At 60.6% G+C, this 115,343-nt stretch carries 96 protein-coding genes and 5 pseudogenes; 60 read left to right on the forward strand and 41 right to left on the reverse strand.

Translation table 11 applies throughout. The annotated features are described in order from the left end of the window. Positions 1-73: 73 nt before the first annotated feature. Together GN234_RS30225 and GN234_RS00010 are read left to right on the forward strand one after the other, a co-directional pair. Positions 74-271 (forward strand): annotated as a pseudogene (locus GN234_RS30225) (ATP-binding protein); the annotation flags it as partial. Positions 272-495: 224 nt separating this feature from the next. Further along, positions 496-1,491: a lipase family protein gene (locus GN234_RS00010; RefSeq protein ID WP_176687561.1), complete on the forward strand. Its 996-nt coding sequence runs from the start codon at positions 496-498 to the stop codon at positions 1,489-1,491. Between the two features lie 187 nt (positions 1,492-1,678). Here the strand turns inward: GN234_RS00010 and GN234_RS00015 are convergent, their stop codons facing one another. From GN234_RS00015 to urtA, 13 genes are all read right to left on the reverse strand, one after another. After that, the gene (locus GN234_RS00015) at positions 1,679-3,499 is read right to left on the reverse strand and encodes a thiamine pyrophosphate-binding protein (RefSeq protein WP_233459501.1); all 1,821 of its coding nucleotides are present in this window, start codon (positions 3,497-3,499) and stop codon (positions 1,679-1,681) included. Between the two features lie 80 nt (positions 3,500-3,579). After that, a complete protein-coding gene (locus GN234_RS00020) occupies positions 3,580-4,326 on the reverse strand; it encodes a hypothetical protein (RefSeq protein WP_176687562.1) in 747 nt (248 codons plus the stop codon). Positions 4,327-4,641: 315 nt separating this feature from the next. Further along, a complete protein-coding gene (locus GN234_RS00025) occupies positions 4,642-5,508 on the reverse strand; it encodes an urease accessory protein UreD (RefSeq protein ID WP_176687563.1) in 867 nt (288 codons plus the stop codon). Beyond that, positions 5,505-6,164, reverse strand: coding sequence for an urease accessory protein UreG (ureG, locus tag GN234_RS00030; RefSeq protein WP_163858076.1), 660 nt, complete (start codon positions 6,162-6,164; stop codon positions 5,505-5,507). The genes GN234_RS00025 and ureG overlap by 4 nt, the downstream gene beginning before the upstream one ends. A gap of 25 nt (positions 6,165-6,189) precedes the next feature. Beyond that, positions 6,190-7,902: an urease subunit alpha gene (gene ureC / locus GN234_RS00035; RefSeq protein ID WP_134924789.1), complete on the reverse strand. Its 1,713-nt coding sequence runs from the start codon at positions 7,900-7,902 to the stop codon at positions 6,190-6,192. Between the two features lie 3 nt (positions 7,903-7,905). Further along, complete coding sequence (locus tag GN234_RS00040) at positions 7,906-8,601, reverse strand: urease subunit beta (RefSeq protein ID WP_116832764.1); 696 nt, start codon at positions 8,599-8,601, stop codon at positions 7,906-7,908. 42 nt (positions 8,602-8,643) lie between these two features. Then, a complete protein-coding gene (locus GN234_RS00045; RefSeq protein ID WP_176687564.1) occupies positions 8,644-9,369 on the reverse strand; it encodes an urease accessory protein UreF in 726 nt (241 codons plus the stop codon). Continuing rightward, positions 9,366-9,806 (reverse strand): urease accessory protein UreE, encoded by a 441-nt coding sequence (gene ureE, locus GN234_RS00050; protein ID WP_176687565.1) that lies wholly within the window; start codon positions 9,804-9,806, stop codon positions 9,366-9,368. Before ureE ends, GN234_RS00045 begins: the two co-directional genes overlap by 4 nt. 21 nt (positions 9,807-9,827) lie before the next feature. Further along, entirely contained in the window at positions 9,828-10,517 is a 690-nt protein-coding gene (gene urtE / locus GN234_RS00055; RefSeq protein ID WP_116832761.1) for an urea ABC transporter ATP-binding subunit UrtE, read from the reverse strand. A 2-nt stretch (positions 10,518-10,519) separates the two neighbouring features. Beyond that, the gene (gene urtD, locus GN234_RS00060; RefSeq protein WP_116832760.1) at positions 10,520-11,257 is read right to left on the reverse strand and encodes an urea ABC transporter ATP-binding protein UrtD; all 738 of its coding nucleotides are present in this window, start codon (positions 11,255-11,257) and stop codon (positions 10,520-10,522) included. Next, positions 11,254-12,396 (reverse strand): urea ABC transporter permease subunit UrtC, encoded by a 1,143-nt coding sequence (gene urtC, locus GN234_RS00065; protein WP_163858088.1) that lies wholly within the window; start codon positions 12,394-12,396, stop codon positions 11,254-11,256. Before urtC ends, urtD begins: the two co-directional genes overlap by 4 nt. 1 nt (position 12,397) lies before the next feature. Then, the gene (urtB, locus tag GN234_RS00070; protein WP_116832758.1) at positions 12,398-13,300 is read right to left on the reverse strand and encodes an urea ABC transporter permease subunit UrtB; all 903 of its coding nucleotides are present in this window, start codon (positions 13,298-13,300) and stop codon (positions 12,398-12,400) included. Between the two features lie 90 nt (positions 13,301-13,390). Next, positions 13,391-14,572, reverse strand: coding sequence for an urea ABC transporter substrate-binding protein (urtA, locus tag GN234_RS00075; protein WP_116832757.1), 1,182 nt, complete (start codon positions 14,570-14,572; stop codon positions 13,391-13,393). A 677-nt stretch (positions 14,573-15,249) separates the two neighbouring features. Between urtA and GN234_RS00080 the strand changes: the two genes are divergently transcribed. The 4 genes from GN234_RS00080 to GN234_RS00095 all read left to right on the forward strand — a co-directional run bounded on the left by GN234_RS00080 (position 15,250) and on the right by GN234_RS00095 (position 19,420). Beyond that, positions 15,250-16,398: a transporter substrate-binding domain-containing protein gene (locus GN234_RS00080; RefSeq protein ID WP_116832756.1), complete on the forward strand. Its 1,149-nt coding sequence runs from the start codon at positions 15,250-15,252 to the stop codon at positions 16,396-16,398. Beyond that, positions 16,395-17,027: an ANTAR domain-containing response regulator gene (locus GN234_RS00085; RefSeq protein ID WP_116832755.1), complete on the forward strand. Its 633-nt coding sequence runs from the start codon at positions 16,395-16,397 to the stop codon at positions 17,025-17,027. The genes GN234_RS00080 and GN234_RS00085 overlap by 4 nt, the downstream gene beginning before the upstream one ends. Before the next feature lie 204 nt (positions 17,028-17,231). Continuing rightward, the gene (locus GN234_RS00090; RefSeq protein ID WP_176687566.1) at positions 17,232-18,767 is read left to right on the forward strand and encodes an amidase; all 1,536 of its coding nucleotides are present in this window, start codon (positions 17,232-17,234) and stop codon (positions 18,765-18,767) included. A 71-nt stretch (positions 18,768-18,838) separates the two neighbouring features. Beyond that, positions 18,839-19,420 (forward strand): HupE/UreJ family protein, encoded by a 582-nt coding sequence (locus GN234_RS00095; RefSeq protein WP_176687567.1) that lies wholly within the window; start codon positions 18,839-18,841, stop codon positions 19,418-19,420. Positions 19,421-19,510: 90 nt separating this feature from the next. Here the strand turns inward: GN234_RS00095 and GN234_RS00100 are convergent, their stop codons facing one another. Then, on the reverse strand, positions 19,511-20,950 hold the full coding sequence (locus GN234_RS00100) for an amidase (protein WP_176687568.1): 1,440 nt from the start codon (positions 20,948-20,950) through the stop codon (positions 19,511-19,513). Positions 20,951-21,059: 109 nt separating this feature from the next. Here GN234_RS00100 and GN234_RS00105 point away from each other — a divergent pair, with 109 nt between their 5' ends. After that, positions 21,060-21,659: a TetR/AcrR family transcriptional regulator gene (locus tag GN234_RS00105; RefSeq protein WP_411828780.1), complete on the forward strand. Its 600-nt coding sequence runs from the start codon at positions 21,060-21,062 to the stop codon at positions 21,657-21,659. A gap of 141 nt (positions 21,660-21,800) precedes the next feature. Here the strand turns inward: GN234_RS00105 and GN234_RS00110 are convergent, their stop codons facing one another. The 3 genes and pseudogenes from GN234_RS00110 to GN234_RS00120 all read right to left on the reverse strand — a co-directional run. Beyond that, positions 21,801-24,680: a DUF4132 domain-containing protein gene (locus GN234_RS00110; RefSeq protein ID WP_233459503.1), complete on the reverse strand. Its 2,880-nt coding sequence runs from the start codon at positions 24,678-24,680 to the stop codon at positions 21,801-21,803. A 106-nt stretch (positions 24,681-24,786) separates the two neighbouring features. Beyond that, a complete protein-coding gene (locus GN234_RS00115; protein ID WP_176687570.1) occupies positions 24,787-25,227 on the reverse strand; it encodes a hypothetical protein in 441 nt (146 codons plus the stop codon). Positions 25,228-25,329: 102 nt separating this feature from the next. Next, positions 25,330-26,184, reverse strand: a pseudogene (locus GN234_RS00120) (MFS transporter); the annotation flags it as partial. Between GN234_RS00120 and GN234_RS00125 the strand changes: the two are divergent. Beyond that, positions 26,183-26,446 (forward strand): annotated as a pseudogene (locus GN234_RS00125) (LysR substrate-binding domain-containing protein); the annotation flags it as partial. The pseudogenes GN234_RS00120 and GN234_RS00125 sit on opposite strands and share 2 nt — an antisense overlap. A gap of 340 nt (positions 26,447-26,786) precedes the next feature. Here GN234_RS00125 and GN234_RS00130 read toward each other — a convergent pair. Then, the gene (locus GN234_RS00130) at positions 26,787-28,037 is read right to left on the reverse strand and encodes an MFS transporter (RefSeq protein WP_176687571.1); all 1,251 of its coding nucleotides are present in this window, start codon (positions 28,035-28,037) and stop codon (positions 26,787-26,789) included. 227 nt (positions 28,038-28,264) lie between these two features. Between GN234_RS00130 and GN234_RS00135 the strand changes: the two genes are divergently transcribed. From GN234_RS00135 to GN234_RS00145, 3 genes are all read left to right on the forward strand, one after another. Next, complete coding sequence (locus GN234_RS00135) at positions 28,265-28,690, forward strand: YciI family protein (protein WP_176687572.1); 426 nt, start codon at positions 28,265-28,267, stop codon at positions 28,688-28,690. Positions 28,691-28,713: 23 nt separating this feature from the next. Beyond that, positions 28,714-29,121 carry a VOC family protein gene (locus tag GN234_RS00140; protein WP_109753283.1) on the forward strand — a complete coding sequence of 136 codons (408 nt, stop codon included), beginning with the start codon at positions 28,714-28,716 and terminating at the stop codon, positions 29,119-29,121. 221 nt (positions 29,122-29,342) lie between these two features. Beyond that, entirely contained in the window at positions 29,343-31,085 is a 1,743-nt protein-coding gene (locus GN234_RS00145) for an OPT family oligopeptide transporter (protein WP_176687573.1), read from the forward strand. 129 nt (positions 31,086-31,214) lie between these two features. Here the strand turns inward: GN234_RS00145 and GN234_RS00150 are convergent, their stop codons facing one another. Beyond that, on the reverse strand, positions 31,215-32,372 hold the full coding sequence (locus GN234_RS00150) for an alpha/beta hydrolase family protein (protein ID WP_176687574.1): 1,158 nt from the start codon (positions 32,370-32,372) through the stop codon (positions 31,215-31,217). A 1,210-nt stretch (positions 32,373-33,582) separates the two neighbouring features. Between GN234_RS00150 and GN234_RS30230 the strand changes: the two are divergent. Together GN234_RS30230 and GN234_RS30235 are read left to right on the forward strand one after the other, a co-directional pair. Then, positions 33,583-33,831, forward strand: a pseudogene (locus GN234_RS30230) (methyl-accepting chemotaxis protein); the annotation flags it as partial. 201 nt (positions 33,832-34,032) lie between these two features. After that, entirely contained in the window at positions 34,033-34,737 is a 705-nt protein-coding gene (locus GN234_RS30235) for a methyl-accepting chemotaxis protein (RefSeq protein WP_411828797.1), read from the forward strand. A gap of 24 nt (positions 34,738-34,761) precedes the next feature. Here the strand turns inward: GN234_RS30235 and GN234_RS00160 are convergent, their stop codons facing one another. Continuing rightward, entirely contained in the window at positions 34,762-35,673 is a 912-nt protein-coding gene (locus GN234_RS00160; RefSeq protein WP_176687576.1) for a LysR family transcriptional regulator, read from the reverse strand. A gap of 330 nt (positions 35,674-36,003) precedes the next feature. Between GN234_RS00160 and GN234_RS00165 the strand changes: the two genes are divergently transcribed. The 20 genes from GN234_RS00165 to GN234_RS00260 all read left to right on the forward strand — a co-directional run bounded on the left by GN234_RS00165 (position 36,004) and on the right by GN234_RS00260 (position 59,227). Continuing rightward, on the forward strand, positions 36,004-36,942 hold the full coding sequence (locus GN234_RS00165) for a VOC family protein (RefSeq protein ID WP_176687577.1): 939 nt from the start codon (positions 36,004-36,006) through the stop codon (positions 36,940-36,942). 15 nt (positions 36,943-36,957) lie between these two features. Next, on the forward strand, positions 36,958-37,320 hold the full coding sequence (locus tag GN234_RS00170) for a Rieske (2Fe-2S) protein (protein WP_176687578.1): 363 nt from the start codon (positions 36,958-36,960) through the stop codon (positions 37,318-37,320). A 178-nt stretch (positions 37,321-37,498) separates the two neighbouring features. Beyond that, positions 37,499-38,623, forward strand: a complete 1,125-nt coding sequence (locus GN234_RS00175) for an FAD-dependent oxidoreductase (protein ID WP_176687579.1) — start codon at positions 37,499-37,501, stop codon at positions 38,621-38,623. 128 nt (positions 38,624-38,751) lie between these two features. Continuing rightward, positions 38,752-40,431 carry a DUF1302 domain-containing protein gene (locus tag GN234_RS00180; protein ID WP_176687580.1) on the forward strand — a complete coding sequence of 560 codons (1,680 nt, stop codon included), beginning with the start codon at positions 38,752-38,754 and terminating at the stop codon, positions 40,429-40,431. A gap of 12 nt (positions 40,432-40,443) precedes the next feature. Then, entirely contained in the window at positions 40,444-41,808 is a 1,365-nt protein-coding gene (locus tag GN234_RS00185) for a DUF1329 domain-containing protein (protein ID WP_176687581.1), read from the forward strand. A 71-nt stretch (positions 41,809-41,879) separates the two neighbouring features. Further along, complete coding sequence (locus tag GN234_RS00190) at positions 41,880-42,983, forward strand: WD40/YVTN/BNR-like repeat-containing protein (RefSeq protein WP_176687582.1); 1,104 nt, start codon at positions 41,880-41,882, stop codon at positions 42,981-42,983. A 4-nt stretch (positions 42,984-42,987) separates the two neighbouring features. After that, positions 42,988-45,522, forward strand: coding sequence for an efflux RND transporter permease subunit (locus GN234_RS00195; protein WP_176687583.1), 2,535 nt, complete (start codon positions 42,988-42,990; stop codon positions 45,520-45,522). A gap of 126 nt (positions 45,523-45,648) precedes the next feature. Further along, positions 45,649-46,851 carry an MFS transporter gene (locus tag GN234_RS00200; RefSeq protein WP_176687584.1) on the forward strand — a complete coding sequence of 401 codons (1,203 nt, stop codon included), beginning with the start codon at positions 45,649-45,651 and terminating at the stop codon, positions 46,849-46,851. Positions 46,852-46,897: 46 nt separating this feature from the next. Continuing rightward, on the forward strand, positions 46,898-47,950 hold the full coding sequence (locus GN234_RS00205) for an aromatic ring-hydroxylating dioxygenase subunit alpha (RefSeq protein WP_176687585.1): 1,053 nt from the start codon (positions 46,898-46,900) through the stop codon (positions 47,948-47,950). Beyond that, complete coding sequence (locus tag GN234_RS00210) at positions 47,950-48,903, forward strand: PDR/VanB family oxidoreductase (protein WP_176687586.1); 954 nt, start codon at positions 47,950-47,952, stop codon at positions 48,901-48,903. Before GN234_RS00205 ends, GN234_RS00210 begins: the two co-directional genes overlap by 1 nt. A gap of 62 nt (positions 48,904-48,965) precedes the next feature. Continuing rightward, positions 48,966-49,538: a cupin domain-containing protein gene (locus GN234_RS00215; protein ID WP_176687587.1), complete on the forward strand. Its 573-nt coding sequence runs from the start codon at positions 48,966-48,968 to the stop codon at positions 49,536-49,538. Next, the gene (locus GN234_RS00220) at positions 49,535-50,527 is read left to right on the forward strand and encodes a fumarylacetoacetate hydrolase family protein (RefSeq protein WP_176687588.1); all 993 of its coding nucleotides are present in this window, start codon (positions 49,535-49,537) and stop codon (positions 50,525-50,527) included. The genes GN234_RS00215 and GN234_RS00220 overlap by 4 nt, the downstream gene beginning before the upstream one ends. Then, positions 50,518-51,525, forward strand: coding sequence for an NAD-dependent epimerase/dehydratase family protein (locus GN234_RS00225; RefSeq protein WP_176687589.1), 1,008 nt, complete (start codon positions 50,518-50,520; stop codon positions 51,523-51,525). The genes GN234_RS00220 and GN234_RS00225 overlap by 10 nt, the downstream gene beginning before the upstream one ends. Further along, complete coding sequence (locus tag GN234_RS00230) at positions 51,512-52,297, forward strand: cyclase family protein (RefSeq protein ID WP_176687590.1); 786 nt, start codon at positions 51,512-51,514, stop codon at positions 52,295-52,297. Before GN234_RS00225 ends, GN234_RS00230 begins: the two co-directional genes overlap by 14 nt. Next, the gene (locus tag GN234_RS00235) at positions 52,294-53,025 is read left to right on the forward strand and encodes a FadR/GntR family transcriptional regulator (protein ID WP_176687591.1); all 732 of its coding nucleotides are present in this window, start codon (positions 52,294-52,296) and stop codon (positions 53,023-53,025) included. The genes GN234_RS00230 and GN234_RS00235 overlap by 4 nt, the downstream gene beginning before the upstream one ends. Then, positions 53,022-53,981, forward strand: a complete 960-nt coding sequence (locus tag GN234_RS00240) for a LysR family transcriptional regulator (RefSeq protein WP_232201514.1) — start codon at positions 53,022-53,024, stop codon at positions 53,979-53,981. Before GN234_RS00235 ends, GN234_RS00240 begins: the two co-directional genes overlap by 4 nt. 68 nt (positions 53,982-54,049) lie before the next feature. Next, a complete protein-coding gene (locus GN234_RS00245; RefSeq protein ID WP_233459504.1) occupies positions 54,050-55,090 on the forward strand; it encodes an ornithine cyclodeaminase family protein in 1,041 nt (346 codons plus the stop codon). A gap of 28 nt (positions 55,091-55,118) precedes the next feature. Beyond that, positions 55,119-56,135, forward strand: a complete 1,017-nt coding sequence (locus GN234_RS00250; RefSeq protein WP_176687592.1) for a dihydrodipicolinate synthase family protein — start codon at positions 55,119-55,121, stop codon at positions 56,133-56,135. Positions 56,136-56,151: 16 nt separating this feature from the next. Further along, positions 56,152-57,621 carry an NAD-dependent succinate-semialdehyde dehydrogenase gene (locus GN234_RS00255; protein WP_176687593.1) on the forward strand — a complete coding sequence of 490 codons (1,470 nt, stop codon included), beginning with the start codon at positions 56,152-56,154 and terminating at the stop codon, positions 57,619-57,621. Positions 57,622-58,093: 472 nt separating this feature from the next. Then, a complete protein-coding gene (locus tag GN234_RS00260; protein ID WP_176687594.1) occupies positions 58,094-59,227 on the forward strand; it encodes an FAD-dependent oxidoreductase in 1,134 nt (377 codons plus the stop codon). Positions 59,228-59,370: 143 nt separating this feature from the next. Here the strand turns inward: GN234_RS00260 and GN234_RS00265 are convergent, their stop codons facing one another. The 4 genes from GN234_RS00265 to GN234_RS00280 all read right to left on the reverse strand — a co-directional run bounded on the left by GN234_RS00265 (position 59,371) and on the right by GN234_RS00280 (position 62,827). Next, the gene (locus GN234_RS00265; protein WP_176687595.1) at positions 59,371-60,105 is read right to left on the reverse strand and encodes an EthD domain-containing protein; all 735 of its coding nucleotides are present in this window, start codon (positions 60,103-60,105) and stop codon (positions 59,371-59,373) included. Between the two features lie 255 nt (positions 60,106-60,360). Further along, complete coding sequence (locus GN234_RS00270) at positions 60,361-60,603, reverse strand: hypothetical protein (protein ID WP_176687596.1); 243 nt, start codon at positions 60,601-60,603, stop codon at positions 60,361-60,363. 290 nt (positions 60,604-60,893) lie between these two features. Next, the gene (locus GN234_RS00275) at positions 60,894-61,817 is read right to left on the reverse strand and encodes a LysR family transcriptional regulator (protein WP_163858105.1); all 924 of its coding nucleotides are present in this window, start codon (positions 61,815-61,817) and stop codon (positions 60,894-60,896) included. 35 nt (positions 61,818-61,852) lie between these two features. Next, positions 61,853-62,827, reverse strand: a complete 975-nt coding sequence (locus GN234_RS00280) for a quinone oxidoreductase family protein (RefSeq protein WP_176687597.1) — start codon at positions 62,825-62,827, stop codon at positions 61,853-61,855. Positions 62,828-63,294: 467 nt separating this feature from the next. Here GN234_RS00280 and GN234_RS00285 point away from each other — a divergent pair, with 467 nt between their 5' ends. Both GN234_RS00285 and GN234_RS00290 read left to right on the forward strand, forming a co-directional pair. Continuing rightward, positions 63,295-64,314, forward strand: a complete 1,020-nt coding sequence (locus GN234_RS00285; RefSeq protein WP_163859017.1) for a substrate-binding domain-containing protein — start codon at positions 63,295-63,297, stop codon at positions 64,312-64,314. Beyond that, positions 64,302-67,322 (forward strand): EAL domain-containing protein, encoded by a 3,021-nt coding sequence (locus tag GN234_RS00290; RefSeq protein ID WP_109753277.1) that lies wholly within the window; start codon positions 64,302-64,304, stop codon positions 67,320-67,322. The genes GN234_RS00285 and GN234_RS00290 overlap by 13 nt, the downstream gene beginning before the upstream one ends. 44 nt (positions 67,323-67,366) lie before the next feature. On the opposite strand, the gene GN234_RS00295 is transcribed toward GN234_RS00290, so the two are convergent. The 3 genes from GN234_RS00295 to GN234_RS00305 form a co-directional block, all read right to left on the reverse strand. Next, entirely contained in the window at positions 67,367-67,855 is a 489-nt protein-coding gene (locus GN234_RS00295; protein WP_109753276.1) for a hypothetical protein, read from the reverse strand. A gap of 256 nt (positions 67,856-68,111) precedes the next feature. Beyond that, positions 68,112-68,696 carry an anthranilate synthase component II gene (locus GN234_RS00300; protein ID WP_109753275.1) on the reverse strand — a complete coding sequence of 195 codons (585 nt, stop codon included), beginning with the start codon at positions 68,694-68,696 and terminating at the stop codon, positions 68,112-68,114. Next, the gene (locus tag GN234_RS00305; RefSeq protein WP_233459505.1) at positions 68,693-70,162 is read right to left on the reverse strand and encodes an anthranilate synthase component I family protein; all 1,470 of its coding nucleotides are present in this window, start codon (positions 70,160-70,162) and stop codon (positions 68,693-68,695) included. The genes GN234_RS00300 and GN234_RS00305 overlap by 4 nt, the downstream gene beginning before the upstream one ends. A gap of 798 nt (positions 70,163-70,960) precedes the next feature. On the opposite strand from GN234_RS00305, the gene GN234_RS00310 reads away from it, so the two are divergent. Beyond that, positions 70,961-72,166, forward strand: coding sequence for a DSD1 family PLP-dependent enzyme (locus tag GN234_RS00310; protein WP_163859019.1), 1,206 nt, complete (start codon positions 70,961-70,963; stop codon positions 72,164-72,166). Positions 72,167-72,202: 36 nt separating this feature from the next. Here GN234_RS00310 and GN234_RS00315 read toward each other — a convergent pair whose 3' ends face one another. Next, positions 72,203-73,423 (reverse strand): multidrug effflux MFS transporter, encoded by a 1,221-nt coding sequence (locus GN234_RS00315; protein WP_109753272.1) that lies wholly within the window; start codon positions 73,421-73,423, stop codon positions 72,203-72,205. A gap of 388 nt (positions 73,424-73,811) precedes the next feature. On the opposite strand from GN234_RS00315, the gene GN234_RS00320 reads away from it, so the two are divergent. The 10 genes from GN234_RS00320 to GN234_RS00365 all read left to right on the forward strand — a co-directional run bounded on the left by GN234_RS00320 (position 73,812) and on the right by GN234_RS00365 (position 84,387). Further along, positions 73,812-75,230 carry an LLM class flavin-dependent oxidoreductase gene (locus GN234_RS00320; protein ID WP_176687598.1) on the forward strand — a complete coding sequence of 473 codons (1,419 nt, stop codon included), beginning with the start codon at positions 73,812-73,814 and terminating at the stop codon, positions 75,228-75,230. Positions 75,231-75,234: 4 nt separating this feature from the next. After that, positions 75,235-76,206 (forward strand): AMP-binding protein, encoded by a 972-nt coding sequence (locus tag GN234_RS00325; RefSeq protein ID WP_116832734.1) that lies wholly within the window; start codon positions 75,235-75,237, stop codon positions 76,204-76,206. After that, positions 76,203-76,973 (forward strand): ABC transporter ATP-binding protein, encoded by a 771-nt coding sequence (locus tag GN234_RS00330; RefSeq protein WP_109753269.1) that lies wholly within the window; start codon positions 76,203-76,205, stop codon positions 76,971-76,973. The genes GN234_RS00325 and GN234_RS00330 overlap by 4 nt, the downstream gene beginning before the upstream one ends. Further along, positions 76,970-77,851, forward strand: coding sequence for a branched-chain amino acid ABC transporter permease (locus tag GN234_RS00335; RefSeq protein ID WP_109753268.1), 882 nt, complete (start codon positions 76,970-76,972; stop codon positions 77,849-77,851). Before GN234_RS00330 ends, GN234_RS00335 begins: the two co-directional genes overlap by 4 nt. 4 nt (positions 77,852-77,855) lie before the next feature. Further along, the gene (locus GN234_RS00340; RefSeq protein WP_109753267.1) at positions 77,856-78,920 is read left to right on the forward strand and encodes a branched-chain amino acid ABC transporter permease; all 1,065 of its coding nucleotides are present in this window, start codon (positions 77,856-77,858) and stop codon (positions 78,918-78,920) included. Between the two features lie 78 nt (positions 78,921-78,998). Continuing rightward, positions 78,999-80,336: an ABC transporter substrate-binding protein gene (locus GN234_RS00345; protein ID WP_163858115.1), complete on the forward strand. Its 1,338-nt coding sequence runs from the start codon at positions 78,999-79,001 to the stop codon at positions 80,334-80,336. A 69-nt stretch (positions 80,337-80,405) separates the two neighbouring features. Next, on the forward strand, positions 80,406-81,740 hold the full coding sequence (locus tag GN234_RS00350) for an ABC transporter substrate-binding protein (RefSeq protein WP_109753265.1): 1,335 nt from the start codon (positions 80,406-80,408) through the stop codon (positions 81,738-81,740). A 65-nt stretch (positions 81,741-81,805) separates the two neighbouring features. Continuing rightward, a complete protein-coding gene (locus GN234_RS00355; RefSeq protein WP_109753264.1) occupies positions 81,806-82,582 on the forward strand; it encodes an ABC transporter ATP-binding protein in 777 nt (258 codons plus the stop codon). Between the two features lie 169 nt (positions 82,583-82,751). Continuing rightward, positions 82,752-83,984: an SfnB family sulfur acquisition oxidoreductase gene (locus GN234_RS00360; RefSeq protein WP_176687599.1), complete on the forward strand. Its 1,233-nt coding sequence runs from the start codon at positions 82,752-82,754 to the stop codon at positions 83,982-83,984. Positions 83,985-83,994: 10 nt separating this feature from the next. Continuing rightward, positions 83,995-84,387, forward strand: coding sequence for a hypothetical protein (locus tag GN234_RS00365; protein WP_176687600.1), 393 nt, complete (start codon positions 83,995-83,997; stop codon positions 84,385-84,387). 94 nt (positions 84,388-84,481) lie between these two features. Here the strand turns inward: GN234_RS00365 and GN234_RS00370 are convergent, their stop codons facing one another. The 5 genes from GN234_RS00370 to msuE all read right to left on the reverse strand — a co-directional run bounded on the left by GN234_RS00370 (position 84,482) and on the right by msuE (position 89,498). Beyond that, positions 84,482-85,330, reverse strand: coding sequence for an amidohydrolase family protein (locus GN234_RS00370; RefSeq protein WP_163858123.1), 849 nt, complete (start codon positions 85,328-85,330; stop codon positions 84,482-84,484). Further along, a complete protein-coding gene (ssuD, locus tag GN234_RS00375) occupies positions 85,327-86,457 on the reverse strand; it encodes an FMNH2-dependent alkanesulfonate monooxygenase (protein ID WP_109753260.1) in 1,131 nt (376 codons plus the stop codon). Before ssuD ends, GN234_RS00370 begins: the two co-directional genes overlap by 4 nt. A gap of 118 nt (positions 86,458-86,575) precedes the next feature. After that, complete coding sequence (locus GN234_RS00380; protein ID WP_163858125.1) at positions 86,576-87,679, reverse strand: sigma-54 interaction domain-containing protein; 1,104 nt, start codon at positions 87,677-87,679, stop codon at positions 86,576-86,578. A gap of 8 nt (positions 87,680-87,687) precedes the next feature. Beyond that, entirely contained in the window at positions 87,688-88,875 is a 1,188-nt protein-coding gene (locus GN234_RS00385) for an acyl-CoA dehydrogenase family protein (protein WP_109753258.1), read from the reverse strand. 59 nt (positions 88,876-88,934) lie between these two features. Further along, on the reverse strand, positions 88,935-89,498 hold the full coding sequence (gene msuE, locus GN234_RS00390; protein ID WP_176687601.1) for an FMN reductase: 564 nt from the start codon (positions 89,496-89,498) through the stop codon (positions 88,935-88,937). Between the two features lie 329 nt (positions 89,499-89,827). On the opposite strand from msuE, the gene GN234_RS00395 reads away from it, so the two are divergent. Next, a complete protein-coding gene (locus GN234_RS00395) occupies positions 89,828-90,097 on the forward strand; it encodes a YceK/YidQ family lipoprotein (protein WP_109753256.1) in 270 nt (89 codons plus the stop codon). Between the two features lie 61 nt (positions 90,098-90,158). Here the strand turns inward: GN234_RS00395 and GN234_RS00400 are convergent, their stop codons facing one another. Beyond that, positions 90,159-91,028, reverse strand: coding sequence for an NmrA/HSCARG family protein (locus GN234_RS00400; RefSeq protein ID WP_109753255.1), 870 nt, complete (start codon positions 91,026-91,028; stop codon positions 90,159-90,161). Between the two features lie 142 nt (positions 91,029-91,170). Here GN234_RS00400 and GN234_RS00405 point away from each other — a divergent pair, with 142 nt between their 5' ends. Then, positions 91,171-92,046, forward strand: a complete 876-nt coding sequence (locus GN234_RS00405) for a LysR family transcriptional regulator (RefSeq protein ID WP_109753254.1) — start codon at positions 91,171-91,173, stop codon at positions 92,044-92,046. A 6-nt stretch (positions 92,047-92,052) separates the two neighbouring features. Here GN234_RS00405 and GN234_RS00410 read toward each other — a convergent pair whose 3' ends face one another. Beyond that, complete coding sequence (locus GN234_RS00410) at positions 92,053-92,511, reverse strand: winged helix-turn-helix transcriptional regulator (RefSeq protein ID WP_109753253.1); 459 nt, start codon at positions 92,509-92,511, stop codon at positions 92,053-92,055. Positions 92,512-92,782: 271 nt separating this feature from the next. On the opposite strand from GN234_RS00410, the gene GN234_RS00415 reads away from it, so the two are divergent. Beyond that, positions 92,783-93,985 (forward strand): MFS transporter, encoded by a 1,203-nt coding sequence (locus GN234_RS00415; protein WP_233459506.1) that lies wholly within the window; start codon positions 92,783-92,785, stop codon positions 93,983-93,985. After that, the gene (locus GN234_RS00420; RefSeq protein ID WP_176687602.1) at positions 93,982-94,884 is read left to right on the forward strand and encodes an EamA family transporter; all 903 of its coding nucleotides are present in this window, start codon (positions 93,982-93,984) and stop codon (positions 94,882-94,884) included. Before GN234_RS00415 ends, GN234_RS00420 begins: the two co-directional genes overlap by 4 nt. Before the next feature lie 26 nt (positions 94,885-94,910). Here GN234_RS00420 and GN234_RS00425 read toward each other — a convergent pair whose 3' ends face one another. After that, complete coding sequence (locus tag GN234_RS00425; RefSeq protein WP_176687603.1) at positions 94,911-95,801, reverse strand: LysR family transcriptional regulator; 891 nt, start codon at positions 95,799-95,801, stop codon at positions 94,911-94,913. A 169-nt stretch (positions 95,802-95,970) separates the two neighbouring features. On the opposite strand from GN234_RS00425, the gene GN234_RS00430 reads away from it, so the two are divergent. From GN234_RS00430 to GN234_RS00450, 5 genes are all read left to right on the forward strand, one after another. Beyond that, a complete protein-coding gene (locus GN234_RS00430) occupies positions 95,971-97,053 on the forward strand; it encodes a 4-oxalomesaconate tautomerase (RefSeq protein ID WP_116832724.1) in 1,083 nt (360 codons plus the stop codon). Positions 97,054-97,095: 42 nt separating this feature from the next. Continuing rightward, positions 97,096-98,421, forward strand: coding sequence for a C4-dicarboxylate transporter DctA (dctA, locus tag GN234_RS00435; RefSeq protein ID WP_109753248.1), 1,326 nt, complete (start codon positions 97,096-97,098; stop codon positions 98,419-98,421). 140 nt (positions 98,422-98,561) lie between these two features. Continuing rightward, the gene (locus GN234_RS00440) at positions 98,562-99,866 is read left to right on the forward strand and encodes a CitMHS family transporter (protein WP_116832722.1); all 1,305 of its coding nucleotides are present in this window, start codon (positions 98,562-98,564) and stop codon (positions 99,864-99,866) included. Positions 99,867-99,958: 92 nt separating this feature from the next. Then, positions 99,959-101,212: an OprD family porin gene (locus GN234_RS00445; RefSeq protein ID WP_176687604.1), complete on the forward strand. Its 1,254-nt coding sequence runs from the start codon at positions 99,959-99,961 to the stop codon at positions 101,210-101,212. Between the two features lie 261 nt (positions 101,213-101,473). After that, positions 101,474-102,730 carry an MFS transporter gene (locus tag GN234_RS00450; RefSeq protein ID WP_176687605.1) on the forward strand — a complete coding sequence of 419 codons (1,257 nt, stop codon included), beginning with the start codon at positions 101,474-101,476 and terminating at the stop codon, positions 102,728-102,730. A gap of 203 nt (positions 102,731-102,933) precedes the next feature. Here the strand turns inward: GN234_RS00450 and GN234_RS00455 are convergent, their stop codons facing one another. Together GN234_RS00455 and GN234_RS00460 are read right to left on the reverse strand one after the other, a co-directional pair. Then, entirely contained in the window at positions 102,934-103,821 is an 888-nt protein-coding gene (locus GN234_RS00455; protein WP_176687606.1) for a GntR family transcriptional regulator, read from the reverse strand. 117 nt (positions 103,822-103,938) lie between these two features. Next, complete coding sequence (locus tag GN234_RS00460; protein ID WP_176687607.1) at positions 103,939-105,255, reverse strand: CitMHS family transporter; 1,317 nt, start codon at positions 105,253-105,255, stop codon at positions 103,939-103,941. A gap of 349 nt (positions 105,256-105,604) precedes the next feature. On the opposite strand from GN234_RS00460, the gene GN234_RS00465 reads away from it, so the two are divergent. The 5 genes and pseudogenes from GN234_RS00465 to GN234_RS00485 all read left to right on the forward strand — a co-directional run. Continuing rightward, positions 105,605-108,211 carry an aconitate hydratase gene (locus tag GN234_RS00465; RefSeq protein ID WP_176687608.1) on the forward strand — a complete coding sequence of 869 codons (2,607 nt, stop codon included), beginning with the start codon at positions 105,605-105,607 and terminating at the stop codon, positions 108,209-108,211. Positions 108,212-108,242: 31 nt separating this feature from the next. Beyond that, a complete protein-coding gene (gene prpF, locus GN234_RS00470) occupies positions 108,243-109,391 on the forward strand; it encodes a 2-methylaconitate cis-trans isomerase PrpF (RefSeq protein ID WP_176687609.1) in 1,149 nt (382 codons plus the stop codon). Positions 109,392-109,468: 77 nt separating this feature from the next. Next, the gene (locus GN234_RS00475) at positions 109,469-110,695 is read left to right on the forward strand and encodes a lactonase family protein (RefSeq protein WP_233459507.1); all 1,227 of its coding nucleotides are present in this window, start codon (positions 109,469-109,471) and stop codon (positions 110,693-110,695) included. Positions 110,696-110,722: 27 nt separating this feature from the next. Then, the gene (locus GN234_RS00480) at positions 110,723-111,475 is read left to right on the forward strand and encodes a transporter substrate-binding domain-containing protein (protein WP_176687610.1); all 753 of its coding nucleotides are present in this window, start codon (positions 110,723-110,725) and stop codon (positions 111,473-111,475) included. Positions 111,476-111,565: 90 nt separating this feature from the next. Continuing rightward, a pseudogene (locus GN234_RS00485) lies at positions 111,566-111,802 on the forward strand (chemotaxis protein); the annotation flags it as partial. A 139-nt stretch (positions 111,803-111,941) separates the two neighbouring features. On the opposite strand, the gene GN234_RS00490 reads toward GN234_RS00485, so the two are convergent. From GN234_RS00490 to GN234_RS00500, 3 genes are all read right to left on the reverse strand, one after another. Next, positions 111,942-112,850: a fumarylacetoacetate hydrolase gene (locus tag GN234_RS00490; protein ID WP_233459508.1), complete on the reverse strand. Its 909-nt coding sequence runs from the start codon at positions 112,848-112,850 to the stop codon at positions 111,942-111,944. Between the two features lie 14 nt (positions 112,851-112,864). Continuing rightward, positions 112,865-114,130, reverse strand: a complete 1,266-nt coding sequence (locus tag GN234_RS00495) for an MFS transporter (RefSeq protein WP_176689535.1) — start codon at positions 114,128-114,130, stop codon at positions 112,865-112,867. A 130-nt stretch (positions 114,131-114,260) separates the two neighbouring features. Next, positions 114,261-115,310, reverse strand: coding sequence for a type III polyketide synthase (locus GN234_RS00500; RefSeq protein WP_109753238.1), 1,050 nt, complete (start codon positions 115,308-115,310; stop codon positions 114,261-114,263). Positions 115,311-115,343 lie beyond the last annotated feature (33 nt).

Raw genomic sequence — 115,343 nt, forward strand, 5'->3', positions numbered from 1 at the left:
ATGCATCACGTTCAGCGTCTCCCTCGCTGACGGGCCAGTATTGCGTATCACAGTGGCCGACAACGGCAATGGGATTACGCCTGAGCACATGGCGCGTATCTTTTCCCATGGCTTCACGACGCGCAAAGACGGCCACGGTTTCGGCCTGCACAGCTGCGCGCTGGCCGCGCAGGAAATGGGTGGCAGCTTGACCGTGCGTAGCGACGGGGCCGGGCAGGGCGCGACGTTCGTTCTCGATATTCCCATTGATGTCGCGCAGAGCCAGATGTGAGTCTCGTTTCCCGCTCCAAGTATTTAAAAATGGATCTCCGAAAAGAGGTCCATTTTTTTGGCGGAATCACGGACTGTTCTAATTGCTGCGCAGGCGACCGCGCACCAAGTTGTCGCTTCCAAAACTGCGGCTACACTCGATCTTGCTGGCCAAGACGGATCGACGGCAGCAGTGAGTTTTCGTTGGTCCCGTTGAATTATCTATCTTCGAGACAAGGAGCAGTCATGACTTCGCTAGACTCACTTCAGCAAAGACAAATCAATCTTACCCACGCGTACGTGGTGAACAATGCGGCGCTGTCTTCGCCGGATTGGAAGAACATGAAGAACCCTTCGCCGAACCAGGTCAAAGACAACATTCTTACGCGCCTTAATGGCTCCAAGGTAGGCGGCGGCTATGGCGTAGCCTGGGGGCCCGCCCTGGTCCCGGATGGCGAGCATGTGGCTCACATCACGGTGGTGCTGGTCGGCGGGCAAAACGAAAACGACATCGTCGTGGTGACGAGTGGGACCCTTGCTGATTCCCTCAAGGATCAAATAGATGACCTCGATATTTCTCCAATGGTGCCGTTGCAGAACCTCATCAAGAACTGCCCAGTGCCGGCACACTTGGCGCAGGGGACTGCGGACGGTGTAAAGGCGATACTGGATCAGGTATCGACAATCGGTTTCCAGGGCACACTTTGCGATTTTCTGGCAAAACAGCGCAGTGGTGCGACGATCCGGTTGGTCGGGCATAGCCTCGGCGGTGCCTTGATGTCGGTTCTAGCGCTTTACTTGAAAGATAAATTCTCGAACTTCAATTTCCATTGCGAAACGATTGCTGCGCCAACGGCCGGCGATGGTATTTTTGCGAGCTATTTCAATCAGCAGATGGCCGGCAATGCGCTACGTATCTACAACACGCTGGATGTCGTTCCGATGGCATGGTGCGCAACCTCTCTCGATTTCTCCTTGACGCTCTATGAGCCTACCAACGTCATCGATGAAAAAATGAAGGAAATGGTTTGCTCCAAAATCGATACCGTTACCCGTAATAACTTGAACTACACGCAATGGGGCATGGGCGGTGCAAACATGGAGCTGCGGCTCTGTGGGAAACCTCAATCTCCGTGCCCAAGCTATGAAGCGCAATCCGGCTATCAGCACATCTACGAATACATTACGCTGCTGGGGTTGCAACTTGGTGATATCCCGATGCCGCCGCCGTCTGGCAGCTAGCGCACAGTCTCATCGATCAGGTGTTCGAGTTGCAGTTACCGGCATTCGTTCGGGAAATCACACAGCTGCAACTCGCTTATTCGCAGCGCTAATTTCATCCGGGTCGTTCATGACGCGCGCCTCATCATTATTTTCCACATTCGCAATTCTGGACTTGTTTTTGAAGGGTACTGTGGCTACTGGCTCCTCAGGGCATGATGGGTAGCTCAATGAGATTCGGGCAGCCTGAGCGAATACCTTCTTCGACAGCTCCCGCAATATCGCCAGCGCGCTCGATCCTGCGGGAAGGGATCCCCAGGGAAGAGGCGAGGGCCAGGAAATCGATCGCCGGGTCGCAGAGGTCCATGCCGATGAACTGGTGAGTGCTTGCACTTAGATAGTGCGCCTGGCTACGAGCGTAGTTCTTCAAAATGTTGTACTCGCCATTGTTCATGACAACGAACGTGACCGGCAGCCGCTCATGCGCCGCCGTCCAGAGTGCTTGCGGTGAGTACATTGCCGAGCCATCACCGACCAGACAGACTACCGGGCTGCGGTCCAGGCCAAGTGACGTACCGACAGCCGCCGGCATGCCCCAGCCCAGGATGGCGCTGCGGGTAAAAAGATACTGGCGGGCCGAATGGGAATCCAGGCAGGCACGGACATGAGGAATCGTGGCGGGTGCTTCGTCGACGATCCAGACGTCCGGCCCGATAGCCCGGATAACCTCGTGGGCAGCCACGAAAGGCGTTGTCACCGGAGTGTTGAATTCGCGGCTGAGGCGAGCGACGACATCGGCACGACGTGTATCGCGTTCCTGGCCCGCGACGTTTCGCAGCGTCGCGATTGCCTCGCTGTGTGGGGCCAATTTCTTGTCCAGTATCGGCAACAGCGCTTGCAAGGAAAGTCTTAAATCCCCGATCAGCCCTAGCGCTGTCTCATGGACCCTACCTAGTTGGTGCCCATCGCCGGTCAATTGGATAAGGCGACAGTGAGATGGAATAGCGGGGCCCTGGGAATATTGATAGCTGATCAACGAATGGCCGCCGAGCAGGAAGACCGCGTCGAAGTCAGCGAACGTCTCCCTGATATCGGAAGCCTTCGCAGGCAGCGTTCCCCGCCACTGCGGATGCGCCGTCGGGAACGGAATATGCCCGGGCCAGGATGGCCCGTAGACCGGCGCGCCGAGTGCTTCGGCGAGCATCACGGCTTCAACTTCCGCGCTCGACTGGATCACTTCTTCTCCAACGATAATCGCCAGATAGCCGGGGGTAATTGTCGCTAAGGCAGTGGCCAATTCCTCAATCATCCCGGTCACGGCACCGCGCTCGATTCGCGATGGCGGGCCGGCCGTTACATCCGTGTGTTGCTCCATCACGTTAATCGGCAGGGAAAGGAAAACCGGGCCCGCCGGCCCCGTGCGACAGTCCTGAAACGCACGACGCAGCAACATCGGGATGTGTTCGGGATGATGAATTTCCTCCGCCCATTTGACGCTCGGTCTGGCGAGAGCGACGAGGTCTCCGTGGAGCAGCGGGTCGGTCACGCCATGTCGGGTGTCTTGTTGGCCCGCCGTGACGACAAGCGGCGTATTCGCCATCTTCGCGTTGAGAATTGCGCCCATTGCATTGCCGAGTCCACCGGCCGTATGGAGGTTGACGAAGCCGGGGCGACCGGATGCCTGCGCATAACCGTCGGCCATCGCTACGACTGAGGCCTCTTGGAGGCCGAGGATGTATTGGATGTCTGGGGCGCCGGAGAGGGCGTCGAGCAAAGCCAGTTCGGTTGTTCCCGGATTGCCGAAGACGTGGCGTACACCTTCGCTGCGAAGCACTTCTACGAACAGGTCCGCGCCGCGTTGCCCGCGGCTGTTGGAAAAAACATTGGAACCTAAAGGCATGGCGCAGAACCTCATCTGGTCTGGAAGCTTTAATTTAGCCGGCTTGCTGTGGTGACTGTCGTGCGGCAACCGGATTGCCCGAGCCATGGTGATATCTAACGAAGACAGCTTGGTTGCCTGATTGTGCAAAGTATCAACCGTTGGTCGGTTCTGTCTCTTGGCGCCTGTCTCTCCATTAGGCCGACCTCGTTGTATATCCAAGAGCTTATTTAATTTGCGCCCGATCTTTCCAGTAACTGGCTCCGGACCGAACCGTTACCCGTGGCCTTCAAAATCGCATTGCACAAGGCCCGGGCGACAGGTGCGTAACTGGTCTGGCTGGGCTGTGCGGTTTCGGGAGCTGCGGTGGGATTGATCAGGTGCACCGCGATCTGTCCTGGCAGCCATGAGACGAGTGGCCAACGGGTGCGATAGGCAGGTTTAGGCCGGGTATCTCCGGTGTTCGGAGCAAAATCGCAGGATGTCACAAACGCTATCCCTATCAGGCAAGCGCCTATGAGCTGCGAGCGCACGCGACCAGGATTTTTCAAGAAACCCATGTCCGCGACAACGACCGCGTCATGAATGATCAAGCGGCCTTCGTCGCTCACCTCGATATCGAGAACGACCGCCATGCAGGTCTGCGCGTCATAGTGGGCAGCGATGCCTTGCGCCCGACCATGTCTTGGGGGCTTGCCCCAATGAGCTTTCTCTGCCGCTTCGGTGATGACGCTCCGCATTCGATGGCCATCGACGCTTGATAAGTGCCGAGTGCCGTCGTTCACCGTCGATGCCGGATCAATCAGCGAAAGCAGGTAGTCCCGGTGATCCAGCTTGCAGGCTCGCACCTGCGCGGCCATGAATCGCTGTTCGGCGAACAGGCGCAGCAACAGGCCTTTTCTGTCCAGGTTGCTGTCGAGCGTCGATTGCCAAGTGAATGGATCAAGAGTACTGACGTGCGCATCAGGATGGCTCATTGCGTTTCTCCTTCCGGCTGATGGCAAGAGGTCCAGCTAAAGTGATGTGTCCTTGGTGCCCGTAACGCTGGCACCGTAAGTGCAGTCATTGGGGGATACTTTAGTGAGAAGGATCTGACGTCAGAGTGACCGGAGGCTGACAGGAACATGTCAGGTTTTCATGGTGTCACTCCGTCACCAGTAATGGGTCGGCTCGCAGGCCTGAAGGTCAACCGCTGGCCCGCGTGACTGCGAATCATGCTGCCTCGGGTTTCTCTCCAGGCACATCTGTCGGGTCTGGAATCCCTCGGCACCCAACGAGGGGCTTCGATGCGATCATTTGCGTCGCGGCCTTGGTGCAGCGCCGAACAGTTGTTCACGGACGCAGGACCAGGCGCAGTGCAGCCCTGTGCGCAATGCCACTGCATCGAGGGTCATGAGGCGCAAGCTGACCCCGCAATCGTTGGGCAGCGCGCTGACGCCCACGTAGCTGTCGGGCAGGCTGCTCAGGGCATCGCGCAGGCGTTGCTTGAGGGCGTCGACCGGTAGGTCATGCCCCACCAGCATGAAGGTCGCCAGCGCCTGCATGCCTTCGCTGACCCCTGGTAATCGACGGCGCATGTCCTCTCCGGTCAGCGCCAGGTGATCACCTGCCAACAGCCGGCCGTTGTGGCTGCGCACTTGCAGGTCGGCGCGATAGGCGTCGAATACCCCTGTGTTGCCTTCAGGCGCATGCAGGCAGAACGCATCGCAAAGCATCACCCTGGCCGCGGGGTGCAGGATCACCTCGACCCGGCTGTGCAGCCTGGCGTGGGGAAACAGGATCGTCGCCATTGGCAGGTATTCGAGCAAGGCGCCGCTCTTGGCTTCCAGGCTGACCACCTGCTGCGCTGGCTGTTCGAGCATGCTGTGTGCGACGGTGGCCGCACCGGTGCTGACGTGTGCCTGGCTACCGGGTTCAGCCCGCACCTGCACGTGCAGGTGTTCCCCCGCGAAGATGCCCCCCGAACAGGACTGCAGGTACACCGCTGCCATGCCTGGCGGGTCGTCGGGCAGTTTGAGCGTGCGTCCCAGATGAAACGGGTAGCCCACCTGCTGCGCAGAAATGTAGCTGTCGCCATTCGGGGTTTGGCTGAAGGTAATTCGCGCCTGTGGCTCGACGGATTCGGTCAAGGGACGAAACAGCGTCTGAGGCGCGTTCATGGGCAATCGAACAGCACGGCGCGGCTGATGGCGTCGACCACCGCATCGACGCCTGCGCCCGTGGCGCAGTTGGTGAACAGCACCGGCTTTGCGCCGCGGGCCTCGGCGGATTCACGACGCATGCGTGCCAGATCGACCCCGACGTAGGGCGCCAGATCGTACTTGTTGACGACGAGCAGGTCGCAACTCAGAACTCCCGGCCCTCGTTTTCGCGGAATGTCGTCGCCCCCTGCAACGTCGATGACGAAGATCCAGTAATCCACCAGGTCCAGGGAAAAGGTCGACGCCAGGTTGTCGCCGCCGGATTCGATCAGGATCAGGTCCAGGCGCTGGAAACGCGCTTCGAGCTCGTCCGCCATCTGCAGGTTCAGCGTCGGGTCTTCGCGGATCGCCGTGTGCGGGCATGCGCCGGTTTCCACCGCGCGTACTCGCTCCGGGTCGATCAGGCCGCTGCGTCTGACTCGCTCGGCATCCTCGCGGGTCGCCAGGTCGTTGGTGATCACCGCAAGCTCCGTGCCTCGGGCAATAAAACGCGGGATCAGCTGTTCCAGCAGGCGGGTCTTGCCCGAACCGACCGGCCCCCCGATACCCACCCGTGCAGCACCGGGATGGGGGACGGGCTCGGCGAGCGGTTGTGCATTGAGTCGGGTATTCATCATCGGGCTCCTTGTACCTTAGGGTTCAGCGCAGCATGTAGCGCTGGGCCAGCGGGACTTCGCTGACCGGCTCACAGGTCAGGCGTTCGCCATCGGCGTATACGTCGAATGTCTGCGGATCGACACGGATGTCGGGGCAGGCGTCGTTATGCAACATGTCGGATTTGCGCAAGGTGCGGGTGCCGATGGCAGGCAGCAGGGCTTTTTTGAGGCCCAGTTTCGCTGCCGTGTCGGACTCCACGGCCAGACGATTGACGAAATTCACCGACAGAGCCTGCTTGGCCTCACCGAACGCACCCCATTGAGGGCGCATCACCAATGGCTCGCAGGTATAGAGCGATGCGGCCGAATCCCCCATCACGCCATGCACGATGAAACCACCCTTGACCACCAGTTCCGGCTTGATCCCGAAGAACGCCGGGCGCCATAGCACCAGATCGGCGATCTTGCCCGGCTCCAGCGAGCCAATGTAGCGGTCAATGCCGAACACCCGTGCCGCGTTGATGGTGTACTTGGCGATGTAGCGTTTGATCCGTTCGTTGTCGCCCAGCGCGGTGCTTTCTTCAGGCAGGCGGCCGCGCTGGTCCTTCATCTTCGAGGCCAGTTGCCAGGTGCGGCAGATGACTTCATTGATCCGGCCCATGCCCTGGCTGTCCGAGCCGAGGATCGAGATCGCCCCGGTGTCATGCAGGATGTCCTCGGCGGCGATGGTTTGCGGGCGCACCCGCGATTCGGCGAAGGCGACGTCTTCCGGCACATCGGGATTGAGGTGATGACAAACCATGATCATGTCCAGGTGCTCGTCGAACGTGTTCACGGTGTAGGGGTTGGTCGGGTTGGTGGAGGAGGGGATGCAGTTGGCCTTGCCGGCCACGCTGATGATATCTGGCGCATGCCCACCCCCCGCACCCTCGGTGTGATACATGTGAATGGTGCGATCGCCGATGGCCGCCAGGGTGTCTTCCAGAAACCCTGATTCATTGAGGGTGTCGGTGTGCAGCTGCACCTGGAAATCGTATTCGTCGGCGACCTTCAGGCAGGTGTCGATCACTGCCGGCATCGCGCCCCAGTCTTCGTGGATCTTCAATCCCAGGCAGCCACCGCGCAGTTGCCCGAGCAACGATTCGGGTTTGCTGGAATTGCCGCGTCCCAGAAAACCGAAGTTGATCGGCCACGCTTCGCAGGCTTGCAGCATCTTGCCCACGTTCCATTCGCCGCCGCAGTCGATGCCCACCGTGATCGGGCCCAGCGAGCCGCCGATCAGGGTAGTCAGCCCTGCCGCCAGGGCGTGTTCGCACAGTTGCGCCGAGTCGAAATGCACATGCACATCGATGCCACCGGGGGTGACGATCAGACCTTCGGCGTCGCGCACGGTGGTCGCCACGCCGCAGATCAGTTGCGGGTGCACGCCGTCCATGACCTGCGGATTGCCGGCCTTGCCGATGGCGACGATCTTGCCGTCCTTGATGCCGATGTCGCCTTTGACGATGCCGATCACCGGATCGATGATCAGCGCATTGCAGATCAGCATGTCCAGTGCCCCGTCGTCGCTGTCGTGACCCGGCATCAGGCCCATGCCATCGCGCAGGGTCTTGCCGCCGCCGTGCAGGCATTCGTCGCCCGGCACCGAGTGATCGAACTCGACCTCGGCCAGCAGCGAGGTGTCGCCCAGACGCACGGCATCGCCAACGGTGGGGCCGTACATCGCGGCGTATTCCTTGCGGGTCATCGTTGCCATGGTTCAGGCCCCCTTGAAGTGTTGAGCACGCGCGCGGTCCAGCGCTGCGGCCTTGCAGGCCGGATCGTGCAGGTTGCCATTGGTCAGGCCGCTGAAGCCGTGGATGTCGCCGCTGCCGCCAAACTGCACCAGTTGCACCTCGCGCAACTCGCCGGGCTCGAAACGCACGGCAGTCCCGGCCGGGATATCCAGATGCATGCCGAAGGCGATTTCCCTGGGGAAATCCAGCGCTTTGTTGACCTCGAAAAAGTGATAGTGGCTGCCAATCTGCACCGGGCGGTCGCCGGTGTTGATTGCGCGCAGGGTGGCTGTGGGCCGGCCGCTGCTCAGCTGAATGTCGCCCTCTGGCGAGATGATCTCCCCCGGGGTTGGCATGATCGCCAGCGCCAGTCGGCCGGGACGGATCGGCTGGTGCACGGTGACCAGCTTGGTGCCGTCGGGAAACGTACCTTCCACTTGCAGCACCGGCAGCAGGTCGGCGACACCGGGCATCACGTCGTCGGTGGTAAGGAGGGTCGAGCCGAAGCCGATCAGCTCGGCGACGCTACGACCTTCACGCGCGCCTTCGAGAATCTCGTCGGCGATCAGGGCGCTGGCTTCCGGAAAGTTCAGGCGCAGGCCCTTGGCGCGGCGTTTGCGCGATAGCTCGGCGGCGGTGTACAGCGTCAGCCGTTCGAGTTCTGTCGGGGTCAGCAGCATGTTCAAGCTCCTGTGTTGACGGCAGGCACAGAGCCCATCACCTCAATTGGCAAAAAGTCGGAGTTCCTGGGTTTCGTGACGCATCACGGCGATCTCTGCCATGGGGGTAAAACCGCAGGCGTCTTCAAGCTCGGGCACGGGCCAGGTGAGGATGTCCAGCAGCAGAGGCTGGATAGTGGTCAGCACCCTTTGCGCATCCAGATGGCCCATGACGCCCAGGCGTACGGCGGCACTGACCAGCCCCGTGCACAGCCCGTGAGCGGCGGCGAGTTGGCAGTGGTCGTGGTCCATGCCCAGGCGTTGCCAGAGCAACCCTTGCACCACGGCCAGATGCCCCGGTGCGTCGCCCGCCAGTACACACTGCTGGTAGGCCTCGGCGCCTGGTGTACCCATGGCCACATGCACACCCAGCAGTGACTGACCCACACGGCGCGAGCCCAGGCGCAGTTCCTCGGCCAGGGTCAAGGCTTCGACCTGTGCATCCAGCGCACATAACCCCTGAGTGTCGGTGGCCGCGTACCAGGCTGCGGACAGGAACGCCCGGTCGAAACCGGCCCATCGGTGACGCAGCTGTCCCTCGACGAATCCGCTGACCTGAGCACTGCGATCCCGATACACGCCCCGTTGGCGACGAGGGGCCGAGATCTCTGCACCCAGACGACCATCGGCCACCAGCGTCTCCAGTCCCCATGACCAGGCCACCGCGCCCCCTGGGAAAAAGCTGTCGGCCTGTTGCAGCGCCAACAGGCTGCTGTGTAGCGGACTCATGAACGCGACACCCGGCCGTCGGCCAACATCGGTGCCAGGCGCTCCAGGTAGTCCGCTTGCGGGCCATGTAGCGGGATCTGTAGCTGATCACCGGCGAAACGCACTTTCCAGTGCATGTTCCCTGCGAAATACCCCAGTTCCAGCGCTGCGCCAGCATCGCGAGGGCGCAGCGTCAGGTACTGCTGGTCCAGCATCTGCACGACGATGGCGCGCTCACCGTCGAGCATCAGCACCGAGCCGTTGCGCAACTGTTGATGGCGCTCAAGACGAATGGCGCAGTCAGTGCCACGGTCACTGGCCAGGCGCAGGCGATGACGCTGGATGTCGCTGGCCGAAAGGCTCAGGGTTTCGACCTGGCCGTTGTGGTCCAGGTCGTGCAGCCGCTCGGCGAGAGCAGGGTCGCTGGCCTGGCCGACGATGCGATCGAGTATCAACATGGCGTGGTCTCCAGTGCCGAATCAGATGGTCAGGTAGCGCAGGATGCGCTCGCGGTCCATGGTTTCACGGACCTCGCTGTGAACGAACTCGCCTTTCTCGATGATCAGGTAACGGTCGGCCACCGCCATGGCGAACGACAGCACCTGCTCGGAGACGATCAAGGAAAACCCTCGCTCTTTTTTCAGCAGGTTCAGGGCCCGGGCGATGTCCTTGATGATCGACGGCTGGATGCCCTCGGTGGGCTCGTCGAGGATCAGCACCTTGGGGTTGGAAACCAGCGCGCGGGCGATGGCGAGCTGTTGCTGCTGGCCACCGGACAGGTTGCCGCCCTTGCGTCGGCGCATCTCGAACAAGACCGGGAAATACTCGTAGATGTAGTCGGGGATCGGCGCGGCCGGTGCGCTCTGCATGCCGGTCAGAATGTTCTCTTCGACGCTTAGGTAAGGAAAAATCATCCGGCCCTGAGGCACAAAGCCGACGCCTGCCGCGACCCGGTCGTAACTCTTGCGCCCGGTCAGTTCTTCGCCCGCCAGTTTGATGCTGCCACTGCGCGCGGGGAGCATGCCCACCAGGCTCTTGAGCAGGGTGGTCTTGCCCATGCCATTGCGTCCCATGATCGCCAGGGATTCGGCGGGCGCCAGATTCAGGTCCAGATTGCGCAGCACGTGGCTGTCGCCGTAATACACGTTGAGGTTATTGACGGTCAGCATGCTCAGTGCCCCAGGTAGACGTCGATGACGCGAGGATCGTTTTGCACCTGATCCATCGAGCCGTAGGCCAGGGTCTTGCCCTGATGCAGAACGGTGACTTTGTCGGCCACCGATTTCACGAATTCCATGTCGTGCTCGATGATGACCATGGCGCGGCCCTTGGCGATCTGTTTGAGCAAGCCTGCGGTTTTTTCCCGTTCGCCCGCGCTCATGCCCGCCACCGGCTCATCGAGCAACAGCAGCTCGGGGCGTTGCATCAGCAGCATGCCGATTTCCAGCCATTGCTTCTGGCCGTGGGACAGCAGCCCGGCCTTGCGGCCCAGTTGGTCGTGCAGAAAGATCATCTCGGCGATGTGTTCGATTTCAGCCTGCAAAGCCTTGTCCTTGCGGGCGAACAGGCAGTTGAAGATGCCGCGCTTGTCCGGTGAGGAGATGTCCAGGTTCTCGCGCACGGTCAGGTCTTCGTACACCGAGGGGTTCTGGAATTTGCGACCGACCCCGGCGCGAGTGATCTGGTACTCGATCATGTTGGCCAGTTGCAGATCCTTGAACCGGATGCTCCCGGCACTGGGGCGGGTCTTGCCGCAGATCATGTCCAGCAGCGTGGTCTTGCCGGCGCCGTTGGGCCCGATAACCACATGCACCTGATTTTCCTCGACGTAGAAGTTGAGGCTGTCCACGGCTTTGAAGCCATCGAATGACACGGTCAGGTCTTCGACACTCAGTATCATCGCGCTCACGACTGCACCTCCTTGTTGCTTAGGCGTTGCAGCAGCCCGGCCAGCCCCGACGGCAGGAACAGCACCACGCCCATGAACAGAAAGCCGATGAAGTACTGCCAGAAGTTGACGAAGTTTTCCGACAGGTAGGTCTTCGCCACGCCGATCAGCAACGTGCCGTAAACCGCGCCCACCAGCGACAGACGCCCGCCCAAGGCTGCGTAGATGACGATTTCGGTGGACGGGATAATGCCCACCAGAGAAGGGGAGGCGAGGCCGACCTGGAGTGTGAACATCACCCCGCCCAGGGCCGAAATCAGTGCCGCGACGGCGAAGATGAACGCCTTGAACAGAGCCGTGTTGTAGCCGGAAAAGCGCACCCGGTCTTCCCGGTCGCGAATGGCGACCACCACTTTGCCCAGCCGGCTGCGCAGAATGAACCCGCACAGCGCCACGCAGCCAAGCAACAGCAGGGTGGTGATGAGGTACAGGATCCAGGGCGTTTGCGGGGCTTGCAGGCTCAGGCCGAAGGCGGTCTTGAAGTCGGTCAGGCCGTTGACGCCGCCGGTGTAGCCTTGCTGGCCGATGATCATGATCGACATGATCGCCGCCAGGGACAGGGTGATGATCGAGAAGTACACGCCGCCCACACGCTTTTTGAAGTACGCGTAGCTGAACGCAAACGCCAGCAGGGGCGGGATGATCAGGATCGCGGCGATGGTGAAGGTCGCCGATTCGAACGGTTTCCACCACCAGGGCAAGGCATCGACGCTGTTCCAGATCATGAAGTCGGGCAGGGCCGAGCCATAGAAAGCAGCCAAGGCGCTGGCCGCTTCATCAGTGGCGGTCGCTTCCAGCTTCAGGTACATGGCCATCATGTAACTGCCCAGGCCGAAGAAGATGCCCTGGCCCAGGCTGAGAATCCCGCCGTAGCCCCAGATCAGCACCATGCCCAATGCACAGAACGCCAGGCTCAGGTATTTGCCCGCCAGCCCCAGGCGAAAATCCCCCAGGCTCAAAGGCAAAATGACCAGTAACAGGATCGACAGCCAGACCAGGCCATGTCGTTCGATCAGGGGCAACCAGCCCGCGCTGAGCATGCGCGATCCACGGGAGGGCGCCTGTGGCCGGATAAGCGGCTTTTCAGTCATGTCATTCATCTCAGCGTCTCACTTTCGCGGCAAACAGGCCGTTGGGGCGGAAGAACAGCAACACAATCACCACCATCAGGGTGATCGCCTTGGCCATGGAACCAGTGGTCAGGTACTCCAGCGAGATCTGCGTCTGGCCGATGGCAAAGGCGGAAAGAAAAGTCCCTAGCAGGCTTTCGACGCCGCCGAACACCACCACGATGAACGTGTCCACCAGGTACTGCTGGCCGCTTACGGGGCCTGTTGAGGCGAGCATGGTGAACGAGCTGCCGGCAATCCCCGCGAGGCCGCAACTCAGAGCGAATGTGACGGCGTCAACGCGGGCGGTGTTGATCCCGGCGGCACCGGCCATGGCGCGGTTCTGGGTGACGGCACGGATGCGCAGCCCCCAACGGCTGCGATACAGGAACAGAAACACGGCACCGGCAATGACCAACGTCAGGCCTATGATGAAAATCCGGTTGAGGGGCAACTCCAGTCCCTCACTGATCTTCCAGGCGCCTTGCAGCCACTCCACGGTCGGCACGCTGACTTCCTTGGGGCCGAATACCTGACGAAACACTTGCTGCAGCACCAGCGACAGGCCCCAGGTGGCGAGCAAGGTATCCAGCGGGCGGTTGTACATGAAGCGGATGAAGCAACGTTCAAGCAGGAAACCGAAGGCAAAGGTCACCACGAAGGCGACACCAATGCCGATGATGAAGTACCAGCCCATGAACTCGGGGAAATAGCGCTGGAACACCAGCGATGTGACGTAGGTCATGTATGACCCCATCGCCATCAGCTCGCCGTGGGCCATGTTGATCACGCCCATCAGGCCGAAGGCGATGGTCAGTCCCAGCGCCATCAGCACCAGCACCGAGAACAGCGAGAATCCGCTGAACACCTGCATTATCAAAATATCGAGAGTCATTGCGTCGCTACCTGTCGCTGCTCATGGGCGGACCGATTTCAGGAACCCTGGGTGGCCGCTGGCGCGAGGTGATTCGCGCCGGGCCTCGCTTCACAGTTTCGGGAATGGGTTGGGCTCGATCGGCGCGGACTCGTAGATCACATCGACCTGGCCCTGGGCGTTGATGGTGCCGATGCGCGCACGCTTCCACAGGTGGTGGTTGTCCTTGTGCACCTTGATCTCGCCTTCAGGCGCATCGAGGGTCAGTTCCGAAGAGGCAGCGATGACGGCCGGGACGTCGAAGCTGTTGGCTTTCTCCACGGCTTTCTTCCACAGGTACACCGCGGTGTAGGCCGCCGCCATCGGATCGCCCACCACGCGTTTTTCGCCATACCGGGCCTTGAATGCCGCGACGAATTTTTCGTTGACCGGATTTTTCAGGCTCTGGAAGTAGCTCATGCAGGTCAGAAAGCCGGTGAGGTTTTCGGCGCCGATGCCGGTGACTTCTTCCTCGGTGACAGCCAGGGCCATCAGCGTCTGGTTACTGCTGTCGATGCCCGCGGCCTTGAGCTGTTTGTAGAACGCCACGTTGGAGCCGCCGACGATGGTCGACAGGACGATATCGGGCTTGGCGGCCTTGATTTTGTTGATCACCGAGGAGAACTCGATGTTGCCCAGGGGCAGGTAGTCCTCACCGACGATCGAGCCGCCCTGCTTGTTCACCGACGCGCGGGCGAGCTTGTTGGTGGTGCGCGGCCAGATGTAGTCGGAGCCCACCAGATAGACGCTCTTGCCCTTGTTGGCCATCAACCAGCTGACAGCGGCCAGCGTCTGCTGCGAGGCTTCGGCGCCGGTGTAGATGATGGCCGGGGATTTCTCCAGACCCTCGTAGAACGTCGGGTAGTACAGCAGGCCCTTGTTACGCTCGAACACCGGCAGCACGGCTTTGCGCGAGGCCGAGGTGAAGGCGCCAAACGTGACCACCACGTGATCGTTTTCCAGGAGCTTGCGCGCTTTTTCGGCGAAGGTCGGCCAATCGCTGGCGCCATCTTCGACGATCGGTTCAATGGTCTTGCCCAGTACACCGCCGCTGGCGTTGATTTCGTCGATGGCGAGTTTTTCCGCATCCACCACCGAGGCCTCACTCATGGCCATGGTGCCGGTGAGCGAATGGATGATCCCCACTTTGACGGTCTCTGCCGCCTGGACCTGGCTGGCCAGGGAAAACGGCAACAGGCTGAAGGCCCCCAGTAATAGGGCATGCTTGATCAAACGGCGTTTGTCGTTGTGCATTTCATTTCTCCCCAGGAATAAAAAAAGCCCGACGTCCCGGTTAAACGAATAATCGGGAGGTCAGGCTTCTTGTGCCGAATCTGGCGGGACAACTGTGTCCGATCCAGTCGTACGCCAAGTGTCTCCCTACTTGCCAAGTGGGCGTAGGGCAGACAGCCGGCGCGATGTCTCGGGAGAGTATTTGCAAGGTCGGTGCCAATTGCCGATGAGGGCACAATCAGGGGCCATCGGGCACAACGGTCGGTATTCACTGCATCTATTGCAAGCTTGACGGGCCTTGCGCCGGTTTGGCGCAAGGGGCCTGGTTGCGCACCAAAAGCGTGAAGGTTTCATCGGTGCTGTGCGAGCAGCATTGCCCTACCGACGGTCAGCGCACCCTATGCGTGGCTCAGCGATCAGGCCGCTGGAAGGGGAGTGGCCCGCAATCTGCATGAGGACACGGCACTACCCTCGCAGGGTCCCTTGTCACACGCCCGTTCCCGGCAGGTGTGGAAGGTCCCTCGCATGGCCGGCCCCGACAGCGCAGTCGCACCGGTTTCAGGCACAAGCCGCCTGAGAGCAGCCGTTGAATCCACGGCCACCGCTCACCGATTCTTTGCACAATGACTCTTTGCAGATGGCCCGCCTCCCTGACGGACGCCAGGCGTCTGATATCACGTTGAACAAGGTTGATAGGCATGGTTGACCAGGCGATCCGCATAGGCGGTCTGTTTTCCGACACTGGCGTCACGGCAGCCGCCGAGCGCTCGACAATGCGCGGTGCGCAATTCGCGATCGAGCAGATCAACGCGGCCGGTGGCGTAGGGGGGCGGCCTCTGGAGCTGGTCACCCGCAACCCCGATTCGACCCCCGCGTTGTATGCCATGCATGTCGAGTCGTTGATCCGTGAGGAAAACCTGCGGTTCTTCTTCGGCTGCTATACCTCTGCTGCGCGTAAGGCTGCGTTGCCGATCGTGGAGCGCTACGACGCGTTGTTGATGTACCCGGTGTACTACGAAGGTTTCGAGTACTCGCGCAACATCATCTACACCGGCGCGACACCCAATCACAACGCGGTGCCACTGGGCAATTACATGCTCGACAACTTCGGCAACCGTGTGTTGATGATTGGCTCCGAGTACGTCTATCCCTACGAAACCAATCGGCTGATGAGCGACCTTCTGTATGAGCGCGGTGGCACCAAGCTGGGTGAATATTACCTGCCGCTCAAGAATGCCCGGCCCGAGGATTTCGCCAAGCTGATGGTCAAGGCCAGGGAGCTCAAGCCGTCGTTCATTTTCTCCACGGTTGTGGGCGAGACCATGGCGCACTTGTATCAGGCCTATGCCGATGCCGGTTTCGATCCGGCCGTGATGCCCATCGCCAGCCTGACCACCAGCGAGACCGACATCAAGCAGATGGGGGTTCACCTGGGGGCAGGGCACATTTCGGCAGCGACCTATTTTCAGTCGGTGGACACTGCGATCAACCGCCAGTGCATCGCGCAATACCGTGCGCTGTTCGGTCAGGAGCAGGTCACCGACCGATGCTGGGAGGCTGCTTATTTTCAGGTGCACCTGCTGGCCAAGGCGATTCTCAGTGCGGGCAGTACCAACGTCGATGACGTGCTGCAAGCCATGCGCGGTCTCGAATTCGAGGCGCCTCAAGGGCGCGTCAGGGTCGATGCGCACAACCATCACACCTACCTTTTTTCGCGCATCGGGCGGGCCAATGCCCAGGGTCAGTTCGACATTCTTTATGAAAGCCAGAACGCCCTCAAACCCGATCCATACGCCATCGCGCCGCGCCTGAACGACTGGTCGAGCGGCACCGGGAGGCCGCTATGACCTTGCGCGCGGCAAAGAAACGGCAACGCAGTGACAGCAGCGCGGGGATCAAGGACCTGCGCGACATCAGTGTGCTGGTGGTGCACCCGGATGATGACGATGGCCGCAATCTGATCGCGCAACTGCAGCGCATCGGCTGTCAGGTGCGTGTGCAGTGGCCGATTCCCGAGCGGCTCAACACCGAGGTGGACGTGATCGTGCTTGCCGTTTCCCCCGAAAGTCTTTCGACCAACACACCCTGGCTGCTGCACGCCAGCACAGCGCCGATCATTCCGGTGATCGCCTACGAAAACCCGATCATTGTCGAGGCGTTGGTGCAGCTCAACGCCTGCTCGGTGATCCCGTCGCCAGTTCGCTCGTTCGGACTGCTCACGGCGTTGGCGCTGACCTTGAGTCAATCGCGCAAGGCCCGTGAGCGCGAAAAACACGTCAAGCGACTGGAAGGGCGGATGGCCGTGATGCGCACGGTGCAGCAGGCCAAGATCATCCTGATCGAAACCAAGGGTATGTCGGAAATCGACGCTTACAACGCCCTGCGCGATCAGGCGATGGCCAAACGCGAACCGGTGGAGAAGATCGCCGAAGCATTGGTGAAAGCCCACGAGCTGTTTCAACAAGCCTGTTCCTGAGCGTCCGGCCCCACGGGCCTGACCCTCTTCTGCACGGAGGATTGCCATACGCCCTTGATCGGCAGGTATGGATCACCGTGTGGCGACCGGCCTGGACAACGGAGTCCTCCGGAGCGAACCGCAACCTGCGTATCCGCGCAGTGGGTTCGAGTCAATGGCTGCCTGATTGCGGGCAGCCCTTAACCGATATCTGGAGAACACCCCATGTCCGTAAAACGCCCAAGCAAAGCCGACTTTCTAATCGCCGCCGAAGACCACAGCTATCACCTGAGCGACAGTCAGATGGAATGCTTCCTCAATTTGGCTGACGAGACCCTCGGTTCCTACGACGCCATCGACAAACTGTATGCGCAAACCATCGCGCAGCAACCCCCCGAGCGTGAATTCAGCAAGGCGCCGGACGCTGACAATCTGCACGGCGCCTGGTACGTGAAAACCCATATTACAGGCGCCGCCCAAGGCCCGCTGGCCGGCAAGACGGTGGTCATCAAGGACAACGTTTCCGTGGCCGGCGTGCCGATGGCCAACGGCTCGCTGAGCCTGGACGGTTATGTCCCCTCGGAGGATGCAACCGTGGTCAAACGCCTGCTCGCTGCGGGTGCGACAGTGGTGGGCAAGTCGGTCTGCGAGGACCTGTGCTTCTCCGGCGCCAGCTTCACCGCCGCCAGTGGGCCTGTGAAAAACCCATGGGACCTGAGCCGCAACGCGGGCGGTTCCTCCAGTGGCAGCGCCGTGTTGGTTGCCTTGGAGGAGGTCGACATGGCGATCGGCGGGGACCAGGGAGGATCGATCCGCATGCCCTCGGCCTGGAGCGGCATCGTCGGCCACAAGCCGACCTACGGCCTGGTGCCTTACACCGGGGCTTTCCCGATCGAAAGGACCATCGATCACGTCGGCCCGATGGCCAACAGCGTGCGTGACGTGGCCGTGATGCTTGATGTCATCGCCGGGGCCGACGGCCTTGACTCCCGTCAGAAGAACCCGCCAGCCGTTGCCTGTGTCGCCACGCTTGATCAGGGCGTCGCGGGCCTCAGAATTGGCGTGCTGCGTGAAGGCTTCGCGATTCCCAGCGTGTCCGAGGATCAGGTGGATGCTCAGGTCAAGGCGGCGGTCGCGCAACTGCAAAGCCTTGGCGCGACGGTCGGCGAAGCCAGCGCGCCCTGGCATTCTGGGGTGGCGCTGGACATGTGGAATGTCATTGCCACCGATGGCGCGGCGTATCAGATGCTGCAGGGCAACGGCTATGGCATGAACGTGGATGGCTATTACGACCCGGACATCATGAGCTACTTCGGTGCCAAGCGTCGCGAGCACGCCGATGCGTTGTCCAGCAGTGTCCGCGCCGTGGCGTTGACCGGCCACTACAGCTTGAAAAATCTGCACGGCGCCTATTACGCCAAGGCGCGCATGCTGGTGCCGGAACTCACTCGTCAATACGACGAAGCGTTCAAGGATTTCGATGTACTGGTGATGCCAACCATGCCCTTCGTGGCGACGCCGCTGACCGCTGCCGATGCGCCGATCGAGGAGTACGTGCACAGTGCGCTGAACATGCTGACCAACACCGCGCCGTTCGACCTCACGGGCCACCCGGCGACTTCGATTCCTACAGGTCTGGCTGATGGCTTGCCGGTGGCGATGATGATCGTCGCCCCACGGTTCCAGGACGCCCTGGCCTTGCGCGTGGCTCAGGCCTACGAGCAAGCCCGTGGCCCATTCCCTAAACCGCCGCGTCGTTAAGCCGGTCTTGGCCGGGTGCTGGCGGCGTAAGTGCCAGCACCTTGCCCTTTTCAGGATTCAGGAGTGTTTTCATGGGATTGACTCAATCGATACGGCTTTCTCTGGGCGCCGCCTTATGCCTGCTGCCGGTGTTCGCATTTGCCCATCCAGGGCATGACGAATCAGGCTTGATGGCGGGCGTGGCGCACCCCTTGAGCGGGATGGATCACCTGTTGGCGATGTTCGCGGTCGGTCTCTGGGCCGCGCAGCAGGCCGGCAAGGCGCGCTTGATGTTGCCACTGACCTTTGTCGCCGGCATGTTGCTCGGCGGCTTGTTGGGGTTCGAAGGGTTCGCCATTGCACATCTGGAAACCGGCATCGCTGCATCGGTGCTCGCCTTTGGCTTGCTGGTCGCGGTGGCGGCGCGTCCACCTGTGGCGCTTGCCCTCGCCATCACCGGCCTTTTCGGACTGGCCCACGGCATCGCCCACGGCATGGAATTTCCGCAGATGAGTAGCCCTGCGGCTTATGCGGTCGGTTTTCTGATCGCGACATCGGCACTGCATGCAGCTGGCTTTGCACTGGCGCGGGGGTTGCCGATGCGCGCCGCTGCACTGGTTCGTGCGCTCGGCCTGGTGTCGGCGGGGGCAGGAATCACGTTGTTGGCAGGTTGATGGCGGGGTGTTACCCAAAGCGGACGCGAGCAGTGAGGTTGGTGCATGCAGCCTCACTACTCGGCTCATTTCGATTCAACGCCGATTGAGCTACTCGTGGTTGCCCGCCCAGATGGGCGGGCGTCGGTCAGTCCAGGGCATCGCCCGTTCAAGCTGCGCCGCCAACTGCAGGAGTAAATCCTCACGCCCATAAGCTGCGCCGAACTGCATGCCGATAGGTAAACCGGATGCCAGGTCCTGCGTCAGTGGCATCGACATGGCAGGGCAGCCGCTGACATTGAAAACGGCAGTGAAAGGGGAGTGGTCGAAGACATGGGCTATCCACCCTCGGCCATCGAGCGTTTCCTGATTCGCATTGTATTGGCCCACGAGGGGCTGGGGGGCAGGCAAGGTCGGCGTCAGAAGCACATCGTAATTGCAGAAAAAATCTCCAACTTTTCGGGTCACAACATTGCGCTGGTACATCGCTTCCAGCAATTGGGTTGCGCTCAGCTCACAGCCGAGCCGGTAAAGGGCGAGCGTGGCAGGCTCCAGAGTCGATTCATCGATGGGCCGATCCGTCGCAGTCGCGATGGCGTCGATCCAGGCGGCTGTGTTGCTGGACCAGAATCGCGCATTCAGTTCTACGAAGGCTTCCCAGCTCAGGCCTATGTCCGCGACGGCAGGAGTGACGTGGTGGCCCAGTCCCTCCAGCGTTTGACAGACTAGGTTCAAACCGGCGCTTACGGCAGGTGCTGTCGGCTGACCATTGAGGGCATGGCCTTGTACGGCGATGCGCAAAGGCCCGGGCTCGCGACTCAGCAGCGACCGGTAGGATTGTGTCGGCGGTGCAATGTGAAAAGGATCGCCTGATGCGGGGCCGTGCACGGCGTCGAGCACACTGGCGGTATCCCGGACGGTACGGCTGAGCACCCCGTGTACGGCCAGCCCTGCCCAAACCTCGTCGACATCCGGTCCCATGGGTAAACGTCCCCGGCTTGGCTTCAGGCCAAACAAACCACAGGACGCGGCTGGTACGCGGATTGAGCCGCCGCCATCGGTCGCATGGGCTATCGGGACCATGCCAGCGGCGACAGCGGCCGCCGAGCCACCACTGGACCCGCCGACGCTGCGGGTCAGGTCCCAAGGATTGCGAGTGGGGCCGTCTACACGGTTTTCTGTGGTGGTGCTTGCCGCCAGTTCGGGGGTGGTCGTGCGGCCTAGGGCGAGTAGGCCGCTGCGGCGAAACCGCGCCATCAGCTCAGAGTCGGCTCCGGCAACGCAACCCTGCGCCAGTCGGCTGCCCAGTTCATTGCGACGATTGCGCGCGGTCAGGCCCAGATCTTTCACCAGCATTGGCACGCCGTGCAAAGGCCCGGATTGTGCCTGCGGCTCGTCAGCCCATGTATCGACGACGGCATTGATGTGCGGATTAAGTGCCTGTATGGCCTGCAGGGCAGCGGCGCGTACTTCAGACTCGCTGATCTGACGGTCGGCAATCATGCCTGCCAGACCAACGGCGTCATGTTCGGCGTAATCGGAAAGATTCATTGAAATCTCCAGAAATGAGAGGTTGATACTTCTTAGTATCGCGCGATACTTGTTGGTATCATGTGATACTGTGTAGTATCGTTGTCAAGCAGAATTTCATCACCAGAGAATGTCCGTCGTGCCAAGACCTATTCGCCCAGAACGCATCGCCCAGCTGCCACCCCGCGAGCGCATTATCGATGCCGCCCAGGCGCTGTTTTTTGAGCAGGGCATTTCCCGAGTCACTGTGGACGCTATTGCCGCCTTGGCGGGGTCGACAAAAATGACGTTGTATCGGCATTTCGAAACAAAGGATGTGCTGGTGCAGGAATGGCTGAGACTGCTCACTGAGCAATACAGTGCAGTGCTTGACGAGTTGTCGAGCCAGTGGCCCGGTCAACCGGTGAGGCAGTTACTGGGGTTCGCTGAATTTATCGCCGCAGATCTGGCCAGCTCCGGCTACCGAGGATGCCCTTTCACAAATAGCCTGGCCGAGCTCCCCGACCCACTGCACCCGGCGAGGCGTTTGATCGAGTCGCACAAGCAGCGCCAGTTTCAGCGACTCGCCACGTTGTGCAAGGAGGCGGATTTGCCTTGTCCAATGGACGTGGCGCAGGAACTGACACTGCTGATGGAGGGGGCGCAGGTGGTGGCTCAGAATAAAGGAATGGACGAGGTCGGTGTCCGTCTGATGCGGATAGTGAGCAAACGTTTAGGCGTTACCGTGTAGGGTAATCGGCATCAGGGAAACACCCTGACTCCGGTTCAAGGTCAGCATGCAAGCTCATCAATAAGGGAGCTAAGAAAGAAAGCGTCAGCTTCAGCTCCTTCGCATGCAAGACGCAGCGATGCGCGGGAGGGCTGAGGTAGTTCAGGCGTCGATGACGTGCCCGGCTCCCGGTATATCCGCGCGCTGTATCTGCTCCAGTATCAGGCTGTCGGTGATGTTCAGGTCGTCCACCAGCAGAAACATCTTGCTCAGCACTTCGGCCATTTTCTTGTCGGTGTCGGCGAACGGCAGGTAGAACTCCGTAGAGCTGCTGCCGACGGGCACGATACACAGGTAGTTGCCGGGTTCGATATGGATGGCTGCGCTGCCCAGATGAATGCGGTAGTTCGCGCGCTGGCCGGTAATGTGCAGAAAATGCCCTTCGCATCTGACGTTTCGTAACCCCAGACCCTGAATCAACTCGCCGACCAGTTCGGCGCGTCGTTGCAGGGTTTCGTGGCTGGTGCTGTAGCCGTCTGCGGCGTGGGCCACGGAGACCAGCAGGTCGGCGTCACGCATGATTTCCGAGAACAGCAGCGGCGGTACTTGCTCAAGGGGGATGGCCTTCTGGTCGCGGTAGAACGCAATCGTGTCGAAGGTAAAGTGTTCTGTTTCCGAGAGGTAATGGCCGGTATCCAGAAAGTTGAACACGGCATGGATGCCGTGCTCTTTGCTCTCGTAATAGATGTCCTCGACGCTTGAGGTCGACCAGTTGCGGACCTGCAGCAACCGGGCAGCTACCTTGCCTTTCAGGCGGTGGCCGGCGAATCGGTTGGACCACAAGCCAGTGTCTCGCTCGGCAGGTGTCAGCAGGTACAACTCGCGAAAGGCCTGTTTGAACGGCTGCACGCGGCGATGGGTCACCACTTCTTTCTGCCAGGCCGACAGTTGTCCAGCCATGAACAGATGAAAAGGGTGAGCAATACGCAGGCGCTTTTCAGCGATGTGTTGGCGGCCTTCAAGGTCAGTCACCGTCAGCGTCGCGCTATCGAGCCAGCCCAGCGCAGCGTCGTCGGCCTGCATGATCAGCTGTTCGAGCAGCAGGCGAACCGCAGGCATTTTCAACAGCGGCTTCAGCTCGTCCAGAGCCAGGCTTTCGCCGCTGCTCATCATTGCTTCCAGGGTGCGGCAGAAGCGGGCGATCTGTTCCTTGAGCTGGGTTTGCTGCGCTTTGAGCGCGATGAAGTCTGCGTTTTTGCGAATCGCGGGCGGTGCGGTCTTGAGCGCCTTTGCGCCTTTGCAGATGTGCAACGTAGGCGACAAGCCGTCGATTTCCAGCGTGACGTCATAGCCATCAATGGTGGTGGCTGTCACGGTGGATTCGGCGATTTCCGATTCCATGGCCCATTCCAGGCGAATCACCGAAGGATAGCCGGCGACACGCGCCAGGTTTTCCAGACCTGCCTGCACCGCTGCGTGGGAGTTGGCCTGTCGCTGAGCTCCGTATTTACGCACCTCTTTGTGCAGTTTCTTGAGCGTCAGGTAGCGCTGGCGTACGTCGTCCGGCCCTGTGACGGGCAGCAAGCCATAGATGCGCATGGCCGGCTGTGCGTGGCGGGTCAATTTCTTTTCCAGCGCCGCTCGACCGATGCCCTGGTAGGCGTCGAGCAGTACACGGGTCTCGGGAAACGCCCAGTGCGAGGGTTCGAGTGCCGCGAGGTACTCGCGCAGGTGGTCTGGGTCGGCTTCGGCCAGGGCCTTGTCCAGCAGGTAGCGGTCCACCACGCCCACGGTTTCATCCAGCGTATTGGGCAGGTCGCTGCCCCAGCCGGACCGAGGGGCCAGGGCAATGTTCAGGTATTCACGCTGGAAGGCTTGCAGATCACTCCAACCGAGCGCGTCGAGCACCACTCGGCTGGCTTGGCCGGCGTAGGGCAGGGCGGTGAGCAGGGTATTTCTTGAAAAGCCGGACAACGCCGCGAGTAGCTCTGGGGATTGGTTTTTGGGCAAATCCTGAAGCAGCAGGAAGTATTGGAGCACCGCAGCCGTGTAGCCGAAGCTGTCGAAGTCATTCGGCGTTATGCCCAGTCGTTCGATGACCGCCAGAGCCTGCAACAACCAACGGGTCTGATACACCTCGACCGAGCGGAAGGTGTCAGCCAGCCTTTCGGCGTTATGGGGCAATCCAGCCAGGGCGTCCTCGACATAACGAACGGTGAAGTTCGCCAGTTCAGGGGGCGCGACGGCAGGTTCTTGCGTGGGGATTTCATCAATCTGAGACGACTCATCATCGATGTCTTCCGGGTCCTCGTCGTTTGCATCGTCCTCGTCGAAATCTTCATCGGCGTACCGAGTCAAGTCCACATCATCGCTGTCCAGCCCGGCGTCGTCCGAGTAGAACATCATGGCGCGGCCCCAGGTATTGGCGGCCCGGACGAAGCGCGGGTAATCGAGGCGGCCCGCTTCCAGCAGGCTCAGGGCGATGCGCTGGATTTCCTTGTGCCCGTAGATATACGCGTCGGCGATCTTCCTTTGTTCGCCACCGGGCGCTGAAGGGGGCTGCTCGCGGTTCCAGCTGCCGTCCAGCAACCATTCGGCGAAGGTCTGCCAGGCGGGGGTGGATGGGTAATTGCTCAGGCGATTGATGCAGGCGTGAACGTCGGGGAAGGCCCAGGCCTGGTCCGGGCTTCTTCGGTAATAGGCCGGGTCATCTTCGTCAGTGGGCAAGGGATAGTCACTGTCCTCGAAGGCATATTGCAGCATGTGCTGCAGTCGCGCACCGATCTGCTCCAGTGCATAGGCATCCGGGCGAGTCGTGATCCACGCGTCGCAGAGTCGATATTGCAGGCCATAGCGCTGTTGATCGCGGCGGTCCTCCAGATCGTCCCAAACGGTCGGGAACACAAAACCATCCGCCAGTGCCTTGGGCCCATCCTTGGGATGCTGCCTGACCCAGTCATCGGCGATGCGCAGCAAGTCGATGCCTTCCCAGAAATCGGGCTCGAATTCGTCGTAGTGGCTGAACTCGGGATAGTCATCCAACGCTCTATCACAGAATGTTCGCAGCGCAGCGAGGCGTGTGGTTTGTTCGGGCGCAGGACGGCGTGATTGCATGAGGGTATCCGAGCAAAAAAGTGAGCGACGAGGATCAACCGCCAATCAGCGGCACCAGGCGGATAAACGCGAGCGTGGAAGGGGGGCTCAATTCAATGGATTCATCGAGTCTTTGCAGCATGACGCCGTTGTGCAGAACGCGGAACGCACGGGTTTCAAAACCCTTCAAGGCGCGTTCGACCTCAACGCTGACATCCAGGTCCAGAGGTGCGCTGGCCTGAGGCATGACAACCGCACCTTCACTGGCTTGCCGAAGAACGTCCCGCTCGCTCAGGTATTGGCGGTCGAGCACCTCGCGCACCGACACTTGTGCCAGCCAGTGCTGGACCGACAGCGCGGCGATCTGTTCGGCGACGGTCAGGCGAATGAGCTCGGCGACCGTCAAGGTCAGCGAGGTCGGTGTCAGGGTGACAGGCGGCAGCAAAGGCTCCTGGCGTGCGCCTTTCAGGCAATAACTATGAACCACGAACTCCATGACGCATTCCTTGCAAGCCAGGCCAGCCGGGGCGGGTGGCGCCTTAGCATAGCCCGGTCTGCAACAAACTTCATCGTGCTGCGCGCTCGTGCAGTGCCTGGCTCAGATTACTTTAGCCATCCGACGACCACTCATGAAACACAAGAGGCCCCCCATCGCGGTCAGTGCGCTCAACGCATAGAACATCGTGGGGGCCGGGGTGTGCATCAGCAGGTATCCGCAGATCACCGGGCTCAGGGCGCCACCCAGCGCCGCCAGGTTTTGCGCGCCGTAGTAGCTGCCGCGCAGTTCTTCCGGGGCCAGGGTGTCGACGAAAAGGAATTCGGCCGGGTAAATGATCATTTCACCGAGGGTGAAAATGAACATCGCCACGCACCAGCTCACCATGCTGTCGGCCAGGCTGAAGCCGATCAGGCCAAGAATGAACAGGCTGGTGCCCGCGGCAATCCAGTAGCGCAGCTTCTCGCGATCGAGGAACCGACCGATTTGATATTGCAGCAAAATCACACTGATGGCGTTGCAGGCGAGCAGGGCGGCCATGATGTCCAGCGCGCGTTTGGAATCGTGGGTCACCAGCAGGTATTGCGACAAGTAGAGGGTGAAGCGTCCGTGCACCACCGTGCTGAGCAGGCAGCCGCAGGTGAACATGATCAGGGTACGGTCGTTTTTCAGGGTCTTGAGCGTCTTGAGAAAACTTGGCGGCTGACCAATGACCGGCGTTGGCGCGGCATCCCTGGGGATGCCGGTCATCAGGAAAATGCTGGAAAACGCGATGCCAGCGGCGATCAGGAATGGCCCGATCGGATAGACACCGGCAATCACCACGCCGAGCATGGGACCGGTGGCATAGCCGATGTTGGTCAGGGTGTAGCGCAGGGAAAACGCCTTGGCGCGCTGGCCCACGGGCAGGTTTTCACTGAGGATCGCCTTTGAACCGATAAGGAACAACGCTGACGCTGCCCACTACGACAGCTTTTCCGCCTCGGCAACCCAGGTGGAGGCCGTTGCACTGCTGATCAAGACGGGGCGTTTTCTGGGGTTCCTGCCCCAGCACTATGCCGCGCCGATGGTAGCGCGGGGAGAGTTTCGCGCGGTGCGCCCAGACCTGTTCTACATCGTCACGCCGTTCAGTTTGATACTGCGCCATAACATTGTACGCAGCCCCTTGGTCAAGGCATTTGCCCAGGCATTGGGCGTGGACTTGAAAGCCTCGGTTTGATTGTTTGCGGCGATAAGCACTAATGGTCCCCTGGCGGCGAATGAGGACAATTTGACCATGCTTAAAGCCTGGCATTTACAACAATGCGCACGCCTTACTAGTCGGCCTGTTTGTTGCGTCGATTGATTGAGTTCACAGCCGGATGCTGCCAGTCAAAGCGTGGTGAAGCCGGTTGCATCGGATTGATGAACCGGGTCATGGATGGTCTATGTGCGGGCAGCCACGGAAGCCTGAAAAAGAAATCTTCGAGCACTTAAATTAAGTGGTCGGCGAACAGCCTCATCTTGCGAAACCAGGTCGGGTAGTGATCGGGTTGGGCACCGCCCGGCCAGGGAAGAGGTCAGTAAGCGGTTTTCTTGAAGGGACGCGCGGATACACCTCGATAAAACGACAGAATGGCCAGCACCTGTACCACGACCGCGCCTGTCACGACGGCGCCGATGGCGTGATTCTGATCGGTGAAGGCGGAGCGCAGCAGGCCGAAAAAGGCCGGGGCGAAGGCGTAGGTGGCCTGGCTGATCGCGACCATCAGGGCGATCACCCTGGCGGTTTGTTCACGGCTGAACTCGGCCTGGGCAATCAGTGGCGGCAACGATGTGGCATTGCCGATGCCCGAACCGATCAGCGCCACGGCTATCCAGGCCACAGTCGGGTGAAGGTCCAGGCCGAGAAGCATCAGCGTGCCCAGCACCTGGATGGCATAACCGAGGCAGGCCAGTTGTCGGCGGTTCATGCCTTGGATCATCAGGCGTGCGGCGACGTATCGCCCGCCCATCGCACTGGCAGTGGCCAGGCCCATGGCGAATGAGGCGTCATGTGCCCCCATGCGTCCGACCAGGATCGAGTACAGGTGCGCGATCAAGCCGATCTGGGCGAACAGCCCCAGGGACATGCCGGCTGCCAGGCTGCGGAAACGTGCCGACCTGAGCGTCTGCATGGTGCTCCACGGCGTGGCGCTGGCGCTGATCGGCAGGGGTTCGGGCTGGTCTGCATTGTCGGGATGTTGTCCCAGGCTTTGTGGGCTTTTGCTGAAGACCAGGAAGGCGAGGGCGCCTATCAGCAGCACGGCGATGACGCTGATCACCAACGCCGCCATGGCGAAGCCGAAACGCTCGATCAGCAACACCCACAGCGGCGAAAAGATCACGCCACCCAGGCTGGCGCCGTTGTAGGCCTTGCCCAGGGCCTTGGGTCTGTCCTTGACGTACCACGGAGCGATCAGGGTGTTAACGGCGGCGGCACCCAATGTCACCCAGCCGATACCCGAACAGACGGCGCCGGCATACAGCACCCATAGCTGGTCGGCTTGAGCCCAGATGTTCACGCCGATGCCCAGGACGATGCTGCCCAGCAGGGTAATGGCGGGTATTCCGAAGCGTGCGTAAAGTCGTGGCAGGTTGGCGATGACGATCGTGCCGCTGAGAAAGTGCAAGGTAACGGCAGTCGAAACCTGGGCGATCGGCCAACCCGTGCGCTCCATGACCGCTTGCATATAGATCGGCGGCCCATAGAAGCCGACCCCCCAACCGATAATCGCCAGGATGAACGTGCAGGTCAGTACGGTTTTTCCAAAAAAGCGGGTGTGTGTCATCGCCATCTCCTCCAAGTTGGCTCATAGCCTATGGGCTCGACGGGTTCCTCACTTCGAGGTGCGTCGAACAATGGATGTCGAGTGGGTGATCGTCAGTCCAGCAATCTGGCTCGGAGTCTGTAAAAAAATATTCGCATCGGATTGTCGATTTCGGCCAACGCCATTCGATTAGCCCATAGAGCCGCCACACGGACGGCTTGATCCATCCACTCTCAGGAGATCAGAGCATGCGATTTATGGTGATCGTCAAAGCCAGTCCGGAATCGGAAGCCGGACAGATGCCCAGCGAAGAACTGTTGGCCGCCATGGGCGCCTACAACGAAGAATTGGTCAAGGCCGGGGTGATGCTCGCCGGTGAAGGCCTGCATCCCAGTGCCGAGGGCGTGCGTGTGCAGTTTTCCGGCAAGGACCGGACGGTGGTCGATGGGCCCTTCGCTCAAACCAAGGAGCTGATCGCCGGCTTCTGGATCTTCAAGGTCCAGTCATTGCAGGAGGCCATCGATTGGGTCAAGCGCTGCCCGAACCCGATGGTCAGCGACAGTGAAATCGAGATCCGCCAGATCTTCGAGCTCGAGGAGTTCGGCGAGTCCTTTACGCCGGAATTGCGCGAGCAGGAAGAACGCTTGTGGGCGCAGATGTCCGGTCAATCGTGAAGCCGACTACAGGAGAACCCACCATGAGAATCATTCCCTACCTGACCTTCGACGGTCGTTGCAAAGAGGCCTTTGCGTTGTACCAGAAGGTGCTGGGCGGCGAGCTGTTTTCCATGTCCTTTGCCCAGGCGCCTGAGGAAACCGGCATGCCCAAGGATCCCGACCTGATCCTGCACACCTGCCTGACCGTCGATGCTTTCAGCCTGATGGCCTCTGACTGCCCGCCAGGCCAGCCGTACAGCAAACCGCAAGGCGTGTCGGTTTCCCTCAACGTCGACAGCGTGGAGGAGGCCGAGCGGCTGTTTAAGGGCTTGAGTGTCGGTGGCAGCGTGCACATGCCCTTGGCGAGGACCTTCTGGGCGGAACGCTTTGCCATGTTCGAAGACCGTTTCGGGATCGCCTGGATGGTCAATTACGAGGGAGGGCAATAAGTCGAGCGCTGCCTGGGTCGCGATGCGTCGCGGCGCTCGCAACATTCCTCACCTCATGCCCATCAATTGAGGATCCTGGCGAGCACGTTCGCCAGGGTTTCCCTTCGCCATGTGAACCTTGCGCGAATACTGCGTTCACTTATTAAGTTGCCGCTTTATGTGACCCACAGGGGACCTGTCTGGCTCTGGCGGCTGCTTCCTAGTGCCGATAAGGACTTCGCATGCACCCAACCTCGTCCACATTGCCCTTGAACGCCCCTGTCGAACGCGAACTCAGCTTGCGCGCGGTCAGTACGGGCATTGTCCTGGGTATCCTGCTGACGCCGTCCAATGTCTATGCCGGATTGAAGATTGGTTGGTCGTTCAATATGTCGATCATTGCCTTGCTGGTCGGTTATGGCATCTGGCAAGGCTTGGCGAGTCGATCGGTGGGGCGGCTGCCTTGGACGCTGCACGAAAGCAACATCAACCAGACCGTGGCCTCCGCCGCTGCGTCGATCATTTCCGGTGGGCTGGTCGCGCCAATCCCGGCCTATACCTTGCTGACCGGCCAGCAGCTGGACGCCATTCCCATGGTGGCCTGGGTCTTTTCGGTGAGTTTCCTGGGGATCTGGATTGCCTGGTATCTGCGACCGTCCCTGCTCAATGACAAGGCGCTGAAATTTCCCGAGGGTATGGCGACCCTGGAAACGTTGCTGCACATTTACAACCACGGCCACGAAGCGGCGACGCGTTTGAAGGTGTTGCTCAGCGCCGCTCTACTGTCCGGGGTGGCCAAGGGGGTCGACACCTTCATGTGGGCCATCCCGCGCTGGTCTCCAACTGCCCAACTGGAGCGCCTGACCTTTACCGCTGACCCTTCGCTGCTATTGGTCGGTTTCGGCGCGATCATCGGTATTCGCGTGGGTCTGACCCTGCTGCTCGGCGCGCTGCTGGCGTGGGGCGGGTTGGCCCCATGGTTGTTGGCCCAAGGCCTGGTGCGGTTGCCGCCCGGCAGCAGCGGCCCGCAGTTCGCTGCGCTGGTGGAGTGGTTGCTCTGGCCGGGGGTGAGCCTGATGGTGTGTTCGACCCTGGCCTCATTGGCAATTCGCCTGTGGGCATTGCACCGCTCCACCAAGGCTGGCGGCGGGGCGATCTGGACGACACCCAAGGCCGGGCCTGCCACAGGTTCCTTGCTGGCGATCGTCCTGGTGGTGAGCCTGCAAGTGCTGTTGTTCGGCATCAACCCGTGGATGGCGCTGTTGACCATTCCCTTGGCGATCTGCCTGGCGGCGGTAGCCGCCCGGGTGGTCGGCGCCACGGGCATTCCACCGATCGGTGCCATCGGGCAATTGTCCCAGTTGAGCTTCGGCATCGTCGCGCCGGGGCAGGTGCCGATCAACTTGATGAGCGCCAACACCGCCGGCGGTTCGGCCGGGCAATGCACCGACTTGATGAACGATTTCAAGGTAGGCCGGGCGATTGGCGCTACGCCGCGCAAGCAACTGATCGCCCAGACCTTGGGGATTTTTGTCGGTAGCATCGTCGGCGTGTTGGCTTACCTGGCCCTGATCCCGGACCCGCAAGCCATGCTGCTCTCCGAAGAGTGGCCGGCTCCGGCGGTCGCCACTTGGAAGGCCGTGGCGCAAACCCTGACCCTGGGCCTGGATTCATTGTCCGCGAGCATTCGCTGGGCGATTTTCATCGGCGGCCTGGTCGGCTTGTTGTTGGGCGTGCTCGACAGCGTGCTGCCGGCGCATCGGGCCCGGTACCTGCCGAGCACGGCGGCCCTGGGCCTGGCCTTCGTGTTGCCGGCCTCGGTGTCCCTGATGATGGCCCTTGGTGCGGTGCTGACCTGGCTGGTGAGCTGTCGCTGGCCGACCCTCACAGAACGCTTCGCCATCACCGCGGCGGCGGGGTTGATTGCCGGGGAGAGCATTACCGGGGTCGGGGCGTCGTTGTGGCAGATGCTTGGGAATGGGTGAGGGGAGCGATATCGAAGAACGGGTGGGGTTCGTCTGGGTGATGGGCGCATTGGCGCCCATCACCCGATCGCCCTGTCACGCTGAAGCGTTCAAATCCTCGTGGCGTGCTGGAGCACGAATTTCACACCCTTATGCCGTACGGCCGCCGAGCACTTCAGCGACCCAGTCGGCGATGTAGTGACCCGCATTGATACTGTTATCGAAGCTCGAATGCTGCACGCCACCCTCGCGTTCGGTGAAAATTTTCAGCTCGCGTTTTGGGCTGTTTACCAACTGTTCGTAGGTACGGTGCGCCCATTTCAGAGGAATCTGTGAATCCTTTTCACCGTGGGTGACGAGGAAGGGCACCTTGATGCGATCCAGTATGCCGTCCAGATGGACATTCTCGGCGATGCTCATGAACTCATCGGCGTCCTTGGCACCCCATACCCAAGACACATGCGACCAGTAATGCGGAACCGGGAAGCTGCCTTCCTTTTCCATGCGACGCTTCTGCACATCACGCCAGTCATGATTGGCACCCCACACGACACCGCAAGCGAAGCGCGGCTCGAAGGCTACCGCGCGCGGGCAGTAGTAGCCGCCGAGCGACACACCTTCCAGGCCAATGCGTTTGGCGTCGACATCGTCGCGGGTTTCTAGCCAATCCACCACGCGGCTGGCCCAATGCTCGCTGTCGAAACGCGCGGTCAGGTTATGCAGGCGCAATGCTTCGCCCGTGCCGGGTTGGTCGATGATCAAAGAAGAAACGCCACGTTTCGCCAGCCAGGCGGGCAGGCCGACGCGGTATTTCATTTCTTTGGTGGAGTCCAGTCCATTGACCTGCACCAGAATCGGCGATGGGCCGCTGACGCCTTCGGCATGGACCAGCAGACCGGAAATGTGTTTGCCTTCGTAGGGGATTTCAACGCGTTCGCAGTTCTCCCGTGCCAGTTCGATACCACGTTGAAAGGTGTGTAAAAAGCGCTGGTACAGCTCCGTGCGACCAGGGGCTCCATGGGCCTGCAAGCGTTCGCAGCTCAAGTAATAGGTCGCGGCGCGGTTGTATTTTTCACCGGCAGACAACATTCGTCCCTTGCTTTCGTCTTCTTCGGCCAGGCCGCAAAGCTTGTCGGCCATGTTCGCCCAGGTCTCACGGAAGGCCTTGCTGCCGGCGGCATCCGGCTGCTTGGCGGCCTCCTGCAGCGGCGCGCACATTTCTTCGATTTCGCCGATGCGGGCGCCCATTTCGATGGCCAGGTCGACGGAAAGATTCCACACGTAGTTGGTCGGGAAGTAACGGAACATGATTGTTATTGTCCTTGTTGCAAGCAAAGGCAGGCAGCCAGCTCCGGCAAGGATGGTGGCCAGAGCTGGCGGTTCGAAGCAGGCTAAGGGGGAGGGCAATTGTTTGGCCAATCGCGAGTCGGGATGGGAGGTATTGCGAACGGCGATACAGCGTATATGCGCCAACGACCCAAGGGTTTTCTACTCACAGTTCAAGCAGTCAATCCAGATACCTATCATCGTACTTTGCGATTGCTCATAACGCTGGATGCGATTGGTGTCGTTGAGGTACGACTCACTAGAGTTGACGCTACACCGCGCCATTGGCTGAAGTCCCAGGCGCACACAACAACAAGAACAAGGTATCGGCAAATGAGTGAGTCCAATTCCGTCACAGCGATCAGCCTGGGCGCCACGGGCAGGATGTTTTTCCACTACTGTGGGAGGATTTGACATGCCTGTACTGAGTCGCGTGCTTGGCAATCTGTCGGTGGGCGCCAAGCTGTCGCTGGGTTTTGGCCTGGTGCTGCTGGTCACCCTGGGGGTGGCGGCGACCGCTTTTCGTTCCATGGGGCTGTTGCAACAACGCGGTGAGCAATCGCGCCAGGAATCATCGATTCAGGCATTGATGTTACGTGCCCGTATCGACGAGAAGGCGTTCGCCCTGGACCTTGCTCCGCAGCGCCAGGAGCAGGTCCGCGAGACGATCGGGAAGCTGAACCGGCAACTCGATGAGAGACCGGCCAATGGTGCCTCTCACGCCACCGTGCGCATGGCTGCCAGCGCATATCTGGAACAGTTTCTCGGCTATGCCGATTCGTTGCGCCGGGCTCGCGAAGCACGCCTGCGCATGCAGACGCTGGCGCAGACGGCAGGTGACAGTTTTACCCTGCTGTTTCTCGATCAACTGGACGGGCTCAACAGCCGGTTGGGGCAGGGGACGGCGCCGAGCAGCGACCAGATGGTGCGGCTCGAGCAGACCGCCGCATTGCGGGACAAGCTCGCCAAGCTGCGCGACAGTGAGCTGTATTACTCGCTCGATGGTGAGGAGCGTTATCGCAGCGACTGGGAAATGAGCATGAGTGACTTGCTGGCCGCCATGCAGGCGCTCGATCTTGGCGAACAGCAGGGCGAGTCGCTGCAGGACGCGAGCACGGCCTTGGGCGACTACCGCAAGGCCTTCGTCGAGTTTGTCGACAGCCGTCGGCAAAGCGCGCAAAGCAGTGCGGCGATGAATGCGCAAACCGAGCAGGTGAGCAAGCTGCTGGCCGAGGCTGATGAACAGCAAAGACAGGCGGTGCTGGAGGATAATCGCAATGCTGATCGCCAGTTGGGGTTGATCACTTGTCTGGCCCTCGCCTTGGGCATTGGCGCCAGCCTGCTGATCCGCCACTTGATTGTGCAGCCGCTGCGCCAGGCTGTGCAGTGGGTCCAGCGCGTGGCGGCAGGGGACTTGAGTCATCTGCCGTCAGACAGTGGTCGTCGTGACGAATTGGGCCAGTTGTTGGGCTCCGTGGGCAGTATGCTAGGCAGCCTGCGCGGCTTGGTCGGGCGCATCGACCGGGGTGTTGGCTCGCTCAACGGCATGGCCGGCAGCCTGGCCGAAGTGACCCAGAGCAACAGCCGTGGTGTCGAGCACCAACGCCAGGAAACCGAACTGGCCGCCACCGCCATGCAACAGATGGCCGCCACGACGCAGGAGGTCGCCCGCAACGCGGGCGAGGCCAGTGCGGCGGTAGCGCATGCCGACCAACAGGCGCGCGAGGGCGATGAGTTGGTGCGCCAGGCAGGTGGCAAGATCGACCATCTGGCTGCGGAGATGAGTGGTTGTGCTGAAGCTATGCGCTCCCTGCTGGTGGAAAGTGCGGCAATTGGTGGCGTGCTCGATGTCATCAAGGCTGTGGCCGAACAGACCAATTTGCTGGCGCTCAATGCGGCCATTGAGGCCGCGCGTGCTGGCGAGCATGGTCGTGGATTCGCCGTGGTCGCCGATGAGGTGCGCGGCCTGGCGCGGCGCACACAGCGTTCGACCATGGAAATCGAAGGGCTGATCGTGCGGCTGAGCAATGTCGCTCAACAGGCCGCCGAGCGCTTGCAGGGCAGTCATGTGCTGAGCGACGAAACGGTTGTGCTTGCCGCGCAAGCCTCCCAGGCGTTGGCGCGGATCACCCGAGCTGTGTCCATCATCGAGCAGATGAACCAGCAGATTGCCGCGGCTGCCGAACAGCAGAGTGTGATGGCCGAGCAAGTTAGCCAGGGTATGACGCGGGTTCGCGAAGTGGCCAAGGGCAGTGCAAAGGAAAGCCTGCAGCTGCAAGCCGCAACGGCCGACTTGCAGCAGGTTGGCGGTGAGCTCAAGGCGGCCGTCGGGCACTTTCGTACCTGACCCGCTGTCGAGCCGCAGCGGCAACTACTGCTCCAGTTCGTTGATGATTTGACTGATCTTCGCCCGCAGCCAACGGTGCATCGGATCCCCCTCCATGGTCCGGTGCCAAAGCATGAACTCGCGCATCACTGGGATCTTCACCGGTGGTTGCACGATGCGCAACGGCAAGTAGTTGGCGTAGAGCCTGGCCATGCGCTGGAGCATTGTGGCGACGCGTTGGGTGCCGACGATAAGCTGCGGCAAGGTGTTGAAGTCGTGGGTCACCACTTCCATGCGCCGTGTGAAACCGTACTGGCTCATCAGCCATTCTTCGACGCTCAACTGGCGGTTGCGGCCAAAAATCACCGAGACATGGCCCATCTCGATGTACTGATCGAGGGTGATGCTGTCGCCCACTTGGGTGTTGCCGTCCCACACAACGCAAACATGCTCTTCTTCGAACAGTAATTGGGATGGATGACCTTCGATGAGATAGCGCTCAGGCACGATCATCATGTCGGCCTCGCCGCGCATCAGCATCTCTGTGGACGTGTCGCCAGGGCCCAGCAGTTCGAAAGTGATGTGCGGGGCTTCCAGGGAGATCTTCTGGATCACCCGGGCAAACAGAACGCTGATCAGATAGTCCGAAGTGATCAGGCGAAAATGGCGCTTGCTGGTGGCGGGGTCAAACACCGGTTTGGCGGTAATAGAGGACTGGATAGTCAGCAGCACCTGGCGTACGGGCGCCGCCAGTTCGCGGGCGTAGGGCGTGGGCTGCATCTTGCGCCCGACCTGCGCCAGCAGTTCATCTTCGAAGTAGAGGCGCAGCCTGCCCAGCACGCCGCTGGTGGCGGATTGGGTCATGTGCAGGCGTTCGGCGGCGCGTGTGATGTTCTGCTCTTCCAGTAACACATCCAGCGCCACCAGGAGGTTGAGATCCAGGTGGTTAAAACGCATGGCGGTCTCGATTCTTGTATTTATTTTGTAAATACCTTCCGACCTTCCTATCGCGCCGTCAAGCCCCCTGACGAGATGCGTCGACCGACGTCTTTGCGTTTTTTCACGGCGTTTGGCGCTGCGCAGCCAGGTATCGCATTTGCCGATAGGTCGCATCCTGACAAGCGATTAGTCAGTACGTTTTCGCCACTTCAGTATCGGCCCACAGTCGGTTGGCCGTGATGCTTTATCGACTCCACAACCAGCATCAGCAGCGCACTGCCTGGCACCGCACCCCTTAAGTGGAGTGTCCGGCCCTTGTGCTGAATAATTTTAAATGGAGTGGTAACAATGAACATCATTGGCCTTGATGCCTTGATTTTTGGCGTCGATGACATTCAAGCCTGTACTCATTGCCTGCGTGACTACGGCCTGCAACCTGTCGATGTCGACAGCGAGGGCGGTCGTTTTGAAGCCCTCGACGGCACTGCCGTGATTATCCGTCGTGCTGACGATGCCCGCCTGCCGGCGGCTATCGGGCCAGCTCCCTCGATTCGTGAAACCATTTATGGCGTGGCCAGCGTGGCTGATCTCGAGGCCATCGCCGACGAGTTGGGGCGCGATCGCCTGGTGACCCGTGGCGCCGATGGTTCGGTGCACAGTGTGGACGATATGGGGTTTGCCATTGGTTTCCAGGTCAGTATACGGCGCCCTTACAGCGCGCCGGCTGACCTGACCAATGCACCGGGTCATGCCCCCCAGCGTCCGGTCAACCAACCGGGCATCAACCCCGATATGCAGGCCCTGCCACGCACTCTTTCCCACGTGGTGTATTTCGTGCCGGATGCGGCCAAGGCCGAGGCCTTTTACAAGCGCCTGGGCTTCATGACCACCGACACCTTCGTTGGCGCCGGCCCGTTCATGCGTCCAGCCGGTTCCGATGACCACCATTGCCTGTTCATGATCCAGACGCCACCGCACATGAAGGGTTGCGAGCATTTCACCTTTCACATGGGCAGCGGCACGGAAGTGCTGCTGGCCGGGCGCCGTTTCGAACAGCAGGGCTGGACCAGTTTCTGGGGCCCGGGCCGTCACCTCTTCGGCTCCAACTGGTTCTGGTACTTCAACAGCCCGTTGGGCTGCCACATCGAATACGACGCCGACATGGACAAGCACGATGATGCCTGGCAAGCGCGCCAGGCGCCGTTGTCGGCGGACAACTCGCAATTGTTCCTGTTCACGTCCCGGGAAAAATGGTTCCCCAGCGGCCCGCCGCCCAAGCAGGCCTGAGTGCGGATTTCGTCCATGAGTCACGACGCCATTGCGCTATGTCGCCTGGATGAACTGGTCGAAGGGCAGGCCCGCGGGTTCGATCCCCTGGGTTCGGGGAAGGACAGTGTGTTTGCCCTGCGCCATGGTGGCGAGGTGCGGGTCTATCGCAACAGTTGCCCACACCTGGAGGTGCGCCTGGAGTACCGCAAGGACCGTTTTCTCAGTGTCGATGGCAGCCAGATCGTCTGTTACGCCCACGGCGCCCGGTTCCTTCCGGACAGTGGCCTGTGCGTCTACGGGCCGTGTCTGGGCGAGCGCCTGACGGCTTTGAAATGGCAGGCGCAGGCCGATTGGCTGGTGCTGGAAGCGGATCAGTTGGAGGCGTGTGGACCTTAGTCAACGTATCGCGGTTGCTGATACATCGTATCCCTACATGCGATTAGTCAAACGCCTGCTTTGCCGAGAAAGTGGACACAACGCGCTAGCGAATGCGTGCAGAAACAGCCGGTAGTGAAGTCTCGGACCGCTCCGGCAGAACGCTTGCGTGAATAACAAGAATAAGAGTGAGACAAGCATGAAAGCAGTGAAAAAAGTGCTTATCGTCGGTGGTGGTATCGGTGGACTGTGCGCTGCAATCGCTTTGCGTCGCCAGGATATCGACGTCGATCTGGTCGAGCTCAAGACGCAGTGGACAGTCTACGGCGTCGGCATCATCCAGCAGAGCAATGTTGTGCGTGAGATGGCCAAGTTGGGTGTGTTGGACGGCTACCTGGATGCGGCCTACGCGTTCGAGGATGTGACCATCAATACCATGGCCGGTGAGCAACTGGCGCGAATTCCCGGTCAGCGCCTGGCTGGCCCCGAGTATCCGGCCAACGTCGGCATCTCGCGCCTGGCCCTGCATCAAGTCCTCAGCGAAACCACCATTGCCCTGGGTGCCTCTATTCGCCTGGGCCTGAGCGTGCAAACCCTGGAGCAGGTGGGCGAGGGCGTTGATGTGCTGTTTACCGATGGCAGTCGCGGTTGTTACGACCTGGTCGTGGGCGCCGATGGCCTGTACTCGCAAATACGCGGTTTGCTGTTCCGCGAGCAGTACCGACCGCGTTTCACCGGCCAGTCGGTGTGGCGCTACAACTTTCCACGCGCCGCTGGAATCGATCACCTGGCTACCTTCCAAGGCCCCGCCGGCAATGCCGGGCTGGTGCCACTGGGGCGCGATCAGATGTACATGTTCGTCACCTCCCATGAGCCTGCCAACCCGAGGATGGATGCCGCCACGCTGGCGACTCAGATGCGCCAGCGCCTGAGCGGTTTTACCGGGCTGATCGGTGAATTGCGCGAGCAGATTCGCGACAGCGACCGGGTGGTCTACAAGCCGCTGGAGGTGGTGTTCGTCCGCGAGCCCTGGTACCGCGGCCGTGTCGTGCTGATTGGCGACGCGGTGCACGCCACGACGCCGCACCTGGGCCAGGGCGCCGGCATGGCCATTGAAGATGCCGTCGTGCTCGGCGAAGAGCTGGTCGCCGGCGGCAGCGTCGAACAGCAGCTCGAACGCTTCATGGCGCGCCGTTATGAACGCTGCAAATTCATCAGCGAAAGCTCGGTGCTGGCCGGTGACAAGGAAATGGCCCACGACAGCCGCTTTGACCGGATCGGCCTGGTCAGGCGAATGCTCGAGGTCACCGCAGAGCCCATCTGAGGCGCCGGCAAGACTGAATTCGCTCTCCCATGGATGTTTCATGCCTGTGCAGGCTTGGCCCGGTTGGACTGCGGGCGCCGTTTCACCAGAAGAGCTGACATACAACAACAATAAAGAGGGTTACTTCGATGGCTACTCGCAAGATCGCTGCGTCGCGGCGCGTCCCCTTCACCCTGACCCTCGCGGCCAGCCTGGGGCTCGGCGCTTCGGCTGCCCAGGCCTTTCAGATCGATACCGGCAATCCTGATCTCAGCTTGCGCTGGGACAACACGCTCAAGTACAGCGCGGCCTGGCGCCTTAAGGACTCCAGCAGCAAACTCAGCGAGGGCCAGACGGCGCTGAACCAGAATGACGGCGATCACAACTTTGGGAAGGGGCTGATCTCCAATCGCCTGGATATTCTTTCGGAACTGGATATCGGCTATCACGACTTCGGCGCGCGCGTGAGCGGTGCCGCCTGGTACGACACCGTTTACCAGGACCGCAACGACAACAACGACGCAGCCAGTGCCAATCAGCGTTCGGTGGGCTTCGACGAGTTCACCAGTGACACGCGTCATCTGCATGGTGGCGATGGCGAACTGCTGGATGCCTTTGTCTACTGGAACGGCTCCCTGGCCGACCGTGCCTTATCGGTTCGCGCGGGGCGCCACGGCCTTATCTGGGGCGAGAGCCTGTTCTTCGGTGGCAACGGCATCGCCGGTGCGATGGCGCCGGTGGACGTGGTCAAGGCGCAATCGGTGCCCAACACTCAGTTCAAGGAAATCACCCGGCCGGTCAACCAGCTCTCGACCGCCTACCAACTGACCGACAGTGTGTCATTGGGCGCCTTCTACCAACTGGAGTGGGAGGCCACCCGCTTGCCGGGCGCCGGCAGCTATTTCTCCACCAGCGATACCATCGGCGAGGGCAATGAAAGGTTGATCACGGGCGGGCCGTTCCCGGATTTCCTGGGTGGTAATGCCAACAGCCCGGCTGCGTTTTTCCATGGCAAGGACAAGAAAGCCAGGAGTTCCGGCCAGGGGGGCCTGCAGCTCAAGTACAACACCGGGACGACGGATTACGGCCTGTACGCGCTGCAGTATCACGAGAAAACGCCCACGTTGTATTTGAAACCGAATGCCACCGGGCCGAACTTCAGTACCGGACAAGTCGGCGAATATTCCTGGGTCTACCCGGAAGACATCCGTGTCCTGGGCGTCAGTTTCGCGACCTCCGTGGACGAGTACAGCTTTGCCGGCGAGGCATCGATGCGTTGGAACATGCCACTGGTGTCCAACGCTCAGACCGTCCTGCCGGGCGTCGATGCGGACAACAACGACGATGCCCTATACGCCGTTGGCCGTACGGCCCATGTGAACCTTAACGTCCTGGCATCGCTGGGCCCTTCCTTTGTTTCCAATGAAGCCAGCCTGACAGGGGAAGTGGCCTGGAACCGCCTGCTGGCCGTGACCAAAAACCGCGCAGCCCTGGACCCCAACGCCACCGATGACGCCCTGGGCCTGAAACTGGTTTACACGCCCACCTATCGCCAGTTCTTCCCTGGCATCGATATCAGCGTGCCGCTGGGCATCAGCTATTTCCCCATGGGCAAGTCGGCTGTGATCAGTGGGTTTGGCCCGGATAGAGGAGGGGACATGAACATCGGTGTCTCCGCCACCTACCTGGATCAAGTGACCGTGGGGCTGACCTACACCCACTTCTACGGGCCCGAGGACACCAGCCTCAACGCCGCCAACCAGTTCAATTACAAGCAGTCGCTGAAGGACCGGGACTACCTGGCCTTCTCGGTCAAGACCACGTTCTAAGAGGATTCGCGCATGACCATTCAGTTCACTCTAAAGGCCTTGTGCTTGACCCTGCTGGTCGCCGCCGCGCCGATGGCCTTGGCCGCCAGCGCCGAACAAGCGGCCGCGCTGGGCAAGACCCTGACACCCTTCGGTGCCGAGAAAGCCGGTAATGCCGATGGCAGCATCCCGGCCTGGGACGGTGGCTACACCAAGGTCGACCCGAGCTACGTACCGGGCGGCAAGCGTGGCGATCCATTTGCCGCGGACAAACCCTTGTTCAGTATCACTGCGCAAAACGTGGCGAAGTACGCCGACAAGCTCAGCGACGGCACCAAGGAACTGTTCAAGCGCTTCCCGGACACCTATCGCATCGATGTCTATCCGACTCGGCGTACGGCGGCTGCGCCGCAGTGGGTCTATGACAACACGCTCAAGAATGCGACCCGCGCCAAACTGGTCGACAGCAGCGCCGGCCTGATCCCCGACGGTGCCTTTGGCGGGATCCCGTTTCCGATTCCACAGAACGGTACCGAAGCCATCTGGAACCACCTGCTGAACTGGCGCGGCACCTCGGTGGCGGGGCATTTTCGCCACTATCTGATGACGGCCGACGGTAACCAGGTGATGACCAGCGACGGCCTGTTGACCCAGGAAATGCCTTACTACTTCGAGGAGGGCGGCCCTGAAAACTACTCGGGTGACTACTGGCAGGTGCGCTTTGTCAATTCCGGCCCGGCGATTCGTGCCGGCGAACAGATCCTGGGGCGTGAGAACATCAACGGCGACAAATCCCAGGCTCATGTCTATCTGGCCGGTCAGCGTCGGGTGCGTACGCTGCCCAACGCCTGCTGCGATACCCCTACGCCGTCCACCGCCGGGGTCATGTCCTTCGACGAGCTGTTCGTGTGGCAGGGACGTACCGACCGGTTCGACTGGAAACTGGTGGGCAAGCAGGAAATGTATGTTCCCTACAACACCAACAAGGTGCAGGCCGCCGCCCAGCCGCAAGACCTGTTCGCCAAGCACCATCTCAATCCTGACTACGTGCGTTGGGAGTTGCACCGCGTCTGGGTAGTGGAGTCGACGTTGGCCGCGGGCAAGCGTCACCAGTTGCCCAAAGGCCGCTACTACCTCGACGAAGACACCTGGCAAGCCCTGCTCGGCGACCGTTGGGATGCCAGCGGTCAATTGGCCAAGACCCTATGGTCCCTGCCTTCCGTACTGCCCGACTTGCCAGCCGTGGTGCAACTGTCTGCCGGTTTTTATGACCTGACTTCGGGTGCGTGGTTTATCCAGAACGTCTACGCCGGATTGACGGATCAGTATCGTGCGGTGGATCGGTACAAGGCCTCGGAGTTCTCGCCCGCGGCGATGGCCGGACGCGGCGTGCGTTAAACCTGAGCTGAGCGTGAAGGGCAGGCCTGTCGGTCTGCCCTCGGAATGCGAGTGTTTTTCCGAGGTAGGTTATGAACAGAATCAGTCAGGCGGGCGCGTTGTTCCTGGCCCTGTGTTTGCCCTTTGCCGCCAGCGAGTGCCTGGCAGGTACGACGGCCGTGGGCGCGCCGTTGAGCACCCCGGCCATGGCGGTACCGGCGGCGCAGAAGAGCGTATTGATCGATCTGGCGCGGGCCGGGACACGCCTGGTGGCCGTGGGTGAGCGCGGCCTGGTGCTGCTCTCTGACGACAATGGGCAAAGCTGGCGTCAGGCTTCGGTGCCGGTTTCGGTCAGTCTGACGGCCGTGCAGTTCGTCGATGCGCAAAAGGGTTGGGCGGTCGGTCACGCTGGCGTGGTATTGGCCACCCGTGATGGCGGCGAGCACTGGACAGTGCAACTCGACGGCTTGCGTGCGGCACAGCTCGAACTGGCCGCCGCCACGGTCGACCAGGCCAACGCTGTCTATCCGGATGAGGCTTTGGCACGCGTACAAAATGCCGAGCGTCTTGTCGCCGATGGTGCGGACAAGCCCTTCCTGGCGCTCGAATTCATCGATGCTCAACGCGGACTGATCGTCGGCGCCTACGGCCTGGCGCTGTGGACTGCCGATGGCGGTGCTACGTGGCAGTCGCTGATGGGGCACATCGCCAACCCGAACGGAATGCATTTGTACGCCATCAGTCACCAGGGAACGCGCTGGTTCCTGGCTGGCGAGCAGGGTTACCTGGCGCGCTCGGATGACGACGCCGCTTCGTTCAAGCAGTTGGAGAGTCCCTATGAAGGCAGTTTTTTCACCTTGCAGAGCCGCGCCGATGGCGCCCTGTTGGTCGGCGGTCTGAGGGGTAATGCCTTTGTATCCAACGATGGCGGTGAGAGCTTCCAGCGCCTGCCTGTGCCCATGCCGATTTCTTTCAATGACGCCACCCGCCTGGCCGGCGGCCAAGTGCTGCTGGTCAACCAGGGCGGCGGTTTGTTTCTCAACGGTGAGCAGGCCGGAACGGCGCTGCTGCCACTGGGCAAGCCCTTGGGTAAGCCTGTTTCAAGTGTGATCGAGGCCGCCGATGGCAGCCTGATCGTTGCCGGTTTCACCGGGCTGCAGCGTCTTGCGCAGCCATCCACTGCCGCTTCGGAGTGAGGTTATGACGTCCCCTGGTAGTTTCCCCCAGTCCCCCGTGAATGCGTTCGATGACTTTGATCCGCGTTCCGGCTCGGTGCTCGAACGGGCATTGTTCAACCATCGCCTGTGGGTGTTGCTGCTGTGCCTGGCGACCACGCTGGTGCTGGGTTGGCAGTCCAGTCGTGTCGAGCTCAATGCCAGTTTCGAAAAAATGATCCCCACCCACCATCCCTATATTGCCAACTACCTTGAGCACCAGAAGGAACTGAGCGGGCTGGGTAACGCGGTGCGTATCGCGGTGGTCAACAAACGGGGCGATATCTACGACGTCGCCTACCTCAAGACCCTGCAAGCGTTGAGCGACAAGATCTATCTGCTGCCCGGCGTCGACCGTGCATACATGAAGTCGCTATGGACGCCGGCCACGCGCTGGGTGGCGGTGACCGAAGCGGGCCTGGACGGTGGGCCGGTCATTCCGGATAACTACGATGGCGGCGCCGCTAGCCTCACGGCACTGCGACGCAACGTGCAACTGTCCAACGAAATCGGCCAGTTGGTGGCATTCGACCAGGCATCGAGCATCATCCATGTGCCCCTGTTGCAGCGCACGCCCGACGGTCAGCCGTTGGATTACACCAAGCTGTCGCAACAACTGGAGTCGTTACGCAGTCAGTACCAGAGCGACAGTATCGACATTCGTATCACCGGTTTCGCCAAGAAAGTCGGTGACCTGATCGCAGGCCTGCGGCAGATCCTGATGTTCTTTGCCGTGGCGATTCTGATCACTGCCGTGGTGCTCTACTGGTATACCCGCTGCATCCGCAGCACCTTGCTGGTGGTGTTCTGTTCGCTGGTGGCGGTGGTCTGGCAGCTCGGCCTGCTACCGCTACTGGGTTATCAACTGGATCCCTATTCGGTGTTGGTGCCGTTCCTGGTATTTGCCATTGGCATGAGCCATGGCGCACAGAAAATGAACGGCATCATGCAGGACATCGGCCGCGGCATGCACTGCGTGGTCGCCGCACGCTTCACCTTCCGCCGGCTGTTTCTCGCCGGTCTCACCGCGCTGCTCTGCGACGCGGTCGGCTTTGCGGTGCTGATGATCATCAAGATCCAGGTGATCCAGGACCTGGCGATGATCGCCAGTATCGGCGTGGCCGTGCTGATCTTCACCAACTTGATCCTGCTGCCGGTATTGCTCTCCTATGTGGGCGTCAGCCGCCGCGCCGCTCGGCTGAGCCTGAAAAGCGAGCTCGCTGAACAAGCTGGCCAGCATCGCCATGGGTTCTGGCGCTTTCTTGACCTGTTCACCCAGCGGCGCTGGGCGGCGTTGTGCATCGCCCTGAGCCTGGCAGTGGCTACGATCGGCTTCGTGGTCAGCCTGCAACTGAAAATCGGTGATCTCGATGCCGGCGCCCCCGAGCTGCGGGCCGACTCGCGCTACAACCAGGACGATGCGTTCCTGACCCGTCATTACGGTGCCAGCAGCGATCTGTTCGCGGTCATGATCAAGACGCCGGCCAGCGCCTGTTCGCGTTATGACATTCTGCGCAAGGTCGACGCGCTCGACTGGCAACTGCGCACCTTGCCAGGCGTCGATTCGACCAATTCCCTGGCGCTGCTCAACCGCCGGATGCTGGTCGGCCTCAGCGAAGGCAGCCCGAAGTGGTACGAGCTGCAGAACAACCAGGCGATGCTCAACATGGTCACCGCCGGGGCGCCGCGCGGGCTGTACAACGAAGACTGCAGCCTGCTGACGCTGTACGTCTACCTCTCTGACCACAAGGCGCAAACCCTGAGTCGCCTGGTGGATCACGTCGAGCAATTCGCCGCGGCGAACAATACCGACGAAGTCCAGTTCCTTCTGGCCGCTGGCAATGCCGGGATCGAGGCGGCGACCAACATCGTCGTCAAGCAGGCCAACCGAGAAATGCTGTTCTGGGTCTACGGCGCGGTGATCCTGCTGTGCCTGATTACCTTCCGTTCCTGGCGCGCCACGATTTGCGCGGTGATTCCGCTGATGCTCACGTCGATCCTCTGTGAGGCGCTGATGGTCTGGCTGAACATCGGCGTCAAGGTCGCGACCCTGCCGGTGATCGCCCTCGGCGTGGGCATCGGCGTCGACTATGCCCTGTATGTGATGAGCATCCTGCTCGGCCATATGCGCCAGGGCATGAGTCTGTCGCAGGCGTATTACCGAGCACTGCTGTCCACCGGCAAGGTAGTGATGCTGACCGGGGTGACCCTGGCGATCGGCGTGGCCACGTGGATGTTTTCGCCGATCAAGTTCCAGGCGGACATGGGCGTGCTGCTGGCCTTCATGTTCGTCTGGAACATGGTCGGCGCGCTGGTGCTGTTGCCAGCCCTGGCGCACTTCCTGTTGCCGAGCAAGCGTGTGAGCACGGGGCCGGCCGAGGTTGAGCCCAGCCATTCGACGAGCTTGCCGCTGATGCCTGCCGTAGCCGAGGAGGGGGCCTGCGTGCAGCGCTCACTCCGCCAGGAGACGTCGGGGCACGATCAACCGACCACAGCGTCCGCTCACCCCGTCGCGTCATGACAACAAGAAAGGACTTTCCCATGCCTCGTATGTATCCGTTCCAGCAGTCTCTATGGCTTGACCTACTCGCCGGCCTGAGTGCCTTTGGCATGGCGATTTGTGCGACCCAGCCAGCGGAGGTGCGCGATGAACGTTGAACGCCAGGCGCGGCTGCCGCAGTCCTTGTTGCTGTTGCTCGGCAGTTGCTTGCCGGTACTTGGCGCGGTGCTGCTGGCCCCCATCCTGCCGCGTATGCAGGAGCACTTCGCCGACACACCGGGCGTGGCCGTTCTGGTGCCCATCGCCCTGACGCTACCGGCGTTGATGATTGCGCTGTTGGCACCCGTGGCCGGGATCATCGCCGACCGACTGGGGCGCAAGCTGTTGTTGATCGGTGCGATGTTGTTCTACACCGTCTGTGGGGTACTGCCGCTGTGGCTGGAGTCGCTACAGCTCATCGTGATAAGCCGCGCCGGCATCGGTGTGGCCGAGGCATCGATCATGACCTGCTGCACCACGATGATGGGCGACTACTACAGCGGCGCGCGACGTGAACGCATGTTCGCCCTGCAAATGGTTGCGACCTCATTGTCGGCGGCGATTTTCATTGCCGTCGGTGGCGTGCTCGGCGAGCACGGTTGGCGCACGCCGTTTGCCCTGTATGGGCTGGGGCTGGTGTTCCTGCCGCTGATGGCCTGGTTGCTGTGGGAACCGCGCGCTCATGTGGCCGCAGCGCCAGCGACGGCGCGCCAGGCCTTCCCCTGGCGTCCCTTGGCGCCGCTGTATGCCCTGGCGTTCCTGGCGGGCTTGAGCCTGTTCATCGTGCCGGTACAAGTCGGTTACCTGCTCAACCTGCTGCATGTCCAAGGGTCGCAGCAGATCGGCATGACCATGGGCGCCAGTCAGTTCGGCGTACTGGTCGGCGCCCTGAGTTTCCGTTTGTTCAGTGGTGTACCAGCGTACCGGCAGGTGCTCCTCGCCTTTGTCGCTGCCGGTATCGGTGGTGGGCTGCTGGCGGTGGCCGACAGTCATGGGCTGGTGGTGATCGCCGTACTGATCAACGGCTTGGGCATCGGCCTGATGATGCCGACCTTGCTCACCTGGATCATGGCCCAGATCGACTTCCGGCAGCGCGGCCGCGCGGCCGGCGGCTTCACGGCGATGTTCTTTGCCGGTGAGTTCGCCAGCCCGCTGGTGGTGCTGGCCATCACCGGTGGGGTGAGCAGCGCTTTGCCTGCCGCGCTGGGGATCGTCGCCGGCCTTCAACTATTGGTAGCCCTGGCCTGCATTCGGTTGCGTGGTCGCGCGGCAGCTTTTCCCTCCGCTGTTGTCGCAGACCCTGATAGCTGACCTGCCCATTCGACGTTATCAAAATAAGAAAAACGAGGAGAACAGCATGAGTTACTTACTCAACACCTGGTACATCGCTGGATGGGCAGACGAGTTGACGCAAGGCGGGATGCTTGGCAGAACCATCGTCGAGCAACCCATCGTGTTCTTTCGCGATAGTCAGGGTGTGATTCGGGCGCTCGCCGATCGCTGCCCGCACCGTTTTGCCCCTCTGCACATGGGCAAGATTGTCGGCGATAGCGTTCAGTGTCCGTACCACGGCTTGCGTTTCGATGGCAGTGGTCAATGTACGCACAATCCCCATGGCGACGGGACGATTCCCAAGGCCGCCTGTGTTCGCGCGTTCGCGGTCGTCGAGCGGCATGGGGCGATCTGGGTCTGGCCCGGCGATTCGAGCATGGCCAACGATGCGCTGATCCCTGATTTTTCCTTCCTCGAACGGGCCCCAACCCATGCCAAGGGACATGGGTATCTGCCCACCCGCGCGCACTACGAGCTGTTGGCCGACAACATCATGGACTTGAGCCACGTCGATTTCCTGCACCCCGATACGCTCGGTGGTGGAGCGTTGTCGCGCACGCGCGCCACCATCGAGGAGTTGCCCAATGATCGCGTGCGCATCAGTTGGTGGGCGCCTGATGATGTGCCGCCACCGGCTTTCGGCACTCATCTTGAAGACCCGACCCGGGCAGACGTCTGGGCCGAGGTTATCTGGCACGCACCTGGCCTGATGCTGCTGGGCAGTGGCGCCACGCCTCCCGGGCGCCCCAGGGAGGAGGGACCTGTGACATGGAACCTGCACCTGATGACACCGCAGGACGCGACGAATACCCATTACTTCTTTGCCAACACGCGTAGCTTCGAGCAGGACAATGCGCAATTGAATGCCTTCGTCCAGGACATGTTGATCGGTATTTTCGCCGGAGAAGACAAGCCCATGGTCGAGGCTCAACAGCGTCAGATTGGCGAAGTCGAACTGCTTGGTCTCAACCCTGTATTGCTGCCAGTCGATGCCGGGGCCGTGCGTTGCCGGCGCGTCCTGCGTCGGTTGATCGAGTCGGAGCGGGTGGCCGCAGAACAGTCAGTGGGTACCCGGTGATGATCGATGTCGTTGTGACCCGCAAGCGTCGCGAAGCCGAAGGCATCTACAGCTTCGAACTGGCCCCGGTCGAGGGTTCCATGCTGCCTGCGTTCAGTGCCGGCGCGCATATCGACGTGCACCTGCCCAATGGCCTGGTGCGCCAGTATTCGCTGTGCAATCACCCGGAAGAACGCCACCGTTACCTGCTGGGCGTGTTGCTCGACCCGGCGTCTCGCGGCGGTTCGCTGGCCATGCACGAGCACGTGCACGAAGGCAGCCGGCTGCGGATCAGCGCGCCACGCAACCTGTTCCCGTTGGAGCATGGGGCGGCCTACAGCGTGCTGTTCGCTGGCGGTATCGGTATTACGCCGATCCTCTGCATGGCCGAGCGCCTGGCGCGGATCGGCGTGCCTTTCGAGCTGCACTATTGTGGTCGTTCGGCCGGGCGAATGGCTTTTATCGAGTACATCCGCCAATCGCCGTTCGCCGATCGCGTCCACGTTCATGTGGACGATGGCGAGCAATCCCAACGCCTCGACAGCGCTCGGATCTTGTCCGCGCCGGCCAGTGACCGTCACCTGTATGTCTGTGGCCCCAGTGGCTTCATGGAGCACGTGCTCGGCACCGCGCGTGAGCGGGGTTGGGCCGAGGCGCAACTGCACCGTGAGTACTTTACCGCCGCCGCTGTCCCGGCGGGTGAGGCGGGCGGGTTCGAGGTGCAGCTGGCCAGCACCGGCCAGTGTTTCCAGGTGCCCGCCGCGCTCAGCGTTGCCCAGGTGCTGCTGGAGGCGGGGATCGACATTCCCTTGTCCTGCGAGCAGGGCATCTGTGGCACCTGCATCACGCGCGTGCTGGAGGGCGAACCGGAGCATCGCGACATGTTCTTGACCGATGCCGAGCGAGCCCGCAACGACCAGTTCACGCCTTGCTGCTCGCGTGCCCGGAGTGCCCGACTGGTGCTCGATCTTTAAGATCTTTTCATGAATCCACCTTACCCGCTGCCGCGTTTCGCCAACTGATTGAGGAGTCGAACATGCAACAACTTCCGGGTTTCAAACGTGTGGTCACCGGGCACGATGCCCAGGGCCGGGCGGTGGTCGCGCTCAGCGGACCGACGCCGAACAGCTTCCCGCTCAAGGCCGTACCTGGCACGGTCTTCCATGAGATCTGGAACAGTGGCGCCAGCCCGGCCTTACTGGACAACGGCGATGACCCCACCAGCAAACCGCTTCAATTGAGCCCGGCCCCACTGGGCAGTGTCATTCGCGTGGTGGATATACCGCCTGACAGCATGCAGAACCAGGTCAGTGCCGAGGATGCGGCGGCGGCCTTCGCCGAAATTGGCCAGGCCCATGCCGGCACCGGACAGGCTGACTCCAAGCACAAGTTGATGCACCGCACTGAAACGCTCGATTACGGCGTGGTCACGGAGGGCGAAGTCTGGCTGGTGCTCGATGGCGAGGAAGTGCATCTCAAGCGCGGTGACATCGTTGTGCAGCGCGGTACCAACCACGCCTGGAGCAATCGCACCGAACAGATGGCACGCATGCTCTTCGTCCTGCTCGATGGCCGCTTCGCGCCTGAGCTGCAAGGAGAACAGGCATGAAGCTCAGTACCCTCAAGAATCACAGTCGCGACGGTCGCTTGTTGGTCGTGTCACGCGATCTGGCCTGGGCGGTGGATGCCAGCGATATTGCTCAGACGCTGCAGGATGCCATCGAGCGTTGGTCGAGCGTCGAGACCGCTTTGCGCTCGCGCTATGACGCCTTGAATGAAGGCTCGTTGGCAGGTGCCTTCGTCTTTGACTCGCAGAAGGCCGCCGCACCGTTGCCACGCGCCTGGCAGTGGCTGGACGCCTCGTCCTTTCTCAGTCATGGCGAGCGGATGCAGAAGGCTTTTGCGCTGGATCCGATCGAAGGTGTTGAACACACGCCGCTGATGTATCAGGGCTGTGGCGATGACTTCCTGGGCGCCCACGACGACATCGTGCTGCCCAGTGAAACCCATGGTATCGATTTTGAAGGTGAATTCGCGGTGTTGGTCGATGAAGTCCCCATGGGCTGCTCGGCGCAAGACGCTGTCGACCATATTCGGCTCATCGTGCAAGTCAACGATGTCAGCTTGCGTGCGCTTGCCCCCCGTGAAATGAAGACCGGCTTCGGTTTCATCCAGGCCAAATCCTCATCGAGTTTCGCCCCGGTGGCGATCACCCCCGACGAGTTGGGCGAGGCCTGGCGCGACGCACGTGTGCACTTGCCGCTGAAGGTTGAATGGAATGGCAAGTGGTTCGGTCATGCCCATGGTGGTGCCATGCATTTCGGCTTTCATCAATTGATCGCCCATGCGGCCTTGACCCGCCGCCTCAGGGCAGGCTGCGTGATCGGTTCGGGCACGGTTTCCAATGCCGACCCCAGCGTTGGTGCCGCTTGTATCGCTGAACGCCGTGCCGTCGAGATGATCGAGCAAGGTGCGCCACAGACCCCCTTCATGCGTTTTGGCGACCGCGTGCGCATGGAAGTATTCGACTTGCAAGGGCAGTCGGTCTTTGGCGCGATTGACCAGCGTGTCGTGAGTGGAGACCGCTCATGCGCGTGATGATTACCGGCGCCAATGGTTTTGTCGGACGGGCACTGGCGCAACGCTTGCTCGACACGAATCGATTGCGCGGCCAGCCGATCAGTGCATTGATCCTGCTGGATAAAGAGCTGACGGGCTTTGCCGACGATAAGCGTCTGCGTCGCCATTGCGGTAGCGTCACCGATGCCGCGTTGCTGCGGCGCGCCCTGGCCGACGGCATTGACGTGGTGTTCCATTTGGTGAGCATCCCCGGTGGCGCGGCCGAAGAGCAGTACTCGCTGGGTTATCAGGTCAACCTGCTGGCAAGCCTGGAGTTGCTTGACCAGTTGCGCGAACAGCCTGGCCGGCCGGTGCTGGTGTATGCCAGCAGCGTGGCGGTGTACGGCGGCGACCTGCCGACGCGTATGGATGAGCGTGCCGTGCCGAACCCGCAGTTGAGCTACGGTACGCACAAGGTGATGGTGGAAATGGCGCTCAAGGACCTGGCCCGCCGAGGCGAGGTCGACGGCCGTGCCGTGCGCCTGCCCGGCATTGTCGCCCGTCCACGTGAACCCAATGGCCTGCGTTCGGCGTTCATGAGTGAGCTGCTGCATGCCTTTGCCCTGGGCGAGCCGTATTGCTGTCCGGTATCGCCCCAGGCACAGGCATGGTGGATGTCGGTCCGTTGTTGCGTGGATAACCTGCTGCGGGCCGCCGAGTTGCAGGCCGGCGAGCTTGGCGCGTCACGGGTCTGGCAACTGCCGCTGTTGCACCTGTCCATTGCCCAGGTCATCGATGCCCTGGCCATTGCCTACGGCCAGGAACGTCGCGCGCTGATCAGCTTTGCACCAGATGCCCACCTGCAAGCGCTGTTCGGCAGTTTCCCAGCGATGAAAACCCCGCAGGCCCGCGCCCTTGGCTTTCGCCATGACGGCTCGGCAGCGGCCCTGATACGCCATAGTTTGAAACCTGCTGCCCCGCCGCGCCGTAAGCGTGGACGGGTGGCGCTTGGAGTGACTGAACATGCGATCGACTAAACGCCGTCTGGTGGACCTGTCCGTGACCCTGGACAACAACCCCTACACCGATCCACCACCGTTGCTGCCGAAAATCGACTACATGGACCATCAGCAAGGCTGGCCGGAGATGGCCGCGATGTTTCCCGGCCTGTCCAAGGCGCAACTGCCCGGCGACGAATCCTGGGCGGCCGAGCGCTTGCAGATCACGACGCACAGCGGTACGCACATGGACGCCCCCTGGCACTACGCCTCGACCACAGACGGCGGAAAGCCGGCGTTTGGCATCGACGAGTTGCCGCTGGACTGGTGCCTGCAACCGGGCGTGAAGCTGGATTTTCGTTATCTACCGGATGGCCATGTGGTCAGCGCCGCCGAAGTGCAAGCTGAGCTGGAACGCATCGGCCACGTGCTCCAGCCATTGGACATTGTCCTGGTCAACACCCGTGCCGGTGTGCTGTTCGGTCAGCCGGGCTATCTGGATGCCGGGGTCGGCATCGGCCGCGAGGCCACGTTGTATTTGCTCGAACGCGGTGTGCGCGTGGTCGGTACCGATGCCTGGAGCTGGGATGCACCGTTCAAGTACACGCGCGAACGCTTCGCCGCCACGGGTGACGCCTCGATCATCTGGGAAGGGCACAAGGCCGGACGTGACATCGGCTACGGCCAGATGGAGAAACTGTCCAACCTGGAATGCCTGCCGGCCCATGGTTTCCAGGTGTCCTGTTTCCCCTACAAGATCAGGCATGCCTCGGCTGGTTTCGTCCGTGCCGTAGCGATTTTCGAGGAATGAGCGCGCCCGCGGTCGGTGGGAAAAAACGCGGGAGCCTTTCTCATGGCCTCGAGACGCTGTTGTCCGGGCACATTCTTGAGGGACGACTGCGTGGCGGTGACAGGCTGCCCACCGAGTCGGCCCTCATGCGCGAGCATGGGGTCAGCAGAACCGTGGTGCGCGAGGCCATGTCGCGTCTACAGGCGGCTGGAATGGTTGAGACACGCCACGGTATCGGGACATTTGTACGGGGTAGCGCCCTGTCGCTGGGGGCGTTCATCGACCCTGCGACCATCGGCATCATCACCGATTCGCTGGCGATCATGGAGTTTCGGATCGGTCTTGAGGTAGAGGCCGCCGGGCTCGCCGCCCAACGACGTACCCTGGATCAGTTAGGTGAGTTGCGGGCGCTTCTCGATCAGCTCGGGCAGCCGGCAATCAGCGTCAATGATCGAGCCGCGCTGGATTTTCAGTTTCATTTGAGCATTGCCCAGGCGACAGGTAATCACTATATCGCCAACACACTGCTCAACCTGGGCGTGGTCATTATCCCGCGCAGCCGACTGGATTCTGCGCAACTGTTTCACGCTGAGCCTTTGCATTACGAGCAGCGCATGCAAAGCGAGCACGAACAGATTTATCAGGCGATCTTCAATCAGGACGCTGAATGCGCGCGTGCTGCCATGCGCCTGCATCTTCAGGACAGCCGTGAATACCTGCATCAGGCCCGTCAGGAGTTGATGACATGACGAATGACCAAGGTATCCAGAGCGTCTCTGTGCCTGGCACGGCTTCGCCGTATCCTGCCACTGCCCTGACGATCATCGATCCCCGATGGACCTTGTTCGTACGCGTCGTGGCGGCTGGAAGTCTCAGTAAAGCGGCAGTACTGCTGGATATGCCGCAGTCGATGGTGAGTCGAAACATCGCCCTGCTCGAGTCGCAATGTGGCGAGCGCCTGTTTCATCGAACCGGGCGTGGGGTGGTCTTGACCGAGTTTGGAGAGCAGTTGTTGCCATGTATATCGGATCTGCTCGCGAACGCTGAAGGCCTTGCCGATGACATTCGCAACCTGCGTGGAAAGCCGGTGGGGGAGGTGGTTGTAGGCATGCTGCCCTCCGCGGTGCGTCGGTTTGCGGGAACGCTTTTTTCCGCGGTGCGCGCCCAGATGCCAGGCGTGAGATTGCATCTGATCGAGGGCGCGAGCGCTCAACTCGAAGAGCAGTTGCACGACGGTCGTCTGGATATGGCGTTGGTGCTGCGCGAGAGTGAGGCCAGTATCGCAGACGCCCATCTATTGGCCAGGCTGCCCCTGCATCTGGTGGGGCCCGCCGTCGATCCGCGTCTTGCCAATCGAGATATCGCGTTAAAGCAATTATCGGGGTTGCCCTTGGTCGTGCCTGGGCGTCCCCATTTGTTGAGAGCCAGGCTCGATCATCTGGCGGCCGAACATCGCGTGGAGTTGTGCGTTGCCGCGGAGGCCGACTCCGTCCAGCTCCAGTACGAAGTCGTGGCGGCGGGTGGCGGCTATGCCATTGCCTCTGTGCTACCGGGTTCACTGGATCAGCGGCTGACATCATCACGCATCGTCGACCCGCTCCTCGAGCGCTTCGTCGTGCTGGTCGAGTCGCCCCGTCGCCCCTTGACCCGTGCCTCCCGTGAAGTGCGACGGTTGATCTGCAGCCTGGCCATGCCATCGATTTGAGCGATAGCTGCTTTCCACTCCAAGCAGTATTCGGCGTGGTGGGTGCCTCGTAGGGTGTCAGTCAATCAATGATTGATACCCGTTGCGAGGTCAGCGATATGCATCACGCCCAAGAGCCCCAAACAATAGCCCCGACGCTTTTTCTCAGCGATACCGATGTCGCCGCGCTCGCCGACTGGAGCACCGCCGTCGCCGCGCTCGCCAAGGCATATGCCTGCCCCACATCGGATGCCATGGTGCCGCCTCGTTCCATGGCCCGCGGCGATGGTATCTGGTTGCGCAGTTTGACTGCGGTGCCCCCCGCTGGCGGCCATATGGGCTGCAAGTTGATCGCGGCCTCGATGCGGGCGCGATGCGCCAGTTATCTGATCGCATTGTTCAACCAGCAAACCATGGCCCTCAGCGCGCTGATCGACGGCAATCGGGTGACGGGTTTGCGCACCGCTGCAACCGCTGCGCTGGCGGTCGATCTGCTGGCACCCCAACGCCCGCTGCGGGTGGGCGTGATTGGTGCCGGGTTTGAAGCGCGTGGTGCGCTTGACTGCCTCAAGTCTGTACGAGATGTCGCCCGTGTCAGGGTGTTCAGCCCAACGCCGGCGAGCCGTGAGCGGTTTGCCGAAAGCTTCAGGCCGGGGCTGGATATCCAGGCGGTGGGCACTGCGCAAGAAGCCGTACAGGACTGCGATGTGCTGATTTGTGCTGCTCGCAGTCGTGACGAGTCTCCCGTACTGCAAGGGGCATGGCTTTCTGCGGGTACTACGGTCGTGTCATTGGGCTCCACCCTGCCTGAACAAAGGGAGGTTGACCCGGCCACGATGGATCGAGCCGTCTGCATCGTCGCTGATATGCCGCAGGAGGTGCTCCACGACACTGGCGATGCCATTGCTGCGATCAGTGCCGGCGTTTATGTCGCCGACAAATTGGTCGCGCTGTCGGATCTGGTAGCGGGTCGTGTCAGCCCCCGCCAAAACGAAAGCGACATCGTTCTCTACAAGTCAGTTGGCTCGGCACTGCAGGATGTCGTCATCGCACAAGCGCTGTACGAGCGCGCCAGGCAACAAGGGCTTGGCATCGAGCTGCCCGCCAGCATCGTCCCTGTCTCGAAATAACCCCTCCACTGTTCGAAGGAAAATCATCATGGCCACTTACAAGAAAGCTGATGCCCGTGCCTGGGCCCGTGAAAACCTGGTGGGCTGTTCAGCTGTCACCATCCCCAGCTTCAGCGCTGACCTGAAGCGCCTCAATGAGCGTGGCATCCGCCACGACATCGAACATGCGGTCGGGCTGGGCTACAGCAGCACGTTGCTGTGCAGCGAACTGGCGATTTCGGTCCAGGAGAACGCCCAGTTCACCGCCTGGGCCCGTGAGTCGGGGAAAGACTTGATCCTGTTCTTCCACGCGGCCTTTGGCACCCTGGCTGAGAACATCGAGGCGGTGAAGCTCGCCGAGAATGCCGGTGCCGACATCGTCCTGCTCTCCTATCCACCGCAATTCTGGCCGACCAGCGAGCAGGAAATCTACGACTACACCAAGTCGTTCTGCGATGCGACGGACCTTGCCGTCATGCTCTTCCCGATTCCGCTCTGGGGTTTTGAGCGTGTGCATCCGGCGGGTATGTCATTGGAGTTGGTCCGTCGCCTGTTGGCCGATTGCCCGAATATCGCGGCCATCAAGTCGGAGCAAGGGTTTCCGCTGCCGGCAGGCATCTGCGAGATGTACTACCACTTCCGCGATCAGGTGGTGATCAGTTGCCCGATCGAAGCTGACGCAATCCCGTTGATGAGCCTGATGAAGCTGCAGTTTTCCGGCACCAGCAACACCGCCTGGATGAGCGACTACTACCCGAAAGCGTTCGAACTGGCCCGCACAGGCCGTTTCGAAGAGGCAATGGAACTGTATTGGAAGGTCAATCCGGCTCGCAGTGCCAACGGTGCCGCCGCGCAAACCTATGCCGGCGGCACTGGGGTGCTCAATCGCACGATGTGGAAATACCAGGACTGGCTCGCCGGCTTCAACGGCGGCCCACTGCGTGCCCCGGCGATGCGCGTGCCGGATCGCCTCATGAAGTCTTTGCGTCAAGGGTTGGTCGCGGCGGGCCTGCCAGTGACTTCGGACCCGGATAGCGCCTTCATGATCGGGCGTCACCCTTGCTGATTACGAGGATTGCAACGTGAAGCATTTACTTAAAGATCCCACGCTGTGGCGCACCGGTGCCTACATCGCCGGCGAGTGGCTGAACGAGACGCCTCACGGGCGGTACACGCTGCGCAATCCGGTGGATCAAGCGCTGCTCACCGAGCTGCCGCGCTGCCGCGGGCCCGAAGTCCAGCGGGCAATCGATGCGGCACAGCAGGCCTTTGGTCCATGGCGACGCTTGACGGCTAAACGCCGTGGCGAAGTGTTGCGCCGTTGGTATGAGTTGATGGTCGAGCATCGTGAGGATATTGCCACGCTGATTACCTTGGAGGAGGGCAAGCCCCTGGAAGAGGCGCGGGGTGAGGTCGATTACGCTGCGTCTTTTGTACGATGGTTTTCCGAAGAAGCCACACGGGTGCGTGGTGACCTGATTCCGGGCGTAAAGGACACTCAGCGCATTGTGGTACTGCGCGAGCCTATCGGCGTCTGTGCCGCGATAACACCCTGGAACTTCCCGGCGGCCATGATCACGCGCAAGGCCGCTCCGGCGCTCGCGGCGGGTTGCACAATGGTCGTGAAACCGGCAAGCCAGACGCCCATGACCGCCCTGGCACTCGCCGAACTCGCGCAGCGCGCGGGGGTGCCGGCCGGTGTTTTCAGTGTGATCACCGGTAATGACACCCGAGACATCGCCGGTGAACTCACGGCCAACCCGTTGGTACGCAAGCTTACCTTTACCGGGTCCACCGAAGTGGGGCGGTTGCTGTTGGCGCAAGCGGCGCAGACGGTCAAGAAATGCTCCATGGAGCTGGGCGGTAACGCTCCGTTCATTGTCTTCGATGATGCTGATCTTGATGCGGCGGCTGACGGGGTGATGTTGGCCAAGTTTCGCAATGGTGGGCAGTCCTGTATCGGTGCGAACCGGGTGCTGGTGCAGTCAGGGATCTATGACGCCCTGGCCGAGCGCATTGTCGAGCGCATGGCACGCCTGAAGGTAGGCAATGGCCTGGAGCCGGGCGTCCAGGTCGGACCGTTGATCGATGAGGCGGCGGTACGCAAATCCCAGGCCCTTGTCGATGATGCGCTGGCGCAAGGTGCTCGGCTGTTGTCCGGCGGCAAACCCCATGCCCTTGGTGGGTGTTTCTTCCAGCCCACCTTGTTGGCTGATGTGACTCATGGGATGCAGGTCGCTCGCCAAGAGATCTTCGGCCCGGTCATGCCACTGGTGCGTTTCGAAACCGACGACGAAGCCATTGCGATGGCCAATGACAGCGAGTTTGGCTTGGCGGCGTATCTGTTCAGCCGTGACGCGGCCCGTATCTGGCGCAACGCCGCTCGCATCGAATCGGGCATGGTGGGCATCAACTGTGGCTTGATTTCAAATGAGGTCGCTCCCTTCGGTGGGGTGAAGCAGAGCGGACTTGGGCGAGAGGGATCTCACCTTGGGATCGACGAATTCCTTGAGGTGAAATACCTCTGTTGGGATGGCTTGGACAGCGTGTGAACCAACGTCGTTAAAGGCCGGTGGATTGTCGGCCAGATGCGCGAGGCGAGCGTCCTCGCGCAGGCTCGACATCATCGTAGACTGAGCACCGCCATCGCGAGCAGGCTCGCTCCCACAGGAGTATGGCGGTGTACCTGGATCTCCCGTCCAACCCAAAACCCATGTGGGAGCGAGCTTGCTCGCGATGACGTCGGCACATCCAACATCACCACAGACGGGTTCTCCGCCATCGCGAGCAGGCTCGTTCCCCCATTGGGTTTTCGGGTGTGGTGACACCCATCACCCCCTGCGATACCTCCGATTGTGGAAAGCGATTTCAGCGCTGATAGCCGATTCGATAGTCTCGTTGTCGACCCGGCCTTTTCAGTCGGAACTTCATGAGTTTGTGGCATTGAGTCGATAGCGCTGCAGAACTCGTCGGTGCGCCATGCAATGTCAGCCCGATTGAAATAAGAATAATTAGGAGAGCGTGATGATTGCAGCAGTCAATAAGGTCCTGGTGATCGGAGGAGGATTTTCCGGTATGACCGCGGCTATCCAGCTCGCCCGTCAGGGAGTCGAAGTGGACTTGGTCGAAATAGATCCTTTGTGGTGCCCCCTTGGGGCCGGTATTACCCTCAGTGGACCCACGTTGCGGGCGCTGGATACGGTCGGGATTCTTGAACGGGTGGCCGGGGAAGGCTATCTGTCGACCAATTTCGATGTGTTTTCACCGGCAGGCGAGCTGATCGTGCAGTTGGCGCTTCGACCTCCGGTCAGCGATAAACCGATTCCCTGTGGTGGCGGTATCCTGCGTCCGGTGCTGGCTCGGATTTTTGCCGACAAGACGCGGGAGGTGGGGACCAACGTACGCCTTGGCATCACCTTCGACAGCATCATCGAGCGCGAGGATGGCATTGAAGTGTCTTTCACCGATGGCACTTCTGGCCGCTACGATCTGGTCATTGCCGCCGATGGTGTGCATTCGCGGATGCGAAAGGACTTTTTCCCAGAAGCACCCTCGCCAAAACCCATTCACCAGAGTGTCTGGCGCGCTGTGTTGAAGCGTCCGCCGGAAATCGTACGCCCCAGTCACTGGCTGGGACGCACCAAGGTCGGCGTCAATCCGATTTCTGAAACGCACATGTACATGTTCCTCATGGAAAACCGCGAGTTTTCCGAATGGATCGATCCGGCCAGTTGGCCAGGCGAGATGGCGCGTCTGCTGGGTGAGTTCCCAGCCCCGATCCTGCAAATGCTTGTGCCGCAACTGTACGAGCCGGGTGCCAATATCGACTATCGTCCGCTGGCCAATCTGTTGGTGCCGTTGCCGTGGCATAAAGGCCGCATCGTGATGATTGGGGACACGGTGCATGCCACCACGCCACATCTGGCTTCCGGGGCAGGTATTGGCATCGAGAGCGCCATCGTGCTTGCAGAAGAACTGTTCGCCGATAGCGATCTACAGGCCGCCCTGGCCCGGTTCGAGGCGCGGCGTTGGGAACGTTGCCAGTTGGTGGTCGAGAACTCTGCACGACTGTGCGAGATAGAAAAAAGTGCGGGTGACAAGGAAGAGCATGCCCAGATCATGCGCGAGTCCACTGCTACGTTGGCTGAACCTATCTGAGTGATTCAGGCCCTTCGGCTGGATGCCTTAGAATCACTTCAGCATCCAGTTCGAAGATAGAACGTGGCCGGCTGGATACCGTGACGCCGGCAAACTTCGATTTAATAAGCCGGCGAACGGTCGTTAGTTCAATTTATTGAGCTTTACTGGCCAAGATCTAGAATTACGACTTCCTTGACATACACGAAAAAAGACTCGGATGAGAGTACGATCCCTTCGTCAGACAGCTGTTGGAACAGTGATTTCTGATACTGACGAAAAATAGAAAGATCGGCTTCGTTTTCAAACCACAGGCTGGAAGTGCCTTCGTATACCGCTACGTCTGGCCCGAAATAGGACGTTACCCGGTCACCTTCGGGAAGGTATCTGGAATGAACATACCGACGTAGTACCTTCTGGAAATCCGGGTGCTTATTGACAACAGTGTCGTGAGCTGAATCCCACGCGGTAAAGAAGCTTTCAAGTTGTACCGTTGGATTCTTTTTCAAGAAAACGATCGCCTTCCATTTGAGGGGGGCGGCACCGGCATTGGATACTTCTACTTCGTCCATCAACTGAGCGGCCTGTTTGGACAGGTCGGCGAAGTTTTTCGCATCAGGTCCGGTGGTTTGTTGTGTATAGGGATCGCTGAAGGTTTGAATTAAATCAGACATGTTGTCAAAAAATAATTCGGTGATGGAGTCTCTGTGGAATGTTTGTGTGTAGGCGTTATCAGCGTCAACGCCGAACGCGGAGTCGATGACATGATTTTGCACGTATCGTTTGACGCCTAAAGGTTTGGCCCGGGCGATTTCGCCATGCTTATGTTCTATATAGTTCAAGAACTCAGCATGAGTCATGCCGGGTTTGCGGCGTACGGCTGCTAGGATTTTAATCATGAAGGCGCTCGCGTCTGGTTGGGTGTGATTACATTGGTTTTATCTTTCTAAACATCGAATGCATTTTTGCAGGCGGTATTCACCATGATGATGTTTTAGAAATGAAGATAAGACCAAAACTACCCTCCAAACCAATCAGTGTTTCCGCTAGCAGGTATCACGTAAGAACATACGTGACGAGCCAATCTGGCGGACGCGATTGCCTGGCATAATGAGCCCCAGCGCCTGACCCGGTGTCAGTGAAAGTGCATATTGCTAGGGCTGACTTGTGCTCTTGGTCGAGACAATTTTGCCGTAATTCTCTGCTGGCGGCGTCTCATCGACCACCCACAAACGCTCGCTACGACACTTGAACTTCACGCCTTTGCGCGGAGCCATGCCTCTGGCCGTCTCCATGCATATTGCCTTGGAAGCAAAAGTTGGTCCTTGTTTGCGTTCCTCGACACAGCCTTCGATGCCACTGCAAATCGTCATGACAACAAAATATACAGTCATCATCTCGGTGTTGCTCCATTGAGCGAAGCGATTGATTACATCCTTTCGTTCAGGTCGGCGGCCTGAACGTACTGCGGGGGTTGCCAGCGGATGATGAGCCTCGACTTGAACCCCCAGCAATGGCGCATGGCTACCGTGCGTCGGGAAACCGTCGCTGTATTAATTTATTTTTATCTCGGTGTTTTTTGTGCCAATAAGTTGGCGTCATCCGGATGGAAGTAAATGCTTTATTAGGTGGGGATAGCCGAACCGAAACCTGGGGGAGCGGGCTTGCATTGTGGTGCTGGCCTTTTTTACGCGGCCCTGACAGTGCCCGTTTGAACGAGCTTGCCCTCGAGCCATTCCTTGAGCGCCAGGGTGGCGGAGGAGGCAAATTTTGCCGAGGGCCGGATAAGATAGATCCCTCCTTTTGCTCCCAACTCCCAGTCCGGTAATACTCTGACCAGTTCTTTGTTTGCCAACGCACGGCTGAACAGCCACTCCCCCGCACCGAGGATGCCGGTGCCGGCAATGGTCGCGCTCAACAGCGCTTCACTGTCGTTGGACACGAGGGAGCCTTGGGGGTGCACGCTGAAGTGTTCGTCGGCGCGGATGAGCTTCCATTCAGGGTATGACGCCAATCCCGTGAATCCCAGGCAGTTGTGATTGACCAGTTCCGCGGGTGACGCTGGCCAGCCATGGCGTTCGATGTAACCGGGAGACGCGCAAAGGATGCGCCGATGATCGCCGAGGCGCTTGGCAATCAGGCGGCTATCGTTGAGTTCACCTAGGCGTATTGCCACATCGAAACCTTCGGCGATCACATCGACGAGACGCTCGCTGTAATCCACGGTGAGCGTCAAATGCGGATGGGCCGCCAGGAACTCCGGCAGTATCGGCGCCAACCAGAGCCTGCCCATGGCTGCCGGTACCGCCAGGCGCAGATTGCCACGCACCTCGGCGGCCCCGGACGTTGCTTCCTGCTCTGCTTCAACCATCAACTCGGTCGCCAGCCGCAGGCGTCGGACCAGGCGGGCCCCGGCGTCTGTCAGGCGGATGTGTCGGGTGCTGCGCTCGAGCAGCCTGACTCCCAGGCGGGCTTCCAGCGCCGCGAGGCGTTTGGAAATGATCGTGGGGTGGCGCTGCAAAAGCCGCGCGGCGGCAACGAACGAACCTTGCGATTCGAGCGCCAGCAAGGCGGCAAATTCGTCCGTGTGGCGGCTATCCAGTGTGATCACGTGTCCACAACCTCTGAGGCATACTCAAGGACATTTCAGGGAATGAGCAGCAGAGTACCTGAAGCGCGGCCGCTTTCCAGATCCGCGTGGGCTTGTGCGACGTCCTCCAGCTTGTAGGTTTTCCAGACGGCGGGTTCGATGATTCCGGCCTGGAGCGCGGCCAATACGTCATTGGCGCGCGCCTGGTACTCCTCGACGCTACTGGTGTGGGCGGCAATCGAGGGGCGGGTGAGGAATAGCGAACCCTTGGCGTTGAGCATGCCCACTTCGATCGCTTGTGGCGCACCTGACGATGCGCCGAAAGACACCATCAGCCCGCGCGGGCGCAGGCAATCGAGCGATGCTGCGAACGAGACTCGCCCAATCGGGTCGTAAACCACATCGGCCTTCTTGCCGTCGGTGATGCGAGCCACCTCCTGCGCCAACGTCTGGGTATCGAAAACCAGGACTTCATCGCAGCCCAGAGCCCGCGCCTTCTCGACGCTTTGCGCACGAGAGACGACTCCGATCACGAAAGCGCCCAGATGCTTGGCCCACTTGGCCATGATTGCGCCGACACCACCGGCGACGCCATACAACACCATGACCGTTCCCGGCCCCACGGGATAAGTGCTCTTGAGCAGGTACTGGGCGGTGATGCCCTTGAACAGTACGGCGGCAGCATCCTGGAAGCTGATCGATGCAGGAAGTGGTACCAGTTTCCCGGCCGGAACCAAGCGGCCACTCGCGTAGGCACCCAGCGGGCCGGTGGCATACGCCACGCGATCACCGACCTTGACGTGAGTGACACCTGGTCCTACCGCAGTGACCAGCCCGGCCCCCTCCAGACCCAACCCCGAAGGCAGGGCGACGGGAACCGCGCCGTTGCGCTGGGTGACGTCGAGGTAGTTGATGCCGATGGCATGCTGTTGGAGCCACACCTCACCGAAGCCGGGCGCAGCATGACCGTCCTGTTTGACCTCTAGAACCTGCGGCCCACCCGTGGAAGAAAAACCAATGACCGTGACCATTCCAGCAACTCCTCAGGATTCGAAAATGTGTGTCGCTGGAGAATGATTGCAGACCTTTGCATGGACAATACCTTGGTCATGCAAGGCATAGCTGCACCCTGTGCAGTAATTCGATGGGTTGAATCATTGATGGGGCTGCCCCGTTTTTTCTTGATCCCTCTGAAATCCATTTTTTATCACTGGCATTGCCCTTTTACCCACAAAGGACCTGATGGCAGCAGAACCGACTATCCTTTGGGAACACTGCATTCTCGGCAAAAAGGGACGTCATGCCAGACTATGATCGCGTCACCGGCCCCAGACCCGGCATCCCATGCGGTGATCCCACCTGTTTGATCAGGCCCAGATTACTGAGTCCCTGGCTACTGGGGATGGCTTGCATAACGGTAGCCTGTCTTTTCACGGCAACTTCCGGATACGGCCAGAACCTGTCAACCGCAACGGATGCCGAGAACGACAAGGTCACGGTGACTCAAGCACAGGAAATCGTTTCCAGGGCCTCCCTCGGCGCCGTTCGTTGGAACGGCCCAGAGTCCGGCCCGCAAGCCCAGCGGGGCAAGAGCATCGCGCTCGTCGCAGAAGATTTGCGTAACGGAGGCATCGTCGGTGTCGCGCAGGGCGCTCGGGAGGCTGCCAACGCGTTGGGCTGGACGCTGAAGATATTCGATGGCGCCGGATCATCGGCTGGGCGCGCGAAGGCCTTTGCCGATGCCCTGGCAGCGAAGCCCGACGGCCTCATTCTGTGCGGCTCCGATGCCCTTGAGAACAATGCGGCGCTGCTTCTGTTCGCCAACCAGGAAGTGCCGGTGGTTGGTTGGCACGTCGGAGTACGCCCCGGGCCGATCGACGGCACGCCGGTGGCCATGAACGTCACCACTGACCCGCTTGAAGTGGCCCGCCTCACGGCCATGGCGGCGGTGGCGCAGTCGAGCGGACGCGCCGGCGTGGTCATCCTGACCGACTCCAAGTACAGCATTGCCATGGCGAAAGCCAGGGCCATGGAGGACGTCATCCGGGCCTGCCGAGAATGTACGTTGCTGGAGGTGCGCGATGTCGCGATCTCCGAGAGTGGCGAGAAGATGCCAGCGATCACCAAGGAGTTGCTTCAGCGCTATGGCAAGCGCTGGACCCACACGCTGGCCATCAACGACATCTATTTCGACTACTCGATTGCCTCGTTGACCAACGCCGCCATACCCAGTGACGGCATCAGTCTGTTGTCTGCCGGTGACGGCAGCGCTTCGGCTTTCTTGCGCATACAGGCAAAAACCTACCAGACCGTTACCGTGGCCGAACCGCTCAACCTGCATGGCTGGCAAGTGATGGATGAATTGAACCGCTTGTTCGCAGGCCAGCCGGTGAGCGGCTTCGTGGCGCCGATTCACTTGGTCAATGCCGACAATATGGCCTTCGATGGCGGGAAAAAATTTCACTACGATCCTGACAATGGCTATCGAGACATCTATCGCCACCAATGGAATCCTTGACGTTGGACATGAATTTCCGACTTGGACGCCCGCTATTGCCGCAGTCGCTGCGGGCACAGTTCACTCTGGCGTTCCTGACGCTGGCGCTGCTGATCCTGGCAGGGGGCGCCACAGCGGTCTATGCGTTGCGCACCTCAAACAGCGCCACTCGCCAGTTGACGGATGAACGACTGGTCCGCATGCAAGATGGGCAAGACATGGCGCAGCGCACTTTGCTGATCGAACGCCAGACCGACCAGTTTCTGACGAGCCGTTCCCCCGACATCCTGCGTTCAAGCTATGCGGCGACCGTCGAGCAGCTTGAAGCCCTCGATCAACTGGTGCAGCAACTGACTGCCGCCAACAGTGGCGTGGCGATACTCGACATGCATCAGTCGAGTCAGATGTTCCGCAATACCGCCAACATCGTTGCGCAACTGCGAGAAAGCCTGCTGCAAACCGAGGTCACCTTCGAGCAGGCCCTCAAGGATCAAACCGCCCGGCTCACCGCGACCCAGACCCGGGCCAACCTGGAACTGGCGATGATGCTTTTCGATCTGCCGCAAGCGGCTGACAGCGAGGCCGTGCAACGGCTGCGGATCCGATACGAGGGACTGTCACGCACCTCAGGCAAGTTGCCTGATGCTGATGTGGCGATGCCCGATCTCTTCGCCCTGCGCCAGACGCTCATCAATCAGCATAACGTCATGCAGCGCTTCAATGAGCAACTGAAGAACGAAGCCGGGAGGCTGGTCGCGGTGGCCAGGGCGCAATCGAGTGCCTACACCGAAGACTATCGCCAGGCCGTGCAGCGCCTGGTCGAGGCCTCGAATCGCAGCCAGCAATGGGTGCTGATCATGTTGGGCGCCAGCCTGGTATTCGCCTGGTTCGTGACCCGGGTCTTCATGGGTCGCCATGTGCTCGTGCGCCTGAATGAAATAAGCCGGCAATTGCGCCAGGAACACGCTGACAAGACTCATCTGATGATGGCGGACCATGGCAAGGACGAGATCGGCAACATGGCGCGCGCGGTGAATCAATTCCTCGAAGATCGACTTCAATTGGAAAAAAGAACGGCTCAATTGAGTATCGCCACGGAACGGCTCGCCGTGCAAAACGACCGCTTGGAGCAAGAAGCCATTGTCCGTGCCGGACAAGGTCATGTCCTGGAAATGATCGCCAGGAGCACCGAGCTTGCAGAAGTGCTCGACAGCCTGGCTCACCTGGTCGAGTCCCAGTTGGAGGGCATGAAGGTGTCTATCCTGGTGCTGGATGAGGAGGGCAAGCACCTGCTGCACGGGGCGGCGCCCAGCTTGCCAAAATCCTATAGCCAGCTTATCGACGGGGTCGAGATCGGTCCGAACGTCGGTTCATGCGGCACCTCGGCGTATCGACGAGAACCGGTCATCGTCACGGACATCCAGCAGGATCCATTGTGGGAAGCGTACCGCTCACTCGCCGAACCCTATGGGTTTCGCGCCTGCTGGTCGACGCCGATCCTGTCCCATGAGCGAAAGGTCCTGGGTACGTTTGCCTTGTATGCCAACACCGTACGCAGCCCCAGCCCGGCCGAGACGCAATTGATCGACATGGCGACACCGCTTGCCGGCATTGCGATAGAACGCCAACTGACCGAGAAGCGCATTCGCTATATGGGCGACCATGACGCACTGACCGGGCTGCCGAATCGCACCCTGCTCGAAGACCGTCTCAAGCAGGCGATGCTTTATGCCCAGCGCTACAACCGGCTGGTGACGGTGGTATTTCTCGACCTGGATAAGTTCAAACTGGTGAATGACAGCCTTGGGCACAGTGCCGGGGACGAACTGTTGAAAACCGTCGCCCAGCGCATGCTGGAGTGTGTACGTCGTACCGATACCGTCGTGCGACTGGGAGGCGACGAGTTTGTGATCATTCTGTTCGACCAGCCCTCGGATCTCGACGGTGTGACGCCAGTCCTGCATAAAATCCAGGAAGCCATCCTGCGGCCGATTCAGCTCGCCGGCCATACACTCCACGTCACCTGCAGCATGGGGCTGGCCACTTACCCGGCCGACGGCAGCGATACCGACACGTTGCTCAGCAATGCAGACGCCGCCATGTACCGGGCCAAGGAACTGGGGCGCAACAGTTTTCAGTTCTATACGAGCGAGATGAATAACAAGGTTCAGGGCAAGCTCGCCATGCAAGACGGGCTTCGAAGCGCACTCAACAATGATGAATTCCTGCTGTTGTACCAGCCTCAGGTGGATTTGCAGTCAGGCCGGATCATCGGCGTAGAGGCGTTGATCCGTTGGCAACACCCCGATCTGGGCATGGTGTCTCCGATCAAATTCATTCCCCAGGCCGAAGATACCGGGTTGATCGTGCCCATCGGCGACTGGGTGATTCGTACCGCTTGCAGACAGAACAAGGCGTGGCAGGATGCCGGCTGGCCGCCGATCACCGTGTCGGTGAACATCTCCGCCCGCCAGTTCATCGAAAGGGACCTGATCGACCGGGTGAAGCATGCCTTGCAAGAAAGTGGACTGGACCCGATGTACCTTGAGCTGGAATTGACCGAAAGCCTGATCATGCAGGACCTTCAGCAAGCCATCAGCAAGATGAAGGCATTGCAAGCCATGGGGATCAGCCTCTCGATCGACGACTTCGGCACCGGTTACTCCAGTCTCGCCGCATTGAAAAGCTTCCCGATCGCCAGACTCAAGATCGACCAGTCTTTCGTACGCGATCTGCCCGACAACGAGAACGACAAGGCCATTGCCACCGCGGTGATTTCGTTGGGGCACAAACTGAACCTCAAGGTCATTGCCGAAGGTGTCGAAACCCGAGAGCAGCAAGACTTCCTGCGTGAAAATGGCTGCGATGAAATCCAGGGATATTTTTTCAGCAAGGCGGTCAGCGCGCAGGAAATCGGCCTGTTATTGCGTACGTCTGGCGGGCCTCAATCGAACCGCATTGCCAACCCTGACTCGGTAAGGCAACAACGTGAGGTAAAACGCCCAAACAGTCCGATGCCCGGGCATTAACGACTCGGTTCTTAGGTATTCTCGGGAGAGGGTATCGCCAGGCCTCAGGAAGCATCCTGTTCGTAGCTGCAACCCACATAGAGGTCGCTGTCCTTGTTTTCCGTGGAGACCACGCGCAGGGTCGCGCCGTTGCCGAGGTCGCGCTGGTAGTCAACATAGCCGTCGGTATCCAACGTCTTTTCCAGTTTCAGGGTGCTGGCGAGCTTCTGCGCATCGGCCTTCGGGTTGCTGCTTTTGGCCTGGAGAAAGAAGCTGAAGCGGTCGGTCATCACCAAGGTGGTCGACGACACGCCGTGCACCGTCAGCGCCGGGGTGGCTTGCCAGGCGCCACCGCCCCACGGGCTGTGGGCTTCATCCTTGGGGAGCGTCAGTTGTTCAGCGTCGACCAGGCCATTGAACTCGCTCACTTGCTGCGCACTGGCCTGGCACTGCGCCAGGGCCTTGAACAGATCGCTGTGGCTCGGACCTGCGGCCGAGACAGAAAAGGTGGACAGGCACCCGGCCAGGGTGACGATACCAAGGGAGATTTTCATGCCGACATCCTTGTTCAGTTGAGTGACAGGTGATGGGTACCCGAGGTGAATGGCAGCCAGCATCGGATATGAACGTGCTGCCCAACTGCACACGGGCCTGTATTGCCGGTCGCAAGCTTGCCATCGCTGAGTTGAATATGCCATCAGGATATTCCTGAGGATGGAGCGTCGCAGCAACCCATCGTGCTCATTCCTGGCTCCCGTCAGCCGGCGAGTCAATGGTTGGAGAAGGGGCGCATGCCCCTTCCTGGTGGGGTCACTTGTGCACGTAACAGCGGATGAAACTGCGGAACAGGTCCAGGCCGTTTTCGGTCAGGATGCTTTCAGGGTGGAACTGCACTCCCTCCACCGGCAGGTGACGATGGCGCACACCCATCACATAGCCGTCGTCCGTGGATCTCGAGGTGATCTGCAGGCAGTCGGGTAATGGCTGGTCGCTGATCATCAGCGAGTGATAACGGGTGGCCTGTATCGGGCGTGCCTGGGTGTGGGCATAGACGCCCTTGCCGTCGTTCTCGATCGTACTCACCTTGCCGTGCATCACGTGCAGGGCCCGGCAAACCTGGGCACCGAAGGCCAGGCCGATGGCCTGGTGACCCAGACACACACCCAGCAGCGGCAGGGTCTCCTGAAAGTGCTCGATCACTTGGATGTAGCCCACGTCGGCCGGATGTCCAGGCCCTGGGCCCAGCACGCAGAAGTCCGGCGAGAATGCTTCGATGCGCTGGATGAGATCCGGCACGTCATGGCGCTCGACGCGGGTTTCCAGCCCCAGTTGTTCCAGGTATTGGCTGATGATAAAGACGAAGCTGTCGTAGGCATCGATCAGGAATACTTTCACAGTGCGATCTCCTGGCCGGTCACTGCCCGGTAGACGGAACCCATCTTGTACAGCGTCTCTTTCCACTCCAGTTCGGGCACCGAATCGGCCACCACGCCGGCGGATGCCCGCAAGTGGTACGTACCCTCGTCGAAGACCGTTGAGCGAATGCACAACGCGGTGTTGACGCTGCCATCGAAACCGACCAGGCCAAGGGCCCCGGCATAAATGCCCCGGCGGTTGCTTTCCATCCCCTCGATCAGTTCCATTGCCCTGACCTTGGGCGCGCCGGACATGGTTCCCGCGGGGAACGAGGCCTTGATCACGTCGTAGGCATCCAGGCCCGGGCGCAGCAGGCCACGAACGTTGGACACCATGTGATAGAGGTGCGAGTACTCTTCCACCAGCATGAATTCATCGACCTCCAGCGAGCCGGCCTGGCACACGCGACCAATGTCGTTGCGACACAGGTCGATGAGCATCAGGTGTTCGGCGCGCTCCTTTTCCGAGCGGGTCAGTTCCAGGACCAGCTGAGCCGGATCGACGCCAGGTTTCTTGCCGACGGTGCCGGCGATCGGGCGCATTTCTATCAAGTCGTCCTTGATCCTGACGAACAGCTCGGGACTGGCGCCGATCAGATCGATGCCACCTAAGTGGGCCAGGTACATGTAGGGGGAGGGGTTACGAAGGCGCAGGTTCTGATACACAGCGAACGGCGAAACCTGCGAGCGGATGCGAACCTCATGGCCGAGCTGGATCTGGTAGACGTCGCCGGCGCGGATGTGCTCCATCGCCACTTCGACACGCTCGACGAACTGCTCCGGGGACACCGTGCGTTCTTCCTCGAACGCCTCGGGATACGATGGCGGATCCTGCGCTTCGCATGCTGGGGTTGTGCTCAGGAAGGGATAGTCCTCCAGCGTGCGGGGCGTCCAGAGGTCGTGGTTGTTGATCAGGGTTTCGACAATGCCATTGCTGTGGAAATACACCAGCGTCTGATAGACCGACAGGGCAATGAGCGGGTAGTCGCAGGTCTGTTTGGCCAGGTCGGGAAGCCGCTCGATCAGACGAACGCAGTCGTAGGAGAAATAGCCGAAGAAGGCCAGGCTGGTGGGGGCGTAGGGCGCCGGCTGGAATGTCGCCTGGATAGCTCGGAGCAGGTTCCATGCCGCCTCACTGTCGGGCAGATGGATCGTGTATGCCGGGTCGACCTGCACGCCCGCTTGCCGCAGGCTGGCGGACAAATGCTCGCACAGGGCGGCGCAGCCTTGCAGTTGTGCCCGGCCCTCGTTGATGCACACTTCGAAAAGCGGCTCGAGCCCGATGATCGTCGCCCGGCGATCACGGCTTGGACCGGACAGTGATTCAAGAATGAAAACAGATTCGCGACCCAATTGTTCCAGTGCATTTGCATATATGCCAAGTGCATCCGCAGGTCGCCGTTCTTCGTGATGAAGAACATTCACGGCAATTAAATTTTTATTCACGGTTAATACCATTTTCAAGGTGCAACGATTCAGGCACTCCATTAAGAGAGCACCACGGGAATATAAAGCGCGCAGGCACTTTAAATACGTGTTGACGGATATTCTGAATATTCGGGACGGACGCTGTTCATGTCGCGCGCATTACCAGGCTTGCAATGGATTGCAGCCAGGCGATGCGCAGGGCACAAGGCGCGAGCGTCTTCGAGCTCAGTGGGGAAAGATCAGGACGTTGCTGGCAGGCAGCAGACAGGCTCCGGTCTTCGCTGGATTAGCGACGCCAGATATTGCTTTTGAAGATGGCCAGAATGGCCGGGGAGCAGCTATCGGGATAGCTGTGGGAGGAACTGATAGCAGAAAGGTGATAGTACATTCTTAGACATCCCAGTCTTGGCTAAACACTGCGGGAATAATTGGCAGTGCGGTGAAATTACCAATGCGTCCATTGAGCTGTCAACTGCTGTGGGAGATTTAATCTTTCATTCATTTCTGGAGTGGGACGAAAAACTATCCCGGGTGTATGTAATCGCGCGTTTTTTTTACAAGAAACCTGTGCGAGCGCAACTGCGAGATAGTTCAGTTGGGTATTTGTAAGTTCTGGGGGCGCCGCTGTGGTTGCGGGCTTGGCAAAGCATGGCCGCCAAAGTCCCCTTTCTGACCGCCCATAGCCTCAACAGCCTGATGCTGCTGCCGTAACGTGCAACTGACTGCGCACGCCGAGGGAGCGTCCTGATGAATCGTAGAACCTTTATGCTCGGCACCGCGGGAGTGGGGGCATTGATGGTCGGGGCGGGGGTGCTGTTGCGGCCGAGTGATCGGGGCAGCCCTTACAATGAGTATTTCCGCGCGCTGAACCAGGAGCTGAAGACCCATGGGCCGATGCGACCGGTGATGCTCATCGACCTCGACCTGCTCGATCACAACATCAATGTGGTCATGCAATCCGTCACACGCGCCGGTAAACACTTGCGCCTGGTGGAGAAATCCCTGCCATCCCCGGGGCTGTTGGCCTACATCGCCAAACGTACCGATACCCGGCGGCTGATGTCGTTTCATCAGCCGTTCCTCAATCACGATGCAGTGACCTTTCCCGAGGCTGATATCTTGCTCGGCAAACCTTTACCGGTGCGCTCGGCCGAGGTGTTTTACCAAACCCACAAGGGAACCTTCGACCCTTCCAGGCAACTGCAATGGCTGCTCGATACGCCCCAGCGACTGATGGATTACCTGGCATTGGCGCAAGGCCTGGGCATCCGGATGCGGGTCAATATCGAGCTGGATGTCGGCCTGCATCGCGGCGGTGTCGCTGACCAAACGGTGCTCGGCGAGATGCTGACACTGATCAGTGCCCATCCGCAGCATCTCGAATTCGCCGGTTTCATGGGGTATGACCCGTTTGTCGGCATGGGTGTGCCCAAGGTCCTCGGTTCGTCCCAGGCGTTGTTCGACAAGGTGATGGTCATCTACAACGCTCATGTGCGCTACCTACGGGAGCGTTTCCCGGCGCTTTGGCACGAAGGGCTCACGCTCAATACCGCCGGCAGCCCCAGCTACCGCATGCATGAGCAGGAACGCTTGAGCAGCGAGGTCTCGGTGGGGACGGCGTTTCTCAAACCGACCCATTACGACCTGCCATCGCTGGCCGAGCATGTGCCGGCGGCCTTCATCGCAACGCCAGTGCTAAAGAGTACTGGAGCCGTGAATTTTCCAGCCCTGGATGACAAGTCCCGATTGTTCTCTTGGTGGGACCCTAATCAGCGCGCGACATTCTTTATCTATGGCGGCAACTGGATGGCCGAGTTCGAGTCCCCTTCGGGGCTTCAAAGCAACGAGCTCTATGGTCGCAGTTCCAACCAGGAAATGGTCAACGGCTCACCCGCCGTAGGGCTGGATGTGGAAGACCAGGTGTTTTTGCGGCCGACACAGACGGAATCCGTGCTGCTGCAATTTGGCGATTTGCTGGCCGTGCGCGGTGGGAAAATTGTCGAAACCTGGCCCGTGTATTGATCGGAGCGTGTAACGCTCGGAGTACAACGGCCATCTTCAACGGCTGCCCCGCAAGAGAAACAATACCAGTGCCACCAGGCAGGCCGTCGCCTGGATCCCGCCCAGCGTCGTGACCGGCGCGAAGCTCAAGACCGAGGCCAGCCAGGTGGTCAGCGCTGCCGCACCCATGGAGAGAAACCCCAGCAGTGCGGAGGCCATGCCGGCTTCTTTGCCGAAAGGTCCCATGGTGATTGCCGTACCCAGCGGATTGGCCAGGCCCATGCCCCACAAAAAGGTGATCATCGAGAGGGCATACCATCCAAGACCAGGCGCGGCCGGACCGACGAGAAGCAGGCCACCGCCGGTCATGGCGCAGGCAATGCCCAGCAGTGTGATGATCCGGGCACCATGACGATGCGCCAGGCGCGGAGCCGCCATGCCGGCTGCGAACACGACGAATACCGTAGAGGCGAAATACAGGCCGGTCTGCACCGACGTCAGGCCGATACCTTTCATCAGGATGGCAGGTGCCGCCGCGAACGATGCGAACAAGCCACTCATTAGCAGGCTCATTGAAAGGGCAGGGAGGATGAAGCGCTTATCCAGCGCCAATCGGCGATAGGCGAGGACCACGCTCTTGGCCGAGTGCGGCGCCCGGCGATCGGCGGGATGGGTTTCTCCCAGGTCACGCACGTAGAAAAAGGCCAGTACAACGGCGGCCAACCCGACCAGGATGAAGACGGCACGCCAGCCGAGCGTGACGGACAGGACGCTGCCGGCCAGCGGCGAAAAGCCAGGCGCCGCGGCAGTGGCGATCATCGTCAGCGACAGGGCGCGGGCGAGCGTCTCGCCTTCGAACAGATCCCGAGCGATGGCGCGCGACAGCACCGAGGCTGCGCATACGCCCAGCGCCTGCACGACGCGTCCGGCGATCAATACATCGAGCGTGCTGGCAAGACCGGCGATGACGGTGCCTACAACGAATACCGAGAGGCCGCCCAGCACCAGTTTCTGGCGCCCGTAGCGATCGGCCAGTGGCCCGACCACCAGTTGACCCAAGGCGAAGGTGATGAAGAAGCTGGACAGCGTCAGGCCGAGCTCGCGAGCGGTCACGCCCAGATCTTCACCGATGTCCGCAAACGCCGGAAGGATGATGTTGGTGGAGAGCATGCTGATCGCCGCGAGGCCGGCAAGCAGTGCCACGACTTTACCGGTCAAGGGTTGGGTGGAGGCGTGGGGTTGTGTATCGGCAATCGCCAATGAAGTCCGGGCTTCCATACGTCATTTCCTGCGCTGGTGGATGGCGTGCCTCAACCTGAGTCTGCGGCCCGCGGCGTTGCTGGGGTGAGCATCACGCTGTAACGTCTCGTCAATAACATGATGGTCATAATATTCTGGCCGAATATGATGGTCGTAATCTGATGCGTCAAGTTAAATCTTTGAGGAATTTCGGTATAGGCGTGAGGAGCTTCTTGTACGAATTGGCTGCACACTGTCTGCCACCAGACAGTTGATCAACAAGGTTGTCCCCGTGCAGGCATTTCCACTGCCTGGATGCATGTCTAACTGTTTGTAAATAAACGAATTATTACTTGGCACGAATCGTGTTGATAGAGCAGTGAGAAGCACCGGGAAGTGGTGCTGAATCTATCGAGCAGGAGTTCCCATGCCACGTGAAATTCGTTTGAATGCCTTTGAGATGAACTGTGTCGGTCACCAGTCGCCCGGTCTCTGGAGGCATCCCAAGGATCGCGCCTGGCAGTACAAGGACCTGGATTACTGGACTGACCTGGCCAAGCTGCTGGAGCGCGGCAAGTTCGACGGCATCTTCATCGCCGATGTGATCGGTATCTACGATGTGCTCGGCGGCAACGGCGATGCCGCCATCCGCCAGGCGACCCAGGTGCCGGTCAACGATCCGTTGGCGTTGATCACGCCGATGGCATTGGTGACTGAACACTTGGGCTTTGGCCTCACTGCCTCGCTGACCTTCGAACACCCTTATCCCTTCGCCCGTCGCTTGTCCACGCTGGACCATCTGACCAAGGGCCGCATCGGTTGGAACATCGTCACCTCTTACCTCGACAGCGGAGCGCGCAACCTCGGGCAGAAGGCGCTGAGCGATCACGATGCGCGCTATGACTACGCCGACGAATACCTGGAGGTGCTCTACAAGTTGTTCGAAGGCAGTTGGGAGGAGGGTGCGGTGGTGCGCGACCGTGAGCGCGGGATTTTCAGCGACCCGAGCAAGGTCCACGAGATCCGTCACCAGGGCAAGCATTTCCAGGTGCCGGGCATCCACCTTTGCGAGCCGTCACCGCAACGCACGCCGGTGCTCTACCAAGCGGGCGCGTCGAGTCGTGGTAAGGACTTCGCCGCCGGCCATGCGGAATGTGTGTTCGTCGCCGCACCGTCCAAGGTGATCCTGAAAAAGACCGTGGCCGACATACGCCGGCGCGCCGCCGAAGCCGGGCGCGATCCGCGCAAGGTGTTGATCTTCAACTTGCAGACGGTGATCGTCGACGAGACCGACGCCAAGGCACAGGCCAAGTGGCGGGAACTGAAATCCTACAGCAGCTACGAGGGCGCGCTCGCGCTGATCTCCGGCTGGACCGGCATCGACTTCGGTCAGTACCGGCCCGACCAAGTGCTCAAGCACATCCATACCAATGCCATCCAGTCGGCGGTAGAAACTTTCTCTACCGCTGACCCGGACAAGCAGTGGACCGTCCAGGAACTGGCCGACTGGGTCGGCATTGGCGGGTTCGGCCCGTTGATCGTCGGCAGTGCGCAAACCGTGGCCGACGAGCTGCAGGCCTGGGTCGAGGACACCGACGTGGACGGCTTCAACCTGGCTTACGTCCTGGCCCATGAAACCTTCCACGATGTGGTTGAACTGCTGGTGCCCGAGTTGCAACGACGCGGTGCGTACAAGACTGAATACCGCCCAGGCACGCTGCGCGACAAGCTGTTCGGCGACGGTCCGCGACTGCCCGCCAACCACCCTGGTGCTGGCTACCGGGACTTGAAGCGCCTGGTCCGGCACAACCACCTCGCTGAGCCGGCCTTGGCCGGTGAGGAGTAAGCCCATGAGTGTCTTTGAGCTCAATTCGCCACTGTCCGACGGAGTGACTGACAGCGCCCTGGCGGCCTTGCAACGCTGGGCCAGGGAGCGACCGACGCAGATCGCCCTGCGCCATCGGCGCCTCGGCCTCTGGAAGGCCTGGCGTTGGATCGATGTGCAACGCGAGGTCGAGCGTGTCTGCGATGGCTTGCGCCAGCAAGGCTTTGCCCCTGGCGCGCGGTTGGCGCTCAGTGGTGCCTTCGAACCGAGCCTGCTGATCCTGGCACTGGCGGCGCGTCAATTGGGCGGACACAGCGTGGTGATCGACCGCGACAGTCGTGGTGAGGCGCTACAACGCCAGTTACGCCTGATCCGTCCGACGTTCGCTTTTGTCCAGCGCCGCGAAAGCGTGTCGCACTGGCTGCAGTGCGGCCTGGATGAGGATTGGCCGCTGCGGTTGTATTCGGCCCAGGTTAGTGTGGCGAGTCGCGGCCTGTGGCAGGTGCAGTCGCTGTCGGTGCTGTTCGTCACTGAGGCGCCGACAGCGCAACGCCAGGGCTGGGCCCAGGTCGCCGAGGACGCGGTGGTGTGGGTCGATGAAGGCACCGAATGGCGCGATGGCCTGGCCCACTTGTTCAGTCGCTGGCTGGAGGGCGGCGAAGGCCTGGCGTTTCCGGAAAACCGCGAATCAGCCAGCCGCGATCGCCGCGAGATCGCCCCGACCGCCTTGCTGCTGTCCGCCGCGCGAGTCGAATCGCTGGCCGCGGAAATCGAAGCTCGCCTGCCACTTCCAGGCAGTTGGCGGCGGCGCCTGTGCGAATGGACTTTGAACGATCCACGGCGTGGCCTGCGCCGCTGGCTCAAGGCGCGGGTGCGGCACCTGTTGGGCTTTCAGCGGCTGCGTCGGATCGAGGTGCCGAGCGCGCCCGCTGACGTGGTGCTACACGGCCCGGCGCGTCAATCGTGGTTGCAGGAGTACCTGGAGCGAGCGGCATGAGTGCGCTGCTGGAGGTGCGCAATGTGTCGCTGTCGTTCCGCGGCGTGAAAGCGATTTCCGACCTCTCGTTCAGCGTAAAGCTTGGCGAGATCTGTGCGCTGATCGGGCCGAACGGCGCGGGCAAGAGTTCGCTGCTGAACATTCTCAACGGGGTCTACCGGGCCGACGCCGGCCAATTGTTCTTCGCCGCCGAACCGTTGCGCCGCCCGCATCCACTGAAGGCGGCCAGGCTCGGCATCGGCCGGACGTTCCAGAACAATGCGCTGTTCAAGAAAATGAGTGTGGTGGACAACCTGCTCACCGGTCTGTCGCGTTTCCAACGAACGTTTTTTCTCGAACAGGCCCTGGGCCTGCCGCGTGCCCGGCGCGAGGCGCGGGCGTTCGCCGAGCGGGCCGAGCGGGTGCTGGAATTCCTCGAATTGCAGGCCTGGCGCGACGTCGCCGTGGGCAGCCTGGCCTATGGCTTGCAGAAACGCGTGGAGCTGGGCCGGGCGCTGATCGCGCAGCCGACGCTGCTGTTGCTCGACGAGCCGATGGCCGGCATGAACGCCGAGGAGAAGCAGGACATGAGCCGCTTCATCGCCGACATCAATCGTGATCTTGGCACCACGGTGATTCTCATCGAGCACGACATCCAGGTGGTCATGGGCCTGTCCAGCCATGTGGTGGTGCTGGACTACGGACGCAAGGTCGGCGATGGCTCGCCGGCCGAAGTCCAGGCCAATCCCGAGGTGATCGCTGCCTACCTGGGAGCGCCTCATTCATGAATTTCTTTCTGGAAACCCTGATCGGCGGGCTGCTGGCCGGCACTCTGTATTCGCTGGTGGCCATCGGTTTCGTGCTGATCTACAAGGCCAGCGGCGTGTTCAATTTCGCCCAGGGCGCCATGCTGCTGTTCGCCGCGCTGACCTTTGTCAGCTTGCGTGAACAGGGCCTGTCCTTTGCCCTGGCGTTGGTCCTGACGGTATTGGTGATGATTGTCGGCGCGCTGTTGATCGAGCGCCTGGTGTTGCGGCCGTTGGTCAACCGCTCGCAGATTACCTTGTTCATGGCGACCCTCGGCCTGTCGTTCATCATCGAAGGCCTGGCCCAAGGACTGATGGGTGCCCAGGTGCGCGCGCTGGACCTGGGCATTGAGGACGTTCCGCTGTTCGTTGGCGAGATCATGGTCAGCCAGTTCGACCTGATCGCCGCTGGAGTGTCCGCGCTGACGGTGGCGGTGCTGGCCGTGCTGTTCAACAAGACCCGCATCGGTGTCGCCTTGCGCGCCGTGGCCGACGATACTCGCGCGGCGCTGTCGCTGGGCATCAACCTCAACCGCATCTGGCAGATCGTCTGGGCCGTGGCCGGGGTGGTCGGGCTGGTCGCCGGACTGCTCTGGGGCGCGCGCCAGGGCGTGCAGTTCTCGCTCTCGCTGGTGGTGCTCAAGGCGTTGCCGGTGCTGATCATCGGTGGCTTCACCTCGATCGGCGGGGCCATTGTCGGCGGGCTGATCGTCGGGGCCGCCGAGAACCTCGCCGAGGCTTACATCGGCCCGCTGATCGGCGGAGGCATCACGCCCTGGTTCGCCTACTTCCTCGCCTTGATCTTCCTCTACATCCGTCCGTCCGGCCTGTTCGGCGACCGGATCATTGAACGGGTATGACGCCATGACCGCTACTGTTCCGCGCCTGACTGCCAGTTTCGACGAAGCACCGCTGACCCTGGTGCGTCGGCGCTGGCGGCCGGGCCTGCTGCTGTTGCTGCTGGTGGCCTTTGTCGGTCTGCCATGGCTGGGCAACGACTATTGGCTCAACGCGATCCTGATCCCTTTCCTGGTGCTGTCGCTGGCCGGCCTGGGTTTGAATCTGCTGACCGGTTACACCGGCCAGACGTCGGTCGGCGCCGCCGGCTTCATGGCGGTGGGGGCGTTCGCCACCTATGGCCTTTTGCTGCGGGTGCCTGGCCTACCGTTACCCCTGGCACTGCTCGGTGGCGGCCTGATCGCCGGGTCGGTCGGGTTGCTGTTCGGCATCCCCAGCTCGCGGATCAAGGGCTTCTACCTGATGGTCACCACGCTCGCCGCGCAGTTCTTCCTGGAGTGGGTGTTCGCCAAGTTCCCCTGGTTCTACAACTACGCCTCGTCCGGCACCATCAGCGCGCCACGCCTGGAGTTGTTCGGCCATGACCTGAGCACCCCGGTCGGTCGCTACCTGTTGACCCTCGGTTGTGTGGTGCTGTTGACCTGGGTGGCGGTCAACCTGGTGCGCAGCCAGGTCGGTCGCAACTGGATGGCCATTCGTGATATGGACACCGCTGCCGCGGTGATCGGGATTGCCGTCGAGCGCGACAAGCGTATGGCCTTTGCCGTCAGTTCGTTCTACCTGGGAATCGCCGGGGCGCTCTGGGCCTTCGCCTACCTGGGCACGGCCAGTGCCGGCAGCTTCGACATCAATCGTTCATTCCAGATTCTGTTCATCATCATTATCGGTGGCATGGGCAGCATCGCCGGCAGCTTCATCGGCGCGGCTTTCATCAGCCTGGTGCCGATCCTGCTCAGCCACGCCGGGCAATGGTTGTTCAACGGCAACGTCGATGCCGGGCAACTGCAGAACCTGCAGAAAGTGCTCTTCGGCGCCTTGATCATCTGGTTCCTGATCAAGGAGCCGGAAGGGCTGGCCCGCCTGCTCGGTGACCTGCGCGAACGTATCAGGGTCTGGCCGCTGCGGTTCTGAGCGCCGACCCACGCCCCAACAGACCTTGACCCGACCCAGGGAAAGGAGGTTTCCAACACTGCACAAGAAGTACAGACCATGCGTAGAACCTTGCCTCGCCTCCTGTTCGCCAGCCTTTTCGTGGCCGGTGTCCAGGCCCTGCTGCCGACCATCACCCAGGCTGCCAGCAACCAGCAATTCATCCCCATGGCCACTTACCGGGTCGGCGCCTACGCCTCCAGCGGCATCCCCTGGTGGGCGGGGGAAATCGACTATTTCCGTTATATCAACGAAGTGGAAGGCGGCATCAACGGCGTCAAGCTGGTCTGGCAGGAGTGCGAGACCGAGTGGAACGTCGACCGTATCGTCGAGTGCTATGAACGCTACAAGGGCGGGCTCGACGGCGCGCCGACAGCGTTCTTCTTCACCCACAGTACGCCGGGCTCCTATGCGCTGATGGAGAAAGGCGCGGCGGACCGGATCCCGCTGATCGACGGCGCTGGCGGGCGTACCGAGTCCACCGACGGCAGCGTGTTTCCCTATGCCTTCCCGCTACTGCTCAATTACTACGGCCAGGCCTCGGTGGGCATCAACTACATCGCCGAGCGCGAGGGCGGTTTCGACAAGCTCAAGGGCAAGAAGATCGTCACCGTCTACCACGACTCCGCCTATGGCCGGGAAACCCAGGCACCGATGACCTTGCTGGCGCAGAAGTACGGTTTCGAGAACATCCAGATTCCGGTGGCCGATCCCGGCAATGAACAATCCGGGCAATGGCGCCAGGTGCGGCAGATCAAGCCGGACTGGGTGTTCCTGCGGACCTGGGGCGTCTCCACCCCGGTGGGGATCAAGACCGCCGCAAGGTTCGGCATCCCGGTAGACCGCATCATTGGCGATGTCTGGGCCGGCTCCGAGGCCGACGTGATCCCGGCGGGCCCTGCCGCCAAGGGCTACCAGGCCCTTGCGCCGTTTCCGGGCGGCGACGGTTTCGAGATCCACAAGCGCCTGCGCCAGTCGATCCTCGATACCGGCAAGAGTGACCTCAAGGACCGCAGCTATTTCGGCAAGGTCTACTACAACATCGGTCTGATCAATGCGGCCATTGCGGTCGAGGCGCTGCGCACGGCCCAGGCCAAGTTTGGCAATCGCCCCCTCAACGGCGAGGAAGCGCGTTGGGGCTTCGAACACCTGGACATCGATGCCGCGCGGCTCAAGGCCAGCGGTTTTGAAGGCCTGCTACCACCGCTGAAACTGTCCTGCTCCGACCATGAGGGCGGCGGCGCGGCGCGCGTGCAGCAATGGGATGGCGAGAAATGGGTATTGGTGACTGACTGGGTCCAGGCCGACCGCGCCACATTGCGCCCATTGATCGAAGCCAAGTCTGCCGCCTACGCCAAGGAGAAGGGCATCACCGCGCGTGATTGCGCCCGCGAATAATGAGCCGCCGTCGATAACTGTCGTCCGGCTGCCATGGCGCGGTCGGGCACTCAAGCCGAGAAAAAAATCATGCATGCAACCCTCAAACGTAGTCTCGCCGTCGTTGGCCTGGCGCTCAGCGCCTGCGCGGTGCTGGTACCGGCCGCCCAGGCGGCCAACGAACAGTTCTTCCCCCTGGCCACCTACCGGGTCGGCGCCTATGCCTCCAGTGGCATTCCAGTCTGGGCCGGAATGATCGACTACCTGCGCTACATCAATGAGGTGGAAGGCGGGATCAATGGCGTCAAGCTGGTCTGGCAGGAATGCGAGACCGAATGGACGGCGGAGAAGGGCATCGAATGCTACGAGCGCTTCAAGAACGGCCTCAATGGCGCGCCGGTGGCGGTCTACCAGCCGAATGGCGCGCCAGCGGCCTATGCCCTCGCGGACAAGGCCGCCGCCGACAGGATTCCCTTGATCACCCTCGGCTATGGCCGCACCGAGGCCACCGACGGCAGGGTGTTTCCCTATAACTTCCCGGCCATGCTGACGTTCTACAGCGAGGCTTCGGCGTTCATCAATTATGTGGCCGAGCGCGAGGGCGGGCTGGACAAGCTCAAGGGCAAGAAGATCGCCACCGTCTACCACGACTCCGCCTACGGCCGGGAAACCCAGGGGCCACTGGCGCTGCTGGCGCAGAAATACGGCTTCGAGAACATCCAGATCGCGGTGGCCGACCCAGGTAATGAGCAGGCCGGGCAGTGGCGCCAGGTGCGCCAGCTCAAGCCGGATTGGGTGTTCCTGCGGACCTGGGGCGTGTCCACGCCGGTGGCGATCAAGACCGCCGCAAGGTTCGGCTACCCGGTGGAGCGCATCGTCGGCGACATCTGGGCCAGTTCCAACGAAGACGTGCTGCCGGCCGGTGAAGCAGGCAAGGGCTACCTGGCACTGACGCCCTATCCGGGCGGCGCCGACTTCGATATTCACCAGCGCCTGCGCCAGTACATTCTCGATACCGGCAAGAGCGACCTCAAGGATCCGAAGAGCTTCGGCAGCGTCTACTACAACTCTGGCCTGGTGAACGCCGCCATTGCCGTCGAGGCGATCCGCACCGGGCAGAAGCATTTCGGCAATCGTCCGCTCAACGGTGAGGAGGGCCGCTGGGGCCTGGAGCACCTCGACCTCAACGATGCACGCCTCAAGGAAATCGGTTTTCTTGGGCTGATGCAGCCGCTGAAGCTGTCATGCAGCGACCACGAGGGCGGTGGCGCGGCGAAGGTGCAGCAATGGGACGGCCAGCAGTGGAAGCTGATCACCGATTGGGTCCAGGCCGACCGCGCGACGTTGCGGCCACTGATCGATGCCAAGGCCGCCGAATATGCGAAAGAGAAGGGTGTGACCGCCCGCGATTGCGCGGCGCTGTAGCCATGCACTCGGTTCGGTAAATCGAAACACAACCGGGCGCGACCGCGCCCAAGGAGTAGGGAATCATGACCAACGCGGCCCTTGCCGGCACCGAAAACAGAGAGTTGCTGGCGGTGCAAGACATCGAAGTGATCTACGACGGCGCGATCCTCGCCGTGGCCGGGGTTTCCCTGCGGGTCGGACAGGGTGACATCGTCGCCCTGCTCGGCGCCAACGGGGCCGGCAAGAGCACCACGCTCAAGGCCATCTCCGGGTTGGTCCAGGCCGATCGGGCGCAAGTCAGCCGTGGACGGATTGTCTTCCAGGGACAGGACACCGCCGGGGTTGCGGCCAATCTGCTGGCGCGCCAGGGCATCGTCCATGTGCTGGAGGGACGACATGTATTCGCCCACTTGACTGTCGAGGACAACCTGCGCAGCGGTGGTTTCCTGCGCAAGCCGACACGACGGGAGCTGGAGCAGGATCTGGAGCGTATCTACGCCTGGTTTCCACGCCTGAAGACCAAGCGCAAGACCCAGGCCGGGCTGACCTCGGGCGGTGAGCAGCAGATGCTTGCCCTTGGCCGGGCCCTGATGACCAAGCCTCGACTGGTGCTGCTCGATGAACCCTCGATGGGGCTGGCGCCGATCCTCGTCGAGGAGATTTTTGCCATCGTCGCGCAGCTCAATGCCCAGGAAGGCATGAGCTTTCTGGTGGCCGAGCAGAACATCAATGTCGCCCTGCGCCATGCCAGCTATGCCTACATCCTGGAGAACGGGCGGGTGGTGGGTGAGGGCGACGCCACGGAGCTGGCGGCGCGGGAAGACATCCAGCATTTCTACCTGGGTGGAAAGGCTCGTTGATGGGGTGTGACGCAACTGTTCGCTGGGCAACAGTCCATCGACAGTTTGCCGCTCCCGGGGCTTTCGCACGTACTCGGGTATTTACTCAACCTATTGAATATAAAGCGCTTTTAAGATTGGTACGGGCTGTGCTTTAGCCCTGGAGAACCCGTTATGCATGGAGTAGCACATGACCCACTCACTGTCTTCCGACTTGCCTCAGCAGACCAGCCCGGCGCCGCGGAGCCCGGCCCATATCATCCGTAGCGACGCCGAGGCCATCGAGGTGGCACAGCGCCTGGCCGAGGATTTCGCCCGCGAGGCTGCCCTGCGCGATCGCGAGCGGCGCCTGCCCTGGGAAGAACTCGAACGCTTTTCCGCGAGCGGGTTGTGGGCGATCCGCGTGCCGAAGGCCTACGGTGGCGCCGAGGTGTCCTATGCCACCCTCAGTGAAGTGATCGCGATCATTTCCGCTGCCGACCCGTCCCTCGGCCAGTTGCCGCAGAACCACTTCGGCGTGCTCAGCAACCTCAGCCTGACCGGCAGCGAGGAGCAGAAGCGCCGCTACTACGCCAAGGTGCTGCAGGGTTATCGCTTCGGCAACGCCTTTTCCGAGGCGCGCAGCCAGTACGTCACCACCTTCCAGACGCAGATCCGCTTCGATGGCGACACCGCCGTACTCAACGGTGAGAAGGCCTACTGCACCGGTGCGCTGTTCGCCCACATCGTGCCGGTCGCTGGGGTGGACGAGGTGGGGCACGTCCATATCGCCCTCGTTCCGCGCGATGCCGCAGGCCTGACAGTGATCGACAGTTGGGACGGTTTCGGTCAGCGCATCACTGCCAGCGGTCAGGTGCGCATCGACGCAGTGCGGGTGCCGGCGAGCGACGTGGTGCCGGCCTGGAAGGCCTATGACCAGCCCACCTCCGACGGCCCGATCTCACAAATCATCCAGGCTGCGGTGGACACCGGCATTGCCCGTGGCGCCTTCGCCGAGACCTTGCGCGTGGCACGCCAGGCGCGTCCATGGGTGGACAGCGGGTTGCAACACGGCTGGCAGGACCCGCTCGGCCAAGCGTTGATTGGTGAGTTGGCCTGGCGCCTGCAAGCGGCCGAAGCGATCCTGCGGCGCGCGGCGCACGCGGTCGACCGTGCTGTCGCCGAGCCCAGCGAAGAACGGGTTGCCGAGGCCTCGGTAATCGTCGGCCAGGCCAAGGTGCTGTCCACCGAGATTTCCCTGGAGGCTTCCAGCCGCCTGTTGGAGTTGGGCGGCACCCGCAGCGTCTCGGCCAGCCAGGGGCTGGATCGGTTCTGGCGTAATGCGCGGACTCATACCCTGCATGATCCGGTGCGCTGGAAATATCACTTGGTCGGCAATCAGCTTCTCAACGGCATCAAGCCGCAACGTCATTCCTGGAACTGAGGTATCGCGCATGTCCAACTTACATTCTCAAGGCCGCAGCGACCTGGCCCATGCCCGTCATGTCGAGGCGGCGCTGCTTGACTACCTGCGTACGCAGAGCGCTCGTCATGAGGCCCTGGTGATCGCCGCGGTCGGTGAACTGCGCATCCGCATCGACGCTGCCGATGCCTTGTTGGCGCACGCCGACGAGTCCCAGTCGGCCGCCATCGCTTTTCGCCTGGCCGCCGCTGAATCGGCGCGCCTGGCCGGCCATGTCTACTTCGAACTGGCCGGTCGCAGCTTGCCGCGGCCCTTGCCGGAAAACCCCGAGCCGGCATTGCTGACTCAACGTCGACTGCTTGGCGACCATTACCTCAATGGCGCTGCGTTGGCCGACGGACAAGGAAATGGGCTGGGTAGGTGAATGGATCCGGGGAGTGCTGGAGCACTCCCCGGGTTTCCTGCGGCAGGGTTTTAACCGCAGGAAATGCTGAACGAGAAACAGAGTCGACGTCGGCTCAGGCCAGCCCTAACACCCTGCGCGCGTTACCGTGGAAGAACTTCTCCAGCACCTCGTCCTTGAACCCCAGTTGCAGGGCATCTTCGATACTTTGGCGGATTGGGCGGAATGTGTAGGAAGAGCCAAACAACAACTGCTCGGCCAGGTAGCCGTTGGCGGCCTGCACATAACCCTCGCTGCCCGGCTGGAACAGGTACATGTCCGGCACCAGGTGGATGTTTTCAAAGCGGAACGCAACGCCGAGGGCCTGCTGCACATTGGGCCAGTAGCCGTGGTAAACGACGATCGTCAGGTCCGGGAACGCCCGAGCCACAGCAGCCAGGCGTGCCGGGTCGTTGTAGCTCGGGTCCGGTGTGGTCGGCCCGCTCATCAGGAACAGCGGGATACCGCGCTTTTGCAGATGTTCGTAGATCGGCCAGTACAGTGCGTCGTCGGGGTGTCGGGCCGGCTCGGCGAAACCCGGCTCCAGGTCGATGCCGGCCAGGCCCAGTTGGTCGATCGCCCGGTCGATTTCCGCCAGGGCGCCTTCGATTCCCTGCAGCACCGGTTCTACCGAGCCGATGCCGATCAACTCGTCGTGGCCGTGAACGATTTCGCGGATGCGTTCATTCGGCAGGTGTTGCCCCGGGGTGTGGCGGCCGACCACCACGGCTTTGTCCAGGCCGGCATCCCGTACTTCGGCGAGAAAACCCTGCGGGGTCAGCGAGCGCTCGAAGTGATCGTCCGGCCCGCGGGTGCCGACACGTCGGTTGAGCCAGCGCGCCACGGCGTGTTCGGGCGAGCCCGGCACGCCGCCGAAGAAGGGGTGCAGGTAGGCCGGGCGACAGCGTAGATCGATGACTTTCATGCGACTTTCTCCTTGCCCGCGCGAACGTCGAAGGCGCCGCCGGTGAAGGCGCCTTCGACGGTGACCTTGCCCTTGCCCGGCAACAATGGGAACACCAGTTCGGCGAAGCGATAGGCTTCTTCCAGGTGCGGGTAGCCCGAGAGTACGAAGCTGTCGACACCCAGCTCGGCGTATTCGAGCAGGCGTGCGGCGACGGTTTGTGGATCGCCCACCAAGGCGGTGCCGGCACCGCCACGGACCAGGCCGACACCGGCCCACAGATTGGGGGCCACTTCCAGCTTGTTGCGGTCGCCGCCATGCAACGCGGCCATGCGCCGCTGGCCTTCGGAATCCATTTTGCCGTAGTTGGCCTGGGCGGCGGCGATGGTGGCGTCGTCGAGGTGACTGATCAACTCGTCAGCGGCGGCCCAGGCGGCTTCGCTGGTTTCCCGCACGATCACATGCAGGCGCACGCCGAAGCGCACGCTGCGCCCATGCCTGGCGGCACGGGCGCGCACGTCGGCAATTTTCTCGGCCACGGCAGCCGGTGGTTCGCCCCAGGTCAGGTAGGCGTCCACATGTTTGGCCGCCAATTCGTGGGCGGCCTCTGATGAACCGCCGAAGTACAGCGGCGGGTGCGGTTGCTGCACGGGGGCGAAGAAGTTCTGGGCGCCACGTACTTTCAAGTGCTTGCCGTCGAAGTCGACGGTCTCGCCTTGGAGCAGACGCCGCCAGATGGTCAGGAATTCGTCGGAGGCGTCATAGCGCTCGTCGTGCGTGAGGAACACACCGTCGGCTTGCAGTTCGGTGGCATCGCCGCCCGGCACGACGTTGAGCAGCAGGCGGCCTCCGCTGGCCTGATCCAGGCTGGCGGCCTGGCGCGCCGAGGCCGTGGGGTTACCCAGCGACGTGCGCAGCGCCACCAGCAGCTTGATCCGCTGGGTCACCGGAACCAGGCTGGCAGCGGTCACCCAGGGATCCAGGCAACTGGCCCCGGTGGGGATCAGCAGGCCATCGTAGCCGAGCTGATCGGCAGCCACGGCGATCTGGCGCATGTAGGCGTTGGTCGCCGGCCGGCCGCTGCCGGAATGGCCCAGGTAGCGGGTGTCGCCGGAGGTGGGAAGGAACCAGAAAATATCCAGGCTCATGAAGTTTGATCCTTGTGCGGTTGAGAGTATGGAAGGGCGCATGGGGCCCTTGCTGTATCGCAACGCTTGGCGTATCGGGGCTTTGTCGGCCGGGCCGCATTGCCTGTTTTTATCGTGATCAGATTGACAGTTGCAGGGCCTGGCCCGGATGCGTGTTGCTGTCCGGGCGGCGTCGGTTGACCACCAGCTCGCCAATGGCGATCAGACGCGCCCGCGTGACGTTGCGACTCAGGCCCAGCAGGCTGGCGGTGCGCACCTGGTTGCAGTGACAGAAGCGATAGGCTGCGCGAAGCAGACTGTCTTCAACCTTCTCGTGGAGGCCGCCGGCCTGTTCTTCGAATAGCCGGTGAAAGGTGCGCAGCAGTTGTTCGTCGGCGCTCTCGCCGTGGGTGGCCTGGGGTTGTTCCTGGCGCTCGATGCGCAGGGACGACAAGCGTAAGTCGTCTTCCTCCACCAGGCCGTTGCGGCACACCAGCAGGGTGTGGTGGATGACGTTTTCCAGTTCGCGGATGTTGCCCGGCCAGCTGTAGTCCACCAGTTTGCGTTCGGCTTGCGAAGTCAGGCGCACCTCGCCATAGCCCAGGCGATTGCAGTAGGTCTTGATGAAGTGACGGGTCAGCGGCAGGATGTCGCCCGGTCGCTCACGCAATGGATAGAGTTGCAGGCTGACCACGTCGAGGCGGTAATACAGGTCTTCGCGGAAGTGGCCGGCGCCGATGGCCTTATCCAGTTGCACGTTGGTGGCGGCGACCACGCGTACATTGATCGGGATGCTCTTGCGCGAGCCCAGGCGCACCACCTCGCGTTCTTGCAATACTCGCAGCAGCTTGACCTGGATGGCCATCGGCAGGTCGCCGATCTCGTCGAGGAACAACGTGCCGCCGTTGGCTTCCTCGAACCAGCCGGCCTTGGCGGCAAGGGCGCCGGTGAAGGCACCTTTTTCGTGGCCGAACAGCTCAGCTTCCACCAGCGATTCGGAAAAGGCCCCGCAGTTGACGGCAACGAACGGCCCGGCGCGGCGGCCGCTGAGGTTGTGGATGTGACGCGCGACCAGCTCCTTGCCCGTGCCGGTCTCGCCAATGATCAGGACGCTGGCCTCGCTGGGGGCGACCTGTTGCACGTGAGCGAGCAGCGCCTGCGATCTAGGGTCTTCGAAGACCTGTGCGGTCGCCCGGATCGAGGTAGCCAGTGTCGGCGAAGGGGGGAGAGTCAGCAGTTGCATGGGCATCCCTATGAGTAGAAGGAGGGGGTAGGCCGCGTCTGGTTCAGCGCCCAGTCACCCAATTCGTGGAGTTTGTAATCCACCGGGTCGTGCAGGCTCTGGGTGCGCAGGTTGCGCCAATGGCGGTCGAGGCGCAGCGAAGCGTGGGTGGCGCGGGCGCCGGTGACTTCGAACAGGCGGCTACAGATATCCAGGCCGGTGCGTACGGCGGCGACTTTGGCGGTGGCGATGGACAGCGCCAGTTGTGCGCGTTCCTCGGCACCCAGCGCGTGCCCCTTGTGCCAGGCTTCATCGAGCTGCTCGGCGGCGCGTTCCACCAATAGGCGCACGCTTTCCAGGCCGACCCAGAACTCGCCGTAGTGGCGTAGCACATAGGGGTCTTCGCTGACGTGCTGGGCCTTGGAACGGAACCACGGCCGACCTTCCTTGAGGGTGTAATGGCGGGCCTCTTCCAGGGCGCCTTCGGCGATGCCGAGGAAGATGTGGGAGAAATGCAATTGGGCGATCAGCGGGCGCAGGCAGGCGAAAGGCGTGCTCAGGGGGCCGGGGTCGAGCAGCAGTTCGTTCTCTTCCACGCGCACCCGTTCGAAGGTGGCGCTGCCGCTGTCAGTCTGGCGCTGGCCCATATTGTCCCAGTCGCCGTGCAGGGTGATGCCGGTGCGGCCACTGGGGATCGCGGCGATCAGCAGTTTACCGCCGGCGCTTTCGTCGATGGCCGAGGCGATCAGCATTTCCGAGTCGCTGGCACCGGAGCAGAAGCTCTTCTTGCCGGAGAATTCGCGCCAGCCGTCGAAGGTCTTGACCACGGTGCGGGTGTCCAGCGGGTTCAACGCGTTGCCCCAGAACCAGTTCTTGCGGGCGGTCTGTTCGAACCAGGGTTGCCATTGATCGGGGCGCGAAAACAGGCGCACGGTGGCCAGCATCAGGTGCTGGAAACCGAAGACATGGGCGATGGAGCTGTCCACCTTGGCGAACTCGCGGACCACGCCGAGGGTTTCGCTCCAACTGGCCCCGAGGCCGCCAAACTGGGTTGGAATGCTCAAGGCCAGCAGGCCGCTCTGGCGAATGGCGTCGCGTTGCTCCTTGGGGGTGCCGCCGGCCTCATCACGCTCGACGGCGGTTTCGGCAAATTCCGCAGCCAGGCGGCGGGCGGTCTGTAGCGGGGTCAACACGGTGGGCTGTTGTTGGATTCTCACGCGATATCCCTCGCAAAAAGGCCTTCCAGGCAAATGCAGTGGTGATTCATGCGGGTTCCTCAGGCGATCTTGCGCAAAGCATGCGCCTGGTCGGCAAACAGGCGAGCGGCGCGTGCGGCTGCCAGCTCGATGCGCGACTGCAAGGCCGCGTTGACGATGCGGTAGTCGGTAAAATCGGTCTCGCTGGCGTACACGCCAATGGGCAGGGTCAGCGACTGGAAGAAACTGAACAGCGGGCGCAGTTGATGATCGAGGACCAGGGCATGGCGCTCGCTGCCACCGGTGGCGGCCAGCAGTACCGGCGTGTTGACCAGGGCGTCCTGGCCGACCAGGTCGAACAAATGCTTGAACAGGCCCGGATAGGTGCCGCGATAGACAGGCGCGGCCACCACCAGCAGGTCGGCAGACTCGATCAGGCGCAGTTCATGCTCGACGGTTTCCGGCAATTCCTTGCGCCACAACGCACTGCCCAACGGACGGGCAATGTTGCCCAGTTCGATCAAGTGGGTGTCGATGACCAAGTGCTGGCCGAGTTCGCCCAGGATGGCTTCGGTCAGTGCCAAAGTGCGCGAGGGGCGGGAGGTACCGCCGGAAACAGCGACGACTTTCAGGGGAGTGCTCATCCTAGGTGTTCCTGTTGGACTGTTGATCGAGGTACACAGGCTTGAGCAAGGGCCGTACCAACGCGAAAAGCCCAGTATTTGCTGGGCTTCGCGGGGCAGGGAGGGGGAGCGACTGTTGGTCTGGCGGATGAATTGTTGAATGGCTGTTGCTCGGGCAACAGTTGATCCATTGTTTCCCAGGCAACAGTGTTCAGTGGTGGGATTGATGCATGGGAAGGTCTGGGGGGCGCTGGTGCAGTCTTGCGCCCCTCATTCCGGTAACACCGCTTGCCCCTATAGGTCGTCCGCCATCGGTGCTACAGTCCGGTCTTTCCAGGGGAGGGAGCGGCATGCGGATCGTAGCAATGGCTTTGACGATGGCGCTGCTGGCCGGCTGCGCGACGGCCAATGAAACCTTTGGCATGGGGCAACTTTGCGGCCGTCAGCCTTATTGCGGTGCGGCGACCGATATCGAGATCATCAAGGGCTCGACGAACGACAACGACGTGTATTCACGTGCGCTGGCACCGTTTGCAATCATTGACCTGCCTTTCAGTATCGTCGCCGATACGTTGATCCTGCCTTATACGATTTTTCATATGAGGCCTGCCGAGGAGTAATCGTGTTGCCTCGACCGGTTGAATCATCGGGGCAGCAATACGGCATGACTACCCCTGCTGTTCAAACCCCGGCGATGGTCTCGCGGACGAAGTCTTCGTAGGTGCGCAGCGGGCGTCCGAGGATGGCCTGTAGCCGCTCCACCGTTCCTTCAACCGCCTGCATACCGAACGTCTGGATGCCAGACATCATCAGGCGCATGTCATAAGCCAGCCAGGCGGGACCGTAGGCGGCCAATTGCGCTTCGAAGGCAGCCACATCGTCACCGCCGTAGGCGATCTCGCGACCCAGGGCGGTGCTCCAGATCTTCGCCACGTCGGTGCCGGTCAGTGCGTGCGGGCCGACTAATTCCAAGGTGACCCGATCCAGGGCCGAAGGTGCCTTGTCGCGTCGCAGCAACTCGGCAGCGGCGATATCGGCGATGTCCCGGGTATCGATCATCGACACGCCCGCCGAGCCGATCGGCATCGGGTATACCGCGTAGTTCTGAATGGTCTGCTGGACCATGAGTTCGTTTTGCATGAAGTAAGCCGGACGCAGGATGGTTGCGGGGATGTCGAGGCTCTCGATCATGCGCTCGACCGTGTGCTTGCCGGTGAAGTGCGGAACGTGGGTGAACTTGTCGGCATGAATCACCGACAGGTAGACGATGCGCTCGATGCCTGCTTCGCGAGCGAGGTTCAAGGTGATGAGGGCTTGTGTCACCTCGTCGGGCGTCACGGCGTTGAGCAGGAACAGCGTACGCACCGACGCCAGTGCGTTGCGCAGCGAAGGGACGTCGGTGAGGTCGGCAACGACTTCAGTGACGCCCGCCGGGAAGGAGCCCTTGCCAGGTTGGCGCACGAGGGCTTTGACCTCGGTGCCTGCGCTGGCGAGGCGTTGAATGATGAGTGAACCGATGGTGCCTGTGGCGCCGGTAACGAGAATGCTCATTTGAATCTCCTGCAAAAGGGTGGGGGAGTCAGAAAGTCCGCTACGACCTTGTCGGCCCGTTGCGATGGACAAACGATATTGTGTTGCAGGAGTAAAACGAAGACGCCAGGATGTAGACACTCCGTTGCAAAAATGGAACACCATGAACCTGAACGCGCTGATCGATTTCACCCTCGTCGCAACGAACGAGGGGCTGGGAAAGGCAAGCCGTGCGAGCGGAATAGCCAAGGCCACCTTGTCGCGCCGCATTGCCGACCTTGAGGAACAACTGGGCGTAAGGCTGATCGAGCGCAGCGCGCGCGGTCTGAAGCTCACCGAGGCTGGAGAGCTACTGCTGGCCCGGGCCGAAGGGCCGTTGGCCGAGGTGGCGGAAGCCATGGCGGCGGCGAAGGAGGGCGTATCGACGCCTCGCGGACGCTTGCGTGTCGCTGCCCCAGTCCTGTTCTCGCAGCTTGCGATGGGAGGCATCGGCGCAGAGTTTTGTGCGGCTTATCCTGACGTCACGATCGAGGTCATTTCGGAGGATCGCGTGGTCGACCTCGTCGAGGAACAATTTGATGTTGCCATCCGGATCAACCCCAGCCCAGACAGCAGTCTGGTCGGTCGCTGCTTCGCCAAGGACCGGCTGGTGGTGGTGGCCGCGCCTGGACTGCCGATGCCCGCACCCGGCGCCATCCGCTCGGTTCCCGGCATTGTGGTCTCCAGTTTCGAGCCCACCCATTGGACACTCGATGGCGGTCACTTGGTCCTGGAACCGATCCCCAGGCTGAGGTTCTCTTCGTTCCTGATGATCCGCGATGCGGCCATCGCCGGTGGCGGGGCGGCTCTCATCCCGCAATCGATGGCGTGGAGCCAACTGGCCAATGGCGAGTTGGTCCAGTGGGGCACGGTATCGGGGAAAGAAGCCGAACTCTGGGTCTTGCACACCTCCCGACGGCTTGCTGCGCCGAAGGTGCGGGCATTTGTCGATTTCATGTGTGCCAGGTACCCGGACATGTCCCTGGTCTTGCAGGGATAAAAACGTTCACGTCAGGTCGTCGGTCACGAGCCTCACCCTGTGGCAATCGGCCGGCCCGAGTTTCTGACCGCTTGAGGAGCGCACCTCCATCGGCATGAGTGTCTGGCCGGAGGCGTTGTCCAACAGCACGGAGCGCGTTTCTCCCGGCTCGAACAGGAAACGTTCGCCCCACTGCCGCAGGCTGACCACCACCGGAAAGATCTCCCGGCCTTTCTCCGTCAGGACGTACTCCTTGTAGGCACTCCCATCCGAGGCGGGACGAACGTCGAACACACCGACCTCGACCAAGGCTTTGAGTCGCGAAGCCAGAATGTTCTTGGCTACGCCCAGGCTTTTTTGAAATTCGCTGAAGCGGCGAATGTCGTCGAATGCATCGCGAATGATCATCAGCGACCAGCGATCGCCGATCACGTCCAGTGTCCTGGCTACCGGGCATTCGTTGTTTTGCGATGAAGCAGTTTCCATTTGATTGAGCCTCTGGAAAAGCATTGCCAAGTTGGTCGGCATTTTTGTGGTTGCAAATTGAAACCTGATCAAGCAACAATCCAGACAGGTTTTTAATTGAAACCAGTTTAGCGCCAAGGAGACGTCCATGACAGCAGAGGCCGACTGTTTCACCCGACAGCCTTCGGGAAATCAGGGGGGCGAGGGGGCTTGCTCCCGCTTGAGTGCGGAGCGCTCACGAGAGGGGCCGCTTCGCAGCCCAGCGGGAGCAAGCTCCCTCGCCACGGGTTCGTTGAATGAACAGCTGTGCCCAGGGCTTTCGCCATCGCTCACGTTATTGTTTTCCGTGACCTGCGCACTGGCCGTCGCCAATGTCTACTTTGCCCAGCCCTTGCTCGCCTCGATGGCCGAGAGCCTGGGCGTCGCTTCAGGGTTGATCGGGGTTGTGGTGACTGCGACGCAGGTGGGTTACGCGCTGGGGTTGCTGTTCATCGTCCCGCTGGGGGACAGGGTCGACCGTAAACGGCTGGTTTTCGCCCAACTGGTGTTGTCTGCCATCGCGCTGGCGGCCGTCGGCGCAGCCCAGCATTGGTTGGCTTTGCTGGGCGCCATGATCGTGATGGGGCTGCTGGCGGTAGTCGTCCAAGTGCTGGTGGCCTATGCCGCCGCGCTGTCCTCGCCCTCCCAGCGGGGACAGGCCGTGGGAGCCGTCACCAGTGGCGTTGTCCTGGGGATTCTCCTGGCGCGGTTTACTTCCGGGGTGATCGCCGATCTGGCGGGTTGGCGCGGGGTTTATTTCGTGTCCTCGGGCTTGATGCTGGCCATCGCGGCGGTGTTCTGGGCCGTGGTGCCTGCTGCCGTGTCGCCCCGTCACCGGCAACCCTACCTGGCGCTGATCCGCTCGCTGTTCAGGCTGTTCGCGACCGAGCCGATGCTACGGAGCAGGGGGCTGCTGGCCTTACTGATCTTTGCCGCTTTTTCGGTGTTATGGACGGCCATGGTGCTGCCGTTGAGCGCCGCGCCGCTGTCGCTTTCGCATACGGCCATCGGCTTGTTTGGCCTGGCTGGCGTCGCCGGGGCCCTGGCGGCCAGAAGAGCCGGTCGTTGGGCCGATCAAGGCTTTGGGCAACGTGTTACCGGCTTGTCGCTGGGGCTCCTGACGCTTTCCTGGTTGCCCATCACGTTTGCCGAAACCTCCTTGATCGCGCTGGTCTGCGGCGTGGTGTTGCTCGACTTCGCGGTGCAGGCCGTGCACGTCACCAACCAGAGTTTGATTTTCGCTGCACGGCCCGACGCCCAAAGTCGCATGGTCGGCGCCTACATGTGTTTCTACTCGGTGGGCAGCGCACTGGGCGCGGTTGCCGCGACCCAGGTCTATGCGCTGTGGGGCTGGATGGCGGTCAGCCTGCTGGGCGCCTTGATCAGCCTCGCCGCGTTGGTGCTATGGATGGCCTCGATGCATTTTTCAACGACCCTGCCTGGAAGATCAGCATGAAAATCGGACACCTGTTACTCGCCATCTCGATAACGGCCATATGGGGCGTGAACTTCTCGGTGATCAAGCTGGGCCTCATCGCCGTTGACCCGCTGATCCTGGCGGGTATTCGTTTCACGCTCTGCGCATTGCCGGCGATTTTTTTCATGCCGAAACCCGATGTGCAGTGGCGCTATATCGTCGGCTATGGCCTGGTCTTCGGTATCGGGCTCTGGGGTGTCGTCAACATGGGCATCAAGGCCGGTCTTTCAGCCGGCATCGCGTCGCTGGTGCTTCAGTTCAGCGCCTTTTTCACCATTGTGCTGGGTTCGTGGATCTTCAAGGAGGCGATTTCCCGTTACCAACTGGCGGGTATCGGTATCGCTTGCTGTGGCTTGTTGAGCATCCTCTCGATTGCTGATGGCACCGTGACGACGACCGGGTTGTGCCTGGCGCTACTGGGGGCAGTGGCCTGGAGTGTGGCCAATGTCATCAGCAAAAAAGCCAAGACCACCCAGGTCTTCGCGTTCCTGGTGTGGTCCAGCGCGTTTTCGCCCATCCCGCTGTTCGCGCTGGATTATGCGGTGAATGGTTCGACGGGTTACAGCGCGTTGGCGAATCAACTCGACTACCGCGCCGTCCTGTCGATCCTGTTCCAGGTCTACCCCAATACACTGTTCGGCTACTGGGTGTGGAACTCGCTGCTGAAACGTTATCCGGTGTCTACCGTCGCGCCCTTGTCGCTTTTGGTGCCGGTGTTCGGCCTGCTGGGTTCGGTGCTGATTTTTGATGAGCGCCTGTCACTCAACAAACTCATTGCCGTCGTGCTCATCGTGGCGGGGCTTGGCGTCGGCTTGTACGGACAGCGTGCCCTCACCGCGCTCAAGCGTTCGGTACGAGTGGGCGACGTTTCGAGGTGATCATCGATCCAGGATTCGGCCTCGCTTCATTGCGGCCACTGTTCAAGCAGGATCGAGACGAATTTCTCCGCGGCAGGGGAGAGCGATGAGCCCCGACGGTAGACCAGGCCCAGCGAGCGGTTTACCACCGGCTCGATCAGCGGCACGCTGACCAGGGTTGGATGATCCCCGGCCGGCATCGCCAGGCTGGGCATCGCCGACACGCCGAGGCCAGCCTCCACCAGCCCCAGCGACGTAGACAAGTGCTGCACTTCGTAAAACCATTGCGGGCGCCAGCTCAGGCCTGACAGCGCGTGGTCCAGCAGCATGCGGTTGCCGCTCAGGCGACCGACGCCGATCAGCCGGTAATCACTGAGTTCCGACCAGGTGACCGCACTGCGTCCAGCCAACTCATGGTCGCGTCGGCAGGCCAGCACAAAGGGTTCGTTGACCAGGGGCACGAACTCAATGTCCGGGTGCTGGCCGCTCATCATGTTGATGCCGAAATCGGCTTCGCCGCGCAGCACCGCCTCCAGTCCTTCGTTGGCGCTGAGGTCGAGCAGGCGGATGCGGATTTTCGGGTAGCGCTCGTTGTAGAGACGGATCACCGACGGCAGGAAATAGAACGCCGCCGTGGGGATGCATGCCAAGGTCACCCGGCCGATCTGCCGCTCTGCCAGCTCGCGAATGTTGAGAATCGAGTCGTCGAAATCATCCAGCAAGCGCCGCGCCTTGGGCAGGAAATCACGGCCGACACTCGTCAGGCTGACCTTGCGGGTCGTGCGATCGAGCAAAGCGGTTCCCAGGCCTTCCTCGAGTTTTTTCATCCGCCGACTCAATGCCGGTTGGGACAGGTGCAGCGCATCTGCGGCCTCGTGGAAGCTGCCCAGTTCGGCGATTTTCACGAAAGATCGGATGTCCTGAAGCTCATATTCCATATGTTTTCTCAACTTGGCAGGGCAAAGCGCGATGCCAACCATCGTAAAATAATTCATTTGTGAAACGCAATAATCGCTCCGATCTTTGCATTGGAAACACTTTTCAAACCCTGCCACTCTTGTGTCCAGAGCATCAATTATCCAGATTGATTAACAAGAGTTAGTATTCATGCAGCGAATTCCTTGTGTGCTAATGCGCGGCGGTACGTCCAAAGGCCCGGTGTTTCTCGCCTGGGATCTGCCGGTCGCCATCGCCGAACGTGACGAGCTGCTGCTCAACCTGATGGGCTCCGGCCATGAGCTGGAAATCGATGGCATCGGCGGCGGCAGTCCACAAACCAGCAAAGTGGCGATCGTCAGCCCATCGCTGCACCCTGACGCCGATGTCGACTATTTGTTCGTCCAGGTCATGGTTTCCCAGCGTCGGGTCGATACCGCACCCAACTGCGGCAACATGCTCTGCGCCGTCGGCCCGTTCGCCATCGAACAGGGATTGGTCAAGGCGTCGGGCGAGCGGACTCGGGTGCGTATCCGCAACCTCAATACCGGGACCTTCGTCAATTCCGAAGTGCAAACCCCAGGTGGCAAGGTCAGCTATGAGGGCGATACCGCCATCGACGGCGTGCCTGGCACCGCCGCTCCGGTGCAACTGACCTTTCTCGACGCCGCGGGCAGCAAGACGGGGAAACTCTTCCCGACCGGGCAAACCCAGGACCTGATCGACGGCATCCCGGTGACCTGCATCGACATGGCGATGCCGATGATGATTGTTCAGGCCAGTCAGCTGGGTAAGCGCGGCGACGAAAGCCCCGCCGAACTGGACGCCGATAAAGCCTTCCTGCAGCGTCTGGAGGCCTTGCGCCTGAAAGCCGGCCTGGCCATGGGCCTGGGTGATGTCAGTGACAAAGTCATTCCCAAGCCGGTACTGGTGTCTCCGGCCAAGTCCGGCGGGACGGTCCAGGTGCGTTATTTCATGCCGCACAACTGTCACCGCGCCCTGGCGATCACCGGTTCCATCGGCCTGGCCACCGCATGCGTGACCGAGGGCAGCGTCGTCGCACAGCTGCTCGGCACCGTCAGTGAGCCGCGCTTGCAACAGGTTCGGATTGAGCATCCAAGCGGCGGTATCGATGTCGTACTGTCCTACACCGGTGAAAAGGGTGAGACCATTCAGGCCTCGGTAGTACGTACTGCGCGCCGGCTCTTCTCAGGTTACGTCTACGCCACGACGGCCCAGCGGCTGGCCGGATAGCCCCAGGCCGCCAGGGTCTTTTGCATCAGAACAATTCTAAAAATGGGTGATGCCATGAAAGTTGTAAAATCGCTCTACTTCCAGATCATCTGCGCCGTGCTGCTGGGCGTGATCGTCGGGCACTTCTGGTCGCAACAGGCAATTGCCTTGAAGCCGCTGGGCGATGCCTTCATCAAGCTGATCAAGATGATGATCGCGCCGGTGGTGTTCTGCACCATTGTCACTGGCATCGCCGGCATGAGTGACAAGCGCTCGCTGGGGCGTCTGTTGAGCAAGACCCTGCTGTTGTTCCTGGCGCTGACGGTGATTAGCCTGATCATCGGCCTGGTATCGGTCTACCTGTTCAAGCCTGGCGCGGGGATGAACATCGATCCGACGCAGTTGAGCACCAAAGGACTGTCGCAGTACACCGACTCCGCCGCGAAACTGAGCGTGGTGGACTTCTTCATGCACATCATTCCCGACACCTTCATCGGCGCCTTCAATAAAGGCGAGGTGTTGCCGGTGCTGTTTATCGCGGTGCTCAGCGGATTTGCCCTGTCGTCCCTGGGCGAGCGCGGCAAGCCTGTGCTGCAGGTGCTGGAGTCAGCTTCGCACATGGTGTTCAAGATTTTCTCCTACCTGATGCGTTTCGCTCCGATCGGCGCTTTCGGGGCCTTGGCCTTTACGGTGGGGCAGTACGGCATCACGTCGTTGGGCTCGCTGGCCAAGCTGATCATGACCTTGTATATCGCCTGCGCCTTCTTCGTCTTCGTGGTGCTGGGTGGCATTTGCCGTGCGCACGGTTTCAGCCTATGGAAGCTGTTGCGTTATCTGCGTGAGGAGTTCCTGGTGGTATTGGGGACGTCCTCGACCGAACCGGTGATGCCGCGGATGTTGGAAAAACTCCAGGCCCTGGGTTGCAAGAAAGGCGTCGTAGGGCTGGTGCTGCCGACCGGTTACTCGTTCAACCTCGACGGTACGGCGATCTACCTGTCACTGGCGGCGATCTTCATTGCCCAGGCCTGCAACATCGACCTGACGCTGACCCAGGTCATCACCATGCTGGCGATCATGCTGCTGTCGTCAAAGGGGGCCGCGGGTGTGACCGGCAGCGGGTTTGTCGCCCTGGCCTCGACCTTGACGGTCATCCACGACATTCCCCTGGCGGGCCTGGCCCTGTTGATCGGGATCGACCGATTCATGTCTGAAGCGCGGGCGTTGACCAGCCTGGCGAGCAACGCCGTCGCGACCGTGGTGATCTCCCTCTCGGAGAATGCCTGTGACCGCGAAGTCCTGTTGCAGACCCTGGATGGCAAACCTGCCCTGACGCAAGCCCCGGCAACGGACTCGAGCTGGGACGGCGCGAAGGTCGCCAAACACATCTAGCCGTTCACGGCTGATTCGACAGCACCGCGTAAGCTTATTCAATCCCTCTGCGCCAGGCACACCTTCGTGTTGCCTGGCGGGTGGGAGGGCGTGCGCCTGGGTGTCTGCCAAGCTACTCATAACAACAAGAGATCTGACATATGCTCGCTTTACTTGGCTTGGCCATGGTGGTGGTCTTCACCTTCCTGATAATGACCAAACGGCTGTCGCCGATCGTCGCCCTGACGGTGGTGCCAATAGTCTTTGCAGTGATCGGCGGTTTTGGCGGGACCACCGGCAAGATGATGCTGGATGGCCTGAAAATGGTCGCGCCGTCGGCGGCGCTGCTGTTGTTCGCGATCCTGTTTTTCGGCCTGATGATCGACGCCGGCTTGTTCGACCCGCTGATCCGCAAGATCCTCAAGCGGGTCAACGGCGATCCGATGAAAATCGCCGTGGGCACCGCACTGCTGTCGCTGTTGGTGGCGCTGGACGGTGACGGCACGACGACCTACATGATCACCTGTGCCGCGATGTTGCCGCTGTACAAGCGCATCGGCATGAATCCGATGATCCTGGCAACCATTTCCATGCTCTCCTTGAGCATCATGAGCGGCATGACCCCTTGGGGCGGCCCGGCGACCCGTGCGATCGCAGCGCTGGGCCTGGATGCCGGCGAGTATTTCGTGCCGTTGCTGCCGACCATGATCGGTGGTGCGGCGTGGGTGGTGTTCACGGGGTTCCTGCTGGGTCGTGCCGAGCGCAAGCGCATCGGTAACGTCCAACTGCAAAGCGGCGGCGGTGACTGCTACATCAACGCGATCATGGAGGACACGCCGCACAAGCGTCCGAAGCTGGCCTACGTCAACCTGCTGCTGGTGGTCGCGGTGATGGTCGCGCTGGTGATGGGGATCATGCACTCGGCGATTCTGTTCCTGATCGGTTTCGTCCTGGCGCTGATGATCAACTATCCGCAGCTAGATATTCAGAAGGAACGCATTCTCGCCCACTCGGGCAATGCCATGACCGTGGTCCTGCTGGTATTTGCCGCGGGCATCTTCGCCGGGATTTTTTCCGGGACGAAAATGGTCGATGCGTTGGCACAAACCCTGGTCGACTGGATTCCGCCTTCCTGGGGCCACCTGTTCCCGCTGGTGGTGGCGATTACCAGCATGCCGTTGACCTTCGTATTGTCCAACGATGCCTACTACTTCGGTGTCGTGCCGATCCTGGCCAATGCCGCGGCGGCCTACGGGATTGATCCGGTGGAAATTGCCCGGGCGTCGATTCTTGGCCAGCCGGTGCACCTGATGAGCCCATTGGTGGCCTCGACCTTGTTGCTGGTGGGCATGGTCGACCGCGACCTGGGCGACTTCCAGAAAGCTACCGTGAAATGGGCGGTACTCACGTCCCTGGTGATTACCGCGCTGGCCCTGCTGACCGGTGCGCTGACGCTGTTTTCCTGATTCACCCGACAACCTTAGCTTCTTGCCTGACACACCCCCGCAAGCGGGGGTGCGCCGGCCTGCACGCCAAATAACAACAACGAGTAACTCGAATGACCACTTTGCTTACCCGCGGGGCTTTGTTTCCAATCCTTGGGCTGTTGCCCCTGGCCACGGCCAGCGCCGAAGGCTTTATCGAGGACAGCAAGCTCAAGCTGCAATTGCGCAACGTCTACTTCAACGAAAATTTTCGCGACGAGCACGGGATGAGTGTACGGGCGGCGAGGACCGCCAAGAGTGAGCGCACCGAATGGGCGCAAGGCTTCCTGCTGGATTACCAGTCGGGCTTTACGCCGGGCACCATTGGCTTTGGGGTCGATGCCCTGGGCCTGCTCGGGGTCAAGCTGGACTCCGGGCGTGGCCGCAGCGGTACCGGCCTGCTACCGGTGCATGACGACGGCCGCGCCGCCGACGAGTTTGCCAGCGCGGGCATGACCGCCAAGGCCAGGCTGGCCAAGACCACGCTCAAATACGGCACCTTGCTGCCCAAGACCCCGGTGCTGGTCTACAACGATGCGCGACTGTTGCCCCAGACTTACCAGGGCACCCAGATCACCAGCAGTGACATCGACAACCTCACTGTCACCGGCGGGCATCTGGAGCGTTTCAAGCTGCGGGATTCGAGCGACAGCATGCCTATCGTGCCCGACGGCTATGGTGGCGATAAGTCCGGTGACTTCAGCTATGCCGGCGCCGACTACAAGCTGGGCAAGAACATCCGCCTGAGTTACTTCTATGGCGAGCTGGAGAATTTCTATCGACAGAACTTTGTTGGCATCCAGCATGATCTGCCCCTGGGCGCCGGGGTGTTGACCAGCGACCTGCGCTACTTCAACAGCGTCGATTCGGGGTCGGCCTACGGCGGCAAGATCGACAACGACATGCTCAGCGGATCGCTGTCCTACGCCGTTGTCGGCCACACGTTGAGTGCTGGCTACCAGACCCTCAGTGGCGAGGCAGGTCTGCCTTATATCAGCGGTGCCACGGTGTACTCCTTCAGCAACGTCGGGATCGGCAAGTTCATCGAGGAAGACGAGAAGACCTGGATGCTCGGTTACGGCTATGACTTCGCTCGCCTCGGTGTGCCCGGCCTGACGTTTTCCACCCGCTACCTGAGCGGTAATGACGGCAAGTCCAACACCACGGTCAAAGAGTGGGAGCGTGACGCAGAGATTGCCTACGTGGTGCAGCAGGGTACGTTCAAGGGGCTGGGGGTGAAGTTGCGCAACTACGTCTATCGCTCGGATTATTCACGAGGTCGTGACAGCAACCGGATCTACTTCACCTACGATATCGCGCTTTGGTAGGTGATGTAGTTTACCTAAGAAAAACGATGGACCTGTGGCGAGGGAGCTTGCTCCCGCTCGGCTGCGAAGCAGCCGTGAACCGGTGGGTGCGGTATGTCTGTTTACGCGTTCGGCAGGTTTGGGGCCGCTTCGCGACCCAGCGGGAGCAATCCCTGGCCACGGTTTCCTCAGTGGCCTCGGGTTCGTCACGGTGGTTCGGTTCGATTCTTTGCGACATCATGGCGTCAATCAACTTTGGGCAAAACCCTCATCGAGGCCGCTGTGGATCGAAACCTGGACCGACGCAACAACCTTTCCCTGGATGGCCTGAACTTCTTCCTCGCGGATGTGCGTGATGGGTTGGGTCCGTACCTGGCGATCTACCTCCTGGCGGTGCATCGCTGGGACCCGGCCAGCATTGGCGTGGTGATGACCGTGGCGGCGATGGCCGGCCTCGTTGCCCAGGCGCCCGCCGGAGCGCTGATCGACCGGGTGCGCAGCAAGCGCGCCGTGGTGGCCGTGGCGGCCTTGTTGGTGACGCTGGGTTGCCTGGTGCTACCGTTCACTTCTTCCTTCGGCCTGGTGGCGTTGACCCAGGCGCTCGGCGCCGTGGCGGCGTCGGTCTTCGCGCCGGCAATTGCGGCGATTTCCCTGGGCATCACTGGCGCCAGGGCCTTTACGCGGCGTACTGGGCGCAACGAAACATTCAACCACGCGGGCAATGCCTGCGCGGCGCTGCTGGCGGGTGGGTTCGCCTGGTTGTTCGGTCCTATCGCGGTGTTCTACCTGATGGCCGCGATGGCACTGGCCAGCATCGTAGCGGTCAGTTGCGTGTCCGCCGAGGCCATCGACCATGATGTGGCCCGGGGCCTGGAAGTCGGTCAGTCAGTACAGGGGCAGGCACCCTCGGCGCTGCGCGTGTTGCTGGACAACCGCACGCTGCTGTTGTTCGCCATTTGCTGCGGGCTGTTCCATCTGGCGAATGCGGCGATGCTCCCGCTGGTCAGCCAGAAGCTCGCCCAGGCCAATGCACACCTGGCCACGCCGCTGACGTCGGCCTGTATCGTCGCCGCGCAGCTGGTCATGGTGCCCATGGCGTGGCTGGTCGGCGTCAAGGCCGATGCCTGGGGACGCAAGCCGTTGTTGCTGGCCGGCTTCCTGATCCTGCCCATCCGAGGTGTGTTGTACGTGCTCTCGGATGATCCTTATTGGTTGGTGGCGGTGCAGTTGCTCGATGGTATCGGTGCCGGTTTGTTTGGCGCATTGTTTCCCCTGGTGGTGAAGGACCTGACCCAGGGCACCGGACGTTTCAACGTCAGCCTCGGGGTGCTCTCGACGGTGTTCGGGTTCGGCGCGGCGTTGAGTAACAGCTTGGCCGGTTTTGTCGTGCAAGGGGCCGGCTACAGCGCCGCGTTCCTGACCCTGGCGGCGATTGCCGCGCTGGCCTTCGGCCTGTTGCTGGTGATGCCCGAGACCTTCATGCCCAGGCGCGTTTCACAGCCCGGTACGCTTCCCCTATCCGACGGTGAGGTTGCGTGACCACTGTCAGGCAGACACGTTAGCCAATGCTTGTGTTGTTTGAATCATAAAATGAGCTTTATGTAGATATAAATCAATTTGTGGGCTTTATGATTGACTGATCCGACGACTAGCTGGATGCGGTCGATTGGCAAAGTCCAGGCAGGGGAAAGCGAACACGGCCTGTCAGGCCGCGCTTGGGATGAATGAGGGAGGAGGGAAGCCTATTCGAACAGCGCGGGATCTACTTTTTTACGTCGGGCCTGCTCCAGATGCTTGCGCATTTGGTCTGCTGCCGCCAATCGATCCCCGCGTTCCAGGCAGTCGAGGATAGTGAGATGCTCCTCCGCCTGGCCTTTGCGCGGGGCCCGTGTACTGGCTTGACGGTACTCCACCAGCCGACGTAATTGGTCGATGCGCCGCACAGTTTGTTGAAGGAAACGATTGCCGGAACAGGCGGCGAGGGTTTCGTGAAACAGTGAGTTCGCCTCGAACAGCTCTTGAGCAGTCATGGTCAGGTAACCGCCGTTGGCAATGAACTCCTGCTGCTTGCGGCAGCTGGCAAGCATCTCCCGGTCGATCTGGAAGGTGGGTGAGAGCAGGCCTGCCGGTTCGATGGTGGCGCGGAACGAATAGCTTTCCTCATACGCCTCCACAGAGTCAATCATGGGCAGAAGCCGCCATCCTTGACCCGCACGTTGTTCAATCCATCCTTCCTGCTGGATGCGTGAGAGAACCGCTCTTAGCGCTGCCCGAGACACATCAAACCGACGCATGAACTCAATCTCGGTGAACAGCTCTGGGAGCTGTCGGCTAAGACGTAGTTCGGCAAATTTCAGGTAAAGCGGGTCGTCACTGTTCTCCATGACTTCCGAGACGAGATCGCCTAATTCGTCGCTGGAGCGGGCTAGAAAAAAGCCACGGTTGCGATCGTAGATGAGCATGCCCTTTTCGACCAGATGGGCCATGGCAAACTTGACCGGTGTACGTGAAACATTGAGCGTTGTGGCCAACTGTGACTCGACCAGGTGGTGTCCTATATCGAAGCGCTCACGACGCACGTGAGAAACAATGTCACGCGCAATGCGTGCTTGCAGAGGGCTTAGAGGCATTAGATCGAGAACCGAATAGAGCTGACCATGGAATCACCATTCTAGCGCGTCGATAAGCTTAACGGCAGAGGTCGGTTTTTTGCCTCTGCCGTGACTTCGACAGCTTGAAAGCCTGTTTTAGCGCACTTGATAAAACGGGAACGCACCAAACAGAAGGCCGCCTACCAATAGGCCGAAGCTCGCAAAAATGGCCCATTTAAGAGCGAAGCGTTGATGATCTCCGAGATCTACCTTGGCCAACGCAACGAGCAGGTAGAGTGATGGGACCAGTGGACTGAGCAGGTGCACAGGCTGACCGACCACCGAAGCACGTGCGATTTCCAGTGGGGTTATCCCGTATTGAACTGCGGTTTGCGCAATCACCGGCAGAATGCCGAAGTAGAACGCGTCGTTCGACATGAAGAATGTAAACGGCATGCTGACGAGGGCGGTGAATACAGCCAGGAACGGGCCGAAGCTTGGTGGAATTACATGCAGCAAGCTCTTGGCCATGGAGTCCACCATGCCGGTTCCGGAAAGGATCCCGGTGAAAATGCCTGCCGCGAAAATGACAGCTGTAACTGCCAACACGTTCATTGCGTGAGCGGCAATGCGAGCTTTTTGCTGCTCGATGTTTGGATAGTTGAGCATGATGGCGATAGCGAAGCCGACCATGAACAAGATCTGGATTGGCATGGCACCAATGATCAAGCACGCGATCAGGCCTAGCGTCAGGATCAGGTTTGGCCAGAACATCTTCGGACGACGATTTTCATCGCATTCTTCTGCTGAACCGTTACCCAGCGACATGGAACCATGATGGAAGTCATCCAGGTGAAGGATGCCAAGGCGCGTGCGCTCTTTGCGACCAATGACTACAGCGGTCAAGATCAGGCATGCAGCGCCTAGCAGCATGCCTGGAATCATTGGCAGGAAAATCTCCATCGCGTCCACGTGCAGTGCCGCAGCGGCGCGGGCGGTCGGGCCACCCCACGGAGAAATATTCATGATGCCGCTGGCAATGTTCACCAGGCATGTCATGCCCAATACGCTCATTCCCAGTCGCTGGTACAGCGGCAAGAAGGCAGCACAGGCGATCATGTACGTAGTCGAACTATCACCATCGAGCGATACAAGCATCGTCAGAATGGCTGTTCCCACCGAGACCTTAAGAGGGTCGCCTTTCACCACTTTCAGGATGAAGCGCACAAGGCCGTCAAACAGCCCTGCGTCAATCATGATGCCGAAGTAGAGAATCGAGAAGGTCAGCATCACGCCGGTTGGTGCAAGCGTTTTGACGCCGTCGAGCATCATGGCGCCGAGACCTGCGTAGTGGCCTCCAATCAACGCGAAAATGATCGGTATCAAGATCAATGCGATGAGCGCGGAAAGGCGCTTCGTCATGATCAGGTACATGAAACAGATGACCATTGAAAAGCCAAGGACTGTTAGCACGGTCGAACTCCCATTTTTCTAGACGTATGTGGCTCTCGTCAGCCATGTGGCCGGGATAGCGCCATGGCTTTCAGATCGAGACTGGCTCGATACAAATGGGAGTGAAGGTGTCGCTGGGGCATGTGAGCTTGATCATGGTGGGCCTCGATTTTCTTATGTTTATTTTTTCTACCGTGCCTGACCGGGTGCTACGGCGCAGGAGCGAGTGTGCACAGTAGAAATCGTTGGTTGGGTCTGTCCGGTCACGTGGGTGAGATGAATCGGACGATTCAACATTGACCTATATCATGACAAAGTGCAATATTACCCTCACAAAAACATTGCCCGTGCAGCCAGTGAGGATTAGCCAATGCCTATGTCAAAGGGTCGAACCGTTACCGCAAGCGGAATCGAGTACCGTGTCAGTGATATCCGTGGAGTTGTCACTGACCTGGGCGGCGATTACGCGAAGCTGCCTTACAGCTTGCGAATCCTTGCCGAAAACGTTTTGCGTGGTGAGGCTGATCCCGAGGCCGCACTGAAAGTGATTTGTGCCCGCTCCAAAAACTTCGATATCCCATTCCGTCCGGCTCGGGTTGTGCTTCAGGATCTGCTCGGTACGCCGGCATTGGTCGATCTCGCTGGTTTGCGTGATGCCGTCGCCGCAAAAGGCGGCAACCCACGTTTGGTAAACCCAGTGACGCCAACTCACCTGGTGGTGGATCACTCGCTTAACGTCGAGCGCTGGGGTGATGCCAGCGCACTCGCTGACAACGAGGCCATCGAGCGTGAACGCAATGCCGAGCGCTTCCAGTTCCTGGACTGGTGCAATAAGGCATTCAGCAACCTTTCGATTATTCCGTCGGGCAAAGGCATCCTTCACCAAATCAACCTTGAGCGTCTCACCACCGTTGTCGGTACTCAGCGCCGGGGCGATGAGTTGTGGGCTTTTCCCGATACCCTGGTAGGCACCGACAGCCACACCACCATGATCAACGCCATCGGCGTGCTGGGTTGGGGTGTCGGCGGTATCGAGGCTGAAGCTGCAATGCTGGGCAAATCGCTCATGCTGCGCTTGCCGGAAATCGTTGGCGTACGGCTGGAGGGCACTTTGCCGCAGGGCTATTTGGCGACAGACATCGCTTTGGCCCTGACTGAGCAACTGCGCAAAGTCGGTGTGATCGGTTCGTTCTTGGAGTTCTTCGGCCCGGGCGTACCGCAGTTGTCGCTGGCGGATCGTGGAACCTTGTCGAACATGGCGCCGGAATTTGGTGCAACAGCGGCAATGTTCGCCATCGATGACCGTACCCTGCAATACATGCGTATGACAGGACGTGGTGGTCAGATTTCGGACCTGACGCAAGCGTATGCACGTGCACAAGGCCTTTGGCATGACAGCCTTGGCAATGCTGAATACAACCGTGTCGTGACACTTGATTTGAGCTCTGTTGCACGCTCTATTGCCGGGCCGAAGCAACCCCACCAACGCATTGTGTTGGGACAGAAATCGCCTGCCGACCATCTTCCTGGCTGTCTGGATAATGGCTCAGTGGTGCTTGCCGCTATCACCAGTTGCACAAACACTTCCAACCCTCGCGGCGTTATTGCAGCTGGCCTGGTTGCGCGAAATGCACGCAAGCGTGGATTGAAGAGAGCTGCGTGGGTGAAAACCTCGTTTGCTCCAGGCTCCATGGTGGTCTCTGATTATCTTGAGCGTTCCGGACTGAATGAAGACCTGGACGCCTTGGGTTTCAACCTGGTTGGGTACGGTTGCACCACTTGCAATGGTATGTCCGGCCCGTTGCTGAGCACCGAAATCGAAGACGAAATTCGTGCCCGCAAGCTGGAAACCGTAGCCGTTACTTCCGGCAACCGTAACTTTGAAGGCCGTGTTCACCCGCTGGCACGGGAAGTCTTCATCATGTCGCCGCCGCTGATCGTTGCTTACGCTATTGCGGGTACATACCTGATCGACCCGGAAAAAGATGCATTGGGCCTCGACGACGATGGTGTGCCGGTTTATCTCCACGAGTTGTGGCCAAGCGATGAGGAGTTGGCTCAAATCGAAGCAGATAATCTGACTGCGGATTTGTTCGACAAGGCCTACGAAGATGTTCCGCGTGAAGCCGGCTTGATTGCCAGCGATCTGCGCGCCGGCGTCAGTGATCAATATGCTTGGCAAGCGAGCAGTACCTACATCCGCAAACCGCCGTACTGGAGCGATGCGCTGAGTGCGACAGACACCACCAAAGACCTCAGCAACATGCGTGTGTTGGCCATGCTCTCGGACAACGTCACTACCGATCACATCTCGCCGTCCGGCGCGATTCTTCCAGAAAGTGATGCGGGTCAATACCTGCAATCCCATGGCATCGCAGTGCCGGACTTCAACTCCTATGGTACGCGCCGTGGCAACCATGAAGCGGCGCAGCGTGCAACCTTCGCAAGCCCTCGCCTGAAGAATGAACTGCTTGAAGATGGCCGTGAAGGCCCATGGACGTTGCTTCTGCCCGAGAAAGAAGTCACCACGATTTTCCAGGCCGCCGAGATCTACGCACAACGTAAGCAATCGCTGATCGTCGTTGCCGGCAAGGAGTACGGAAGTGGCTCCTCGCGCGACTGGGCCGCAAAAGGCCCTCGTCTGCTGGGTGTTCGTGTGGTCGTAGCCGAAAGCTTCGAACGTATTCACCGCACCAACCTGGCTGGCCTCGGCATTCTTCCGCTGCAGTTTGAGGCAGGTGTTTCTCGCCAGAGTCTGGGCTTGAACGGACGCGAGACATTCAGCGTCGAGGGCATCACAGAAGACTTCCAACCGGGCGCCAGAATCACGCTGGTGATCGAGCGTGAGAACGGTGAGAAAGAGCGCGTCACGGTCGTGAGTCGTCTGGATACCTTCGAAGACGTTCGCTACTTCCGCAGCGGCGGTCTGCTGCCACAGCTTCTGATCGAAAGCATGAAGAGCGCCCCCGTTAACTGATGCAACGCTGATCCGTTGGAGTAAATTTGAAATGACCCAAAGACGTATTCCTGCCGTTTACATGCGTGGCGGTTCAAGCAAGGGCGTGTTCTTTCTTGACGAAAGCCTGCCACCGGCAGGCGCCGAGCGTGATGCGATCCTGCTTCGTGTCATTGGGAGCCCCGATGTCTACGGCAAACAGATAGACGGTATGGGGGGCGCAACCTCCAGCACCAGCAAGGTTGTGGTCATCGGCAAATCCACACGGGAAGACTGCGATGTGGATTACCTGTTCGGTGCTCCGGCTATCGAGACGCCTGTCATTGACTGGTCGGGCAACTGCGGCAACTTGAGCTCGGCGGTCGGCCCATATGCCATCTCCGAGGGGCTGGTGGATGCACCTCGCGATGGCGTGGCAGTTGTCCGCATATGGCAGGCCAATATCCAGAGGCGAATCATCGCCCACGTTCCAATGCGTAATGGCGAGGTCCAGGAAGAAGGGGATTTCGTACTCGATGGCGTAGCTTTTCCTGCTGCCGAAGTTGTCCTGGAGTTCCTCAACCCGGGTGGTTCAGATGGCAGCATTCTTCCAACTGGGAATGCCATCGACGAATTGGACATTCCAGGCCTCGGTCATCTGCCAGTGACCCTGCTCAATGCGGGTAACCCGACCATCTTTATCGATGCAGATAAGGTGGGTCTTAAAGGTACCGAAACTCAAGACCAGGTAAACGGTAATGCTGAGCTGCTTGCACGGCTTGAGACCATTCGTGCGCATTGCACGGTAGCCATGGGGCTGGCTGAAACGGCAGAAGAAGCCACGCGAGTGCGTCCCCACACGCCGAAGCTTTGCATGATTGCCCAGCCTCAAGCCTATCCAGCAGCGGGCGGCAAACAGGTTAAGCCCGCTGACATTGACGTGATTGCTCGGATTCTCTCGATGGGCAAGCTTCATCACGCGATCACTGGTACCGGTGCCGTGGCTGTCGCTGTTGCGGCGGCGCTCGAAGGCACGCTCGTCAATCGCATTGTCGGTGATATCGGTGATCGCCAGGTACGCATGGGCCACACCGCAGGCAGTGTCGCCGTGGGTGCCAAAACGGTCTTGGAGGACGGTGTCTGGGTGGTTGAAAAAGCTGTCATGAGCCGTAGCGCTCGTCGATTGATGGAAGGCTGGGTGCGTATCCCCGAAGTCATCTGATTTGCCACTGTGGATGCCGAGTTTTGCTCGGCATCACACATTTGAATTCGATAATAAAAACAAAAGAGATATCTCTCATGAATGCTTCCGAACTCTCAGGTCATCTGATGTATCGCCGTCGATTCGCTCAGTTGTCTGCCATCGCGGCAGGAGGGATCGTGGCAGGCTTGTTCAACATTCCTGCAAGCGCTGCTTCCTCGAGTGATGAAAACAAAATGGCGGGCAATAAAGCCGCTCAGACTCCTCGGTTTGCATACGTTGGATCCAGGACAACCAAGGAGCGAAATGCACGTGGCGTGGGCATAACGGTTTATCGTTACGACCCGGAAAGTGGAGCCTGTGTGTTGGTTCAAACGCTGGATGAGTTGGTGAATCCGTCGTTTCTAGCCTTCGACAACTCTCAGAACCATCTCTACTGCGTTCATGGCGATCAGAGTGAGGTCAGCTCTTTCGCAATCGATTCAAAATCGGGTGTTCTGACCAAGCTCAATACCGTCGGCACACAAGGTAAGAATCCTGTTCATCTCAGTGTTGACCCCACCAATAAATTCCTGGCTGTCGCTAATTACGCGACAGGCAGCTTCGCCTTATTCCCTATCCGAGAGGATGGCAGCCTGGGTGACTTGTCCCACGCCGAATCGCTTTCGGGTGAAGCTGGCCCCCATAAGGTCGAACAGGGCGGCAGCCACCCCCACATGATTCCTTTCGATCCGTCAGGGCGGTACGTGGTCATTCCTGACAAGGGGCTCGATGGGATCTTCGTGTACCGCGTCCGAAACAATAACGCGAAACTTGAGGCGACTCAGGTCAGCTTGATCAAGACGAGAGAGGGCGCAGGACCGCGCCATATTGTCTTCGCTGCTGACGCTCGTCATGCCTATGTCGTTAATGAACTCGACAGCAGTGTCACGGGCTACGCCTACGAGGCAGATCACGGAACGCTCACGCCGAAGGAAATACTTTCCACCTTGCCACGGACGTTTACGGGCAATAGTCGTGCAGCGGCAATTGTCCTGGCACCCTCAGGCAGGCATCTGTACGTATCGAACCGGGGGCACGATAGTGTGGCCACCTTCCTGATCAGTGAAAGTGGTGAGTTTGTGGCCCTAGGGCACACTCCTTCGCAAGGTCGAAAGCCGCGCTTCATGAATCTGACCCCGGATGGCGCTCGCCTGTTTGTTGCCAACGAGGAAACTGACAATGTCGTCGCTTTCGACGTCGACATAAATACCGGTGACCTGACTGCAAATGGCCAGGTGATCAAAACCGGTAGCCCGGTTTGCATGATTTTCAAAACGACCTGACAGCCAGAGCCTTAGAGGTGAATAGTCATGATTTTAGATATTGCGGCTGTACGTGGTGATTTAGCCCCCAGCGGTGAACTGCGGGTAGCCATCAACTTAGGCAATCCTGTCCTGGCTCAACGTGATGAAACCACCGGCAACCTGGGGGGGGGCTCCGTTGCGCTCGCCAATGCATTGGCGAACGAGTTGGGCCTCGTTGCCAGGCTGACGCCATATGATGCTGCCGGAAAAGTATTTGCTGCGTTGGAGGACGAACTCTGGGATTTGGCTTTTTTGGCTATAGAGCCGGTGCGTGCAGAGAAGATCGCTTTCTCAAGTCCTTATGTGAGTATCGATGGAACCTACCTCGTACGCATGGATAGTTCATTCCAAAAAGCCGCGGACCTGGATGGCCAGGGCCACAGGATTTCCGTGGGCCGTGGTGCCGCGTATGACCTGTATCTCTCACGCACCTTGCAGCACTCTGAACTCGTCAGGGCAGACACCTCCGCGAGCGCGGTTGATCTGTTTCTTGAGCAGGAACTGGAGGCGGCGGCAGGGGTTCGACAGCCATTGGAACGCTTCGCCCGTTCCACTCCAGGAGTAAGAGTGCTGGCAGATAACTTCACGGAAATTCGCCAGGCGATGGCTGTTCCGAAGGCACGGAAAATGGCTGCCGAATACATCGAGAATTTTATTTGCCGTCTTGTGAGGGATGGCTTCGTAGCCAGAGCGTTAGCTGAGAGCGGTCAAAGTGACGCGCGTGTCGTACTGCCAATTTTACCGACTGCTCCCATCTAAGGGGGGCTTCTTGGGAGATCCCCTGGAGCGGGACGAAACCACAGTGGGGCAGTTTTCTATGCACCCTTGCGCTAGGGGGTGTTGGAGGCGTTGTTGGTGGAGATCGCCGAAGGCGTAGCGAGGATCAGCGATCGGAACATTCAGATTGCTTCCGCGGCGGAGGAGCAGAGCGCGGTGTCCGAAGACATCAATCGCAACGTGAACGAGATCAATGACCTGGTGATCCAGGTGAGTGCCGGTGCCGAGCAGACAGCAATCACCAGCCAGGAACTGGCGCGCCTGGCCGAGTACCAGCAACAGTTGGTCAGTCGCTTCAAGGTGGCGTAGATCCCAGCGTCCCGGGCCTTTGGTGAAAGGCCCGGGTTTGCTCAAACGATATCGTCGATCGGGATGTGGTCTGTCTGCGGCTGCATCGTTCGACGCTGCACGATGGTGAACTGACCCAATTCATGCTCATAGAGGTCGATCAGAACTTCTTAGGCACGGGCAGGGGCAGGTCAAAACAGCCGTGGTCAGGTGTACGTCGCGCAGGCAATGGAACCAGCGAAACCAGCTCCTCTTCGACGATTTGATTGTTCATGGCCAACTCCAGCTCGGGGCAGTCGATGCTGAGCCAGTCACCGTGTTGGAGCGGCACATTCGCAGTGCGATGGCTCAAGCTGTGAAACACGTAGTGAACCAGTCCGGGCTCGAGAAACTGCTCGTGTTTCTCCAGGAACTCTTGGGAGTATCGACGCAAACTTTGCCAACGATGCAAGCTCATCCGATGGTGACTTGCCGTCAAGGGTTGGCCATCGCGTTCTATCTGGACGTTGATGGCCAGATCAGCCTGCAATTCCCCCACGATCAAGGCCGGGGCAATCGCACAGGTACGCAAGTGGGCATGGGTTGAAGAAATGGCGTCACGGCTGTGCAATACATGATCGTGAATATCGTTGCCCAAGGTAAAACCAATGAAGCGCAGCGCGCCAAACTGGTCGACCCAGTAAAGACAGACAATGCACGGCTCGCTACTGATGCTTTGTGAATGATAAGGAACCTGCAAGGGGTCGCCGTCGGTCTTGAGCAGTCGACCGTTGCCTTTGTAGTACCAGGCCTGTTCTGTCTTGGCGGTACAGAGGGTGATTTCGCTGATCTGGACCAATAGATTGTTATCGGGCTTTAGCGGCGGTCGGTATTTCACCGCCGCTGGCGTAAGCGGGTAGGGCGTGGACGGCAGGCCATTTAGATAGGACTCCCAGTCCATATTTCGCTCAGCACAATGGGCCAGGGCTTCATAAAGATTTCCCTGGGGAGGACGCACTTCCCGACTTTGACCGGATTTGAAGTCAAAGACACCAAGGCCTCCTTGCGGCACTGGAGAGTCCAGCAACATCACATAATGGGTCATTACTTATCCTCCAGGGTCAAGCGTGCGGATAGGGGGGCATAGTCCTTGAGCCCGTTGAAGAGCGGGTTGGCCTCTTTGAGCCACAAGGACAGCAAACCACCGGTCAAACTTCCGGCCAGTGCCAGGAACAGGATTGCGGTGAGGCCCCACGTCATGGCGATGTAGCCGGCGACGACAGGCGCGACGCCTCCGCCCAGAATCTCTCCGCAGCCCACCACTAGCCCTGTCGCGGTGGCCAATAAACTGGGCGGTACTGATTCGCTGGTCAGCGGGCCGACCGTTATGCAGATCAGGCTGAAGTTGATGAAGGACAAGAAAAATAATTGAAGAAACAGGAGCCAGGGCAGTGGAGGGCTGATGATCAATAAGCCCACTAACAGTGCGCTGATCATGAAGCAGATGGAAACCACGGGCTTGCGACCCAATTGGTCGGACAAGCCGGGAATGACCAGTTGGCCAAAGAAACCACCCAGGCCAATGGCGGAAATGATCATGGCCATGGAGAAATTGCTCAGGTGCAGAATGTCTGTCAGGTAGCTGGGGAGCAGGGCACACAGCACGAACTGGCACGTCAGGATGCAAAGCATCAAGGCAATATTGAGCCGCACATTGCCGCTGGACAGGGCCGTCCTCCACTGGCTTCTGGAGGTGTGTGCAATCGATGCCGTGCTGGGCGCCCGGGTTGGTTGGTAAGTTTTATAGAGATACCAGGCCACTAACAGGCCGGGTAACGAAATGATGGCGAACACGGCACGCCAGGATCCGAACACTTCAAGCAAGACGCCGGCCAGCAGCGGTCCGAGGCACAGGCCGATGATGGGGAACAATGCTTGTTGAATACCCAGATTGAGTCCGCGCCGACAGGGCTGCGAGACTTCATCGGTAACTATGATACTGACTGGGGTGAATGCACCTTCACAGACGCCCATCAAGGCACGCAAGAGCACCAGGCCCACCAGGCTGGTGATCAATGCGGACGCACCGGCCAGGAGGGATAACAGGGTGATCGACAGCACCAGCAACTTCTTGGTGCCCAATACCCTGATGGCGGCACCCATGAACAGGGCCGAGCCTCCCCATGCGAATGCCAGGATGGCCGACAGCATGCTCAAGTCCTGATAGTCCAGGGCCAAGTCACGCATGATCACCGGGAACAGCGGCATGATGATGAACCTGTCCAGCCCTACCAGCCCGAAGCTCAGCGACAAAAGCGTGATCATGCGTCTTTCATAGCCGCCCCAAGGTCGAGCGACCAGATACTTCATCTCCATGTTCTTTCCCCTTCTTTCCCTAGCGCTTTCGAAGCTCTCTTGAACGAGGTGAACGCCTGCGATCAATACGCCTGTAGCCAGGGGCAGGTGCCCCTGGCTGGGTGCTGGTGCGTTATCCGGTCTGTCAGGCGACCCACTTGCCCACGGCCATTTCAGCGGTGAAACCCGGGCCGAAGGCCGCCAACATGCCAGTCGCGCCATCGACAGGCCCGCTGTCGAACTGGCGCTTGAGCACATCGAAGACCACCACGCTGGCGATGTTCCCGGCTTCGCTCAAACTGTCGCGGGATTGCGCGACCCTGCCGGGTTCCAAGTCCAGTTGCAGGACCAGTTCATCAAGAATTTTCCGTCCGCCGGTATGGAAGATGAAAAAGTCATTTTGAGCGCAATGTTGATTGAAGGTCTCGTAGTTCAATTCCTCCATCATGGGCGCGACATCTTTAATGGAGTTCATGACCGCCTTGTCCAGGGTAAAGTGAAAGCCACTGTCTTTGACGTCGTATTTAATGTAGTGCTCGCTGTCAGGCAGGAAGTAAGACCCCGTCTTGGCGATCTTGAAACCAGGCGCCTGGTCGTCGGCTCGCATTACGCAGGCCGATACGGCATCGCCGAATAATGCCGCTGAGATGAACGCGTGCAACTTGGTGTCCTGGGGTTGATAGCAGAGCGACGAGAACTCCAGGGAGACGATGAGCACATGGTTGTCCGGCGCGAGACTGGCGAAGTCATTGGCTCGATTGATCGCCGCAGCGCCTGCCACGCATCCCAATTGAGCGATAGGCAGTTGTACGGTCGACGTTCGCAGGCCCAGGTCGTTGATCAAGTGGGCCGTCAGCGAAGGCATCATGAAACCCGTGCACGATGTCACAGCGACCATTCGAATGTCGTCTGTGGTCAGCCCGGCATTCTCGATGGCTTGGCGCGCCGCGATGGATGACATGCGGCGGGCCTCGCGCTCATAAACGATGCTGCGATGGGTGAAGCCGGTATGCACTGCCAGTTCATCGATGGGCAGGACCAAGTGTCGCTCGTTCACCTGTGTGTTTTGAATCATGCGTTTGGCAAGAGCCATTCTCGGGTGATCATCATGCAACTGCTCTAGATGCTCGATCATTTGTTGCTGGGTGATCTTGTATTGCGGGAACAGCAGACTGGGTTTGCAAAGAGTAGACATGACAAGTCCTCGGCTAAAAGCCAATAAATTTAG

Source organism: Pseudomonas bijieensis, from assembly GCF_013347965.1.
In the GTDB taxonomy this organism is placed as follows: domain Bacteria; phylum Pseudomonadota; class Gammaproteobacteria; order Pseudomonadales; family Pseudomonadaceae; genus Aquipseudomonas; species Aquipseudomonas bijieensis.

What these genes read in the sequence shown, in the direction of transcription:
- GN234_RS00315 (WP_109753272.1), bottom strand. Translation starts at nt 73,423, where the DNA reads ATGGAAGCCCGGACTTCATTGGCGATTGCCGATACACAACCCCACGCC.
- GN234_RS00350 (WP_109753265.1), top strand. Translation starts at nt 80,406, where the DNA reads ATGCATGCAACCCTCAAACGTAGTCTCGCCGTCGTTGGCCTGGCGCTC.
- GN234_RS00105 (WP_411828780.1), top strand. Translation starts at nt 21,060, where the DNA reads ATGTCCGTCGTGCCAAGACCTATTCGCCCAGAACGCATCGCCCAGCTG.
- GN234_RS00270 (WP_176687596.1), bottom strand. Translation starts at nt 60,603, where the DNA reads ATGATGACTGTATATTTTGTTGTCATGACGATTTGCAGTGGCATCGAA.
- GN234_RS00365 (WP_176687600.1), top strand. Translation starts at nt 83,995, where the DNA reads ATGTCCAACTTACATTCTCAAGGCCGCAGCGACCTGGCCCATGCCCGT.
- GN234_RS00495 (WP_176689535.1), bottom strand. Translation starts at nt 114,130, where the DNA reads ATGAAGTATCTGGTCGCTCGACCTTGGGGCGGCTATGAAAGACGCATG.
- GN234_RS00400 (WP_109753255.1), bottom strand. Translation starts at nt 91,028, where the DNA reads ATGAGCATTCTCGTTACCGGCGCCACAGGCACCATCGGTTCACTCATC.
- GN234_RS00445 (WP_176687604.1), top strand. Translation starts at nt 99,959, where the DNA reads ATGACCACTTTGCTTACCCGCGGGGCTTTGTTTCCAATCCTTGGGCTG.
- ureE (WP_176687565.1), bottom strand. Translation starts at nt 9,806, where the DNA reads ATGTTGATACTCGATCGCATCGTCGGCCAGGCCAGCGACCCTGCTCTC.
- GN234_RS00290 (WP_109753277.1), top strand. Translation starts at nt 64,302, where the DNA reads ATGGAATCCTTGACGTTGGACATGAATTTCCGACTTGGACGCCCGCTA.
- GN234_RS00250 (WP_176687592.1), top strand. Translation starts at nt 55,119, where the DNA reads ATGGCCACTTACAAGAAAGCTGATGCCCGTGCCTGGGCCCGTGAAAAC.
- GN234_RS00355 (WP_109753264.1), top strand. Translation starts at nt 81,806, where the DNA reads ATGACCAACGCGGCCCTTGCCGGCACCGAAAACAGAGAGTTGCTGGCG.
- GN234_RS00325 (WP_116832734.1), top strand. Translation starts at nt 75,235, where the DNA reads ATGAGTGTCTTTGAGCTCAATTCGCCACTGTCCGACGGAGTGACTGAC.
- GN234_RS00040 (WP_116832764.1), bottom strand. Translation starts at nt 8,601, where the DNA reads ATGCTGCTGACCCCGACAGAACTCGAACGGCTGACGCTGTACACCGCC.
- GN234_RS00265 (WP_176687595.1), bottom strand. Translation starts at nt 60,105, where the DNA reads ATGATTAAAATCCTAGCAGCCGTACGCCGCAAACCCGGCATGACTCAT.
- GN234_RS00235 (WP_176687591.1), top strand. Translation starts at nt 52,294, where the DNA reads ATGAGCGCGCCCGCGGTCGGTGGGAAAAAACGCGGGAGCCTTTCTCAT.
- urtB (WP_116832758.1), bottom strand. Translation starts at nt 13,300, where the DNA reads ATGACTCTCGATATTTTGATAATGCAGGTGTTCAGCGGATTCTCGCTG.
- GN234_RS00405 (WP_109753254.1), top strand. Translation starts at nt 91,171, where the DNA reads ATGAACCTGAACGCGCTGATCGATTTCACCCTCGTCGCAACGAACGAG.
- GN234_RS00215 (WP_176687587.1), top strand. Translation starts at nt 48,966, where the DNA reads ATGCAACAACTTCCGGGTTTCAAACGTGTGGTCACCGGGCACGATGCC.
- GN234_RS00205 (WP_176687585.1), top strand. Translation starts at nt 46,898, where the DNA reads ATGAGTTACTTACTCAACACCTGGTACATCGCTGGATGGGCAGACGAG.
- GN234_RS00175 (WP_176687579.1), top strand. Translation starts at nt 37,499, where the DNA reads ATGAAAGCAGTGAAAAAAGTGCTTATCGTCGGTGGTGGTATCGGTGGA.
- GN234_RS00195 (WP_176687583.1), top strand. Translation starts at nt 42,988, where the DNA reads ATGACGTCCCCTGGTAGTTTCCCCCAGTCCCCCGTGAATGCGTTCGAT.
- GN234_RS00080 (WP_116832756.1), top strand. Translation starts at nt 15,250, where the DNA reads ATGGTTGACCAGGCGATCCGCATAGGCGGTCTGTTTTCCGACACTGGC.
- GN234_RS00260 (WP_176687594.1), top strand. Translation starts at nt 58,094, where the DNA reads ATGATTGCAGCAGTCAATAAGGTCCTGGTGATCGGAGGAGGATTTTCC.
- GN234_RS00245 (WP_233459504.1), top strand. Translation starts at nt 54,050, where the DNA reads ATGATTGATACCCGTTGCGAGGTCAGCGATATGCATCACGCCCAAGAG.
- GN234_RS00095 (WP_176687567.1), top strand. Translation starts at nt 18,839, where the DNA reads ATGGGATTGACTCAATCGATACGGCTTTCTCTGGGCGCCGCCTTATGC.
- GN234_RS00170 (WP_176687578.1), top strand. Translation starts at nt 36,958, where the DNA reads ATGAGTCACGACGCCATTGCGCTATGTCGCCTGGATGAACTGGTCGAA.
- GN234_RS00430 (WP_116832724.1), top strand. Translation starts at nt 95,971, where the DNA reads ATGCAGCGAATTCCTTGTGTGCTAATGCGCGGCGGTACGTCCAAAGGC.
- GN234_RS00190 (WP_176687582.1), top strand. Translation starts at nt 41,880, where the DNA reads ATGAACAGAATCAGTCAGGCGGGCGCGTTGTTCCTGGCCCTGTGTTTG.
- GN234_RS00085 (WP_116832755.1), top strand. Translation starts at nt 16,395, where the DNA reads ATGACCTTGCGCGCGGCAAAGAAACGGCAACGCAGTGACAGCAGCGCG.
- GN234_RS00200 (WP_176687584.1), top strand. Translation starts at nt 45,649, where the DNA reads ATGAACGTTGAACGCCAGGCGCGGCTGCCGCAGTCCTTGTTGCTGTTG.
- prpF (WP_176687609.1), top strand. Translation starts at nt 108,243, where the DNA reads ATGACCCAAAGACGTATTCCTGCCGTTTACATGCGTGGCGGTTCAAGC.
- GN234_RS00360 (WP_176687599.1), top strand. Translation starts at nt 82,752, where the DNA reads ATGACCCACTCACTGTCTTCCGACTTGCCTCAGCAGACCAGCCCGGCG.
- GN234_RS00150 (WP_176687574.1), bottom strand. Translation starts at nt 32,372, where the DNA reads ATGTTCCGTTACTTCCCGACCAACTACGTGTGGAATCTTTCCGTCGAC.
- GN234_RS00345 (WP_163858115.1), top strand. Translation starts at nt 78,999, where the DNA reads ATGCGTAGAACCTTGCCTCGCCTCCTGTTCGCCAGCCTTTTCGTGGCC.
- GN234_RS00140 (WP_109753283.1), top strand. Translation starts at nt 28,714, where the DNA reads ATGAGAATCATTCCCTACCTGACCTTCGACGGTCGTTGCAAAGAGGCC.
- GN234_RS00480 (WP_176687610.1), top strand. Translation starts at nt 110,723, where the DNA reads ATGATTTTAGATATTGCGGCTGTACGTGGTGATTTAGCCCCCAGCGGT.
- GN234_RS00130 (WP_176687571.1), bottom strand. Translation starts at nt 28,037, where the DNA reads ATGACACACACCCGCTTTTTTGGAAAAACCGTACTGACCTGCACGTTC.
- GN234_RS30235 (WP_411828797.1), top strand. Translation starts at nt 34,033, where the DNA reads ATGGCCGCCACGACGCAGGAGGTCGCCCGCAACGCGGGCGAGGCCAGT.
- dctA (WP_109753248.1), top strand. Translation starts at nt 97,096, where the DNA reads ATGGGTGATGCCATGAAAGTTGTAAAATCGCTCTACTTCCAGATCATC.
- urtA (WP_116832757.1), bottom strand. Translation starts at nt 14,572, where the DNA reads ATGCACAACGACAAACGCCGTTTGATCAAGCATGCCCTATTACTGGGG.
- ssuD (WP_109753260.1), bottom strand. Translation starts at nt 86,457, where the DNA reads ATGAGCCTGGATATTTTCTGGTTCCTTCCCACCTCCGGCGACACCCGC.
- urtE (WP_116832761.1), bottom strand. Translation starts at nt 10,517, where the DNA reads ATGCTGACCGTCAATAACCTCAACGTGTATTACGGCGACAGCCACGTG.
- GN234_RS00455 (WP_176687606.1), bottom strand. Translation starts at nt 103,821, where the DNA reads ATGCCTCTAAGCCCTCTGCAAGCACGCATTGCGCGTGACATTGTTTCT.
- urtC (WP_163858088.1), bottom strand. Translation starts at nt 12,396, where the DNA reads ATGAATGACATGACTGAAAAGCCGCTTATCCGGCCACAGGCGCCCTCC.
- GN234_RS00490 (WP_233459508.1), bottom strand. Translation starts at nt 112,850, where the DNA reads ATGTTGCTGGACTCTCCAGTGCCGCAAGGAGGCCTTGGTGTCTTTGAC.
- GN234_RS00425 (WP_176687603.1), bottom strand. Translation starts at nt 95,801, where the DNA reads ATGGAATATGAGCTTCAGGACATCCGATCTTTCGTGAAAATCGCCGAA.
- GN234_RS00475 (WP_233459507.1), top strand. Translation starts at nt 109,469, where the DNA reads ATGAATGCTTCCGAACTCTCAGGTCATCTGATGTATCGCCGTCGATTC.
- ureC (WP_134924789.1), bottom strand. Translation starts at nt 7,902, where the DNA reads ATGGCAACGATGACCCGCAAGGAATACGCCGCGATGTACGGCCCCACC.
- GN234_RS00440 (WP_116832722.1), top strand. Translation starts at nt 98,562, where the DNA reads ATGCTCGCTTTACTTGGCTTGGCCATGGTGGTGGTCTTCACCTTCCTG.
- GN234_RS00010 (WP_176687561.1), top strand. Translation starts at nt 496, where the DNA reads ATGACTTCGCTAGACTCACTTCAGCAAAGACAAATCAATCTTACCCAC.
- GN234_RS00295 (WP_109753276.1), bottom strand. Translation starts at nt 67,855, where the DNA reads ATGAAAATCTCCCTTGGTATCGTCACCCTGGCCGGGTGCCTGTCCACC.
- GN234_RS00330 (WP_109753269.1), top strand. Translation starts at nt 76,203, where the DNA reads ATGAGTGCGCTGCTGGAGGTGCGCAATGTGTCGCTGTCGTTCCGCGGC.
- GN234_RS00090 (WP_176687566.1), top strand. Translation starts at nt 17,232, where the DNA reads ATGTCCGTAAAACGCCCAAGCAAAGCCGACTTTCTAATCGCCGCCGAA.
- GN234_RS00335 (WP_109753268.1), top strand. Translation starts at nt 76,970, where the DNA reads ATGAATTTCTTTCTGGAAACCCTGATCGGCGGGCTGCTGGCCGGCACT.
- GN234_RS00180 (WP_176687580.1), top strand. Translation starts at nt 38,752, where the DNA reads ATGGCTACTCGCAAGATCGCTGCGTCGCGGCGCGTCCCCTTCACCCTG.
- GN234_RS00410 (WP_109753253.1), bottom strand. Translation starts at nt 92,511, where the DNA reads ATGGAAACTGCTTCATCGCAAAACAACGAATGCCCGGTAGCCAGGACA.
- GN234_RS00240 (WP_232201514.1), top strand. Translation starts at nt 53,022, where the DNA reads ATGACGAATGACCAAGGTATCCAGAGCGTCTCTGTGCCTGGCACGGCT.
- GN234_RS00280 (WP_176687597.1), bottom strand. Translation starts at nt 62,827, where the DNA reads ATGGTCACGGTCATTGGTTTTTCTTCCACGGGTGGGCCGCAGGTTCTA.
- GN234_RS00185 (WP_176687581.1), top strand. Translation starts at nt 40,444, where the DNA reads ATGACCATTCAGTTCACTCTAAAGGCCTTGTGCTTGACCCTGCTGGTC.
- ureG (WP_163858076.1), bottom strand. Translation starts at nt 6,164, where the DNA reads ATGAATACCCGACTCAATGCACAACCGCTCGCCGAGCCCGTCCCCCAT.
- GN234_RS00145 (WP_176687573.1), top strand. Translation starts at nt 29,343, where the DNA reads ATGCACCCAACCTCGTCCACATTGCCCTTGAACGCCCCTGTCGAACGC.
- GN234_RS00220 (WP_176687588.1), top strand. Translation starts at nt 49,535, where the DNA reads ATGAAGCTCAGTACCCTCAAGAATCACAGTCGCGACGGTCGCTTGTTG.
- GN234_RS00160 (WP_176687576.1), bottom strand. Translation starts at nt 35,673, where the DNA reads ATGCGTTTTAACCACCTGGATCTCAACCTCCTGGTGGCGCTGGATGTG.
- GN234_RS00025 (WP_176687563.1), bottom strand. Translation starts at nt 5,508, where the DNA reads ATGAACGCGCCTCAGACGCTGTTTCGTCCCTTGACCGAATCCGTCGAG.
- GN234_RS00500 (WP_109753238.1), bottom strand. Translation starts at nt 115,310, where the DNA reads ATGTCTACTCTTTGCAAACCCAGTCTGCTGTTCCCGCAATACAAGATC.
- GN234_RS00320 (WP_176687598.1), top strand. Translation starts at nt 73,812, where the DNA reads ATGCCACGTGAAATTCGTTTGAATGCCTTTGAGATGAACTGTGTCGGT.
- GN234_RS00115 (WP_176687570.1), bottom strand. Translation starts at nt 25,227, where the DNA reads ATGGAGTTCGTGGTTCATAGTTATTGCCTGAAAGGCGCACGCCAGGAG.
- GN234_RS00465 (WP_176687608.1), top strand. Translation starts at nt 105,605, where the DNA reads ATGCCTATGTCAAAGGGTCGAACCGTTACCGCAAGCGGAATCGAGTAC.
- GN234_RS00165 (WP_176687577.1), top strand. Translation starts at nt 36,004, where the DNA reads ATGAACATCATTGGCCTTGATGCCTTGATTTTTGGCGTCGATGACATT.
- GN234_RS00380 (WP_163858125.1), bottom strand. Translation starts at nt 87,679, where the DNA reads ATGCAACTGCTGACTCTCCCCCCTTCGCCGACACTGGCTACCTCGATC.
- GN234_RS00340 (WP_109753267.1), top strand. Translation starts at nt 77,856, where the DNA reads ATGACCGCTACTGTTCCGCGCCTGACTGCCAGTTTCGACGAAGCACCG.
- GN234_RS00370 (WP_163858123.1), bottom strand. Translation starts at nt 85,330, where the DNA reads ATGAAAGTCATCGATCTACGCTGTCGCCCGGCCTACCTGCACCCCTTC.
- GN234_RS00100 (WP_176687568.1), bottom strand. Translation starts at nt 20,950, where the DNA reads ATGAATCTTTCCGATTACGCCGAACATGACGCCGTTGGTCTGGCAGGC.
- GN234_RS00135 (WP_176687572.1), top strand. Translation starts at nt 28,265, where the DNA reads ATGCGATTTATGGTGATCGTCAAAGCCAGTCCGGAATCGGAAGCCGGA.
- GN234_RS00020 (WP_176687562.1), bottom strand. Translation starts at nt 4,326, where the DNA reads ATGAGCCATCCTGATGCGCACGTCAGTACTCTTGATCCATTCACTTGG.
- GN234_RS00420 (WP_176687602.1), top strand. Translation starts at nt 93,982, where the DNA reads ATGAAAATCGGACACCTGTTACTCGCCATCTCGATAACGGCCATATGG.
- GN234_RS00225 (WP_176687589.1), top strand. Translation starts at nt 50,518, where the DNA reads ATGCGCGTGATGATTACCGGCGCCAATGGTTTTGTCGGACGGGCACTG.
- GN234_RS00395 (WP_109753256.1), top strand. Translation starts at nt 89,828, where the DNA reads ATGCGGATCGTAGCAATGGCTTTGACGATGGCGCTGCTGGCCGGCTGC.
- GN234_RS00210 (WP_176687586.1), top strand. Translation starts at nt 47,950, where the DNA reads ATGATCGATGTCGTTGTGACCCGCAAGCGTCGCGAAGCCGAAGGCATC.
- GN234_RS00230 (WP_176687590.1), top strand. Translation starts at nt 51,512, where the DNA reads ATGCGATCGACTAAACGCCGTCTGGTGGACCTGTCCGTGACCCTGGAC.
- GN234_RS00045 (WP_176687564.1), bottom strand. Translation starts at nt 9,369, where the DNA reads ATGAGTCCGCTACACAGCAGCCTGTTGGCGCTGCAACAGGCCGACAGC.
- msuE (WP_176687601.1), bottom strand. Translation starts at nt 89,498, where the DNA reads ATGAGCACTCCCCTGAAAGTCGTCGCTGTTTCCGGCGGTACCTCCCGC.